This window comes from Parafrankia irregularis, assembly GCF_001536285.1.
In the GTDB taxonomy this organism is placed as follows: Bacteria; Actinomycetota; Actinomycetes; order Frankiales; family Frankiaceae; genus Parafrankia; species Parafrankia irregularis.
In genome coordinates, this window is the sequence record NZ_FAOZ01000009.1 from 1 (window position 1) to 115,343 (window position 115,343).

Here is a 115,343-nt window from a genome sequence, read left to right on the forward strand (position 1 = left end):
AGGCCTTCGACCTGGGCGATGGTGGCTTTGGGGTAGCCGAGGAGTTCGTGGTAGAAGGCGAAGGTGCGGCGGTCGACGGCGAGGCGGCGGCGTTGGCTGGGTCGGCGTCGCCGGGTGGTTTTTCCGTTGCCGGTGGTGCTGCCGTCTCCGTTGCTGTGGGGGGTCTGGTCGGTACCTTCGCCGTACCAGCCGTAGGCGTTGCGCATGTCGGCGCCGGAGGAGAAGTAGCCGCCGGTGCCGCGCAGGAGGACGACCTTGGTGTCGTCGTCGTCTGCCAGTTCGTCGAGGTAGGCGGCGAGCTGGTCGCGCATCGGCGGGTCGTAGGAGTTGCGCCGCTGCGCATTGTTGATCGTGATGCGGGCGATGCCGGACTCCGGCTCCCGCTCCATCAACACACGTCCGTCAGTCAACGACTCGTCCCTCTTCCCGCTACTCCCAGGTCGAGACCATCGTAATGTAAATCTATATATATTTCCAGTGAAGCCCTCGGGTGGCCCTGGGCGGAGGCGGGAGGGAGGCGTCGAGTCGCCCGATCTCCGGTCGGCCGCCGGCGCCACGGTCCTGGCCGGTCGAGATCCGCTGCGGCTGGGGCGATGGCCCGCTGGAAGGCGCTTGTATGCAGGCTGCCGACATCGGCGTGGTCCCAGGTGGTCCGCGGCGGCGCACTGTCGGATGGCACCTGACCTGCTCGACAGCACCCAAAAGTATAGATAGATTCGGTTCCTTCGGGCGAGTTGCTGCTGGCGGAGGGGTCGGGGCCTGACAAATGACGACCACGGCGAGCGCGTCGAACGGGCCTAACCTCGGCATACCAGCAGCGGCCGCGTTCTGGTCCCTGGTCGAACGGGCCGAGGGCCGTTCGCCCGACGCGGTGATCCTCGCGGACGACCATGGTCGGGCACTGACGTCCGCCGGGCTGCGCGAGGAGGCCGAGCGGGTGGCGGCCGGTCTGTACGCGCTCGGGCTGCGGCCGGGTGACGTCGTCTCGTGGCAGCTGCCGACCACCCTCGAGGCAGCGGTGCTGATGGTGGCGTGTGCCCGGCTCGGTCTGGTGCAGAATCCGATCATCCCGGTGTTCCGGCATCGGGAGGTCGGGTACATCACGCGGCAGGTCGGTGCCCGCCTGCTCGTCGTGCCGGAGCGGTGGCGCGGTTTCGGCCACGGGGAGATGGCTCGTTCCCTCGGTGTCGAGGTGGTCTCGCTCGATCTTGAGAGTCCGCCGCGCAGTGGTCTGCGGCTCCCCGCCGCCGACCCCGGCACGCTGCCGGAGCTACCCGGGCTGTCCGGGCTGTCCGTGCTGTCGACCTCTGCCGGGAATTCGGCGCCTCCGGTCGGTGTCGGGGAGTGCAGGTGGATCTACTACTCGTCGGGGACGGTGGCCGATCCCAAGGGTGTGCGGCACACCGACGCCTCGGTGATCGCGTCGTCCAACGGTGTGGTGGACGGGCTGGGTTTCGGCGCCGGTGACGTGTATCCGATCGCCTGGCCGCTGGCCCATATCGGGGGTGTGGCGATGCTGGCGGCGGCGCTGCGCACCGGGGGCCGGCTGGTGTTGTTCGACGTGTTCGACCCGGCGACGACCCCCGGGCGGATGGCCACCCACCGGCCGACCTTCCTCGGCTCCGCCACACCGTTCTTCCTGGCGTACGTGGCGGCCCAGCGCCGGCACGGCGACACGCCGTTGTTCCCCGCGGTGCGGGTCTGCGTCGGTGGTGGGGCGCCGACCCCGGAGACCGTGAGCCGGGAGGTCGCCGAGGTGTTCGGTGTTGCGGGAGTGGTGAACTCCTGGGGGCTGACCGAGCTCCCGGTGGCGACCAGCGAGACACCGTCGGACGCCGGAGCCGGGTCGACCGTGGGCCGGCCGATGACCGGCGTGCGGGTCCGCGTCGTCGACGGTGAGCTGCGGCTGAAGGGGCCGCAGTGCTTCCTCGGCTACGTCGACGCCACGCTGGACGCCGACGCCTTCGACGACGAGGGGTGGCTGCGCACCGGTGATCTCGGCTCGGTCGACGGCGAGGGCCGGGTCCGCGTCGAGGGCCGGCTCAAGGACGTCATCATCCGCAACGCGGAGAACATCTCGGCCTCCGAGATCGAGGAGGTGCTGCTGCGTCACCCGGCGGTCGCGGACGCCGCCGTCGTCGGCGTGCCGGACGAACGTACCGGGGAGCTGGTCTGCGCCGTGGTGGTCGTGCGTCCCGGTACCACGGTCACCCTCGCCGACCTCGGGATCCACTGCCAGGTCGAAGGCCTTGCGCGGTACAAGTGCCCCGAGCGCCTGGAGCTCGTCGACGAGCTGCCGCGTAACCCGATGGGCAAGGTCCTCAAGCGCCAGCTTCGTTTCTGATCGGCCTTCAGCGCTGATCCGTCCTGCGCTGTGATGCGCGTTCAGGCCGTCGGGGCTCGCAGCAGGGCGAGCGTCTGGTCCAGCTCGGCCTGCAGGATCTCGCTGGCACGCTCACCGTCGCCAGTGGCCACGGCCTCGACGAGGGCGGCGTGCGCGGCGTCACCGTGGTTGTGGTCGGTGGCGCGCAGGCCGAGCAGGTCGACCAGATCGATGAGCCCCCGGCGCAGCACCGGCAGGAACTCGGTGAACAGCCCGTCGAGCACCGGATTGTGCGCGGCCGCTACAACGGCGGCGTGCAGGGCGATGTCCGCGTCGACGAACGTCTCGTCGTCACCGCCGGCCGCGGCCCGTCGCCGATCGAGAGCGTCGCGCATGGCGGTGATCTCCACCTCGGTGCGCCGCTGCGCGGCCAGCCGCACGGCCTGCACCTCCAGGAACATCCGGACCTCGTAGACGTCGCCCACCGCGGCGCGGCGCAGCGCGTCCCTCCAGTCCTGCGCCGGTTCGGTGGCGATGACGTACACGCCGGATCCCTGCCGGGCCTGCAGCAGCCCCGCTCCGGCCAGCGCGCGCAGCGCCTCGCGCACGGTGGAGCGACCCACACCCAGCGTCGCCGCGAGCGCGTTCTCCCCGGGCAGGCGGGTTCCCACCGGCCACTCGCCGCTGGTGATCTGGTCACGCAGAAGCTGCGTCGCCTGGTCGACCAGCGACGTCGATCGCAACGCGCCGAGCGCCATGTAAACCTCTCAGGTTGTCTGAGGAGCTGAGATGTGGAGTATGGTACCCCCCCGTGACGCTGGGCGTGTGGCTGCTTCTTACCCGCCGCGGCGGGGCCTGAGGCGACCGGCACCCCGCCGCGGGGCCGCTGTGCCGCCGGTCGACCACGCGCGACCGAGACCCGAAGGGCCGATCACCTCCTATGCCCGATCATTCGAGTAGTCCATCTGTCGCGGCGGCGCCGGCCGCCGTCTCCTCGACACCCACCGCACCCACCGCACCCACCGCACCCTCCACATCCGCCGCCTTCCCTGCCGCCGCTGCCTTTGCCGACGCGGTCAGCTTCCCCACCGTCGTCCGTCCGCGGGGCGCGCTGCCGGCAGGTGCCGCGGCGTGGAACGCGCAACGCCCCAGCTCGATGCCGCACCAGCGGTACCTGCCCATCCACGAGCGGGTCGAGCTGCCGGCAGTCGACCCATCCAGCAGGATCTGGCCGACACGCCGCGTGGACACCGCGCCGCTGTGGGTGTCGGTGGACCTGCGGGACGGGAACCAGGCCCTGCGCGAGCCGATGGACACACCGCGCAAGCGGATGATGTTCGATCTGCTCGTCGCCATGGGTTTCAAGGAGATCGAGGTCGGCTACCCCTCCGCCAGCCAGACGGATTTCGACTTCGTCCGGCACCTGGTCGAGGACGATGCCGTCCCGCCGGATGTGACAACGGTGGTGTTCACCCCGGCACGGCGAGATCTCATCGAGCGGACCTTCGAGGCGATCGCCGGGATGCCGGCGGCCGGTGGCATGCCTCGCGTCGTCGTTCACCTCTATGTCGCCACGGCACCGGTCTGGCGGCAGGTCGTCCTGGGCCACGACCGTGCGGACCTGCTGGCGCTGGCACGCGACGCCGCGGAGCACATGGCGCGACTCGCCGAGTCCCCGCGCTCTCCCGACGTCCGCTTCCAGTTCTCTCCCGAGGTCTTCAACGCGACCGAACCCGACTTCGCGCTGGAGATCTGCAACAGCCTCAGCGAGCTGTGGGACGCCTGCCCGCAGCGACCGGTCATCCACAACCTGCCTGCGACGGTCGAGATCTCCACTCCGAACGTCTACGCCGATCAGATCGAGTACATGGACCGTCACCTGGCGCGGCGGGAGTCGGTGATCCTGTCCGTCCACCCGCACAACGACCGCGGCACCGGGGTCGCGTGTGCGGAGCTGGCGCTGCTCGCCGGCGCGCAGCGGGTCGAGGGCTGCCTGTTCGGCAACGGCGAACGCACCGGCAACGTCGATCTGGTCACCCTCGCGCTCAACCTCTACTCCCAGGGCGTCAACCCGATGATCGACTTCTCGGACATCGACGTCGTTCGGGAGACCGTCGAGCACTGCAACCGGGTGCCGGTCCATCCCCGGCACCCCTACGGGGGCGAGCTGGCCTACACCGCCTTCTCCGGCACCCACCAGGACGCGATCAGCAAGGGGCTGGCACATCACGCCGCCCTCGCCGCCGCGCAGTCAGTGCCCGAGGGCCGAGCCCCGTGGGCCGTTCCGTACCTGCCGATAGACCCGGCGGACGTCGGGCGCAGCTACGAGGCGCTGATCCGGGTGAACAGCCAGTCCGGCAAGGGCGGGATCGCGCATCTGCTGAACCTTCACTACGGCCTGGAGCTCCCCAGGGGCCTGCGGGCCGACTTCTCCCGGGTCGCGCAGGAAGCCGCTGACCGCGACGGCCGCGAGCTCGTGGCCAAGGAGCTCTGGGAGATGTTCCAGGCCCGCTATCTGGCACCGGTGCACCGCGGGCCGATCCTGCTGTCCAGTTGGCGGACCGCCGAGGCCGCACCGGGTGAGCACGAGTTCGTCGCCGAGCTGGCGACGTCCGGGGGCGAGGTGCGGACGCCTCGCCGGGGGATCGGGAACGGACCGTTGGCGGCGCTGACAGCGCTGCTCGCCGGGATCGGCGTCGAGGCGGAGATCGTCGCCTTCAGCGAGCACGCCATGGACCGTGGCGGCACCAGCCTCGCGACGGCCTACATCGAGATCGGCCTCAACGGTACGGAACGCTGGGGGGTCGGCCAGGACACCTCCGCGCTCACCGCATCGGTCAACGCCGTCATCGCCGCGGTCAACGGCCGGCTGGCCGGCTGAACGCCGGCCTGCGGGTCTGATTCGTCCGCGTCGCCCAGCCGGCGGCCGACCGGTGTTAGAACGATGAGATGCGGCCGGATAAGACGAACACCGGTGAACTGCCGACCGAACCGGATGACGGCGTTCCCGCTCCAGACCTGGTCGCGGCGTGGCTGGTACTGGGAATGCTTCCGACGGAGCAGGTTCCAGGCTGGGCGGCGCACTGGATCGCGCGTGGTTATGACGGTGCGGCGCTGGTCGAGCTCGCCGGCCTCGATGGCAGGGATCCGGCCGCGGTCCGTGATCTGATCGAGGCGGCTCTGCGGGAATGCGGCCCGCTGGAGGTTGACGTCGCGGCGGTGGAACGAGACCACCTGCGGGCAGCTGCGCTGATGGCTTTCACCAATGTGGCTGAACTGCTCTTTGCGGGGCGCGCGACCGAGCGATGGGTCGTCGACAGGGTTCATGAGACAGCCGGTGACCACTACTTCGACGAATCAGTGATGAATCTTCCGCTCGGTTCGTTGTTTCACCTTGCGGATGAATGGGATGCTGGCTGGGGGCGGCCGGTGCAGGAGCTTCGGAGCATTGTTCGGCAGGCTTGTCACCGGCAGCTGGAGGTGGCTTCGGTTCCCGGTCGTTCCTGATCCGTGTGGGCTTCGCGGGCTCGGTCCGGCTGGTGGTGCTGTCGGCGTCCATGGCGTCCATGGCGTCCCGGCCGGACGTTCCGGCCGGTGCGATGTCCGGTCATCCCACGAGATCCCGCGTCGAGGGGAGGCGGCGGATTCGCCGTACACCGGCTACTGCAGATGCGGTAGCCGGTGGCACTTTCGGGTTTCTGCGCGGTGGATATCGGCGTTGGCTATGTACGGTGATGCCGTGTCCGGATGGCTGGCGGGGTTCCGAAATGTCGGTCGGGAGGAGTCGCGGCGTCGGACGTATCTAGCCGATATCGCCGTCGCGTGCGTTGCCTTTGGGCTGGGTGTGGTGATCGCCACGCAGGCCCCGGTGGATAGTTCCGGACTGAGTGCGACTTTCCTTGTTACAAGTGCGATTAGTTGTGCAGTTCTGGTGCTGCGCCGGCGCTGGCCGCCGCTGGTTCTCGGATTCGTCGCCGGGTGGTCCTGCCTCGTGAATCTCCTGGCCGGGCCACCGGGCGACGGGCCGTCGTTGCTGGCGGCCTGGGTGGCGTTCTACAGCGCCGGGGCCTACCGGCCGGCGAAGGTCGCGTGGACCGCTGCCGCCGGCGCCGTCATCCTGATCCTGCCGGCGGCGCTGGCCCGGCCGGACGCTGTGGTGCAGTCCGTCGCCGGGGTGCTCCTGTGGAGTGTCGGATCGACCTTCCTGGGGTGCCGGCTGCGGCGTGGGCGAGCGTATGTGGCGAAACTGGAGCAGCGGGCGCTGCGAGCCGAGCGAAACCATGACGAGCGAAACCATGAACAACAGGCCCGGCGCGGGCGTGCGCGACACGACTCCGTGGCTGCCGGCGTGGACACGCGGTGGCCCGCCCCCCGGTGGGCGAGCGACGAGAACACCGTGCCGCTGGGCGTCCAGTGGCGTCGCAGCCAGGGCTCGGCTGTCCCGCAGATGATCCCCGTGGCCAGCGCCTCGGTCGGTGGCAGGCCGACCGCGTCCGGCTGGCGGCACGCTGCCACCTCCGGTCACGGCACCGCGTCGCGCTCGGCCACCGCTGTCACCTCCGGCAACGGCACCGTGTCGCTCTCCGCCACCGCTGCCACCGCCGTGGCCCCGTTCCCCGCCGCCACCGGTGCCGCCACCATCCCGGCCGGCGCCCACCACCGGCTGCACACGTTGCGTCCGGGGCGGCTGCATCTGGGCCGCTCCAGCGACAACGACATCACCGTCGGGGACCTGCTCGCCTCGCGCTACCACGCGGCGCTGGAGGTGCGGGCCGACGGCGTGCGGATCGTCGATCTCGGCTCGGCGAACGGGACCTTCGTCAACGGCCGGAGGGTGACGGCGGCCCCGGTCGGCGAGCGTGACGTGATCGCCATCGGCCACCACCTCTACCAGCTCAAGGGCGACTGCCTCGTCGAGTACATCGACTCCGGCGACGTCGCCTTCGAGGCGCGGGCGCTGTCGGTGCACGCCGGCGCCAAGCAGCTGATGCACAACGTGACCTTCCGGCTGCCGGCCCGGTCGCTGCTCGCCGTGGTCGGGCCCAGCGGCGCGGGCAAGTCGACGCTGCTCAACGCGCTGGCCGGGTTCCGGCCCGCGGACGCCGGCACCGTCCGGTACGCGGGCCGGGACCTTTACGCGGACTACGAGGAGCTACGCCGACGGATCGGGTACGTGCCGCAGGCCGACCCGCTGCACGGCCAGCTCACCGTCCGGCAGGCCCTCGAGTACGGGGCCGAGCTGCGCTTTCCCGCGGACACCACCGCGCACGAGCGGCGCACCCGGGTGGAGGAGGTTCTCGACGAGCTCGGGCTGACCGCGCACGCCGACACCGCGGTGCACCGGCTCTCCGGTGGCCAGCGTAAGCGCACCTCGGTGGCGCTGGAACTGCTCACCTGCCCGTCGCTGCTGTTCCTGGACGAACCGACCTCCGGCCTCGACCCGGCCAACGACCAGTCCGTGATGCAGACACTGCGCGGCCTGGCCAAGGGGGCGGGGGCGAGTACGGACCGGGGCGCGGGCACGGGCCCGTCGGACGAGAACGGCCGCACCGTCATCGTCGTCACCCACAGCGTGCTTTTCCTGGATCTCTGTGACTACGTTCTCGTCCTGGCACCGGGTGGGCACGTGGCCTATTTCGGCCCGGTCGACGGGGCGCTGCACTTCTTCGGCAAGAACGACTTCCGCGAGTTCGCGTCGGTGTTCCGCACGCTGGAGCACACCTCCGGGGCGGGGGCCGCCGCCCGGTTCCGGGCGTCGGAGTACTTCGTGCCGTCGGCCGTGGTCGCTCCGATGGCCCGCAGGCCGCCGGCGGATCTGCCCAGGGTGCGAAAACGGCCGGTCGTCGCCCAGCTTTCCACTCTCACCCGCCGCTACCTGCGGGTGATACGGGCCGACCATTCCTACCTGCGCCTGATCATCGTGTTCCCGTTCCTGCTCGGTTTCATTCCCAGAATGATTCCCGCGCCGGACGGGCTGGGCGCACTTCCGGACGCACCGAACCCCAACGCGCCGAAGGTGTTCGTCGTGCTGATCCTGTGCGGCTGTTTCATGGGTATGGCGAACTCCGTCCGGGAGATCGTCAAGGAACGTGACATCTACCGGCGGGAACGGACCATCGGGCTTTCCCGCGCAGCCTATCTCGGTTCGAAGACGGTGGTGCTGACCGGGATCACCACCGTGCAGTGCGTGGTCTGCACCTTCATCGGCCTGGTGGGCCGGGCACCGGCGGACGCCGTCGCGCTGGGCTCCCCGCTGGCCGAGATCCTCATCGCGATGATCGTCACCGCGAACGCGTCGATGGTGATCGGTCTGCTGGTGTCGACGATCGTCGACACGGCGGACAAGACGATGCCCGTCCTGGTGCTGGTGACGATGGCCCAGCTCATGCTCTCCGGTGGTCTGGTGTCGCTGTCCGGCCGGACCTGGGTGGCGCAGATCTCCTGGATCGCGCCGGCGCGGTGGGGCTATGCGGCGCTTGCGTCCACCGCGGACATCAACGAGGTCTCGAAGCTGGGCTACGAGGGGCTGCGCACCGACCCGGCGGACCCGTTGTGGGAGCACAACCAGCACATCTGGACCTTCGACATCGGCTTCGGCGTCATCCTGGCCTGCGCCACCCTCGCCCTGACCGCGGCCATGCTGCGCCGCGTCGATCCCAGGCTGACCCGCCCGACGCGCAGCGGCCCCGGCGTGGCGACGTCCGCCACCCGCTGACGGCCGAGGGCCGTACCGGGGATGCCGGCGGAGGTCAGCCCCGATCTCCGGCGGTGCCGGTCCGGGCGCCGGTTGTCAGCCGCCATCCGCGGGCACGTTCGCGTTCGCGCCAGAAGGCGGCGTACCGGCCATCCTGTGCGACGAGCTCCGGGTGCGTCCCGCACTCGACGATCCGGCCGCCGTCCAGGACGGCGATCTGGTCGGCACGGATGATCGTGTCGAGCCGGTGCGCGATGACCAGGACGGTGCGGTCGGTGGCGAGCTCGGCGATGGCGTCGTGGACGGCCGCCTCGTTCTCCGTGTCGAGGGATGCCGTGGCCTCGTCGAGCAGGACGATGGGCGCGTCCTTGCACAGGGCGCGGGCGATGGCCACGCGCTGGCGCTCGCCGCCCGACAGCAGCCTCCCGCCCTCACCGACATGGCTGGCCCAGCCGTTCGGGAGCCGGGCGACGATCGAGTCGACCTGGGCGCGTCGCGCCGCGTCGCGGACCTGTTCCTCGGTCGCACCGGGGTTGCCGAACCGGATGTTCTCCTCGATGGTGGTGTCGAGCAGGTAGACGTCCTGGAACACCAGCGCGATGTGCCCGAACAGCTCACGGCCGGTGACGTCGCGGACGTCCACGCCGCCCACGCGCACCGACCCGGAGCCGACGTCGTGGAAACGGGCGATCAGCTTCGTGACCGTCGTCTTCCCGCCGCCGGAGGCGCCGACGAGCGCGGTGGTCCGCCCGGCCGGGACGGTGAGGTTCAGCCCGGTCAGGACCTCGGGCCCGTCGGGATAGGAGAAGTGGACGTCGGTCAGCTCGATCCCGGCGTGGCCGATCTGCTTGCCGTCCGCGGGCTCGGGGAGCGGTTCGACCGCCAGGAGCTCGGCGATCCGCCGGGCGGAGGCAGCGCAGCTCTGCAGGATGCCGCCGAGGCCGACCAGCGCGTCGAGTGGGCGCAGCAGACTGATGCCGAGCACGACCAGGGCGATCATCCGGCCCGGTTCGAGGCCGTCCTGCGTGGTGAGCGCGAGCCCGACGAGGAACAGGGCGGTGAGTGCCAGCTGGAGGCCGATCTCCCCGATGTACTCGCCGGGCAGCGAGCGGACGATCTTGCGCCGGGAGGCGCGGTGCTGGTCGGCCAGGGCGTCGTCCAGCGCGGCGCGACCGGCGGCGGTCTGGCCGGTGGCCCGCAGCGTCGGCTGGGCCCCCGCGAACTCGACGAGCCGGCTGCCGGCCTCGGTGGTGGCGGCGTTCTCGGCCGCTTCGGAGCGTTCGGTGAGCCGGCGGCTGACCGAGAGCGCGACCAGCACGAGCGGGACGGCGATCAGCGCGGCGAGTCCGATCCGCCAGTCGAAGCCGAGCAGGAACACGGCGATCGTCGTGGGGGTCGCGACCACACTGATCAGGGCCTGCGCGAGGAACACGGTGGAGGAGACCCTGGCCACGTCACCGATGACCAGCTGCGGGACCTCGCCCCCCCGAGTCCCGTCGAACCAGCCCAGCGGCAGCGTCACCAGCTTGCCGCCGAGCCGGTTGTAGAGGTCTCGGCGCCAGACCGAGGACAGCCGCAGCGCCCGCGATCCCAGGTAGTAGTGCGCGAACCACCCGGCGACCGCCGCGGCGGTGAGGGGGAGCAGCCACCATGCCGCCGTGGTGGTGTCGCCGTCGAACAGGGCGGTCAGCAGTGGGAACAGCACGCCGAAGGCCACTCCCTCGCTGACGGCATAGCCGGCCACCGACGCGAGGTACCACCCCAGCGGCCGGTGCTGGCCGGCTGGGACGAGGCCGCGCAGGCTGCCCGCGACGCTGGCCGTACCCGCTGGACCCGCCGTGTTCGTCGAGGATGTCAAGCTCGTCCTTCCCGATCGCTCTGCTGCGCCCGCCAGAGCTGGGCGTAGCGCCCACCCGCGGCGAGCAGGTCGTCGTGCCGGCCGCGCTCGACGATCCGTCCGTCGTCGAGGACGAGGATCTGGTCGGCCGCGGTGACCGTGTACAGGCGGTGCGCGATCACGAGCAGCGTCCGGCCCGCGGCCAGCTCGGCCAGCGCGTCCTGGATGGCGGCCTCGGAGTCGGGGTCGGCGAACGCGGTGGCCTCGTCGAGGAGCACGATCGGCGTGCCGGCCAGCAGCGTGCGGGCGATCGCGATCCGCTGTGCCTCACCGCCGGACAGGTGCGCGTCCTCGCCGACGACCGAGTCGTAGCCCCGCGGCAGGGCGAGGACGCGGTCGTCGACGGCGGCCGCGCGGGCGGCGGCGCGGACCGCCTCGTCGGACGCGTCCGGGACCGCGAGGGCGATGTTGTCCCGGATCGTCCGGCGCAGCAGCACGACGTCCTGCAGCAGGAATCCGATGTGGCGGTAGAGCTCGTCGCGGTCGATGTCGCGCAGGTCGGCGCCACCGAGGCGGATCGTGCCGGCGGTGACGTCGGCGAACCGGGCCATCAGCATCGCCAGCGTCGACTTGCCCGCCCCGGAGGAGCCGACCAGCGCGGTCACGGTGCCTGGCCGCAGCGTCGCGCTCACCCCGTGCAGGACCTCGCGACCGTCCGGGTAGGCGAAGTGGACGTCGTCGAGCTCGACGGTCGGCGGGATGCCCACGGTGCGGGCCCGGATGGGGTCGACCTCCGGCTGCCGGGGCTCGCGCAGCAGGCCACTGATCCGCCCGGCCGCGTCCTGAGCGCGTTCCCGCAGGTCCTGGGCCAGGTAGATCGGGGTGATCTGCTCGAACAGGCCGACGCCGAGGAGGATGAAGGCCACCAGATCCACCGGGTCGGTCCAGCCGGCGGCGACCAGGCCGGTCCCGACGGCCGTGACCACGAACACCACCGTCGCCGGTGCCACCGTGGCCCGCGCGACGCCGCGCGGGCGCAGGAAGATGCGCTGGGCCTGCTCGTCGGCGTCGGCGTGCTCGGCCGCGGCCGCCGTGAACCGGCGGGAGCTCTGGTCGGCGGCGAAGGCCTTGACGACGCTGATGCCGCGCACCGTCTCCAGAACGGCCGCGGTCAGCTCGCTGTTGGCTGCCGCGATGCGGTTCACCTGGTCGGTCGCGCGCACCGCGAGCCGTGAGCGGATGGTCTGGGCCACCGCGATGAGCGCAACCGTGACCAGCGCGAGCGTCCAGTCGACCCAGAGCAGGTAGATGATCACGACGGTCGGGCCGGCCACCGCCGAGGCCAGGTCGGCGCGGGCGTGGGCGACAGCGTGGTGCAACGAGCCCACGTCGTCCTGCACCGTCGAGCGCACCCGAGCCGACACCCCGCCCGCGAACCAGCTCAGCGGCAGGGCGCTGACGTGCTCGGTCATCCGGCGGCGCAGCAGGTACGCGAGGTCGGCGTCGGCGAGATGGCTGAGCAGGCTCGCCGACGCGTACAGCACGAACCGGGCGAGGAGCAGGCCGGCCGCGAGCCAGGCGAGCGACCACACCGACCGGCCCTCGTCGTTCAGCAGCCGCCGCGCGATCTCCACCAGCACGACCGCCGGGGCGATCGACAGCACCGCGGCCAGTGCCTGCAGCACGGCCGCGACGCCGATCCGGCCGCGGACCGCACGACGCAGCTCAGCCAGCTCGGCCGCTGTCTGGTCGGCCGCGGTCCGGTCGGCGGCGGCGTCGTCGGTGTCGGCGTCGGCCGTGTCCGCGTCCGCGTCGTGAGGCGGTGCCGTGACTTTCACCACGCCCGAATCCTCCGGTTCCCCGTGTGCCGTGCCTTTCCCGACGGCAGAGAGGCAGAGGACGGCATATGTTCCGATGGTCTGGTAAAGGAAGGCTTACCTATTTTTCGGATGGAGTTCCGGGGTGTCAAGTGTGCGGCTGTCGGCTCGACTGGTCGCGGTGGGTGGCCGGGCTCTGAGATCCTGTGTCACGGTCCCCAGGTCGGGTGTCGCCCGGTGCCGGCCAGCCGTGCGGGTTGACCATCGTCCTTAGGTTAGCTATACCTAACAGGCGAGAAATCCACTGTCCCGCGATCTCCGATCACGCGGGGGCCGCGAGTACTCACGGCCGCCCGGACGAACGGCTTCGGTTCCGGCGGAGCGCCCGAAGCGCGGGAACGGAAGCGGTCGGACGGCGTGGGCACATCCGATCAGGGCGGTGCTGGGTTGGGCGCTGGGCTGCACGGCTCGACAGGACTGCTCCGTGGGCAGCTCCTGGCCCGGCGGCGTGATCTCGCCCTCGGGGGTCTGGCGACCGTCGCCCAGCAGGCCGCCATGCTGGCGCTTCCCTGGTGTATCCAACGCGCGCTCGACCGAGGCGTCACCGCGCACTCGGTGCAGGGCACGGCCACCTGGGCGATTCCGACGGCGCTGTTCGCCGTCGTCTTCATGATCGGTGGGGCCGGAGGGCTGTGGTGGTCGGGCCGGGCCGCGAACGGCGTCGCCCACGCGCTGCGCGCCGCGCTGGTCGAGCGGGTGGCCGCCTTCGACCGCCCCGCCCTCGCCCGCTTCGGGCACGGCGACCTGGCGACCAGAGTCACCCGGGATGTCGATCTCGTCCGGCAGTGGGTGCAGAGCCTCACGATCTGGGTCCGGATCGTGGTGACCATCGTGGTGGTGCTGCCCGCCTTCGCCCTGCTCGACTGGCGGCTGCTGGTGGTGGGAGTCGCCACGATCCCGCTGGTCGTGCTCGTCAACGGCTACTTCCCCGGCCGGTTCGGCGCGGCGAACGAGAGCCTGTCGGCGGCCTTCGCCGCCCGCGCCGACGCGGTGGACGATCTGCTGTCGGCCAGTGCCGCGGTCCGCGGCCTCGGCGGTGAGACGGCACTCGTCCGCCGTCACGACGACCGCAGCGCGGTCCTCACCGACCGGACGATGACCGCCGCGCGGATCTCGGCGTCCTGGGCCGCCGTCCCACCGGCCGTGCCCAGGCTGGCGATCGCGGCCGGGCTGGCCATCGGCGGTACGGCCGCCCTGCGCGGCGACCTCACCATCGGTGGCCTGGTCGCCTTCACCTCCTGGATGACGACGCTGGCGCTGGCGGTCACGGTCGCGGTCGAGCTGCTCGCCGCTCGCGGCCAGGCCCGCGTCGCCGCGGGGCGCATCGCCGGGGTTCTCGCCACCCCGGTGACCGACGACGACTCGGCCGATGCGGAGGTTCCACCACCGGGCGCCGCGCTGCGCGCCACCGCCCTCACCGCCCGGCGCGCTGGAAGGCAGGTGCTCGGCCCGGTCGACCTGGCCGTCGGCCCGGGCGAGCTCGTCGTGGTGACCGGCCCGACCGGCAGCGGCAAGACGACGCTCGCCCGCCTGCTGTGCCGGGTGGAGGACCCGGCGTGCGGCTCGGTCAGCCTGGGTGGCGTCGACCTGCGGCGGGTGTCCCGCCTCGAGCTCGCCCACCGGATCGGCCTGGTGCCCCAACGGCCCCTGATTCTGGCGGGCACGGTCGCGGACAACATCCGGGTCGGCCGCGAGGTCGATCTCGACGAGTTGCGCGCGGCCTGCGTGGTGGCCGCGATCGACGACTTCGTGATGAGCCTGCCCGACGGCTACGACACCGAGCTGGGGGAGCGCGGGGCGACCGTCTCCGGCGGGCAGGGGCAGCGGCTCGCGTTGGCGCGTGGGCTGGTCGGACGTCCGGACGTGCTCGTGCTCGACGATGCCACCGCGGCGGTCGACGCCGCGACCGAGGCCACGATTCTGCGCCGGCTGCGCGAGTGGTCGCCGCGGACCGCGCTCGTCGTGATCTCCCATCGCCCGGCTGTCCTGGCCGCCGCCGACCGGGTCGTCCGGCTGGCCCCTGCCCCTGCGCCGGCGCCGGCACGGTCCGTGCCGGCCGCCGAGCACGTGCCCGCCGGCTCGCGTGGCGGTGCGGGCACCGTCGGTGTGCGGGGCGGCGATGGCTGAGGTCCGGGTACTGGCCGACGACCCGCCCCTCGCAGGCACCTTCCGGCGCTTCTGGCCGTACCTGCGCCCGCACCGGGCGATCCTGGCCGCCGCGCTGCTGGCGAGTGTGGCCAGCACGGCGGCGGTGGTGGGCATCGCGCCCGCCATCGGGTGGGGAGTCGACGCCGTGTCCGCGGGCGACCGGGGCCGGCTGTGGCAGGCGGTCGTCCTGATGGTCGGGCTCGCCCTGGCCAGGATGCTCCTGCTGCGCTGGTCGGAGCTGCTGCTGTCCGCGGCCGGGGAGCGGACCATCCGCGGCCTGCGGGATCTCGTCGTGGCACGCCTCGCCCGGGCACCTCTGCGCTTCATCGAGGCCCACCGGACCGGTGACCTGCTGCGCCGGTCGACCGGCGAGATCGCCGACCTCACGCTCTTCCTGCGCGACCAGCTGCCCAACCTGCTCGGCGTCAGCCTCACGATCGCTTTGACCACGGTGTTGCTGCTGGTCTACTCATGGCTGCTCACGTTGCTGCTCGTCGTGCTGTTCCTGCCCCTGGCGATCGCGATCGTGGCCTGGTTCAACCGGGGCGCGTCGCAGGCGTACGGCCGCCAGGCCGCGGCCGACGCGGCGATGACGGCGGCCTTCACCGAGACGCTCAGCGCGCATGAGGCCCTGGTCGCCCCCGGACGACCCCAGGAGTGGATTCGCCGGTTCCGGGAGGACAACGACAGGCTCCAGCAGGTGGCGGACCGCACGCTCGTCGTGCAGAACCGGCTGGAGCTGTTCGGCATGATCGAGGGGCTGGCCACCGCCGCGCTGCTGCTGCTCAGCGTCTGGCTGGTGCGCGCGGGGCATCTCGGCGTCGGCACGGTCGTCGTCTTCGTGGTCGCGACCCGCAACCTGTTCGAAGGCGTGCTGACGTTGTCGGGACTGGCCGGCCAGGCCCAGCTGGCCCGGGTGGGCCTGGCTCGCCTGACGGACCTGCTCGACGCACTGCCGCCGGTGCCGGGCTCGGCGCCGGTCCCGGGGACAGGCCTGGCGGCCGTGCCGAGCGCCCGCGGGGGCGGCGGGGGCGGCGGCCTGCCGGCGCATGGCGACCTGGTCGCCGACGACCTCGGCTTCGGCTACGTCGACGGCGCGGAGGTGCTGCGCGACGTCTCGGTCACCTTCCCGACCGGCGACCGGGCCGGCCTCGTCGGCGTCACCGGGTCCGGGAAGACGACCCTGGCGAAGCTGCTCGCCGGGCTCTACGAGCCGGACGTCGGGGCGGTGCGCTACGGGGGCGTCGATCTGCGGGCCGTCCCGGCGCGGGAGGTTCGGGCCCGCATCGTCCTCGTTCCGCAGCAGGTGCACATCATCACCGGCACGCTGGCGGAGAACCTGGCGCTGGTGCCGGGCGCGCCGGGCCGGCCGGCGATGGAGCGGGCCGTCGACATCCTCGGCCTCGGCGACTGGGCGGCGCGGCTGGGTGGTCTCGACGCCGATCTCGGCACCCGGGGCGAACGGCTCTCCGCCGGCGAGCGCCAGATCGTCGGGTTGTTGCGGGCGGCGCTCATCGATCCACCGGTACTGCTGCTCGACGAGGCGACGGCCGACCTCGACCCGGATGCCGCGCTCCAACTGGAAACGGCGGTCGAGCGGCTGCGACCCGGCCGGACGCTGGTCGTCATCGCGCATCGGCCGAGCACCATCGAACGCCTGCCGCGAATCGTCCGACTTGATGCCGGACGCCTGGTCTGAGCGCACCGCAGGGCCCGACCAGCTGGGCCGATCCGAACTGGTGGTTGCATTTCCGATCTCGCCTATATTAGGTTAACTTCACCTAATCTGTGCGAGGATAGTGCGCCTGCCTGCCAGTCAGCGGTCGTTGCCCCAGGCGGCGGCCGTCGCCTCTGTCGGTCACCGGCCGCTCACCGGCCCCTGAAGCGGTAACCCATCGGTTGCCAGTCGATGCCCCTCGTCCCGACCCCCATCACCGGAAGGACGTCCACTGTGGCGAGTCCCGACTCCGCGCAGCGCAGGCGCGACCTGCTTCGCCGTCAGCTGGCGGCCGAGCGGCTGACGCGCGACCCGGTGGGTGGCGTCGGCGATCGGTCTCGCCGGAGCGCCGGCCAGGGGCATCCGGTCAGCCCGGCGCAGCGCCGCATGTGGTTCCTGTCACGGCTTGACCCCACCAGCGCCGCCTACACGATCTCGGCCGCGTTCGAGCTGACCGGCCCGCTTGACCCGGAAGCCCTGCACCGCGCGCTGATCGCCGTCGCCGGTCGGCACGAGATCCTCCGCACGACCTACCGGGCCACCTCGGACGGGCAGCTGCAGCAGGTGGTCCGGGACGACATCCTGCCGGCGTGGCACAGCGTGGATCTCTCGGCCGAGCCGGCCGAGCCGGCCGAGCTGGCCGAACCGGCCGCGGAAGCCGACGAGCGTGCGCGCGCGATCGCGCTGGCAGCGGCGCGGCGCCCGTTCGACCTGACCACCGAGTCCCCGCTGCGGGTCACCCTGCTGCGGCACGGCCCGCAGCTGCACACCCTGGCGCTCGCCGCCCATCACATCGCCTGGGACGACGCGTCCTGGGACGTCTTCTTCGGCGACCTGCAGGCCGCCTACGCCGGGAAGGACGGCGCGGGCGCCGGTGCCGCCGTCCAGTTCCTCGACGCCGCGGCCCCGGTCGCGGACCAGCCCGTCCCGGCGGAGGGCCTCACCTACTGGCGCGACAGGCTGTTGCCGCTGGCCGAACCCGTGCGGCTGCCGGGGCCGGACGCCGACGACCGCGGCCCCGACGACCTGCCGGTCGCCGCGGCCCCGCACCGACGTGACACCGGCCGGCAGGTCGTCCACCTCGCGGCAGGGGAGCTCGCCGGGCAGGTGCGCGAACTGGCGACCGCCCACGGCGCGACACCGTTCATGGTGCTGCTGGCCGCCTACACGGCGCTGATCCACCGGGTGACCGGGGCCACCGACGTCACCGTCGGCTCCCCGGTCGTGAACCGGGAGGGTGCCGCGACCGAGGGCGTCATCGGCTACTTCGGCAACACGATCTGCCTGCGTCTGCCGGTGGGGCCGCTGGACAGCTTCACCGACCTGCTGCGACGGACCCGTGACGTCTGCCGGGGCGCGTTCGCGCACGCTGACGTCGACCTCGCGGACGTCGTGCGTGAGCTCAACCCCGACCGGTCGGACGGCGTGTCCAGCCTGTTCACCACGATGTTCGCCGTCCGCACGCAGGCCGCCGCCGCGCTGCGCGGCGGCGGCCTGGGTGACGGTGACGGCCTGCGTGGTGAGCGCCGTCCCCTGCACAACGGCACGGCGCAGTTCCCGCTGATGGTCGTGGCCGAGATCGGTACCGGGCCGGACGGGGCCGACTCGCTCGAACTGGAGACGACCTTCCAGCCGGGCTCGGTGTCCGGGGTGTTCGCGCGCTCCCTCGGAGCACGGCTGGAGCGGCTGCTCACCGCGGCGCTCGCCGACCCGGCCGCGGGGATCGGCTTCATCGACCTGCTCACGCCGGCCGAGCACGCCCGCCTCGCGGGGGCCTGGGCCGACCCCACGGCGGACGCTGACACCACGGCGGACACTGACACCACGGCGGGCTCTGACATCACGGCGGGCTCTGCGCCCGGCGAGCCGTGGGTGGTGCCCTTCATGTCGTGGGCCGAGGCCGACCCGGACCGGACGGCCCTGGTCACCGCCGAGCGTTCGGTCTCCTACGGGGAGCTGGCCACCGAGGCTGACGCGCTCGGGCGCCGGCTGGCCGACCACGGCGCCCGGCCGGGCACCATCGTCGGGATCGCCCTGCCCCGATCGATCGAGCTGGTGGTCGCGCTTGCGGCCACCGGCCGCGCCGGCGCCGCCTACCTTCCGCTCGACGTCGACTACCCACCCGACCGCCTCGCCCTGATGGTCGAGGACGCGGCGCCGGCGGTGCTGGTCACGACGCGCGAGCTGGCTCCCGGGATCCCGCTCGCGCCGGGGACCCGCCTCGTTCTCGTCGACGAGCCGGCACCGGTGCCCGAGGTGGCGCCGGAGCCCGCGTCCGCGTCCGCGCCGTGGCCGCCTGCCATCGCACCGGACAGCCCGGTGTACGTCATCTACACGTCGGGTTCGACCGGCCGGCCTAAGGGCGTCCTGGTCGGCCATCGATCGCTGGCCGGTTTCCTGGCGGAGTTCAGCGAGACCGTGGGAATCGGGCCGGCCGACCGCGTGCTGGCCGCGACCACACCGGCGTTCGACCCGAGCACGGTCGAGCTGCTGGCGCCGCTGACCGTCGGCGCCTCGGTCCGTCTCGTCGCCAGTGAGGCGGCTCGGGACCCCTCGGAGCTCGCCCGGCTCCTGAGCGCCGGCGCGGTCACGCTGGCCCAGGCGACACCGTCGCGCTGGCGTTCCATCCTCGCCGCCGACCCCGCCCCCTACCCCGGCGTACGGGTCCTGTGCGGTGCCGAGCCGCTGACCCTCGACCTCGCGCGGGAACTGCGCTCCCGCGCGGCGAGCCTGACCAACGTGTACGGCCCCACCGAGACGACGGTCTGGGCGACGACCGGTGAGGTGCGCGGGTCGACGGGCGAGAGCGAGCGGATCACGGTCGGCACGCCGCTGCGCAACACCCGGGCCTACGTGCTGGACGGCGCGCTGATGCCGGTGCCGCCTGGCGTCATCGGCGAGCTCTACCTCACCGGTTCCGGCGTGGCCCATGGCTACCTGGCCCGCCCGGCGCTCACCTCCAACCGTTACGTGGCGAACCCGTTCGGCTTCGGCGAGCGGATGTACCGCACCGGTGACCTCGCCCGCTGGACCGCGGACGGTGAGCTGCTCCTCGCCGGCCGTTCGGACGACCAGGTCAAGATCCGTGGTTTCCGGATCGAGCCGGGCGAGATCGAGACGGTGCTGGCGCGCCACCCGGCGGTCGCGCGCTGCGCCGTCATCGCGCGGGAGGACGGGCCGGCGGGACGCGCGCTCGTCGCCTACGTCGTCCCGGCGGCCACCCCGGCCGGAACCGGGGCGCTCACCGACCAGCTGCGTGCGCACGCCGCGTCGTTCCTGCCCGGCTACATGGTGCCGGCGGCCTTCGTGGTCCTGCCCGTCCTGCCCATCACCCCGAGCGGGAAGCTCGACCGGCGCGCCCTGCCCGCGCCCGACTTCGGTGCGGCGGCCCAGCCCGGGAGGGCACCTGCCACCCGGACCGAGGAGATCCTGCGCGACGTCTTCGCGGCCGTGCTGAGCCAGCCCGACATCGGCGTCGACCAGGACTTCTTCCACCGTGGCGGCGACAGCATCCTGGCCTTCTCCGTGGTCACCCGCGCGGCGGCCGCCGGGGTGACGGTGGCACTCGCGGACGTCTTCGCCACGCCCACCGTGGCCGGCCTGGCCACGGCGGCGGACGCCGCGGCAGCCGCCGCCACGGATCACCTGGGCGCCGCGGGCACGGCGGCGGTCGGTTCGACGTCCGCGCTCGCGGAGCTGCCCCCGGTCGATCCGGACGACGTCGAGCGCTGGCGGGCCCGGCTGCCCGGCCTGACCGACGTGTGGCCGCTGTCGCCGTCGCAGGCGGGCATGCTGTTCCAGCGCCTCGTCGACGGGGAGGACACGCCCGACGTCTACGTCGTCCAGTTCGTCCTCGACCTGCGGGGGGATCCCGATCCCGGTCGCCTGCGGGCCGCTTCCCGGGTCCTGCTCGACCGGCACCCCCTGCTGCGCGCCGCGGTCCTGTCCGACGGCCGTGCGCCGGCCCAGGTCATCGTCGCCGAGGCGGAACCGGAGTGGACGGTCGTCGACCTCTCCGCCTGGCCGGCCGCCGAGCGGGCGGCCGAGACGGAGCGGCTCGTCTCGGCTGACCGGACGGCCCGGTTCGACCTGGCGCAGCCCCCGCTCCTGCGTTTCCTGTGGATCCGCACCGGGCCGGACAGCGCGCGGCTGGCTGTCTGCGCCCACCACCTCATCGTCGACGGCTGGTCGCTGCCGTTGCTGCTGCGCGAGCTGTTCACCCTGGCCGTGGACCCGGCCGGCCCGGCTGCTGTCGCCGCACAGCTGCCGTCGCCACGCCCGTACGCGGACTATCTGCGCTGGCTGCGGGTTCAGGACTCCGACGCCGCCCACGAGGCCTGGCGCGACGAGCTGGCCGATCTCGAAGAACCGACCCTGCTGGGCGGCCTTGCCGCCGCCGGCGGGCCGCGGGCCGGCGGGCCGGCGGCCGCCCTCGAGCGGGAGGTCGGCCCCGAGCTGACCGCCCGGCTGGGTTCGCTCGCCCGCGAGCGAGGCGTCACGCTGAGCACCATCCTGCGGGCGGCGTACGGCGTCGCGCTCGCCCGCGCGGTCGGGCGTGACGATGTCGTCTTCGGCGCGGCGACCGCGGGCCGGCCACCGGAGCTGCCCGGGGTCGAGTCCATGATCGGGCTGTTCGTCACCACCGTCCCGGTCCGGGTCACCGTGAGCGCGCGGATGACGTTCGCCGCGTTGCTGGCGGATCCGCGGGTCACCCAGGCCCGGATGTTCGCCCACCAGCATGTCGGCCTGGCCGACATCCAGACGTCGATCGGGCGAGGTGAGCTGTTCGACAGCCTGCTCGTCCTGGAGTCCTTCCCGTTCGACGCGGCGACGCTGATCCCACCGGGCGGCCCGCGGCTCGAAGCCGTCGACGGCCACGACGGAACCCACTACGCGCTGACCATCCGGGTGATTCCCGGGGACCGGCTGCGCGTGACCTTCAGCTACTCCGACGGTGTCCTCGACGACGCCACCGTCGCCGGGCTGGCCGACCGCCTGCTCCTCCTGCTGGCGGAGATCGCGGCCGACCCGGACCGCCCGATCGGAGCCGTGACGGCCGTTCCCTCCGCCGAGCGCGGTCTCGCCGCCCTCGCTCCGGCACCCGCGGCGGTCGCGCTGACCGGCGTCCTGCCAGCTGGCGACACGACGGCCGCCACCCTGCCCGACCTCTTCGAGGCCCAGGCCCGCCGGACCCCGGACGCGGTCGCGCTGCGCTGGCGCGAGACGGAGCTGACCTACGCCGAGCTCGACGAGCGGGCGGACCGGCTGGCCCGGCTGCTGCGCCAGCGCGGTGTCGGGCCGGAGTCGATCGTGGCCGTGGCGCTGCCCCGGTCACTCGACCTGGTCGTGAGCCTGCTCGCCGTGCTCAAGGCCGGTGGTGCCTACCTGCCGGTCGACCCGGCCTACCCCGCGGACCGGATCACGTTCATGCTGCGTGACGCGGCACCGGTGTGCGCGGTGACGACGGCGGCCACCCGTACGGCGCTCCCGGCCCGCCTCGGGGTGCCGATGGTCGTGCTGGACGATCCGCTGGTCGACGCGGCCCTGAACGAGCAGCAGCAGCAGTCCGAGCAGCAGCAGCAGTCCGGGCAGCAGCAGCAGTCCGGGCAGCAGCAGCCCGGCCCGCTCGACCCGGCCGGCCGGGCCCGGCCCGACAACCTCGCCTACGTGATCTACACCTCCGGGTCGACCGGCCGGCCGAAGGGCGCGCAGATCCCGCACCGCAACGTGGTGCGGCTGTTCGCCGACAGCCAGCGGCACTTCCACTTCGGCTCCTCCGACGTCTGGACGCTCTTCCACTCGGTCTCGTTCGACTTCTCCGTGTGGGAGCTGTGGGGCCCGCTGCTGTACGGCGGCCGGCTCGTGGTGGTCGACCACGAGGTCTCCCGCTCACCGGGGCAGTTCCTCGGCCTGTTGCGGCGGGAGTCCGTCACCGTCCTCAACCAGACCCCTTCGGCCTTCGCCACGCTGATGGACGCCGATCGCGACGATCCGGGCGCCGGCGGGCAGCACGAGCTGAGCCTGCGGCTGGTGATCTTCGGCGGTGAGGCGCTGGACACCAGCCGGCTGGCACCGTGGTACGAGCGGCATCCCGACGACGCGCCGACCCTGGTCAACATGTACGGGATCACCGAGACCACGGTGCACGTCACGTACCTGCCGCTGGACCGGGACAGCGCCGCCGGCGCCGCCGCCCGGCGCGGCCTGATCGGCGAGCCGCTGCCGGGCCTGCGGGCTCGGATCCTCGACCGCCACCTCACCCCGGTCCCGCCGGGCGTGCCGGGGGAGGTCTATGTCAGTGGTGGCCAGCTCGCGCGCGGGTACCTGGGCCGGTTCGGCCTCACCGCCACCCGGTTCGTGGCCGATCCCTACGGCAACCCCGGCGAGCGGATGTACCGCACCGGCGACCTGGCCCGGCTTGGTCCGGACGGCGCGCTGGAATACCTCGGCCGCGCCGACGACCAGGTCAAGATCCGCGGTTTCCGCATCGAGCCGGGTGAGATCGAGGCGGTCCTGGCCGCCGATCCGTCGGTGGAACGGGTGGTCGTCATCGCGCGTGCGGACGACGCCGGCCGGCACCGGCTGGTCGCGTACGCCGTGCCGCGGGCGGGCCACCAGGTCGACGGCCCGGCACTGCGGGCGCGGGCCGCGGCGGCGCTGCCGGACTTCATGGTCCCGTCGGCGGTCGTCGTCCTCGACGCGCTGCCGCTGACCAGCAACGGGAAGCTCGACCGGGCCGCACTGCCGGCTCCGGACCCGACCGCGGCCACCTCGGCCCGGTCGGGCGCCACCGATCTGGAACGCACCCTGTGCGCGGTGTTCGCCGACGTGCTGGGACTGGACCGGGTCGGCGCCGACGACGAGTTCGTGGCGCTCGGTGGTGACAGCATCATCGCGATCCAGCTGGTCAACCGGGCGCGGCGCGACGGCGTGGCACTCACCCCGCGCGAGGTCTTCGTCCAGCGGACCCCGGCCGCGCTCGCGTCGCTCGTGGCCGGACGCACCCCGGCGGCACCGGCGGGGACGTCCACCGCGGCCGAGGCAGCCGTGGCAGGCGCGCCGTCCGAGACTGCCACGCCACCCGAGACAGCCCCGGTCCCGGGACTCCCGGGGACGGGCACATCGACCGGCGTGCTGACCCCACCGCCGATCGTGGCCCAGCTCGCCGACTGGGGCGGCGAGATCCAGCGCTACAACCAGGCATTTCTCATCCGGACGCCGGCCGGTGCCGACGAGGCGTCGCTGCGCGCCGCGCTCGGCGCGATCCTCGCGCACCACGACGCCCTGCGGACCCGGCTGCTGCGGCCCGCGCCGGGCATCTGGCTGTTCCAGATCGATCCGCCCGCCACGGGCACCGGCGCACCGGGCAGCACGGCCGACGCCGATCTGCTGACCCGCGTCGACGTCGCCGGCCTCCTGCCGGACGGGCTGCGCGCGGCCATCGCGGCCGCCTCGGAATCGGCCGTCGGTGGCCTGGACCCGGACGCCGGCGTGATGGTCCGCGCGGTCTGGCTCGACGCCGGCCCGGCCGAGCCCGGCCGGCTGGTGATCGTCGCCCACCACCTCGTCGTGGACGGGGTGTCGTGGCGGATCCTGCTCGCCGACCTCGAGGCCGCGTACGCGGCGGCCAGCGCCGGCCGGCCGGCGCGGCTCGGCGGGGTCGGCACGTCGCTGAAGGCCTTCAGCGAGGTGATCGCCGGGTACGCGACCGCACCGGACCGGCTCGCCGAGCTGACCCACTGGCTGGAGACGCTCGCGCCGGGCGGGCGCCCGTTCGGGCAGCCCGCGCCCGCGCTCACCGCCGCGGGCACCTCGGCGGCGGCCGCGCTGGGGCCCGCCGCGGTCGGGACGGCCGCCGACACCGAACGCCTCGTCGTCGAGCTGCCCACGCAGGCCACCTCGGCCCTGCTCACCGGTGTTCCCGCGGCGACCGGCACCGAGATCACCGCTGTGCTGCTCGCCGGCCTGCGGCTGGCGGTCCCGGTCCCCCCGGCCGACGACGATCCGGCCGCTGCCCGGGATGACGCCGGCGGCGACCTTCTCGTCGATCTCGAACGGCACGGGCGCGAGGAGATCGTCCCCGGCCTGGACCTGTCCCGCACGGTCGGCTGGTTCACCAGCATCGCGCCGGTCCGGCTGGGACCGGTGCGCCAGGACGCGCGCACGACGCTCGCCGAGGTGGCGGCGAGCCTGCGGGCGACCCCGGACAGCGGTGCTGGTTTCGGCCCGCTCCGCTACGCCAACCCGCTGGCCGGGCCGGTCCTCGCCCGCGCCGGCCGGCCCCAGATCCTGTTCAACTACCTGGGCCGCTTCGGCGCCGACCAGCGCGCCGACTGGGGGCCCGCGCAGGAGTTCGACGCGCTCGCCGCCACGCCCGACCCCGGCCTGGGCGTCGGCTACCCGCTGACCGTCGACGTGGTCGGTGTGGAGACGGCCGACGGCCCGGTGCTTCGGGCGACCTTCACCTACCTGACGACCGTGCTGTCGCAGCCGCAGACAGCACGCCTCGCCACCGGTTTCCGGGACGCCCTGCTGGAGCTTGCCACGCTCGCGCCCCCGCGGCCCGAATCCGCGTCCGAGCGGCTCCCGGACCCGCCGCCCGAGACGTCCGCCGCGCTCGTCGCGCTCGTCGCGCTCTCGGACGAGGAGCGGGAACGGATCTCCCGCGACTTCCCGGCGGCGGTCGAGGACGTCTGGCCGCTCTCGCCGTTGCAGGAGGGCCTGTACTTCCAGTGGTCCCTGGACCAGACGAGTGATGCGTACACCGCCCAGTTCTCGCTCGACTTCGACCACCGCCTCGACGCCGAGCGGATGCGCCGGGCCTGCGCGGTTCTCATGGCCCGGACCCCGACGCTGCGCGCGGGTTTCCTCAGCGACGGCCTGCCCCAGCCGGTGCAGGTCATCGCGGCTGAGCTGCCCGTCCCGGTCACCGAGGTCGACCTGTCCGGGCTGGCCGAGCCCGAACGGTCGGCCGAGGCCGAACGGATCGCCGCGGCCGACCGGTCCCGCCCCTTCGACGTCGCCCGGCCGCCGCTGTTCCGGCTGACCGTCATCCACCTGGGGGAGCGGCACGACCGGCTGGTCGTGAACCGCCAGGTGCTGCTGTGGGACGGCTGGTCGGGCGCCCTCGTCGTCGAGGGCCTGCTCGGGCTGTACGCCGCCGAGGGCGGCGCGGCGGCGCCCCCCGCGCCGCGGGGTTCCTTCCGGGACTATCTGGCCTGGCTGCGGGAGCGGGACACCGAGGCCACCGGGCGTGCCTGGCGGTCGGCGCTCGCCGATCTGGAGGAGCCGACGCTGGTGGTGCCGGCCGCGCGTGGCCTGCCACCGGTCGCCCCGGGCCGGATCACCGCCGAGCTGCCGGAGGCGACCGCGACCGCGGCGCGGGCAGCCGCCCGTGCCCAGGGCGTCACCCTGAACACGCTCTTCAACGCCGCGCTCGCGCTGGTACTGGCGTCGGCGACCGGGTCGGACGACATCGTGTTCGGCACGACCGTCGCCGGCCGGCCGACCGAGGTCGAGGGCATCGACGAGGTCGTCGGGCTGTTCCTGAACACGGTGCCGGTCCGGGTCCGGCTCGATCCGCGCGAGACGGTCGGCGACCTGCTGCGCCGCATCACCGGGCAGCGGCTGGACCTGCTCGACCACGAGTACCTCGGGCTCGGGGAGATCCAGCAGGCCAGTGGTCATCCGGTGCTGTTCGACACGCTGTACGTCCTGCAGAACTTCATCGACGAGGTGGCGAACGACGAGACCAGCGCCCGGCACGGGATCACCGGCGGGACCAGCCTCGACCACACCCACTACCCGCTGACCTTCGTGCTGTTCCCGGGCGCGCGCATCACCGCGCGGCTGGAGTACCGCTCGGACGTGCTCACGCGGGAGACCGCCCAGGGCCTGTTCGACCGCCTTCTGACACTGGTCGGCGCGCTGTCCGAACACTCCGACGCCCTGGTCGGCACGCTGGACGCCCTGCTCCCCGCGGAACGGTCCCGGCTGGAGGAGGCCCTGGCGGTGCCGCCGCGGCCGACGGGCACCGAGACCATCGCCGACCTGCTCGCCGTTTCGGCCGAGCGCCTCGACGGGCAGGTGGCACTGGTCCTGGGTGAGCAGCGGCTGACCTACCGGGAGCTCGACGACCGGGTCAACCAGCTGGCGAGGCTGCTGATCTCGCGGGGCGCCGGGCCGGAGACGGTGGTGGCGCTCGGGCTTGGCCGGACGGTCGACATGGTTGTCGCGTTGTTCGCCGTGCTGCGCACCGGCGCCGCCTATCTGCCGCTCGAGCTGGACCATCCGCCGGCACGCCTGCTGGAGATGGTGGGCGACGCGGGGGCGGCGATCCTCGTCACCACCAGGGCGACCGCCCGCTACCTGGCGGGTGTGCCAGCCGACGCGGCTGCGTCAGCCGGCGCGGACGTGCCGGCCACCTCGGACGCACCAGGCTCGGAAAGTGTCACCTGGCTGGTCCTCGACCAGGACGCGGTGGCCGCCGAGCTGGCCGCGGCCGGGTCAGGCGCGCTGTCGGACGCCGAGCTCGGCGCCTTCGCCCGTGACCGGGCGGACCGGCTCGAGCACCCGGCGTACGTGATCTACACGTCGGGATCGACCGGCCGGCCCAAGGGTGTCGTGACGCCGTACCGGGGCCTGACCAACATGTGGCTCAACCACCAGGAGGAGATCTTCACCCCGACGGTGGCGGCGGCCGGCGGGCGCCGGCTGCGGATCGCGCACACCGTGTCGTTCGCCTTCGACATGTCCTGGGAGGAGCTGCTCTGGCTCGTCGAGGGCCACGAGGTGCACATCTGCGACGAGAACCTGCGCCGGGACGCGGAAGGCCTCGTCGCCTACTGCGACCGGCACCGGATCGACGTCGTCAACGTGACGCCGACCTACGCGGCCCATCTGTTCGAGTCCGGCCTGCTCGACCGCGACGAGGATCCCGCCGCTCCCGAACCGGCCGGCGCCGAACCGCGTGCCGCCGGAGCGGCCCTCACCGGAGCGGCCGGGGGGCGCCATCGGCCGCCCCTGGTCATGCTGGGCGGCGAGGCCGTCCCGGACTCGGTCTGGAACCGGCTGCGCGACACGGACGGCACGACCGGTTACAACCTGTACGGGCCGACCGAGTACACGATCAACACGCTCGGTGCCGCGACGGCGGACAGCCCGACGCCGACGGTCGGCCGGCCGATCCGCAACACCAGCATCTACGTGCTCGACCGGTGGCTGCGCCCGGTGCCCGACGGCGCCCCCGGCGAGCTGTACATCGCCGGCGACGGCCTGGCCCGTGGTTACCTCGACCGCTTCGGCCTGACCGCCACCCGGTTCGTCGCCGACCCGTTCCGGGCCGGCGACCGGATGTACCGCACCGGTGACCTGGTCATCCGCCGCCTCGACGGCAACATCGACTTCCTCGGGCGGACCGACGACCAGGTGAAGATCCGCGGCCATCGGATCGAGCTCGGAGAGGTGACGTCCGCCCTCGACAGCCACCCGGCGGTCAGCCAGTCGGCGGTGATCGCCACGGACGACCCGGCCCTGCCGGGCTCCAAGCGGCTCGTCGCCTACGTCGTGCCGGCGGAGCGGTCCGCCGCCGAGACGGCCGCGAGCGAGGACGACCAGGTCGGCGAGTGGCGCCAGATCTACAGCGACGAGTACGAGCGAATCCCGACCGCCGCGCTCACCGAGGACTTCGCCGGCTGGGACTCCAGCTACGACGGTCAACCCATCCCGTTCGAGCACATGCGGGAATGGCGGGCGGCCACCCTCGACCGGATCCGGGCGCTGGAACCCCGGCGCGTCCTGGAGATCGGCGTCGGCACCGGCCTCCTGCTCGGCGGGCTCGCACCCGAGGTCGAGACCTACTGGGGCACCGACCTGGCCGCGCCGGTCATCGCGAAACTGCGTGCCGAGCTGGCCACCGACCCGGATCGATTCGGCCGGGTGGAGCTGCGCAACCAGCCGGCGCATGTCACCGACGGGCTGCCCGCGGGCTACTTCGACACGATCATCATCAACTCGGTGATCCAGTACTTCCCGAGCGCCGGCTACCTGGCCTCGGTGCTGCGCTCCGCGCTCGGCCTGCTGGCCCCGGGCGGTTCGCTGTTCGTCGGCGACGTCCGCGACCTGGGTCGGCTGCGGATCTTCCACACCGCGATCGAGCTCGCCCGCTCCGGTGGCAGGCCCGCCGCCTCGACCCGGCTCACCGCCGCGGTGGACCGGCGCATGCTGCTGGAGAAGGAGCTGGTGGTGGCACCGGCGTTCTTCCTCGGGATCGCCGCCGAGGAGGGCCTGGAGGCGTCGGTGCGCGTCCGGCGGGGGCGCTTCGGCAACGAGCTGACCAGGCACCGGTACGACGTGGTGCTGCGGTCCGGTGTGGCCGCCGGTGACGCGGGGATCGCGTCGGGCGATGCCGGAACCGACGCCGGAACCGTGTCGTCCGAGCCGCTCTCGCTGGCCTGGGGCGTCGACACCGGTGACCTTGCGGGCTTCGGCGCGCTGCTGGGCGCCGACGCGCCGGCGCGGGTGCGGGTCACCGGGATCCCCGACGCCCGGATCGCGGCCGAGGTCGCCGCCGCTGAGGTCGCCGCCGAGGTCCTCGCGGCGGAAGCCCCGACGACGTCCGCGGTCGCCACGGTCGAGCCCCAGGACCTGTACGAGCTGGCCGACAGCCTCGGCTACGAGGCCGCTCTCACCCCGTGCCCGGACGATCCGGGGCGGCTCGACGGCCTGTTCGTGCGAGGCTCCGGCCCGGGGGCGCTGCCGGTGGTCCGACCGGCCGCCGACCCCGCCGACCGGCCCGCTCCGGGCGTGGTGGTGACGAACGACCCGACGGCGGCCCGCGCCGCCGCCGCGATCGTCGGTCGTCTGCGTACCGACCTCGCCGCCGTGCTGCCCGACTACCTCGTCCCGTCGGCGTTCGTGCCGCTGCCGGCGATTCCCCGCAACGCCAACGGCAAGCTCGACGTGGCGGCGCTGCCGCCGGCCGAACCGGTGGCGACAAGCTCCGGGAGGGCACCGGCCACCGAGCTGGAGCAGGCTCTGGCCGATCTGTTCGCCGACGTCCTCGGTCTGCCCGAGGTCGGGGCCGACGACAACTTCTTCGCCCTGGGCGGCCACTCGCTGCTCGCGACCCGGGTGGTCAGCCGGGCCCGGGCCACCCTCGAGATCGACCTGGCCATCCGCGACCTGTTCGACGCCCCCACGGTCGAGACCCTGGCGGCGAAGGTGGCCGGCCAGGCGCCGGCGACCACCCGCCCGCCGCTGGTCGCCGGCGAGCGCCCCGACCGGATCCCGCTGTCCGCGGCGCAGCGCCGGCTGTGGCTGGTCGACCAGCTGGCCTCCTCGGCCGGCGACGGTTCGACCGCCTACAACTACCCGATCGCCTTCCAGATCACCGGGCGGGTCGACGTCGAGGCGCTGCGCGCGGCCGTCGGTGACCTGCTGGAGCGGCACGAGGCCCTACGCACCGTCGTCGACGTCGTCGACGGCGAGCCCTACCAGCGGATCCTCGACCCGGGCGCCACCCGGCCCCGTCTCACCGTCGAGGACTGCGCGTGGGACGAGGTGACCGCCCGCATCTCCCAGGCGGCGGCGGAGCCGTTCGACCTGACCGCGGAAATCCCGCTGCGGCTGATGGTGCTGCGCGGCGACGCCGAGGACGCCGACGACACACTGGTCGTGATCCTGCACCACATCGCGACCGACGAATGGTCGGACCGGCCGTTCCTGCTGGATCTGGACGCCGCCTACTCCGCGCGGCGGGACGGTGCGGCGCCGGACTGGGCTCCGCTGCCCGTCCAGTACGCCGACTACACCCTCTGGCAGACCGCTCTGCTCGGCGATCCGGATGCCGAGGACAGCCTGGCCACCCGGCAGCGCGCGTTCTGGCTGGAGGCCCTGCGCGGCCTGCCCGAGGAGATCGGGCTGCCGCTGGACCGGCCAAGGCCAGCGGTGCGCGACGGGGCGTCCGGACGGGCGGTCCGCGTCCTGCCGGGCGCGGTCGCGACCGGCCTGCGCGAGCTGTGCTCCCGGACCGGGACGAGCATGTCGATGCTCACCCATGCGGCCATCGCCGTCCTGCTGCACCGGCTCGGGTCGGGTGACGACATCCCGATCGGCGTTCCCATCGCCGGGCGGACCGACACGGCGCTCGAACGGCTCGTCGGCTTCTTCGTCAACACCCTGGTGATCAGGTCCGACCTGGGCGGCGACCCGACCTTCCGGGAACTGCTGGCGCGGACCCGCAGCACCGACCTGGCCGCCTTCGACCACCAGGACCTCCCCTTCGAGGACGTGGTCGCCGCGGTCAACCCGCGCCGCGTGCCCGGGGTGAACCCGCTGTTCCAGGTGATGGCGGGCTACCACCACCTCGCCGAGGACGACCGGGACCTGCTCGGCGGGCCGGTCACCTGGATCAACCCGGAGGCCGGGACAGCCAAGTTCGACCTGGACGTCACCTTCGTCGACCGGGCGGCGCGCAACGAGATCACGATTCTGGTCGAGTTCGCCACCGACGTGATCGAACCGGCCGGTGGCGCCCGGCTGGCCGACCGGCTGACCCGCCTGCTGGCCGGGCTCGTCGCCGAGCCGGACCGGCCGGTCAGCCAGCTGGAGATCGTGGACGACCGCGAGCGCGCGGCGGCGCTGCGCGCGGCGGCCGGCCCCCGGCGCGAACTGCCCGCGGGCGGTGACACGGTGGTGGACCTGCTCGAACGGGCCGTGGCCGCGTTCGGGCACCGGGTCGCGCTGGTCACCGACACGGGCCAGGCCACGTTCACCGACCTCGCGGCGCAGGTCGACCGGATCGCCGGGCTCGTGCGCGGGATCGGCGGCGGCCCGGAGGCGGTGGTCGCCCTCGCGCTGCCACGCGCGCTGATGGTCCCGGCGATCTTCGGCGTGCTGGCGGCGGGCGCGAGCTACCTGCCGCTGGACGTCGAGCATCCGCCCGAACGGCTCTCGTTCGTGCTGGCCGACGCGGCCCCCGTGGCTGTGCTCACCACGGCGGCGCTGGCCGACCGGCTCCCGCCCGCCGCCACCGAGGTCATGCTGCTGCCTGACGGCACAGCCGTGGACGACGAGGGCTCCGGCCGGGCGTTCGCCGGGAACACCCGGCCCCTGCCGGACAGCGCCGCCAGCGTCATCTACACCTCCGGCTCGACCGGGCGTCCCAAGGCGGTCGTCGGCACCCACCGTGGCCTGGCCAACCTCTTCGCGTCCCACGCCGTCGACCTCATGGCGCCGGCCGAGGCGGCGGCCGGACCGGACCGCGGCGCCCAGCGTGTCCTGCACGCGGCCTCGTTCAGCTTCGACGGCTCCTGGGAGCCTCTGCTGTGGCTGCTGGCCGGACATGAGGTCCACGTGGTCGGCGAAGCGACCGCGCGGGACGCGGCAGCGCTCGTCGACCACATCGAGCGGGCGCGGATCGATGTGCTCGACCTGACGCCGACCTACCTCCAGGAGCTGCTGGACCACGGGTTCCTGCGCGCCGAGGGCCACCGGCCGGGCGTGCTGATGGTCGGCGGCGAGGCCACCGCGCCGGCGCTGTGGGAGCGGCTGCGGTCGACGCCGGGAATGGTGAGCCACGACCTGTACGGGCCGACCGAGTACTCGGTCGACGCCTACGGCTGGCACAGCGCCGGCACCGACCCGCGGCCCGAGCCGGCCGGCGTTCCGGAACACCCAGACCAGGACGCACCCGACCAGGACGCACCGGGCCAGGGTCAGGGCCGGGATGTGCCCGGTTGGGCGGGGCCGATCGCGAACACGTATGCCTACCTTCTCGACGCGGCGCTGTCGCCGGTCCCGGACGGGGTGGCGGGCGAGCTGTACCTGGCCGGTCCCGGGCTGGCCCGGGGTTACCTGGGCCGCCCCGACCTGACCGCGGGCCGCTTCGTCGCCGACCCGTTCGGCCCGGCGGGCCAGCGGATGTACCGCACCGGTGACCGGGCCCGGCGGCGGCCCGACGGCGCACTCGCCTTCCTCGGGCGTACCGACGACCAGATCAAGCTGCGGGGCTTCCGGATCGAGCTCGGGGAGATCGAGCGTGCCGTGGAGACGGTCGCCGGTGTCAGCGCGGCCGCGGTCGTCTTCCGCCCGGACGCACCGCCCGCCCTCCAGCTCGTGGCCTACCTGGTGGCCGAATCGGCCGTGCCGGCGGAGCGGGAACCGGGAGCGGGCGATCGGGCCGAGCAGGAGCTGGCAGCGCACGAGCCGGCAGAGCGCGAGCTGACCGAGAACGCTCGTGCCCACCTGGCCCGGGTGCTGCCGGTGCACATGGTTCCGCAGGCGTTCGTCGTGCTGGGGCGGCTGCCCCGCACGGTCAACGGCAAGCTCGACCGGGCGGCGCTGCCCGAGCCGGCCGCGCCGGCCCTGGCCGGTGGCCGGCGGCCCCGGGACGCCCGCGAGGAACTGCTCGCGGAGCGGTTCGCCGCGGTGCTCGGCGTCGAGCAGGTGGGCCGGGACGACGACTTCTTCGCCCTCGGTGGCCATTCGCTGCTCGTCATGCGGCTGTGCGCGGCGATCCGCTCGACCTTCGGAGTGGAGATCACACCCCGTACGGTCTTCGAGGAGCCGACCGTGGCCGGGCTCGCGCGGCGGATGGAGGCGGCGGGCACCGCCCGCCAGCCGGTCGGCCGCCAGCAGCGGCCGGAACACCCACCGCTGTCGGCCGCGCAGCGACGCCTGTGGGTCCTGGCGCAGCTGGAGGGCCCCAGCCCGACCTACAACATCCCGATCACCTGGCGGCTGACCGGCCCGCTGGACGTGGCCGCCCTGCGCGCCGCGGTGGACGACGTGGTGGCCCGGCACGAGTCGCTGCGCACCGTCTTCCCGAGCGCCGACGGCGAGCCGTTCCAGCGCGTCCTCGATCCCGCCCAGGCACGGATCCCGTTCGACGTGGTCGACTGGATCCCGCCGACGGGCGCGGACCACGCCGAATCAGAGCTGGAGCCGGAGCCGGGTGAGGCGGGTCTGGCGGAGATCCTCGCCAGGGCGGCGGCGTATCCCTTCGATCTCGAGCACGAGCCGCCGATGCGGGTGACCGTCGTCCGCTGCTCGTCCCGGCTGCACATCGCACAGTTCCTCGTCCATCACATCGCGGCGGACGAGGGTTCGGACCGTCCGCTGGCCCGTGACCTGTCGGTGGCCTACCGGGCGCGAGCGGCGGGTGCCGCACCGGTTTGGGCGCCGCTGCCCGTCCAGTACGTCGACTACACGCTGTGGCAGCAGCGGATGCTCGGCGACGAGTCCGATGTCACCAGCCCCGCCGCGCGCTCGCGGGAGTTCTGGCGCGGCGCGCTGGCCGGCCTGCCTGACGAGGTGGCCTTGCCCACCGACCGGCCGCGGCCGGCGGAGCCGAGCCACACCGGCGGAATCGTCGAGATCTCCCTGGACGACGACGTCGTCGGCGCACTGCGGTCGGTCGGTCGGGCCCACAACGCGAGCATGTTCATGGTGCTGCGGGCAGCGGTCGCGACGCTGCTGCACCGGCTGGGGGCGGGGGAGGACATCCCCATCGGCAGCCCGGTCGCCGGCCGGACCGACGACACGCTCGACGACCTCGTCGGTTTTTTCCTCAACACCGTGGTCCTGCGCACCGACCTGGCGGGCGACCCGTCGTTCGGCGAGCTGCTCGGACGGGTCCGCGCGGGTGACCTCGCCGCGCTCGACCACCAGGAGCTGCCGTTCGACCGGGTGGTGGAGGCGGTGAACCCACCGCGCCAGCTCGCCCGCCATCCACTGTTCCAGGTCATGATCGTGTATCTCGCGGCGTCCGACGTCGTCGACGAGCTGGCGTTCGACGGCATCAGCGCACGTCCCGAACCGGTGCTGCGGGCGGACGCCAAGTTCGACATGTCCTTCGACTTCATCGAACGGGGCGGGGCCGAGGGCGGTATGACCATCGGCGTCGCCTACAGCGACGACCTGTTCGACCGCGCCAGCGTGGACCGGATCGCCGAGCGCCTGCGGGACGTCCTCGCCGCGGTGGCCGCGGATCCGTCCGTACCGGTCAGCGCACTGCGGCTGAGCTGGACGGCGATCCCCGCGGCAACCGCGCCTCGTGCCGCCCTCGTGGCCGCCGGCAGCTCCGGCAGCTCCGGCAGCTCCGGTGGCTCCGGTGGCGACGATCGCGGTGACGGGAGTGCCGCGACGGCCACCGCCGGCCGCGCGCCCGCGAACGACATCGAGGAGATCCTGGTCAACACCTTCCTGCAGGTGCTGGGGGTCGACCAGGTCGGCGTCGACGACGACTTCTTCGCGCTCGGCGGCGACAGCATCGTCGCGATGCGGCTGGTGAACCGGATCCGCGCAGCCGGTCTCGTGGTGACCCCGAAGCTGCTGTTCGGCCATCGCACACCTGGTGCGCTCGCGACGGTCGTGCGGCGCCGCGCGCCGCGCCCGCAGGCCCCGCAGGCCCCGCAGCCCGGCCAGGCCGCGGCGGCGCTGGTCGTCCCACCGACCCCGGCGCTGCAGTCGGCACGCGGGCGCGGGCGCACGAGCGACGGCACGGACGCGTTCACGTCCTTCTCCTCGCCGGTGCTGCTGCGCACGCCTTCCGGGCTGGACCAGCCGACGCTGACCAAGGTGCTCGCAGCCGTCGTCGACCAGCACGACGTCCTGCGGGCCAGGCTTGTCCGCTCGGATCTGCCCGGCGGGCCGGCGCTTCCGCCGGGCGCGGCGACGGTCGGTGCGGACGGCGGTCCGGCCTGGTCGCTGGTGATCGCGCCGCCTGGCGGCGTCGACGTCGGCGGCTGGATCCGGCGGGTCGACGCCACGGACCTCGCCTCGGGCGACGGTTTCGACAGCGAGGCCGGCCGGTCGCTGATCGCGGAGCTGGCGGTGGCGACCAACCGCGAGCTCGATCCGGACGCCGGGCAGGCCATCCGGGCCGTCTGGCTGGACGCGGGCGGCGCGCTTCCGGGCCGGCTGCTGTTGATCATCCATCACGCCCTGATCGACGGGGTCTCCTGGTCGATCGTGCTGGAGGATCTCGCGGCCGCGTGGCAGGCGCTGGCGGCGGGCGAAAGGCCCCGGCTCGCGCCGGTTCCCGTCTCGTACGCCGACTGGGCACGCCGCCTGGACGACCGTGCGCGGGCCCCGGAGACGGCGTCACGGCTGCCGTTCTGGTCGGACCTGCTGGGCCGGGCCACGCCCGTGGATTGGGTCGCCCGGCCGGTGGAACCGGCGGAGGCCGGCGGGCAGACTGAATCCGCCGGGCAGACCGGCTCGGCGGTCGGGCAGGTGAGCGCGGCCGGGCTGGCGGATGCGGCCGCGGCCGCGGCTCAGGCGGTGACGGTGAGTGTGCCTGCGGAACGGGCGGCGCCGCTGCTGTCGACGGTGCCCGCCGGTTTCGGTATCGGTGTGGACGAGCTGCTGCTCACCGCGCTGTCCCTGGCCGTCGCCGACCGGACCCGCCCAGGCGAGAACGGGTCATCGGGGATGATCGTCGCCGTTCAGGCGCATGGCCGGCAGGAGCAGATTGTGGGGGATGTGGACCTGTCCCGCACGGTCGGCTGGATGGCGGAGATCTTCCCGTTCCTCCTCGAACGGGACGCCACCGACGGCGCCGTCTTCGGCGATCGTTCCGTGGACGCCGCGGCGGCCCGGGTGCACGCGCTCATGGCGTCCGTTCTGGACGGCGGAACCGACTACAGCATGTTGCGGTTCCTCAACCCGCGGACCGCGCCCGAGCTCTCGGCCGCACCGCTGCCCACGGTCTACCTGAACTACGTCGGCCGGTTGACACGGGGCGAGACGGCCGACTGGGCGGTCGCCGCGGAGGACGAGGAGCTCTTCGCGGACTGGAACGCCGAGCAGCCTGATCCCTTCCCGGTGAGCCTGATCGTGCGGGTTCTCGACGGTCCGGGCGGTCCAGAGCTCACGGCGCGATGGTCCCGCGGACCGGACGGCCCCGCCATGGAGGTCGTCAGCGACCTCGCGACGTCGTGGGTCCGGGCGCTGGACGCCCTCGCCGTCCTGGCATCGGGGCGCGGAACAGACGAATCCAGCTGACGGCGCGCCACGGCCGCGGGATCCACCGCGGCCGTGGCCATCTTCTCGAAGAGCTTTCGGGCCCGCCGGCGCCGCGATTCTCGGATTCCGACGGCAGTTGTTCCGGCAAAGGCTTCGAGCTATGCCGGGAGGGCTCCTGCCGGCTGCCGGTGAATCGCCGGATGTGATGATCGCAGGGCATCGGATTGCTACCGGGTTATTTCCGTCTCACAGCTCACTGACAGGAATGTCGTGAGTCCGGGTCGGCGGTGGAAAATGCTCAACTGGCTGAGTCGTGTGGGTGTGAATGTCCTTGAATAGAATAGATCCACTTGCTAAGGTTTCTGTTGTTCGCTTCCCGGTCGGCTGTGTCGTCCGGCTCCCCGGTAACGCCTGGGCGTCCCGGTGGTCCGGCTAGGTGCGGGCAGCGATGGGTTCCGTTTCGCCATCGACAGATGGGGCATGATTGTGAGTGCGCTTTTCAGGGGTGGCGTGTCGCCGGTGCCGGCGGCGGACGGGGCTGTCGCTCTCGAATGCTGTAACGACACCAGCGCGCCCGCGGTCGTGACGACCGTGGTCGATCTTTTCGTCGCCCAGGTGCGGAGAACGCCGGATGCGCCGGCTGTCGTGGCGCCGGAAGGGCGGTTCACCTATCGGGAGCTCGGAGACCGGGTGTTCCAGCTCGCCCGGGCCCTGCGCCGCCACGGCCTCGAGCCGGAGGGTGTTGTGGGTGTCCGGCTGGGGCGATCCGCGGAGATGATCGTCGCGGTCCTCGCGGCCATGGTCGCCGGTGGCGCCTTCGTCCCGGTCGAGCCGTCCTGGCCTGACCAGCGGCGTCGGCGGGTACTGACGGACGCGGGCGCGCAGTTGATCGTGACGGGTCCGGAGACGTCCGAGGGGTCGGGGGATCCGGATGGGCCCGGCGGGCTGGTCGACGGGGTGCGAGCCGTGCCGGTCGATCTGCACGCGTGGGCCTGGGGTCACGAGTCGCCGGAACCGCTGGATCTTTCGATCCCCTTGACCGGTCTGGCCTATGTGATGTTCACGTCCGGCTCGACCGGCACCCCGAAAGGGGCGATGATCCGCCATGAGGCGATCGCCGAGCGACTACGGTGGCAGGTGACGGACCTGTTCACCTTCGGTGCGGGTGACGCTTCGCTGTTCAAGGCTCCGCTGTCGTTCGACATCTCTGTCAACGAGATCCTGCTGCCACTCGTCTGCGGGGGCCGGGTGGTCGTGGCGGAGCCGGACGGTGAGCTCGACCCGGGATATCTGGTCGACCTGATCGAGGCCGAGCGGGTCACTTTCGTCTATCTGGTGTCGTCAATGCTGGACGTCGTGCTGGAAGCGGCGGAAGGCACGCCCGCGTTGGCCTCCCTGCGGCATGTCTGGTGCGGAGGCGAGGTACTCACACCGGCCCTCTTCGCACGCTTCCGAGCTCAGGTCGACACCGATCTTTATCATGGTTATGGCCCGGCCGAGACGACGATCGGCGTTTCTCATGTGATCTACCGGGACAGTGCTGAGCGTCTCGCCACCTCCATTGGCCGGCCCAATCCGCATACCCAGATTCACCTCCTTGACGACCGGCTGGAGCCGGTGCCGGACGGCGTGATCGGCGAGCTGTATGTCGCCGGGTTCCTGCTCGGCCGCGGCTATGTGAACAGCGGGGCGCTGACCGCGTCGCGTTTTGTCGCCAACCCGTTCTCCGGCGATGGGGCCCGAATGTACCGGACCGGGGACCTCGCGCGATGGGACAGTGCCGGCTGGCTGGAGTTCGTCGGCCGGGCTGACAACCAGGTGAAGATCCGGGGAATGCGGCTCGAGCTGGAGGAGGTGGAAGCCGCCATGTCCACCCACCCCCGGGTGCGGCGGGCGGCGGTCGTGGTGTCCCGGGACACCGCGGCGCCCCGGCTGCTCGCCTTCGTCGTTCCTGATGCCGATCGTGGCGCCGATCAGGTCGACGGCGGCTCGGCGCTTTCGGGACCGGCCGCGGACGGCGCATTCGCGGACGAGGTGCTCACCTGGTGCGCGGACCTTCTTCCTCACTACATGGTGCCGAGCGCCGTGACGGTGCTGGGCACGCTTCCCGTCACAGCTGGCGGAAAGATCGACCGACGTGCCCTGACCGCAGCTCACCCGCCACGGGAACAGCTCGTGGGAGGGGCGTGACACACACCGCGGGCCGCGCGCGGATATGTCGCCAGGCCGGGGTGGAGGTACCGCGTCGTCACCTCGACGGAGATGTCGATTTTCGATTGGTTCTTTTCCTTCCCACGCTTTTCGGGTGACGTGGCCACCGGCCGGAGCCGACGACGGAAAGGCCCGTTTCTCACCCGGTGCGCCGGCTTCCTGTATCGCCGGGCCGCGGATGGTGCGATGTCTGTGGACTGTTCGCTGGCCCGGAACTCCCACTCGTGATCTCGACCGAATTCTGAAGGAAATCGCATGCAGCGCACTCTGCTCGGCGGGAAGATTCATCGGGCCACCGTGACCCAGGCGGATCTGCATTATGTCGGATCGATCACGATTGATCGGACGCTCATGGATGCCGCCGACATCGTCGAGGGTGAGCAGGTTCAGGTGGTGGATATCACCAACGGTGCTCGGCTGGTCACCTATGCGATCGAGGGGCCCCGGGACTCCGGGATCATCGGCATCAACGGTGCCGCCGCCCGCCTGGTTCACCCTGGCGACCTGATCATCATCATGTCGTTCCGGCAGATGGACGAAAGCGAGGTCGGCACGTATGTCCCACGAGTCGTTCACATCGACGAACTGAATCGGATCGTCACGTTGGGCGACGATCTGTCCGCGCCGGTTCCCGGGGCGGTCAACCAGATTCCCGGAAACGGGACCGCGATCCGGTCCGGGGGCCAGGTGACCGAGAGCGAGGCGCGCAGAGGCGCTGACCTTCAGGGCGCGCTCGGCCCGTCCTAGGTCCGTCGCACAGGTCCTTCCCCGGCGGCACGGAGGGTGCGGAGCCGTACATCGGTCGCGTCCGCACCCCGACCCGCGCGGTGATACGAGCGGCCCGTGCCGTGCCGTGCCGTGCCGTGCCGTGCCGTGCCGTGCCGTGCCGTGGGCTGTGCCGTGCCGGGGCTGGGAGCTGGGCCCGAGGGTCCGATCCGGGTGGGTTCAGCGCCGAGCCCCGCCCGAGGCGCCGTAGCCGCGGAAGTCCCCTGGCTGCGCTCTCAGTCGCCGGTGCCGCCTGGCACCGCTGTCGACCACGGCCACGCGCTGATCGCGATCAGCGCGGTGGACTCCAGCTCTCGGCGTGTCGTACCGTCGCGTGCCTGTTGGGCCATCCCCTGCAGGACCACGCCTGTGAACACGGCCAGTGACCGCGCGTCGGTGCCTACCGGTAGCTCACCCGCGCGGATGGCGGCATCGATTCTGTGCTCGAGCGCCTCGACCCCGCTGTTGCGCAGTGCCCGCAGCGACTGCTCGACCTCGGGCGAGCCGCAGTTGACCGCGGTGCCGCCCGAGCCACGCTGACCGCGATCACCGCGGCCGGCGGCCGGGCGTTCACGCTGCGGACGGAGCTCGGGCGGGCCGGGGACGCACACGCGCTGTGGTCGGCCTTCGACGAGGGCGTCCGTGAGTTCACCGACTCGCCGCAGGTGGATGTGATCGTCAACAATGCCGGGATCGCGCTCTACGCCTCGATGAGCGACGTCGCGGACGCCAGCTTCGACGAGGTCTTCGCGGTGAATGCCAAGGCGCCGTTCTTCATTCTCCAGCACGGCCTCGACCGGCTCCGTGACGGCGGCCGGGTCATCAACATCTCGTCGGGAGCCGCCCGGCTGGCGACACCGATGCTCGTCGCCTACGCGATGATCAAGGGTGCGCTCAACGCGCTGACGCGCACTCTCGCACTGGAGCTCGGGCCGCGCGACATCACCGTCAACTCCGTCGAGCCGGGCATCGTCGAGACCGACATCGCGTTCTTCCTTTCCGATCCCCGGATGAGTGAGCTGGCGGCGTCGTGGTCGGCGTTCAACCGGATCGGGCAGCCGGCCGACATCGCCGATGTCGTGGCCTTCCTCGCCTCGCCTGAATCACGGTGGATCACCGGGCAGACCATCGACGCGACCGGCGGCTTCCTGCTCGGTCCGGCGTTCTGAAACCCGGAACCCGGGGCGGCCGAACGGTGGCCACGGTCGCTCAGGCCCGTGACACGGTCGCTCAGGCCCGTGAAACGACGCTGGGCGGGCGAGCGGACGCGATGGCAGACGGGGAGGCGCGTGGTCAGGATCCGCGCATCGCGGGCAGAACCATGTCGACCAGTGCGGCGACGTCGGTGTCGGCCATCGGCTCGCCGGTCATGCCCATCCGGTGCAGCAGGGTTCCGACCACGACGTCGATGAGGAACAGGACCCGGTTCTCCGGTTCGTCGAGCGCTGCCTGGAGTGCGAGTCGATACGGGTCCTGCAGCCGCGCCGACAGGATCTCGCGCAGAGACGGGTCGCTGACGGCGTCGCTGAACACGCCGGCGAAAGCGTCACCCACCCCGGGCTCGCCGATCTTCGCCGCGATCCAGTGGATGGCCGAGGACATGATCTCGGCTCGGCTGGCCCCCTCCAGCGGCACCGGGCCGAACGCGTCCAGCAGGCAGTCCACGATCAGCTCACCCTTGGACGGCCAGCGCCGATAGATCGTCGTCTTGGCGATGCCGGCCGCCGCGGCGATGCGCTCGACGGTCGCGCGTGCGTAGCCGAGCTCGTGGACGGTGCTCAGCGTGGCGGTGAACACCGTGGCGTGGACGCCGGCGCGCGGGCGGCCGGGTGGTCTGGCGGATCCGGCCGATGCCATGGCCACACGATACCTTTTTCGCTACCGTAGGTTTCGATACCTTGGGTCGCGAAATTCGGTTGACGAGGAGAAGGTATGAGTGAGGTTGTGGCTACGGAACGTCCGCCGGAGCCGGACTGGTTGGCGATGACGGCCGAGGAACTGCTCGCCTACCGCGACGCGGAGAACCGCTTTCGGGCGTCCAGCGCGATACGGCCGGTCACGGGGGATCCGGACCCCGGCGCTGTGATCGACTGGCAGGAGGTGGCGCTGCCCGGCCGCGGACTCCCGGTCCGCGTCCACCGGCCGGCGGCGCACTCCGGCGAAGGAGCCGAGCTGCCGTTCGTGCTCCACGTGCACGGCGGTGGGTTCGTGGGCACCGCCGTGCAGAGCGACTGGGTCAACAGCCACCTCGCCGCCCAGCTGCCCGCGGTCGTGGTCTCCGTCGAGCACCGCCTCCTCGACCATCGAACTCCGCTGTCGGCGGCCGTCGCGGACGGCTGGGACGTGCTCCGGCAGGTGGTGCGCGACGCCGGGTCGTGGGGCATCGTCCCGGCGCGAACGGCTGTGTTCGGCGAGAGCTGCGGCGCGCTGATCAGTGCGCTGGCCGCGATCCGGGCCCGCGAGTCCGGCCTGCGGCTCACGGCACAGGTGCTGGTCAACCCCGCTGTCGACGTGACCGGGACGATGCTCGACCACGCCTCGGTCACCGAGCACGCCGACACCCCGACCCTCGCCGTGCCGGTGCTGCGGCTGTTCCAGCGGCTCGCCGTTCCACCGGGAACCGACCCTCGCGGGCTTTCGCCGCTGCACGCCGACAGTCTGAGCGGGCTGGCCCCGGCGCTCGTGGTGGTGCCGACCCACGACCCGTTGGCCGACCACGGCCGCCGCTACGCCGAACGGCTGCAGGCGGCCGGGACGCCGACACGGCTGGCCGAGTACGCCGGAGCGGGGCACGCGTTCCTCAGCATCCCGGGTCTGGCGCCGCAGGCCGAGGCGGCGCGGGCAGAAATCCTCGAGTTCCTCCGTGCCTCGTTCGCCGGCCCGCCGCGAGCCGCCGATGCTTCGGCGCCTGATCACGGAACGCGCTGAGCACGCCATGACGACCGAAGAAAAGATCGACGGTGCGGCCCTGGACGGAGTCGCTGCCACCTGCCTGTGGACGCTGCGCAACCGCGCCGAGGAGTCGATCCACCCGGGCTCGTCGTTCGACGACCCGCTGGCGGAGCGTCTCTACCGCAGGATCGACTACGACTTCGAACGCTTCGGCAGGCCCAGCCAGAGCCATCCACTGCGCGCCCTCGCCCTGGACCTCGCCATCCGCGCGTACCTGGACCGGCATCCCGAGGCGACTGTGGTCGCCCTCGGCGAGGGCCTGCAGACCACCTACTGGCGCCTGGGGCGGCCCGGCGTCGACTGGCTGACCGTGGACCTGCCACCGGTGATCGACCTGCGCCGGCGCCTGCTGCCGCCGGAGCCACGCATGACCGCGATCCCGGTCTCGGCGCTGGACCACAGCTGGATGGACGTCCCCGATCCGGCGCGTGGGGTGTTCATCTCCGCCGAGGGCCTGTTCATGTACCTGGAACGAGACCAGGTGATGTCCCTGATCACCGAGTGTGCCGCGCGGTTCCCCGCCGGGCAGCTGTTCTTCGACTCGATACCCCCCGCGTTCAGCAGGCGGACGATGAAGGGCTACCGCATGTCGGACCGCTACATCGCGCCGCCCATGCCCTTCGGCCTCACGGTCTCCGCGGCCGCTCGCCTGCCCGCGCGGATCCCCGGCGTGGCCACCGCCGAGGACCTGCAGCCGCCGCCCGGCCGCAGGGCATGGCGGTCGAGAACGCTCCGGAGGATCGCGGCCCTGCCCGGCCCGCGTGATCTGCGCCCGTCAGTCACCCTGCTGACCTTCGCACCCTGTTGACCTACGCCGGGTGACCGCGGGCAGCTGGGCGGCGAGCCGGGTGGCGCCGGCGGGGCGGCCTGACCCGGTACAGGCACTTCGGGTCGTGGCGCTCGCCGTCTGTCCGCCGCCCAGAGCCGTGAAACGATGCTGGGCGGGCGAGTGGACGCGCTGACAGACGGGGAGGCATGGCTGTGGCGACGATGGACGACCTGGCGGAGCTGGGCCGGGAGGAGAGTGGGCTTGCGGTCGTCTCGACGTCGCGGGCCGACCAGAGCATTCAGTCGTCCGTGGTCAATGTCGGCGTCCTGCGGCATCCGCTGAGCACGACTCCGGTCGTCGGTTTCGTCACCTATGGCCGGATCAAGCTCGCGAACCTGCGTGCCAGGCCCGCGCTGACCGTCACGGTCAGGTCGGGCTGGCGATGGGTGTCCGCTGAGGGCGAGGCGCAGCTCATCGGCCCGGACGACCCGCATCCCGACATCGACGCCGAGCGGCTCCGGCTGCTGCTGCGGGAGGTCTTCGTCGCCGCGGGCGGCACGCACGACGACTGGGCCACGTATGACCGGGTGATGGCCGAGCAACGGCGAACCGCCGTTTTCCTGGCGCCCCGGCGGGTCTACAGCAACTAGCAACCTCCGCGGCGGGCGGTCTGGGAATGTGGGCGCGGTGTCCAGGCCGCCGGTCGGCCGCGCTCACGCCTGCCGTGGGACAACGCCTGCCGTGGGACAACGCCCACGCACTAACGTCGAGGGCGTGCAGAACGAGCAGATGCGGCTGACCTGGCGCGACAACGCCTCCGGCTGGGTCGCGAACGAGGCGCTCTTCGACGCCCTGTTCGCGCCGGTGACCGCGGCGATCAGCCGTGCGGCGACCATCCGGCCCGGGCAGCGGCTGCTGGACGTCGGCTGCGGCTCCGGCACGTTGCTCGCGGCGGGGGCCGGCGCGGGCGCGAGCGTGGTCGGTGTCGACATCTCGCCGGTCATGGTCGAGGCGGCCCGGCGCAGGGTTCCGGGCGCCACCGTCATCGTGGGGGACGCGCAGGTTCTCGACCTGGGCGGGGAGGCACCCGGCCCCCCGTTCGACCTGGTCGTCTCCCGCTTCGGTGTGATGTTCTTCGAGGATCCGACGGCGGCGTTCGCGAACATCCGCCGGGTTGTGGCGCCGGAGGGCCGGCTGGTCTTCGCCTGCTGGCGTGGCCGGGAGGAGAACACGATGTTCTCGCTCGGCTCCAGCGTGCTCGCCGGGCGGCTGGTCCCGCCGCCGGCGGATCCGGCGCCCGGCGAGCCCGGCCCGACCGCGTTCGCCGACGCCGACCGGCTGGCGGGCGTCCTGGGCGCGGCGGGCTGGTCCGACATCGCGATCAACGCGCTCGACTTCGAATGCGACTACGGGGCCGATGGCACCGACGGGGTCGAGGAACGGCTCGCGACCATCCTGAGCACCTCCACCGGCCGGTCGGCCAGGCAGCAGCTGCAGCCGGCCCTGGGCCCGCAGGGCTGGGCGGCGCTGCTCGACGAGGTGCGGGCGGAGCTGCGTCGGCATCTCGTGCGGGGAGCGGTCCGTTTCCCCGCCGCGACCTGGCTGGTCACCGCGACGAACCCGGCTGGCTGACAACGCCGGTCGGGTGACCGGCGCCGGCTCGTTCCGGGTGGCCGCGACGCGAAGGTGGGTCGGGTGAAGGCCGCGGACTCGAAGCGCTTGTGTTACGGACAGTAACTGACGGTGTTTGTGTCGGGTTGACTCAGGGGACTATTGCCCTGTGTGCCCGGACGAATTCTCCGGGTTGGGCGCTGGGGCGGGGTGGGCATGGGGCGCAGGGTGCTGCGCTTTCCGCGGCAGTCGTCCGGTGAAACACCTTCCGGAAGGAGCACCTGATACTCATGAAGATCGACCGTCGCGAGCAGAACGGTGTCACCATCCTCGACCTGGGCGGGAAGATCGTCCTAGGTATGGGAGCGGAGCAGCTCCGCTGGGCCGTCCGTGAGGAGATGGAGAACGGCACCCGCAATCTGCTGCTGAACTGCGCCAGCGTCACCACCATCGACAGCAGCGGCATCGGGGAGCTCGTCAGCTCCTACACGGCCACGCAGCATCGCGGCGGCCACCTCAAGCTGCTGAAGCCGACACCGAAGATTCAGGACCTGCTCCACATCACCCAGCTGATCACCATCTTCGAGATCTACGACGATGAGAAGGAGGCCGTCGGCAGCTTCTGAGCCCGGCCCGGGCGGCGGGAGACGTCGGTCGCCGGAGCGGGTGTTGACGCTCGATCCGGGACGGACCTACGGTGGGGCCTCGTGACGGCGTAAGGAAGCCGGTGGAAGTCCGGCACGGTCGCGCCACTGTGAGCCCGCGAAAGACCGCGGGTGAGTCAGATACTTCGCCGTCATGACGCCCATCCGTTCGCGGGGACGCACAATCCCCGAAGGAGGCTCCGGTGACCACCGTTCCGCTGCTTTCCTGAGCTCGCCGTGACATCTGTCTGGCCGGCCGTGGCACGGCCTTCCACGCCGTTCTAGGGAGCGACGCGATCACCGTTCATTTCATCGGCGCCGGCCCCGGTGCCGCGGACCTGCTCACCCTGCGCGGCCGGGACCTGATCGCGGCCTCCCCGGTCTGCCTCTACGCGGGCAGCCTGGTCGACCCGGCCGTGCTGGCGCACTGCCCGCCGGGTGCCCGGCTCGTCGACACCGCTCCACTGACCCTCGACGAGATCGTCGGCCACCTCGTCGAGGCCGACACCGCCGGCCAGGACGTCGCCCGGCTCTGCAGCGGTGACCCGTCGCTGTTCAGCGCGGTCGCCGAGCAGATGCGCCGACTGGAGGCAGCGGGCGTCCGCTACGACGTGTGCCCCGGGGTGCCCGCGTATGCGGCGGCGGCAGCGGAGCTGGGCCGGGAGCTGACCGTGCCGGGCGTGGCGCAGAGCGTCGTCCTGACCCGGACCAGCGAGAACGCCTCCGCGATGCCGGCTGCCGAGACGTTGGCGGCCCTGGGCGCCGCCCGGGCGACGATGGTCATCCACCTGTCCGTCCAGCGGATCGAGGCGGTCGTCGAGGAACTGCTGCCGGTCTACGGCGCCGCCACCCCGGTGGCGGTGGTGGCCTGGGCCTCACGCCCCGACCAGGTCGTCCTGCGCGGCCGGCTCGACACGATCGCCGCCGCCGTGCGCGCCGCCGGGATCGGCCGGGCGGCGGTCATCGTCGTCGGCGACGCGCTCGCCGCGGCGGGCTTCCGTGACAGCCACCTGTACTCGGCGGAACGGGACCGTGCGTGCGTGTCCTGATCCTCGGTGGCACCCGGGAGGCACGTGACCTCGCCGCCGCGCTCGTCGCCGAGCAGGGCATGGACGTCGTCTCGTCGCTCGCGGGCCGGGTACGCGATCCGGCGCTGCCCGCCGGCGAGACCGTGATCGGCGGTTTCGGCGGAGTCAGCGGCCTGCGTGCCTTCCTGCGGGACCGGGCGATCGACGTCGTCGTCGACGCCACGCATCCGTTCGCGGCGAGGATGTCCGCGCACGCCGTCGCCGCCTGCGCGGCCCCTTCGCCCGCGTTGGACGACGCGGGCAGCGCGCATTCAGGCAGCACGCACTCGGGCGGCACGCACTCGGGCGGCGTTTGGGCGGGCGGCGTGTGGGCGGGCGGCGCCGGTTCCGCGGTGCCGCTGCTCCGGCTGGCACGGCCCGGCTGGCAGGCCAGGCCCGGTGACGACTGGTATCGCGTCGGCGACCTGGCGGCGGCCGCCGACCGGGCCCGGGAGCTCTGCCCGCCGGGCGGCGCCGTGTTCGTCACCACCGGTCGCCGCGAGCTCGCGCCGTTCGCCGCGGACCCGGACCGCCACTATCTGATCAGGGCCGTGGACCCGCCGACGGACACGTTGCCATCGCGGCACACCGTGCTGCTCGACCGCGGTCCCTACACCGTCGAAGGGGAGACCCGGCTGCTACGAGAGCACGGCATCCGGGTGCTGGTCACGAAGGACAGCGGCGGCACGCTGACCGTCGCCAAGCTGGACGCGGCCCGGACGCTCGGCGTTCCGGTCGTCATGGTCGACCGCCCGGCGGGCGCCGGCCAGGTCCCGCCGACCTGGCCGGGCGTCGCCGGCATCCTGATCGCTCTGCGGGAGTTGGCCGCTGGCCCTACTGCCGAGTCGCCGCCAAGCAGCGCAAGTATTCGTCGTCAATAGGCACAAATGGGACGCAAGGCCATCTGGCAATACGCAAGAAGTGCGGATATCGGTCGTTTCAGCAACCGAAATCCTCACTTCTTGCGAGGGATCAGTGGCCATCAGTGGAAGCCCGAAGCTCGGGGTTCCGCGAGGGGTCTGGCGTGCCAGTGATCATCTGGAACCGCTTGGGGCGGTGTGGATCCACTGGGTGACCGGGAGGGCGGCGCGGAAGGCGGTGAACGAGCCGACCGGCTCGGCGTGGGAGATCGCGATCCGGCGCAGCCGGCCGCCGGCCCGCCGATGCCAGTCGACGAGAACGGCCTCCGTCTCGATCGTGACCGCGTTGACGACGAGGCGCCCGCCCGGAGGTAACGCCGCCAGGCAGGCGTCGATGACTCCGGGGATGCTCGCGCCGCCGCCGACGAACACGGCGTCCGGCGTCGGCAGACCGGCGAGCACGTCCGGTGCGCGGCCCGCGACGAGACGTAGCCGTCCGGCCCCGGCCCCGGTCCCGGCTCCAGCCCCGGCTCCAGCCCCGGCTCCAGCCCCGGCTCCAGCCCCGGTCCCGGTCCCGGCTCCAGCCCCGGCCGCGGGGTCGGCAGCGCCGGCGGGCGATGCGACGACGCCGGCGAGGCGTTCGGCGTTCGCCCGGACGTGGGCGGCGCGATCCGCCCGCGGCTCGATGGCGACGACCCGGCAGCGGCGGTCGGCACGCAGCCATTCGGTGGTGATGCCGCCGCTGCCGGCGCCGACGTCCCAGAGCAGCTCACCGGGCGCCGGGGCGAGCGCGGCCAGCGTGATCGCCCGTACCTCCTGCTTGGTGAGCACGCCGTCGGTGGCGAACGTCTCGTCGGGCAGGCCCGGCACCTGGCTGGCGCCGGCCCGACGCTCGCCGGGCGCGCAGCGGATCGCGACGATGGCGAGCCGGTCATGCCGTGGCAGGGCGGCCGGCCCGGCCTGGTGGACATGGACGCGTTCGTGCGGACCGCCGAGGCGTTCCAACACGGTGAGCTCGGCCGCGAGGTCACGTTCGGTGACCAGTCGGCGCACCCGGTCGGCTCCGTCCTCGTCGCCGGTGAGGACCAGCACCCGGGCGTCGGCCCGCAGCTCGGGGCCGATCGCGGCGTAGGGCCGGCCGAGGGTGCTGACGACGGTGACCCCCTCGACCGGCCAACCGAGCCGGGCGCAGGCCAGGGAGATCGACGACGGCGCGGGCAGCACCCTCACCCGGCTCGGGCCGAGCGCCCGGGTGAGGGTGCCGCCGACGCCGTAGTGCATCGGGTCGCCGCTGGCGAGCACGACGAGGCGGCGCCCGGCATGGGTGTCGGGCAGCGCCGCGGCCGCGGCGGCGAGGTCGCGGGGCCAGGCCTCGGTCGTGCGCACCCGGCCGGCGACGAGGGCGAGCTGGCGGGCACCGCCGAGAACGACATCCGCTCCGGCCAGGGCTTCGCGAGCCGCGTCGGCGAGGCCGTCCCAGCCGTCCTCGCCGATTCCGACGACGGTCACACCGAAGGCGCCGGCCCGGGCGGTCGTGTGTTCCGCTGCGGGCGGTTCGGGCGATGAGGGGCTGCCTGGCACGGGGTGATTGTGCCGGCGCCGGGGCCGGGGCGTCACCTGGATGGCGGCGGCCGGATCGCGGGTGTTGTTAGTCACTGTTCGCGGGGCGCCCTCCCATGGCACGATTCCTGCCAGGCGAAACGAGGGGAACTCCGGTGCGGCGCGCGGCGCCAAGGCCGGGGCGGTCCCGCCACTGTGAGCCGCGACCAGCTGGCGCGGTGAGCCAGAACACCTCGGCCGCCCGCCCGTGAACAGCAGTTCCTGGGCCCGTGCTAGCGGCAGGCGTGGATATCTGCCGGTGCGAGGTGGTGGCCCGTGCCCCCTTTTCCCTTCACCGCGATCGTCGGCGTGGACGATCTGCGCCTCGCGCTGATCCTCAACGCGGTCTCGCCCGAGGTGGGTGGCGTGCTCGTCCGTGGGGGGAAGGGCACGGCCAAGTCGACGGCGGTGCGTGCGCTCGCCGCGGTGCTCCCGCCGGTGGACGTGGTGGCCGACTGCCGGTTCTCCTGCGATCCGGGCAGTCCGGCCGAGGACTGCCCCGACGGCCCGCATCCCGCGAGCCCGGGGCAGCGGGTCCCTCCGGCGCGACGCCGGGCGACCCGGCTGTGTGAGCTTCCCGTCGGGGCGACCGAGGACCGCCTGGTCGGCTCGCTCGACCTCGGGCGGGCGCTGACCGCGGGTGTCGTCGCGTTCGAACCGGGGCTGCTCGCCGCCGCGCACCGCGGCGTGCTCTACGTCGACGAGGTCAACCTGCTGCACGACCATCTCGTCGACCTGCTGCTCGACGCGGCGGCGCTCGGTGTCGCCCATGTCGAGCGGGACGCGGTGTCGGTCCGGCACGCGGCCCGGTTCCTCCTGGTCGGGACGATGAACCCGGAGGAGGGCGAGCTGCGCCCGCAGCTGCTCGACCGGTTCGGCCTGACCGTGCAGGTCGCGGCCCCACGGGAGGCCGTGGCGCGGGCGGAGGTGGTCCGCCGCCGGCTGGCCTTCGACGCCGCCCCGGACGCGTTCGCGGCCGGCTACGCCGAGGCACAGCGGGCGCTGTCGGCGCGGATCGCCGCTGCCCGGGCGGCGTTGCCCGCCGTGCGGCTGCCCGATCGGGAACTGGTCCGGATCGCCGCCGTCTGCGCGGCGTTCGAGGTGGACGGGCTGCGCGCCGACCTGGTGACCGCCCGGGCCGCCGTGGCGCATGCGGCCTGGGAGGGACGCGCCGAGGTCACCGAGGCGGACGTCCGGATCGCGGCGGCGCTCGCGCTGCCGCACCGCCGCCGCCGCAACCCGTTCGACGAGCCCGGTCTCGACCCCGACCAGCTCGACGCCGCGCTGGACGCCGCCCGGGAGCAGACCGCCGAGGAGCCGGGCGGCGAGCACCGCGCCGACGACCCGGCCCATGACGCGAATCCGGATGCCGCCGGCGGCCCGTCCGGCCCTGCCCGCGAGCGGGATGAGTCGCCCCCCGGGCCGGACGGGTCTGACGGGTCTGATGGGCCGGATGGGCCGGACGGACCGGGTGGCGGTGCTTCCGCCGACGCGGCGGAGCACGACACACCAGTCGGCGACGACGCGTCCGACCGGCCAACCCACGACGCCCCGCCGGCCACCGCCGCGCCCGCCCCCGCGGGCGCGAGCAGGGGCGCGGCACCCTCCCGGGTGGTCGCCCCGGCGGAGACGTTCCGTGCCCGGCGGCTCGAGGTGCCCGGCGTCGGCCGGGGCGTCCCCGGCCGGCGGTCCCGCGCGGTCACCGGCACGGGCGCGGTCGTCGGCGCCGACGTGCCCGCCGGCCGGCCGCGGGACCTGCACGTCGTCGCGACGATGCTGGCCGCGGCGCCGCATCAGGCGGCCCGGGGGCGAGGCGGCCCCGGGCTGGTGCTGCGGGCGGCCGACCTGAGGCAGGCGCGCCGCGAGGGCCGGGAGGGAAACCTCGTCCTGTTCGTCGTCGACGCCTCCGGTTCGATGGCGGCACGGGCGCGGATGGGTGCGGTCAAGGCGGCGGTGCTCTCACTGCTCCTCGACGCCTACCAGCGCCGCGACAAGATCGGGTTGGTCACCTTCCGTGGGGAGGCCGCCGAGCTGGCGCTGCCACCCACGTCGTCGGTCGACGTCGCGGCGGCGCGGCTCGCGGACCTGCCGGCGGGTGGGCGCACCCCGCTCGCCGACGGCCTGCTGCTCGCGCACCGCACCCTCGCCCGAGAGCGCCTGCGCGACCCGAGCCGCCGGCCGCTGCTCGTCGTGCTGACCGACGGCCGGCACACCGCCGGGCCCGCGCCGGGTCCGGCGGCCGAACTGCTCGCCCGCGGCGGGGTCGCGGCGGTGGTCGTCGACTGTGAGACGGGCCGGGTCCGGCTCGGACTCGCGGGCACTCTCGCCGGCATGCTGGGCGCCCCGCTGCTCGGCCTCGCCGAGCTGGCTGCCCCCGGCTCCGCACCGGGCCTCGCTCCCGGGGGGGCGCCGGGGGCCACAACCCGGGCCACAGCCGGCTCCCGGGCTGCGAGAGCCGACGGGCGACGAGGCCACGGGGCCAGTCCAGGCCTGGACAGCGCCGCGGTCGGAGCCGGGCTCGCGGCCACCGTCCGTGCGCTGAGGGACGTCGCCTGATGGCGCCGCAGGGGCAGGTGACGAGCGTCCCCGACGACGGTCTGACGACGCGGCAGCGGCGCAACCGGCCGCTGGTGATCGTCCACACGGGTGAGATGAAGGGGAAGTCGACGGCCGCCTTCGGTCTGGCGCTGCGCGGCTGGAACCAGGGCTGGCCGATCGGCGTGTTCCAGTTCGTCAAGAGCGCCCGGTGGAAGGTGGGGGAGGAGAACGCGCTGCGGGCGCTCGGCGAGGTCCACGAGCGGACCGGTCAGGGCGCGCCGGTCGACTGGTTCAAGATGGGCTCCGGCTGGTCGTGGACCCAGCGCGGGCCGCTCGACGACCACGCGGCGGCCGCCGCCGAGGGCTGGGAGCGGATCAAGGCCGATCTGGCCGCGCAGACCTACGGGCTGCTGGTGCTCGACGAGTTCACCTACGTGATCGAGTGGGGCTGGGTCGACGTCGAGGACGTCGTGGCGACCCTCGCCGCGCGCCCCGGGTTCCAGCACGTCGTCATCACCGGCCGCCGCGCGCACCCGCGGCTGGTGGCCGCCGCGGACCTGGTCGTCGAGATGACCAAGGTGAAGCATCCGATGGACGCCGGGCAGAAGGGCCAGCGGGGGATCGAATGGTGAGCGGGCCATGAGAGTTCCGCGGATCGTGCTGGCCGCGCCAGCCAGTGGCGCCGGCAAGACGTCGATCGTCACCGGCCTGCTCGCCGCGCTGCGGGCGCGCGGGCTCGCCGTCTCGCCGCACAAGGTCGGCCCCGACTACATCGATCCGGGCTACCACGCGCTGGCCGCCGGCCGGCCGGGGCGCAACCTGGACCCCTGGCTCGTCGGCGAGGAACGGATCGGGCCGCTGTTCCTGCACGGCGCGCTCACCCCGCGACGAGCCGACATCGCCGTCATCGAGGGCGTCATGGGCCTGTTCGACGGGCACGCGACCCGTCCCGGGTTCGGTTCGACGGCGCACGTCGCCACGCTGCTCGCGGCGCCCGTCGTGCTGGTCGTCGACGCGCGGGCGGCCGGCCGGTCCGTCGCCGCGACCGTGCACGGGTTCCGCGCCTTCGACCCCCGGGTACGGATCGGCGGCGTCGTGCTCAACCAGGTCGGCTCCGCACGGCACGCCGAGATCCTGCGCGCGGCGATGGCCGAGATCGCCATGCCGGTGCTCGGCGTGGTCCGCCGGCGGGCGAGCCTGGCGACCCCGTCGCGTCATCTGGGCCTCGTACCGGCCGCCGAGCGAGCCGGGGCGGCCCGGGACGTCGTGACCGAGCTCGGTGCGGTCGCCGCCGCGGACCTCGACCTCGACGCGCTCCTCGCGCTCGCGGCGACGGCGCCCGACCTCCCCGCCGAGCCCTGGGATCCGCGGGCCGCCGTCGCCGGAGCTGGCGACAGCACTGGGGTTGGAGGCGCCGGCGCTGGCGCGATCGTCGGCGCTGCCGCGACCGCCGCCGGTCCGCGTCCGGTGGTCGCGGTCGCTGGTGGTCCGGCCTTCACGTTCGGCTACACCGAACTACCCGAGCTGCTGATTGCCGCCGGCGCCGATGTCGCCCCCTTCGATCCCACCGTGGACGAGGCGCTGCCGGGCGGGACGTCGGCGCTGGTCATCGGCGGCGGGTTCCCGCAGGTCCACGCCGGTGCGCTCACCGCGAACGCCGCCCTGCGAACCGCGGTGCGGGCGTTCGCGGCGACCGGCGCGCCGGTCGCCGCCGAGTGCGCCGGGCTCCTCTATCTCAGCAGTGCCCTCGACGGGGCGCCGATGTGCGGGGTGCTCGGCGAGGTGGCGGCGGCGATGACCCCCCGGCTCACCCTGGGCTACCGGGAGGCGGCCGCGGCCACCGACTCGGTGCTCGCCCCGCGGGGCACGGTCGTGCGCGGGCACGAGTTCCACCGCACGGCCACCATCCCACCGGCCGGTGGCGGCGCGGTACGGGACTCGGCCCCGGCCTGGCGCTGGCGCGACGCGGCGGGCGCCGAGATCGCGGAGGGCTTCGTCCGCGGCGGCGTCCACGCCTCCTACCTGCACACCCACTGGGCTGGGATGCCCGGCGCCGCGAGCCGGTTCGTCGCCGCCGCCCGCCAGGCGCGGGCGGTCGCGGCATGACCGGCGGCGCGGGGCAGGCGGGCAGGACGGGCGACGCGCTGCTGGTCGCCGGGACCACCTCGGACGCCGGCAAGTCGGTGCTGACCGCCGGCATCTGCCGGTTCCTCGCCCGCCAGGGCGTGCGGGTGGCGCCGTTCAAGGCCCAGAACATGTCGCTGAACTCGTGGGTGACCGCCGACGGCGCGGAGATCGGCCGCGCGCAGGTCATGCAGGCCGCCGCCGCCGGCATCGAACCGGAGGCGGCGATGAACCCGGTGCTGCTCAAGCCGGGCGCCGGGCACCGCAGCCAGGTCGTGCTACGCGGCCGGCCGGTAGCCGAGACCGGCGCGCTCGGCTACCGGGAGCTCAAGGGCCGGCTGCTTACCGAGGTGCTCGCCAGCCTGGCCGACCTGCGGTCCCGTTTTGACGTGGTGGTGTGCGAGGGCGCCGGCAGCCCGGCGGAGATCAACCTGCGGGCGAACGACATCGCGAACATGGGCCTGGCCCGGGCCGCCGGCCTGCCGACGATCATCGTCGGCGACATCGACCGCGGCGGAGTGTTCGCCGCGATGTACGGCACCCTCGCCCTGCTGGAGCCCGCGGACCAGGCGCTGGTCGCCGGGTTCGTCGTGAACAAGTTCCGCGGCGAGCGGGCGCTGCTCGAACCGGGGCTGGACATGCTGCGGGGGCTCACCGGCCGGCCCGTGCTCGGCGTGCTGCCCTGGCAGGACGGGCTCGACCTGGACGTGGAGGACTCGCTCGGCCTGCCCGCGCCCGGCGAGACCAGGGGAGACCCGGCCGGGCCGCTGCGGGTGGCGGCGGTGCGGCTGCCGTACCTGAGCAACTTCACCGATCTGGACGCACTCGCCGCCGAGCCCGGTGTCGCGGTGCGCTACGCCGACCGGCCCGAGGACCTCGACGCCGCCGACCTCGTGGTGCTGCCCGGGACCCGGTCGACGGTGGCCGACCTGGGCTGGCTGCGCCGGCGCGGGCTGCACGACGCGCTGGCCCGCCGGGCGGCGTCCGGGCGTCCGGTGCTCGGCGTCTGCGGTGGCTACCAGATGCTCGCCGAGACGATCGTCGACGAGGTGGAAAGCGGCGCGGGGGCGGTCGACGGCCTCGGGCTGCTGCCGGTCACGGTCCGGTTCGCCGCGGACAAGACCCTCGGCCGGCCCGTCGGCGTGGCCTACGGCCAGCCCGTGCGCGGCTACGAGATCCACCACGGGGTGGCGACGGTGCACGGCGGCGAGCCGTTCCTCGACGGGTGCCGGGCCGGCGCGGTCTGGGGCACCACCTGGCACGGCGCGTTCGAGAACGACGGCTTCCGCCGGGCGTTCCTCACCGACGTCGCCGCCCGGACCGGCTCGCCATGGCAGCCCCGCGGCGAGATCTCGTTCGCCGCTGTCCGGGAACGCCGCCTGGACGCCCTCGGCGATCTCGTCGCCGACCATCTCGACACCGGCGCGCTGCGGGCACTGCTCGCCGACGGTCCGCCGGCGGGCCTTCCGTTCGTCCCGCCCGGTGCGCCGCAGGCCGCCGGCTCCGCCGAACATCTGTCGTCGTCCCGGCCAACCCTGGGGAGCCGTCCGTGATCCTGTTGCTGTCGACGTCCGACACGGACCTGTCGTGCGCGCGTGCCAGCGGGGAGGACTACCGGCTGGCGAACCCGACCCGCCTCGACGACTCCGAGCTGCCGGCGCTGCTCGACGGCGCCGACCTGGTGGTGCTGCGCCTGCTCGGCGGCCGTCGGGCCTGGCCCGAGGGGCTCGACGCCGTCCTCGCCAGTGGCCTGCCGGTCGTGGTCCTCAGCGGCGAGCAGGTACCCGACGCGGAGCTGATGGAGCTGTCATCGGTGCCCGCGGGGGCCGCGGCGCAGGCACACGCCTACCTCGCCCATGGCGGCCAGCACAACCTGCGCCAGCTCGCCCGCTTCCTCTCCGACACGGTCCTGCTGACCGGCCACGGGTTCGACCCGCCGCTGCCGACCCCGCCGTGGGGCGTGCGGCCGCGGCCCGGTGATGCCGCCGAGCCCACCGCCGCCGAGCCCACCGCCGCCGAGCCGGCCGCCGAAGCCAGCACCGGGCGGCCGACCGTGGCGATCCTCTACTACCGGGCGCACGAGCTGGCCGGGAACACCGCCTTCGTGGACGCGCTCGCCGACGCCGTCGAGGCCGCGGGCGGGCGGGCGGTGCCGGTGTTCTGCGCCTCCCTGCGCGCCGCCGACCCGGGGCTGCTGGACGTGCTCGGCCAGGCGGACGTGCTGGTGACGACCGTGCTGGCGGCCGGCGGGGCGGCGTCCGGCGCGAACCCGGCCGAGGTCGGCGCGGGCGGGCGCGACGAGGACTGGGACATCGGGGCGCTGGCCGCGCTCGACGTGCCGATCCTGCAGGCGCTGGCCGTCACGTCGCCGCGGGCCCAGTGGGAGGGCAGCGACGACGGCCTGTCGCCGCTGGACACGGCGACCCAGGTGGCGATCCCCGAGTTCGACGGCCGGATCATCACGGTCCCGTTCTCCTTCAAGGAGATCGACGCCGACGGCCTGACCCACTACGTCCCGGACGCGGAGCGGGCGGCGCGGGTCGCCGGGCTCGCGGTGCGCCACGCGCGGCTGCGCCACATCCGGAACGCGCAGAAGCGGATCGCGCTGGTGCTGTCGGCCTACCCGACGAAACACGCCCGGATCGGCAACGCCGTCGGCCTGGACACCCCGGCCAGCGTGCTCGCGCTGCTGGGCGCGCTGCGCGACGCCGGCTACGACGTCGGCCCGGCCGACGGGCCCGGCGCGCTGCCCGGCCTCGCCGCCGGGGACGGGGACGCCCTCATCCACGGGCTGATCGCCGCCGGCGGGCAGGACGAGGACTGGCTGACCGCGGAGCAGCTCGCCGGCAACCCGGTCCGCGTGTCCGCCGCGACCTACCGGGCCTGGTTCGCCACGCTGCCCGCCGGCCTGCGCGCCGAGGTCGAGGAGAACTGGGGCCCGGCGCCCGGTGACCTGTTCGTCGACCGCTCGGCCGACCCGGACGGCGAGATCGTCCTCGCCACCCTGACCGCCGGCAACATCGTCATCCTCATCCAGCCACCGCGCGGGTTCGGCCAGAACCCCATCGCGATCTACCACGACCCGGGCCTGCCGCCGAGCCACCACTACCTGGCGGCCTACCACTGGCTGCGCAGCGGCCCCGGTGGCTCCGGTGACACCGCCGGGTCGGGTGGCGCCGCCGGCGCCGGGTTCGGCGCGCACGCCGTGGTCCACGTCGGCAAGCACGGCAACCTCGAGTGGCTGCCGGGCAAGGCCGCCGCGCTGTCCGCCGGCTGTGCGCCGGACGCAGCCCTCGGCGACCTGCCGCTGGTCTACCCGTTCCTCGTCAACGACCCCGGCGAGGGCACCCAGGCCAAGCGGCGGGCCCACGCGACGATCATCGACCATCTCGTCCCCCCGATGGCCCGCGCCGACAGCTACGGCGACATCGCCCGCCTCGAACGGCTGCTCGACGAGCACGCGCAGATCGCCGCGATGGACCCGGCGAAGCTCCCCGCGATCCGTGCCCAGATCTGGACGCTGATCGAGGCGGCGAAGCTCGACCACGACCTGGGCCTGGCCGACCGGCCGCACGACGCCGAGTTCGACGAGTTCCTCCTGCACGTCGACGGCTGGCTCTGCGAGATCAAGGACGCGCAGATCCGCGACGGCCTGCACGTCCTCGGCGCGGCGCCGACCGGCGAGGCCAGGGTCAACCTGGTGCTCTCGATGCTGCGCGCCCGCCAGCTGTGGGGCGGCGCCGCCGCCCTCCCCGGGCTGCGCCAGGCCCTCGGCCTTGGCACCGACGACGGGACGGCCCGGACCGACGCGGTGGAGGCGGTCGCCCGAGCGCTGGTCAGCGCCCTGGAAGAGCGTGCCTGGGACCCGGCGGCCGTGACCGAGGTCGTCGGCACGGTGCTCGACGCACCGGCCGAGTCGGCCCTGCTCGACGCACCGGCCGAGTCGGTCGCGCTGGCCGCGCTCGACGCGCCGGCGGCGGCCGGGGACGTCGACCGTGCCGCGGTGGTCGACGTGCTGACGTTCGCCGCCACCGAAATCGTGCCCAGGCTCGCCCGGACGACCGACGAGCTCGACCGGACGCTGCACGCGCTCGCCGGCGGCTACATCCCCGCCGGCCCGAGTGGCTCGCCGCTGCGTGGCCTGGTCAACGTCCTGCCGACCGGGCGCAACTTCTACGCCGTCGACCCGCGGGCCGTGCCCAGCCCGCTGGCCTGGGAGACCGGGCGGGCGATGGCCGACTCGCTGCTCGAACGCCACCTGGCCGACACCGGCGAGTATCCCCGCTCGGTCGGCCTGTCGGCCTGGGGGACCTCGGCGATGCGAACGTCCGGCGACGACATCGCCGAGATCCTCGCCCTGCTCGGCGTCGCCCCGCTGTGGGACGAGGCCTCGCGGCGGGTGCGCGGCCTGGAACCGATTCCGCTCGCCGAGCTCGGCCGCCCCCGCATCGACGTCACCGTGCGGATCTCCGGGTTCTTCCGCGACGCGTTCCCGCACGTCGTCGACCTGCTCGACGACGCCGTCCGGCTGGTGGCCGACCTGGACGAGGACCCGGAGCACAACTACGTGCGGGCCCACACCGACGCCGACCTGGCCGCCCACGGCGACCGGCGCCGGGCCACCACCAGGGTCTTCGGCTCGAAGCCGGGCGCCTACGGGGCCGGGCTGCTGCCGCTCGTCGACGCCGGCACCTGGCACGACGACGCCGACCTCGCCGAGGTCTACGCCGCCTGGGGCGGCTACGCCTACGGCCGCGGCCTCGACGGCCGCCCGGCCCGCGACGACCTGGAGGCGGCGTACCGGCGGATCAGCGTCGCGGTCAAGAACACCGACAGCCTCGAACACGACATCGCCGACTCCGACGACTACTTCCAGTACCACGGCGGGATGATCGCGGCGGTCCGGGCGCTGACCGGCCGCAGCCCGCGCGCCTACATCGGGGACTCCACCAGGCCCGACGACGTGCGCACCCGCACCCTCGGCGAGGAGATGGCCCGGGTCGTCCGCGCCCGGGTCGTCAACCCGCGCTGGATCGCCGCGATGCGCCGCCACGGCTACAAGGGCGCCTTCGAGCTCGCCGCCACGGTCGACTACCTGTTCGGCTACGACGCGACGGCCGGTGTGGTGGCCGACTGGATGTACGAGGCCGTGACCGCGGCCTACGTCCTGGACGACGAGAACCAGAAGTTCCTCGCCGACGCCAATCCCTGGGCGCTGCACGGCATCGCCGAACGGCTCCTGGAGGCCGTCGACCGCGGGCTGTGGTCCGAGCCGCAGCCGGCGACCCTGGACGCGCTGCGCGAGATCTACCTGCGCGCCGAGGGCGACCTCGAAGGACGGGCGTAGATGCCTGCGACGCGATCGGCGCCACCGGGCAGGGCCGACCGCTGCCCGGGCGCACTGGTTCTGCACGAGGCCGCGGACGGCGGCCTCGCCCGGATCCGCCTGCCCGGCGGCTTCGTCGACGGCGAGGTGCTGTTCGCGCTCACCGTGCTCGCCGGGTCGTTCGGCGAGCACGGCGCCGTCGAGCTGACCTCACGGGGCAACGTCCAACTGCGCGGCGTTCCCGCCGGCCGCCGGGCCGAGCTCGCGGAGCGGGTCGCCGAGCTGGGGCTGCTGCCCTCGGCCACCCACGAGCGGGTCCGCAACATCGTCGCCGCGCCCTTCGCCGGCCTGACCGGCCAGGACCCGGGCCTCGAGGAGCCGAGGCCCGAGGACCCGAGGCCCGAGGACCCGAGGCTCCAGGAGCTCGTGCGCGCGCTCGACCAGGCACTGTGCGCGGACCCGGAGCTCGCCGGCCTGTCTGGCCGGTTCCTGTTCGGCCTGGACGACGCGACCGGTGACATCGCGGCCCTCGCTCCGGACGCGTGGGCGGCCCCCACCGCCCGCGGACGCTGGTGGATCGGCCCGGCCGGGGTGGAGGTCGAGCGCGCCGCCGTGGTCCCGGAGCTGCTCGGGGCCGCGCGGGCGTTCCTGCGCACCGCCGCGGACGTCGTCGGCGCCGGCCATCCGGTCTGGCGGGTCCGGGACCTGCCCGACGGCGGCCGGGAGCTCGCCGCCGCGCTGCGGGCCGGCCGCCCGCAGGCCCCCCGGCCGACTCCTGGCCCCGCCCCTGCCCGGACAGTTCGACCCGGCGGAACCTCGCCCGGTGGCGCCTGGCCCGTCGGCGCCAGGCCCGCCGATGCCTGGCCTGGTGGGGCCTGGCACGGCGGTGTCTGGCAGCGCCCGGACGGCTTTCACGCCGCCGCGGTCCACGTGCCGCTCGGCCAGCTGACCCGTCCGCGGGCCGACGTCCTCGCGGCCGAGGCCGCGGCGACCGGTGAGGCGCTGCGTGTCACGCCGTGGCGGTCGGTCGTCCTGCCCCGCCTCAGCGGCGCCGGCCCGGACCGCTTCACCGTCGCCGCGGGGCGCGTCGGCCTCGTCACCGACCCCGGCTCGCCGTGGACGCGGGTCACCACCTGCGCCGGCCGCCCCGGCTGCGCGAGCGCGCTCGCGGACGTACGCTCCGACGCCGCCCGGGCGGTCGACGCGGGCCGACTCATCCCCCTCGGCGCCGCGGCGCCGCCCGGGCCGCCCACAGCTGCTGGACCGCGGGCGCACTGGAGTGGCTGCGCGCGTCGCTGTGGCCAGCCCGCCTCCCGGCACCTGGCCGTCGTCGCCGGCCCCGCCGGCTACCTCGTCCACGACACCGGCACCGAACCGAAGGAATGCCCGTGATGCCGACCGGCACTGATTCCCGGTACCACTACGAGCGCGACGGGGCGACCATCTACCGGCAGTCGTTCGCCACCATCCGCGCCGAGGCCGACCTCGCACACCTGGCGGCCGACCTGGAGCACGTCGTCGTCCGCATGATCCACGCCTGTGGCATGGTCGACCTGCCCGCCGACGTCGAGGCCAGCCCGGATGTCGTCGGTGCGGCCCGGGCGGCACTGCGCGCCGGCGCGCCGGTGCTGTGCGACGCGCAGATGGTCGCCAGCGGCATCACCCGCCGGCGGCTTCCCGCCGGCAACGAGATCGTCTGCGCGCTCGGTGACGAACGGGTCCCGGACCTGGCCGCCCGGCTCGGGACCACCCGTTCCGCCGCCGCGCTCGAGCTGTGGCGCGACCGGCTCGCCGGCGCCGTCGTCGCCGTGGGGAACGCCCCGACCGCGCTGTTCCACCTGCTCGAGATGATCGGCGCCGGCGCGCCCCGGCCGGCGGCCGTCCTGGGCCTGCCGGTCGGTTTCGTCGGCGCCGCCGAGTCCAAGCAGGCGCTCGCGGACAACCCGTTCGGCCTCGCCTACCTCGTCGTCCACGGTCGCCGCGGCGGCAGCGCGATGACGGTGGCCGCCGTCAACGCGATCGCCTCGGAGGAACTGTGAATCCCGCACCCGGCGACTCCGCGACCACCGGCCCCGCGACGGCCAGCCCCGCGACGGCCAGCCCCGCCGTGCCCGCCGGCACCCTCTACGGTGTCGGCGTGGGCCCGGGAGACCCGGAGCTTGTCACGGTCAAAGCCGCCCGCCTGATCGGCCAGGCGCAGGTCGTGGCGTATCACGCGGCCCGGCCCGGCCGGTCGCTGGCCCGCGCGAGCGCGGCCCCCTACCTGCCGGCCGACGTCGTCGAGGAGGAGCTCGTCTACCCGGTCACCCGCGGGGGCACCGTCCATCCCGGTGGCTACCAGGGCGCGATCGACGAGTTCTACGAGCAGTCCGCCGCCCGGCTCGCCCGGCACCTGGCCGCGGGCCGGGACGTCGTGCTGCTCGCCGAGGGCGACCCGACGCTCTACAGCTCCTTCACCCACATGCAGCGCCGGCTCACCCCGCGGTTCGGGTGCGTGGTCGTCCCCGGGGTGACGTCCGTGTCCGCCACCGCCGCCGCCGCGGGCGTCGCGCTCGCCACCGGCGACGAGACCCTCACCGTCGTGCCCGCGACGATGCCCGCCGACCGGCTGCGTGACCTGGCCGCCGCCGGGGACGGCCTCGCCCTGATGAAGGTCCGAGCCGACCTCGACGGCGTGCGCCGGAGCCTCACCGAGGCCGGTCGGCTCGACGGCGCGCTGCTCGTCAGCCGCGCCAGCCGGGACGGCGAGCGCGTCATGGCGCTGCGTGACCTGGCGGCAGTCGAGGACGTCCCGTACATGTCGATGGTTCTCGTACCGGCGAACCGGGCCGACCAGCCGTGCCGCAGTGCCGAGGCCGCGCAGGCCAGGCCGAGCGCTGCCGGCAACGAGCAGAGCGCCACCTGCGCCGTGGCGAGCGCTGCCGGTGCCGGTGCCGGTGCCGAGCCGACACTCGTCACGGTCGCCGCGCCCGGCGGTGTCACTGTGGCCGAGCCCGGTGGTGTCACCGTCGCCGAGCCCGGCGGTGTCACCGTTGTCGGGCTCGGCCCCGCCGGCGCGGACTGGCTCACCCCCGAGACGGCCCGTGCCCTGGCGGAGGCCGACGACCTCGTCGGCTACCAGACCTACCTGCGGCGCGTCGCCGTCCGGCCGGGCCAGCGCCGCCACCCTAGCGACAACCGGGTCGAGGCGGAACGCGCGGTCTTCGCCCTCGACCTCGCGCGGCGCGGGGCGCGCGTCGTGGTCGTCTCCTCCGGCGACCCGGGGGTGTTCGCCATGGCGTCGGCCGTTCTGGAGGCCCGGGCCGACGGCTACCGGGACGTTCCCGTCCGCGTGCTGCCCGGCGTGACGGCGGCGAACGCCGTCGCCGCCCGGGCCGGCGCGCCGCTCGGCCACGACTACTGCGTGCTGTCCCTGTCCGACCAGCTCAAGCCCTGGCCGCTGGTGCTGCGCCGGCTGCGTGCCGCCGCCACGGCCGACCTGGTGCTCGCGCTCTACAATCCCGGGTCGCAGACCCGCCGGGCGCACATCGACGAGGTCCGCGCCACCCTGGCGCAGTGCCGGGACGCCGATACTCCCGTCGTCGTCGGCCGAGCGGTCGGGGACGCCGGCGAGAGCGTCGAGGTGATCCGGCTCGCGGATCTGAGCGCCGACCACGTCGACATGCGCACCCTGCTCATCATCGGCTCGTCGCGGACCCGCCGGGACGCCGACACCGGCCTGGTCTTCACCCCACGCCACCACGACGGCCACCTGCCGGCACCCGCTCCAGCCCCGGCTCCAGCCCCGGAGCCCGCTCCAGCGGCAGCTACGGCAACTGTCGCAGAGCCCGCTTCGGCGGCAGAGCCCGCTCCGGCCGCAGCCCCGGGGCCGGCCCCGGTCAAGGCCGTCGTCGGAGCAGATAGACGTCCATGATCCAGCCCTTGCGGGCCCGCGCGGCCTGCTTCACCGCCACGATCTCCTCGCCGACCTCGGCGAGCGGGCCGGCGATCGCGATCTCGTCGGGCCCACCCAGGTAGGCACCCCAGTAGATGTCCCACCGGTCGGCGTCGGGGATGTCCCGCCAGGCCGCCGCGCCGTCGAGCAGCACGACGATCGAGTCCTGGCCCGCCACCTCGGCGGTGAGCCGCCGGCCGGTGGTGAGGTGGACCGCCCCGCCGATGCTGTTCAGCGCGATCCGGTGCCGGGCGGCCAGCGCCTGCACACTGGAGATGCCGGGGATCACCGTCACGTCGACGTCCACCAGCCCTCGCGAGCGGACGTCGTCGAGGATCCGCAGCGAGCTATCGTAGAGCGCCGGGTCGCCCCACACCAGGAACGCGCCCCGGTCGCCGTCGGCGAGCTCCGCCAGCAGCGCCCGCGCCCACACGTCGGCGCGGGCGGCATGCCAGCGGCGCACCTCCGCCGCGTAGTCGGCGGGCGCCCGGTCGCGTTCCGGCTCGACCAGCTCGACGAGACGCAGGCCGGGCCGGGCGTACCGGGCGCAGATCTCGCCCCGCAGCGCGTTGAGGTCGGCCTTCGTGGCACCCTTGTCGACCGTGAACAGGACGTCCGCACCGGCCAGCGCTCGACCGGCCTCGTAGGTGAGTGACTCCGGGTCGCCGACGCCCATCCCGATCAGCAGCACCGACCGCCGGGGCACCGCGGCCGGGACATCGGGAGCGCGCCCACCTGGGCCAGAACCAATCGACACCCGGCGACGATAGCGCCGTGGCCGCACCCGGCGGTAGCAGCCGTAGCCGCACCCGCGGCGGCTCGAAGAGTGAAGGATTCTGGTCGTCCCGACGACCAGAATCCTTCACTCCTGCGGATGGTCAGGTGACGCTGTGGCGGCTCGGGCGGCTGGTTCGCGGTTTCGCCGGACGTCCCGCCACCGCCTGGCTGAAGATACCGGCGACGGGTAGGCGCGACCATGCGGGAAGACCGACCATGTGGGAAGACAGGGAGAACACGTGATCAAACGGATCCTGTTGGTCACCCGGGCGTGCGCTCCGGAGCGGTTCGCCGCCGCCTGGCGCGCGGCGGTCGGCGCCGCGGCGACAGCCCCGCCGCCCGCACGGCCGCTGCGCCTGGCCGCAGGCACCGTGCTGGCCGAGGTCAGCCCCGAGGCACCGCATGACGGAATCGGGCTGCAGTGGTTCACCGACGAGGAGCACCTTAGGCGGTTCGAGGCCTGGTCGTCCTCGCCCGAGGGCACGGCCGCGCACGATCTGTTGGGCGAGGCGGTGGAGCTGGAGTCCGCCGGCGTCGTGGTGGCACACGAGCATGTGATGCGCGGCGACGAATGGCTCCGGCACCAGCTCCGCGACGGTGCCACGGGTCTCAAGCAGATGGCGCTCGCCCGCCGCGCCGCGGACCTGACCCTGGCGCAGTTCTTCGACCGGTGGCGCAGCCGTGCCGGCAGTGTCGGCACGGTGCCGATTCCGGCCGAGGTCCGCGGGCTCGCCTACATCCAGAACCATCCCCTGCTGCCCGCGGCAGCCGGCACCGGCGCCGGCGCCGAGGCCGAGGCGGACTGGGCCTACGACGCTGTGAACGAGGTCTACTTCGACGACCTCGACGGCATCCGCCGGCGGATGGCCTGGTTCGCCGAGAACCTCGACCGCAACGAGGACGACCTCGTCCGGGAATCGTGCTTCGTCGCGGTGCGCGAGGAGATTCTCTGACGGCATCTGCGGCGGGCGTGGCACCTGGCGGCCCACGGTGGGCGCGGCTTCCCGCGGCTTCTGCGGCCACCGTGGGCACGCTCAGCGCGTCGCCTCGTCCCACCGCGCCGCGTCGCCGTGGAGCTCGAAGGTCCGGGTGGTGGGGTCGAAACGCAGGTCGTCGCCGTCGAAGGTGGTGTTGACCGCGCCGGAGCCGATGACCTCCTGTGGGCTGCCGGTGTGCAGGTTTCCCGCCCGGTCGAGGAGCCAGACCTGGTCGGCGACCCGCAGCGACAGTTCCAGGTCGTGGGTGGAGACGACGACGGCGAGGTCGCGTTCGCGGGCGAGGCGGCGCATCAGCGCGGTGACGGTGACCCGGCTCGGCGCGTCGAGGAACGCCGTCGGCTCGTCGAGCAGGATCAGTGACGGTTCCTGCGCGAGTGCGCGGGCGATCATCACCCGTTGGCGTTCGCCGTCGGAGAGCTCGTCGGCGTCGCGGGTGGCGAGCTGGGACGCGCCGACGGCGGCCAGGGCCCAGTCGACGACGGCCCGGTCGGTGTCGTCGAGCCGGCCGGTGGGGCCGGTGTGTGGGTGGCGGCCGAGACCGACCAGGTCGGCAGCGGTGAGCAGGCCGACCTGGACGCGGTCGGTGAGCACGGTGCTGACCTTCCGGGCCCGTTCGGCTCCGCTGAGCCGGTTGAGGTCCGATCCGTCCAGCAGGGCCCGCCCGGCCAGTGCCGGCTGCAGGCCGGCGAGGGTGCGCAGCAGGGTGGACTTGCCGATGCCGTTCGGGCCGAGCAGCACGGTGAGCTGCCCGCGGGGGGCGGTGGCGGTCAGGCCGTCGAGGACCCGGTGGCGCGCCCGGCGGCGGCGGTAGCCGACCGCGAGCCCGTCCAGGCACAGCCCGGGCGTTCCTGCCCCCGGCGTCCCGGGTGTCTCGGATGGGCTGGGCGGCCCGGGTGGCACCGGAGCGGTGGCGGGCATCAGGCGGCCCCGGCCGCGGCGGCGCGGGCCCGCAGCAGAACCGCGATCACGATCGGAGCACCGAGCAGCGAGGTGACGACGTTGATCGGTAGCACCTGGTCGGTACCGGGCAGCTGCGCGGCGATCGAGCAGGCCAACGCGACCAGCGCGCCGGTCAGCAGCGTTCCCGGGACGAGCAGCCGGTGGTCGGCGCTGCCGAGCAGGCGGCGGGCGATGTGCGGCACGGCGATGCCGAGGAAGGCGACCGGCCCGCAGAACGCGGTCACCGATCCGGCGAGCACCGACGCGCCGACGAGGGTGACCACGCGGACCCGGCGCAGCCGCAGGCCGAGGGTGCGGGCGTAGTTCTCGCCGAGCAGCAGCGCGTTGAGCGGTTTGACGGTCAGCAGTGCGACGCCGAGCCCGACACCCACGATGGGCGTGAAGACGGCGAGGTCGCTGTTGGACGTCCCGGAGAAGCTGCCCAGCGACCAGATCCAGTACTGGACGGCCCGCTCCGGCGCCGTCCAGGTGAGCAGCAGGCTGACCAGTGAGCTGACGGCGCTGTTCAGGATGACGCCGATGACGAGCAGGGTGACGACGGAGCGCACCCACTGGGCGAGCACGAGCACGGCACCGAGGACGGCGGCGGCACCGACCGCCGCGGCGACGACCACCCCGAACCGGCCGCTGCCGGCGACACCGGCGGTGAACACTCCGGCGGAGCCGCCGACCCCGGCGACGACGGCGGCGACCCCGAAGCTGGCCCCGGAGCTGACGCCGAGGGAGTACGGGTCGGCGAGGGGGTTGCGGAACAGGGTCTGCATCTGCAGTCCGGCCACGCCGAGTGCTGCCCCGGCGAGTGCGGCGGTGAGCGCGCGCGGCAGGCGGATCTCGCGGATGACGACTGTCCACCGGGGGTCGTGCGGTTCGTTCCCGACGAGGACCCGCAGGGTTTCGTCGAGCGGGATGGAGACCGAGCCGACCGCCAGGGCGAGCAGGAACATCGCGACCAGACCGGCGACGAGCCCGCCGAGAACGACCGCGGCGCGGGCCCGACGCCGGCCCGCGACGCTCTGGCTACCAGCGGTGGCCCTGCTTGTGGATGTCACCGAGGTCGCTGGTGGTGTGGTGGCCGCGCCGGGAGACGCCACCGGGTTGCTGGACGCCTCCGCGGCCGATCTGAACAGCGCCGTCACTACTTGAGCTGCTGGTAGAAGGCGAACGTGTGGTTCGGGAAGGCGTCCGGGTGCAGGATGGCGGCGAGGTCACCGAGGACGAGGTCGGGCCGGGCCACGCCGCGTTCCCGGTAGTCGTTGCCGCCGTCGGCGTTGGTGACGAGGTTGTTGTCCCACACCTGGCCGTCGCGGACGGCCGTGAGCTGGCCGTAGCGGGCGTCCTCGCCGGTGATGTCGCCGAGGGACTTCCACTCGCCGTCGGCGAGCCAGATCTTCGCACTGCCGGCCTTGGTGAAAACGGTCTCGAAGTCGAGCTCGAGGCTGCCGGCGTCCGTCGAGTCGGCCCAGGGGTAGCTGGCGCCGGCGTCGGCGAGCAGCTTGGCGACGTAGCTGCCGCCGGAGGGCATGTACCAGGTGCCCTGGTACATGCTGCCGACCAGCACCGGCACCGCCTTCTCGTCAGGGACCTTGGCGGCGATCGCGTCGTAGTCGGCCTCGATCTTGTCGAAGGCCTTCGTGGCCTTGTCCTCGTCGCCGGTGAACGCCGCCATGAACTTCACCCATTCGGCGCGCCCCAGCGGGTCGCCCTCGAGCCATTCGGCGTTGGCGACGACGGGAACGCCGGCGTCGCGCAGCTTCTGGAACTCGGGGACGTCGTACCCGTCGGTCATCAGCACGTCCGGCGCCCCGGTGACGACCCGCTCGGTGTCGATCTGGCCGTTGGTGGCGTACTCGACGACCTTGCCCGCGTCGACGAGGCCGCGCACCTCCTTGTTGATCACGTAGGTGCCGGTCGCCACCCCGGTGAGGACGTCGAGGCGGCCCAGGTCGGCCAGCAGCGGCAGGTGGGTCGTCGAGCCGGAGTAGAGGCTGGTGATCGGCGTCTCGACGCGCGGTGCGTCGGCGAGGTCACCGGTGAGCTCCGGTTTCGGGGTGCCGCAGCGGTACAGGACGTACGACTCGGGCTTGCCGTCCGGGTACGGCTCCTTCACCGTGACGACCTGGTAGGCCTTCTCGTAGGTGATGGTGAAGTTCTTCGCGTACTCCAGCGTCGAATGCACCGGGAAGTAGTCGGTGTTCTCGTCGAACGAGCTGACGCAGCCGCGGGTGTCCGTGCCCGCGCCGGCGGCGGCCGGCGACGGATCGTCGCCGCCGCAGCCCGCCAGCAGCGCGGGGATGAGAAGGAGGGTGGCGCTCAGGGCCACCAGACGTGCGCGCATGCGGAGTTTCAGCCGCCTTCCAGCACCTCGTGGACGGATTCGCGGGGGCGCCGTGGCCGGTCTCCTGGCTGACGGGTGGTGCGTCACCGGCCGCCTTCCCAGGCGACGATTCCGATGCTCAGTGACTCCCCGACGGGCGGGGACTGGCCGGTGACATCCCGATGACAGTGGCGAGGGCCGCGCCGGTTCCACACCGGCTTCCCGAGCACCACGGCGGGACGAACTGTACGAGAACGCCTGCATCATCTGCAAGGCGATGCAGACGATCTCCTGGGTGTACTCGACGCCCCCGGAACGAGTGAACCGTTCCGGAGGTCCGGATCAGCCGTGGCGGAAACCGGTGCCGGACCGGTCGTGCGGATCAGGGTCGAGCCCGAGGTAGCGCCGGCGGAGATGGTCCCAGGCCGCGAGACGGGAGAAGTCCGGTGCGGCGCGCAGTTCCTGGGTGTCGGTGAGGAACGGGTTGGGGAGCAGGACGGTCATCATCTGCTCGCCGATGGCGTTGAACAGGCGAAGCCCCCAGGAGACGGGCGCTCCGTCCGGGCCGACGCGGCGGTAGAGCTCGGCGCGGGCGCAGCGGCGGATGCGGCCGAGCTCGGGGCCGCTGGCGGTGTGCTCACCGATGCAGAGGTGGAAGTGCCAGGCACCGAAGTCGACCGTGACGTATCCGTCATACATCGCGATCTTCCGGGGTGCGTTCGGTGCGGCGACCTCCCAGGCGGCGCCCTGCACGATCACACCGAAGCCGATCTGGCGCCAGTGGTCGGTGAAGACGTCCTTGATGATCGACAGCAGGGTGTCGGTGTCGGTGGGTAGATCCCAGACCTGCAGGGTGCCGTTGCCCAGTTCGTCGACGGTGCGGTACTCGGTGTCGGTTGTCATCTCCGGCTCCTTGGCGAGGTGTCCCACGCAGTTCGATGGTGCGGGTGGTGGGGTCAGAACGCAGGTCGTCGCCGTCGGGGTGCATCAGGCGACCCCGGCGACGGCGGCGCGGGCCCGCAGCAGCACGGCGATGACGATGGGCGCGCCGACCAGGGAGGTGATGACGTTGATCGGCAGCACCATGTCGGTGCCGGGCAGCTGGGAGCCGATCGAGCAGGCGAGCGCGAGCGCCGCTCCGGTGAGCATGGTGGCGGGGACGAGGATGCGGTGGTCGGCGCTGCCGAGCGCCCGGCGGGCGATGTGCGGTACGGCGATGCCGAGGAAGGCGACGGGCCCGCAGAACGCGGTCACCGCTCCGGCGAGCAGCGACGACCCGAGCAGCGTGGCCGCGCGGACGCGGCGCAGCCGCACGCCGAGGGTGTGGGCGTAGTTCTCGCCGAGCAGCAGCGCGTTGAGCGGTTTGACCGTCAGCAGCGCCACCAGCAGGCCTGCGCCGACGACGGGTGCGAAGAGGGCCAGGTGGCCGTTGGAGGTGCCGGCGAAGCTTCCCAGCGACCACATCCAGTTCTGGATTGCCCGCTGTGGCGCCGTCCAGGTCAGCAGGAGGCTGACCAGGGATCCGACGGCGCTGTTCAGGATGACGCCGATGACGAGCAGGGTGACGACAGAGCGCACCCACTGGGCGAGGACGCCCGGCCGGTGGAGCGGGTGCGACAATCGGCCCATGCACCGGTTGGGCGACTTGGCCGAGCACCGGATCATCGACGGTGACCGCGCGTGCGACGCGGTGGCCGCGATCGGGGACCGGGCCGACGTCTCCCGCTGGGCCGGTGTCTTCGCGATGCTCGGCGAGCCGGGCCGGCTGGCGATCCTGCTCGCGGTCCACCATGCCGGGCCGATCTCCGTCTCGGATCTCGCCGTCGCGGTCGGGATGAACGACGCGGCGGTCTCGCAGGCACTGCGACTGCTGCGCCATCAGCAGGCCGTCGTCTCCGAGCGTGATGGCCGGGTGATCCGCTACCGGCTCACGGACCCCGTCGTCGGTGAGCTGCTCACCCGGGTCCGTCCCGCACCCCAGCTCCATCACGGCTCCGCCGTAACCCACTGACCTTCCTCGCGCTCCGTGGGCGCGGTCGTCGGCACATCGTGAACGTCACGTCGGTCCCGTCATCTGCGTATCCGCATTGACGTGCAGGTGGGACGCCCGTACGCTTGCGGAGCTCCAGGACAATGATCGGAAGCCGGTGCGAATCCGGCGCGGTCGCGCCACTGTGAACGGTGACCTTCTCATCGGACGGTCGCCGTGAGTCAGGCCTGATGTTGTCCTGTCACCGACTCGGGACGCGCAATCCAGGGAGGTCGAGAAATGGCTGCACGCCTGATCATCTGATCGAACGCCGCTCTCCCGTGCGGCTCTCCGGAACGTGCCGCGCCAGGCCCCATGCGGGCCGCCGCAGTCTGCCGGTCTCCGGCCCGATGCCGTTGTTCACCAGCTGTCTGCCGTGCCGACGGATGGCCGGTTGTCGATTTCTGTTCCAGTCCTTTCTCTCCGGCGACCGCCGAATGAGGACGTGGCGAAAAACTCCCAGGCCGGTGGCCCGCGCGAAAATCCGACATTCTTCGTGTCTGGTCACCGAGTTTCCTGCGATTTCCCCTGCTCTGGATCACTGCTGCCACGCGCTCTCGGCGCCCTGACACCCGAGGAACCAATGACCACGCCGCCATTCCTGACCCGGACCTGCGATCCGCGCCGCCCGGACGGCTCCGGGGAATCCACGAACCACCGGCGAGGCGCGCCGCGTCGCGTCGCCCTGGCCGCGGTGACGGCACTGTCGCTGCTCTGCGCGGCACTGGTGGGTTGCAGCCCAAGCCCGACAACCGGTGAGCCGGCCGCGGCGAGTGGCACCCAGGCCGCCCGGCATGAGATCACAGTGGTCGACGACGCCGGCCGCGAGGTCGAGATCACCGTTCCGGTGCGCCGGGTCGTCGCGTTCAACACCTTCAACGTGGAGTTCATTCGCGCCGTCGGGGCCTTCGACGCGGTGGTCGGGCTGGACGAGGGCTCGGCGGGGAAGAACTACACCGGCTACTGGGGCGACTTCGACATCACGAAGACCGCGGGCAAAGGTCAGGCCGAACCCAACTACGAGCAGCTCGCGGCACTGAAGCCCGAAGTCGTCATCTTCCCCCGTAACGGAGCCTGGAAGGAAGCGGAAGGAAAGCTCGCGGCCTTCGGCGTCAAGACGTTGGTCATCACCGGCTGGGACCAGAACGACCACATCTTCAACGTCGACCTGATCGGGAAGATCTTCGACCGGCAGGAGCAGGCGGCGAAGCTCAACGCCTTCTACACGAAATACCGCGACCTGCTGACCGAGCGCCTCGCCGGTGTCACTCCCAGACGCGTCTACCTGGAGAACGACAAGGACTTCGCGTCGCCCGTTCCCGGTTCGGGCTGGCATGACATGGTGACGCTGGCCGGCGGCACGAACATCTTCGGCGACATCCGTTTCACCGACGCGGATTCGGCCCGGGGGTCGGTCCACCAGCTCGACATCGACCCCGAGGCCGTTCTCGACCGTGACCCGGAGCTGATCGTCCGCAACACCGGCCGCGGGTACGCCCTGGAGTCGGCGGGGGACCTGGCGGCGGAGCGCGCGAACCTGCTGGGCCGGGCCGGCTGGGACGGGATCACCGCCGTGCGCGACGGGCAGGTGTACGTCACCAGTTCCTTCCCGATGAACGCCTGCTCGAAGATCATCGGCTCGCTCTACCTCGCGAGCTGGCTGCACCCGGACAAGATGGCCGGCGTCGACCCCGACGCCGTGATGAAGGAGTGGATCGAGACCTACCAGGGCGTCCCGCTGCCCGACCCGGCCGCCTACCGCCTGCATGCCAGCGCCTGACCACGGCCCTGCGATGACCAGTGAAGCACTCACGGCCGGTTCCACCGAATCGGTGGAACCGGCCGGGCCGCCGGGAGAAGACCCCTTCCGCCTCGCCGGTCGCCGAGCCCGCCGCAAGATCCTCATTCTGGCCGCGGGGGCAGTGCTGCTGGCGGTGACCAGCGTCGCGGCGGTCTCGGTCGGCGCCAGCGGGGTATCGCTGCGCGACGTCGGCTGGGCGTTGTGGACGCGAACCTTCGGGATCACCATCGCGGCCGACGACCTCGCCACCCAGACCGTGGTGTGGGAGCTGCGCCTGCCGCGCATCGGGTTGGCCGTGGTCGCGGGGGCGGGCCTGGCCATCGCCGGAGTGGTGCTGCAGGGCCTGCTGCGCAACCCGATGGTCAGCCCGTTCACCCTGGGCATCTCCTCGGCCGCGGCGTTCGGCGCGTCCGTGACGATCCTGTTCGGCGACTCGACCGGGCGCGGTGACGTCACGATGGTGGCCGCCGCCCTCGCGGTGGCGCTGCTCTGCGCGGGCCTGCTGCTCGGCCTGTCCTGGCTGCGCGGCGCCTCGCCGGTCACCCTGATCCTGGTCGGGACGGCGCTGACCTACCTGTTCCAGGCACTCACCTCGACGATGCAGTACATCGCCAGCGAGAACCAACTGGCCGAGATCGTCCGGTGGAGCTTCGGCAGCGTCAACGCGGCGACCTGGGGCCAGGTCGCCGCGGTCGGGGTGCCGGTCGCTGTCGCGCTGGTGCTGCTCACAGGGCAGGCCGCCAACCTCAACGCGATCGCGTTCGCCGGCGACGACGCCGCGCGCAGCCTGGGCGTGGACGTCACCCGCACCCGACTGGTGTGCAGCCTGCTGGCGGTGATGCTGGCCGCGGTCATTGTCAGCTTCACCGGCGTGATCGGGTTCGTGGGGCTGGTCGCCCCGCACATCGCCCGGCTGATTGTCGGGGCCGATCATCGCTTCCTGCTGCCATTCGCCGCGATCGCCGGCGCCCTGCTGGTACTGGCCGCCGACACCGCCGGACGCACCCTGTTCGCCCCGGCCGTCATCCCGGTGGGGATCGTCGTCGCCTTCCTCGGAGCGCCGCTGTTCATCAACCTCGTCCTGACCCGCCGCAGGCAGTTCCTGTGAGCGCGCCGCCGGCTGAGAGCGCGAGGCCCGCGACCGCACCGTCGCCCACACTCGACATCCGCGGCGCGTGTTTCGCCTACGGGCGGCGGACGGTGCTCACCGACCTGGACCTCACCGTGGCCAGGGGAACCGTCGTCGGCCTGCTCGGCCCGAACGGCAGCGGGAAGTCCACCCTCATCCGGGGCGTCTGCCGCGTCCACCGCCCGAAGGCGGGAACGTTCCGGCTCGGCGGAACCGACCTGCACCGGCTGGCGCCGCGGGAGCTCGCCCGGATCGCCGCGTACGTCCCGCAGGGCTCGCCCGGCCCGTTCGCCCTGACGGTCACCGAGGCCGTCATGCTGGGCCGCACCCCGCACACCCGGCTGCGGCCGTCGCGCGAGGACATCCGCAACGTTCGCGAGGCGATGGAACTGCTGGACCTCACCGCCCTCGCGGACCGGCATGTCGACGAGCTCTCCGGCGGCCAGGCGCAGCGGGTCGTCATCGCCCGCGCCCTCGCCCAGCAGCCGCGGGTGCTGCTGCTGGACGAGCCGACCAGCGCCCTCGACCTGCGCCACCAGGTGGAGACCCTGCACCTCGTGCACACCCTGGCCACCGAGCGGGCCCTCCATGTGCTGATGGCCATTCACGACCTGAACCTCGCGGCCCGTTTCTGCCACCAGGTCGCCCTGCTGCACAGCGGCCGCGTCCTGACCACCGGCGCACCGGCCGACGTCTACCGCGCCGATCTGCTGGAACGGGTCTACGGCCTGCCGGTGGAGGTCAGCCGCCACGACGGTGTGCCCGAGGTCCGGCCCCGTCTGCCCGAGACACGGCGGGCGGGGTCGTAGCGGGTGACGCCCGGGGCGTGGTGAGGATCCGGTAGGCCGGGCGCAGCACCTCGCGCAGATCGCCGAACGGTTCCACGACCAGCGGCCCGCACAGGTCCAGCAGGATGTCGGGACGTCCCGCGGGCCCGCTCCGGTCAGCCGTGCCGTCGCGGCGGCCTACGGGGCCCGGCGATGTCCAGCTGGCCGGGTCCGGAGCCGTCCGGTGAGGATCCGGCGACGTCCAGAACCTGGCCGGGTCGGTCGGCGGCGCCGTGGCTGGCTGGACGTCGCCGGTCGCGGGGGCGGGGGAGCGTGGGCGAAGGTGCCGGATCTCGGCGAGCAGCGCGTCGCGTTCCCGGCCGCGCAGGGCGAGCAGCGTGAACGGGTCGGTGTTGATCGTTTCGGCGAGCTGGTGGCAGGCCGCGACGAGGTGGGCACACGGCCGCTGCCAGTCGGTGCAGGTGCAGTCCATCGCCAGGTCGTCGGCGCGCCGCGGGAACAGGGTGAGCCCGCGGGCGGCGAACATGTCCTCGATGTCCGCGGGCAGGGAGCCGGCCAGCAGTGCGGCGGCGTGCCGGGCCTGGGCGGCCAGAGCGCCCGCGGCTTGGCTCCAGGCGTCGTCGCCGAAGGTCCGGACGGCAAGCCGGGGCTTGTGCAGGTTCTCGCCGCGGTCGCGGACCATGGCGACGACGAGGTTGCCGGTGCGCCGCACGTTCAGGACCGCCTCGGTGCGGGCCAGGGCACGGCCGGCGCGCAGCGGCTCGGGCAGGGTCATGCCCTCGATCAGCTCGAGGAACTGTGCGGACCACCAGGCCCGGTGGCTCCGCTCCCGGTCCCGGCTCCGGTCCCGCTGGCCGCGGGTGGGCGGCTCAGCCATCGACGGCGTCGGGGGCGAGGGTGACGAGGTCCCGCAGCTCGTCGGTGGAGAGCGTGGCCAGCCAGCTCTCCCCACCGCCGACGACGGTGCGGGCCAGCGCGGCCTTGTCAGTGAGGATGCGGTCGATCCTCTCCTCCAGGGTGCCCATGCACAGCAGGGTGCGGACCCACACGTCGCGACGCTGCCCGATGCGATGGGCGCGGTCGGTGGCCTGCGCCTCGGCCGCCGGGTTCCACCACCGGTCGATGTGGATGACGTGGTTCGCCGCGGTCAGGTTGATGCCGTTGCCGCCGGCTTTCAGGGAGAGGAGGAAGACCCCGGGCCCGGAGCTGGTCTGGAAGCGTTCGACCAGGGCGTCGCGCTCGGCGGCGCGCAGACCGCCGTGCAGGAAGGACACCTCCACCCCGAGCCGGGCGGACAGGTGCGGTGCGAGCATCGCCCCGAACCGGGCGAACTGGGTGAAGCACAGCGCGCGCTCGCCGTCCGCGACGATGCCGGTGAGCAGATCCTCCAGCCGGGCGAGCTTTCCGGAGCGGCCGGGCAGCGCCGAGGAGTCGCCGAGCAGGTGGGCCGGGTGGTTGCAGACCTGCTTGAGCCGGGTCATCGCGGCCAGCACCACGCCGTTGCGCCGCATGGTGGCGGACGGGTCCCGCAGCCGCTCCATCATGTCGTCGACGACCGCCCGGTACAGCGAGGCCTGCTCCGGGGTCAGGGTACACAGCTGGCGCAGTTCCACCTTGGACGGCAGGTCGCGCAGCACCGCCGGGTCGGTCTTCACCCGGCGCAGCACGACCGGGTGGATCCGTCGGCGCAGCCGGGCGGTCGCCTCCGGGTCGGCGTACCGCTCGATCGGCACCGCGTAGCGGGCGCGGAACGCGGCGGCCGAGCCGAGCAGACCCGGGTTCACCGCGTGCATGATCGACCACAGGTCGCCGAGGCGGTTCTCGACCGGCGTCCCGGTCAGCGCGACCCGGTGCCGGGCGGTCAGCTGGCGGACGGCGCGGGCCTGCGCGGTCGCCGCGTTCTTGATCTGCTGCGCCTCGTCGAGGACGAGCCGCTCCCAGCCGACCGCGCGGAACGCCTCGATGTCGCAGACGAGCCGTGGATAGGTGGTGAGGACGAGGTCATGCCCGGACGCGGCCTCGGCGACACCCGGGCCGTCCGGCGGGACGGCCGCGTGGTGGGCGTGAACGGTCAGACCGGGGGCGACCCGCGCCGTCTCACGCCGCCAGTTCCCCAGCACCGAGGTCGGGCAGACGACGAGGGTCGCCCCGCGGCGGGCGGCGGCCCGGGTTCGCAGCTCCAGGGCGAGCACCTGGATGGTCTTGCCCAGGCCCATGTCGTCGGCGAGGACCGCGCCGAGGCCGAGCCGGTCCAGCAGCGCGAGCCAGGTCAGTCCCTGCACCTGGTAGGGACGCAGCCGCACTCCCAGCCCAGCCGGCGGTTCGACGGGTTCCATCCGCGACACTGCCCCGGACCCCTCACCCGGCCGAGGTTCGCCCGGCGGGCCGTCCGGGCCGGCGAGCAGCGCGCCGAGCCAGCCGTCCGCCACCACCTCGACGTCCGCGCCGGCCTGGTCCGCGCCGGTCTGGTCGGGGCCGAGACCCGCGGGGCCGAGTCCCGCGTGGGCGAGAACCTCGCCGACGGTCATCCGGCCGCCGCCCGTCTGGCGGGCCAGGTCCAGGTCGGCGAGCTGGCCGGGGTCCACCCGGGTCCATCTGCCGCGCAGCCGCACGAGGCCGGCCCTGGCCTTCGCGAGACGTTCGAGCTCGACGCGGCTCAGCTCGACACCGCCGAGGCTGACGGCCCAGCGGTAGTCGACGATCCGCGCGAGATCCGTCGTGACGTCCCGCAGGATCGGCGTCACCGGGTCCACCGCGCGGACGGTGAGGCGGGCCGTCGGCCGGGCCGGGCGCACCCACCAGGACGGCACCAGCACCCCGAAGCCCTCCTGCTCCAGGGCACCGGCGAGCTCCAGGAACCGCTGCGCCCGCGCCAGGTCGAGATCGAGGCTCGCCGGCCGGGCCTCCCGCAGAGCCCGGTCGAGGTCCGGCCAGACCGCGACGGCCCGGCCGAGCCCGGCGAGCAGCGCCTCCTCGGCATCGGTGGTCCACCCGGCGGGGCCGGCGGGCCCCGTGGGCCGGCGCCGCCAGATCTGGCCCGCAGGTATCTGAACGCCGGGGTCGTCGACCGCCTGCAGCAGGAAGTCGACCCGCCAGGCGTCGTCGTCGCCCGGGGATCCCCGCGACAGCGCTCCCGGCTCGGTCAGCCGGAAGCACACCCGCAGCGCGGACGTCCACCCGCCGTCCGCCCGCCACGTCTCGACCTTCGCGGCGAGCTCGCGGGCCGCAGTGCCGGTGGCGGTGAAACGGGGAGCGCCGTGGGTCCCATCCGTCCCACCCGAGCCGTCGGAGTCATCCGTCCCACCCGAGCCGTCGGAGTCATCCGTCCTGTCGGCGCCGTCGAGCGCGGCCAGCCAGCCGGCCGCCGCCCGCGCCGCCGCCGTCCGGCGCGGCCCCGGGACCCCGAGGCGGCGGCCGGATTCCCGCAGCCGCCGGCGGACATGCGTCTCCACCCGGTGATCAAGCGCGGCACCCAGCGTCGTGACCGCGTCGTTCCAGGACTCCCCCCCGCCGCGGTCGGGGCGGCGGCCCGGAACGCGGGTGGCATGGCCGCGACCAGCTCGTCAAACCGTGCGGCGTCCGGCCCGGTCAGGACGGGCGACCAGCGGGCCAGGGGCCGCGCGCCGTCCCACCCGACCGCGGGAAGCACCCGGCCGCGGTCGACCAGCTCCGCCCCGAAGGCGTCGACGGCCAGCAGGAACCCCGCGGACGCCCCGAGCCGGACCCCCTCCCCGGGCTCCCACCATGGGCCGCAGGCGGGCGAGAGGCCCAGACAGATCGTGTCGACCTGCCACGTCCGCAGAGCCGGGCCTTGGGCCTGCGCGTCGTGTTCCGTCCCGGCGGTGCTCCGCGCTCGTGGACCGGCCGAGCCGGCGATCGCGGTGGTGAGGGTGGCCGCCAGTTCCGGTGACGCCAGCGGTGCGCCACTGGTCAGGCTCGGCAGGAGCACGGCGAGGCGCCCGGACGCGGTGGGCCGGGCCGCCGCGAGCGGCGCCAGGTCCGAGGCCATCGCGGCGAAGGGGTGCGCAGACGGGTCCGCGGCGGTCTCCTGCGGGGGCCGTCCAAACCGGCGCGTGTCCTCCGCCCACAGCACCGGCAGGCCCGAAGGCGTGCAGACGCCGTGCACGACCAGCATCACCACTCCCCAGGGGCCACCACCCGGATTCGGGTGTCTCCACACCGGCTCGCCCCGGAGCCTACGCGGGAACACGCAGGCTCCGGGGCGAGGGAGGGCCTGCGGGGCGGCCAGCGCGGGCCGCCCCGCGGGCGTCCGAAGCGGAAGATCCCGTGGGCGTCAGCCGAGCGTGGTCGGGGAGTTTGTAGAGCCGGGCGCGGGTCTGCATCCGGTCGACCACACCGGCCTGGGTGCCGTCGGCGAGGATGGTCCGCAGGCCGTCCTCCACCGCGCCCATGGCGAGGCGCAGCAGGGTCACCGGGTAGATGACCATGTTCACGCCGGCCGGCCGGAGCGCCTCGAGTGCGTGTCGGACTGAGCACGATCTGACTATGATTCCGGAACTGTGATCTGGGCCGCGACGCCGGTCGGGCGGGGCGCGCGTGCCTCGGCTGTTTCCGTGCTGGCCGTCGTGCTGGCGGTCGTCGCCCATGTGGCGGCCTGCGACCGGCTGCCGAGCCTGCCGGTCACCGCCTGCGGGAGCCTGCTGGCGCTGCGGGTTTGCTGGGGCAACACCGGGCGCCGGATGGCGCCGCCGCGCCTCGGCGGCCTGGTGCTGGGCGTCCAGGCAGGTCTGCACCTCGGCTTCGCCATGACGGAGCCGGCGCACGGCACCCATCGCGGCCTGCCCGCTCACGGTTCCATGACGATGCCGACGGGCGCCCTGGACTCGGCCGGCATCGACCTGCTGCCCGGTGGGGCGCGGATGGCTCTCCTGCATCTGGCGGCGGCGCTCGTCCTGGCCTGGTGGCTCTCCGTGGGAGAGCGGCTGCTGTGGCGGGCCGCGCGCGGGGCGGCGGCCGTGGCCCGCCGGGCGGCGGGCCGCCTGCGTCGTCGTCGCACTCACGGGCTCTGCCCACTGCCGGTCCTGGCCGTCGCGCGGCAGCGCCGGCCGGCGGCGGACCGGGCGCCGCACCTCGTTCAGCTGGTTCATCTCGTCGTCCGCAGGGGACCTCCGGACCCCCGTCCGGCCTGAGCCGCACCCGGCGCCGTCCCGTCGATCACTGGTGGGACGGCTGATCCGTCGTGCCGCGATCCGGCCCGGCATCGCCGTTCCGCCTTCGACGCGGGACGGATCCGACCACCACCGCCACCGCTGCGGACGCACGCGCCGACGCCGACGCGCTCACAGTCGCGGACGCGTGCGCGCGCCGATCGCGACGCGGTGCGGCTACCTCATGCCTCGACACGCATGTTCGGAGAGCCCTGTGACCACGCTCGACAAGTCGGGGTCATCCCCCGATGACGCGGCAACCGACACCGCGCACATGAAAGATCTCCCTGAGTCCCACACCGCTGACACCCACACCCTCGACGTCCCCGAGCCTCGCCGGCCGGAATCGGAGGGCGTCTCCCCGCCGGTCGGACGGACCATCGGCGGATGGCGGCCACTGCTGCTGCGGCTGCACTTCTACGCCGGGGTGCTGGTGGCGCCGTTCCTGGCGATCGCCGCGCTGACCGGCCTCGCGTACACGCTCACCCCGCAGCTCGACCGGCTGGTTTACGCCGACGAGCTCTACGTCGAGGAGGTCGGCACCACGCCGCGGCCCCTCGCCGAACAGATCAGCGCGGCCCTCGCCGCGCATCCCGAGGGCACCTTCGGCTCGGTACTCACCGGCGACGCACCGGACAGGACCACCCGGGTGGTCCTGTCCGTCCCCGGGCTGGGGGACCGGCAGCGCACCGTCTACGTCGATCCCTACACCGGCCGGGTGCAGGGCGCCCTGACCACCTGGTGGGGCAGCACTCCACTGACCACCTGGCTGGACGACCTGCACCGCAACCTGCATCTCGGTGCGTTCGGCCGGCACTACTCAGAGACCGCCGCGAGCTGGCTGTGGATCGTCGCGCTCGGTGGCCTCGTGCTCTGGCTGGCCCGCCGCCGCCAGGCCCTCGGGGCCAGCCAGGCCAGCCAGGCCAGCGAGACCAGCCAGGCCCGGCGGGCCCGGCGGATGCGCGCGGTTCTGCTGCCCGACCTGACCGCCCGTGGCCGGCGGCGCACCCTGGGCTGGCACGGCAGCCTCGGGGTGTGGCTGCTCGTGGGGCTGCTCTTCCTCTCCGCGACCGGGCTGACCTGGTCCCGCTACGCCGGCGAGCACTTCTCCCGGGTGCTGGACGCGGCAGACAGTCACATGCCCAGCCTCGACACCACCCTGCCCCAGGCGGCCTCCACCACCACCACCGGCGGCGGGGGCGGGGCGCATCAGGGGCACGCGGTGGACGGTCCCGGCACGACCGATGCCGGCACGACCGATGCCGGCACGACCGATGCCGGCACGACCGATGCCGGCACGACCGATGCCGGCGCGACTGATGCCGGTGCCGTGGCGTCCTCGGTGGCGGAACCGGTCGACCGGGTCGTCTCGGCGGCCCGCGCGGCGGGCCTGGACGGGCCCATCGAGGTCACCCCGGCTACCGACACCGCGACCGCATGGTCGGCGGCACAGACCGACGGCCGCTGGCCGGTGCGCTTCGACCAGGTCGCGGTCAACCCGGTGGACGGCCGCGTCGTCAACGAGGTGCGCTGGGAGGACTGGCCGCTGCTCGCACAGCTGACCAAGCTGGGCGTCAGGGCGCACATGGGCGAGCTGTTCGGCGTCGCGAACCAGATCCTGCTGGCAGGTCTCGCGCTCGGACTGCTCTGCATGATCGTCTGGGGCTACCGGATGTGGTGGCAGCGCCGCCCCTCCCGCGGCGATCGGGCGGGCATCGTCGGCCCGCCGCCCGCCCGTGGCGCCTGGCGGCGGCTGCCGAAACCGGCGCTGGCCGCACTGATCCTGATCACGGCGGCCGTCGGGTGGGCGCCTGTGCTCGGGGTGACGCTGCTCGTCTTCCTGCTGCTCGACCTCACCGCCGGGCTGCTGGCGAGGCGACGGAGGAAACCCGCACGCGGCGCCTCCGCCTGACGGACATCACAGGAGGAGCGGGGAGGGGCCCGCACCCGTCGCGATTCGGGTGTCGGGCCTCAGCCGTCTCCGGAGCGGCGGCGGAAGATCGAGGGAACGGGGCGTGATGCCCGCACACCGCCGCTGAGCGCCTTCTGCGCCGCCTGACGATGCTCGTCCGTCAGTCGATCGAGGTAGAGCGTTCCGTTCAGGTGGTCGGTCTCGTGCTGAAGGCAGCGGGCCAGCAGGCCGCTTCCGGTGTAGGAGACGGCCGCGCCGGTGGCGTCGAACCCGCGGACGGTGGCCGTCGCCGACCGGGGGGTCGGATACGCGAGGCCGGGGACCGACAGACAGCCCTCCGAACCGTCCTGCCCGACGGCGCCGGTCTCCAGCTCCGGGTTCACGACGACCAGGGGCTCCCGGCTGGAACGCGGGTCGTCGCTGTCGTACTCGGTGTCGAAGACGAAGACCCGCAGGCCGACGCCGATCTGCGGGGCGGCCAGCCCGACTCCGGGGGCGTCGTACATCGTCTCGATCATGTTGTCGACCAGGCGGCGCAGGGCGTCGTCGAAGACGGTGACGGGCTCGGCCGGGGTGCGCAGGACCGGGTCGCCGAGGGTGCGGATGGGCAACAACGTCATGCGACAATGTTGCATGTGAAGGCGGCTGGGGGAGCGATGGGGGCACGGTGGGTGGCATGTCACCCGTCACCGGGGTGTCGGTGTGGCCGTCGGCAGCACGGTTGCGTGCGGGGCGGTTCCCGGTGACAGGCGGCGGTGTCGTCCCCGGTGGCGGTGTCCGTGGTGCGGGCGTGCCCGGCTCCGCGGCGGTGGATGCCGACGGCGGCCCGATCGACGCGGGTATCGCGGTGCTGCGGCGGCGCGGGGAGCGGGTGACCTCCGCCCGTCGGGCGGTCCTCGAGATCCTGAGCGCGGCCTCGGAGCATCTGTCCGCCGAGGAGGTGTTCGGCCGGGCCCTGGCGGTCTCGCCGGGCCTGCACCGCACCACCGTGTACCGGGCCCTGGAACGGCTCGGTGAGCTGGGTCTGGTCACTCATGTGCACACCGACCACGGCCCGGCCTTCTACCACCTGTCCGCTCCGCTGACCGGCGCCCCGCACCTGCACGTCCGCTGCCGGGCCTGCGAGCGGATCGTGGACGTCCCGGCCGACGTGCTCGATGACGCCGCGCGCCGGCTGCGTGACGGCGCGGGCTTCCTCCTGCTGGCCGACCACACGGCGCTGGCCGGGCTGTGCTCCGACTGCCTGGACCGCAACGCCGACGCCGACGTCGACCGGGACGTCGACGCGGGTAGCCCGGCTGGGTGACGCGGCCAGACCGGGTGACGCGGCCGGTCGACGTCGGTCAGACCGAGGACGCGGCGGTGGCTACGGCGAGGTAGCGGTCGGCGAGGTCGTGGATCTGTTCCACCTGCCAGCCGCCGGCGGCGAGCAGGGCGGCGAGCCGGCCCGGGGCCAGGAGATGGTCACGCGCGTCGAGTCCGTCATGTACCCGGACGAGCTGGCGCCGAGACAGCGGGTGGAAGACCGCCAGCCTCGCCTTCGGTCGGCAGACCCTACGGAACTCGGTCACGGCCAGCGCTGGATCCCGCAGATGTGGCAGCAGGCCGCCGGCGAACACGACGTCCGTGCATCTGTCGGCGACCGGCAGGGCGCAGGCGTCGGCGAGGAGCAGATGCGCCAGCCGGTCGCGGCCAAGCCGGGCGGCGGTGCGCAGCATCGGCTCGGTGACGTCCACCCCCACCAGCCGGCCGCCGGGTCCGGTGGCCGCGCGCAGGGCGGGCTGGGCCCGGCCGGTGCCGCAGCCGACGTCGAGCACGACGTCGCCGGGCCGGACGCCGATGAGTGGCACGGCCCAGGCGATCAGTGCTTCGTCGGGCTGGCCCTCCTGCTCCCAGGTCTCGGCGAGCGGGCCGAAGAAGCGTCGGGTGGCGGCGATGTCATCGGTGATCGACATGGGATGGGGGCTCCGGTGCGCTGATGGTCATCAGTGCGAGCGTAGCCTCAGATGCAACAAGGTTGCAGGAGAAAAGGGGCACCGCCGGGCGGGGACCGAAGGCCCGCGGCGCGAACCCGGAGGGAAGGGGAATCGATGGCGGTGGTGCTCGGCATCGAGACGTCCTGCGACGAGACCGGAGCCGCACTGGTGCGCGACGGAGTCCTGCTCGGTGAGGCGCTGTCGTCGAGCATGGACCGGCACGCACGGTACGGCGGCGTCGTGCCGGAGATCGCCGCGCGGGCGCATGTGGAGTTCCTCGTGCCGTGCGTCGACCGCGCGCTCGCGGCCGCCGGGCTGGGCAGCTCGGCGGTGGACGCGGTCGCGGTCACCGCCGGTCCCGGTCTCGCGACCGCCCTGCACACCGGCGTCGCCGCGGCGAAGGCGTACGCACTCGCGCTGGATGTCCCGCTCTACGGCGTCCACCACCTCGCCGGGCACATCGCGGCGGACGTCGTCGACGCCGGTCCACTGCCGAACCCGCTGGTCGCGCTGATCGTCTCCGGCGGTCACACGTCGCTGCTGCTGGTGAGAGACCTCGCCCGCGACCCGATCATCCATCTCGGCGACACGCTCGACGACGCCGCCGGCGAATGCTTCGACAAGGTCGCCCGTGCCCTGGGCCTGCCCTATCCGGGTGGGCCGGCGCTCGACCGCGCCGCCCACGGCGGTGACGCCGGTGCGGTGGCCTTCCCGCGTCCCCTGACCGGTCGTGCGGACGCGCCCTACACCTTCTCCTTCTCCGGGCTGAAGACGGCGGTGGCCCGGTGGTCCGAGCGCCAGGCGTCGGCCGCAGGTGTGGCGGCGGTGCCGTTGCGCGACGTCGCGGCGTCCTTCCAGGAGGCGGTCGCGGACGTTCTCACCGCCAAGGCACTGCGGGCCTGCGCCGAGCATGGCGTGGGTGACCTGCTGGTGGTCGGCGGGGTGGCCGCGAACAGCCGGCTGCGTGCGCTGGCCGCGCAGCGGTGCGCGGCAGCGGGGGTGCGACTGCGGGTGCCCGCACTCCGCCGCTGCACCGACAACGGGGTCATGATCGCCGCCCTGGGGGACCTGCTCGTCCGGGCCGGCGTCCCGTCGTCGCCGATGGATCTGTCCGCGTGCCCCGAGGTGTTCCTGACCGGCGCCATGATTGAGCCGGTGCCGCTACCGGTGCTCGCCGGGGGTTGAGACCACGCCCGCCGGGCACCACGCCCGCCGGTGAGACGACGCCCACCTGGTGGAACCGGGCTCGTTGGTACGCGGGGGCGGCAGGCTCAGACGGAGCCGGCCCGGCCGACGCTCTGCGGCCGCCGTTGGATGGCACGGTCATCGGCCCGGGTCGGCTGACGCAGGCTGTCCAGATCAGCCAGGTCGACCGCCGGGGTGGCGGCGACACGGCACACGACCGCGCGCAGCAGGTTCGGGTGGCCGGGATGGTCCGCGGTGCCGGCGCCGTATCCGATCGCCTCCACGGTCATCCGCGGTGGGAACACCCGCGCGGCTGCTGCGGCGGTGTCGGCCTGGCAGGTCGCCGCGATGATCGCCATTCCGGTTGGCGTGAGGCGCTCGGCGGCGATCTCTCCCGGCGAGGCCGGGATGCCGGTCCGGCGCAGCAGCTCGGTCACGGCCGGGGCGGGCACCGGCAGCACACCGTGGGCAGTGGACACCGTCCCGAAACCGGTGACGACACCCGAGCAGTAGCCGCGCGTCACCCCCAGCGCGTCCAGCGCCGCCGCGGTGCCCACCACGTCGACGATCGCGTCGAGCGCGCCGACCTCGTGGAAGTGCACCCGTTCGACGTCGATCCGGTGGACGTGCGCCTCAGCCTCGGCGAGCACGGCGAAGATCCGCAGTGCCCAGGCCCGGACGCCCGGGGCGAGCGGCGCGGTGGCCAGATGCTCGCGGATCCACCCGTAGTGGCGGTGCGCCGGGCCCGGCTGCACCCGCACCCTGGCGAAGGTGCCCGCGAGGCCCGCGCGCTTCGCCGGCTCCACGCTCAGCGACCATCCATCCAGCCCGAGCGCGTCGAGCTGCCCGCGCACGAACTCCAGCGGCGCGCCGGCGTCGAGGAGCGCGCCGAGGGCCATGTCACCAGCGGCTCCCGCGGCGGCGTCCCACCGGACAGCCAGCCCCGTGTCCTGCTTCATGGTCGTCACAGATGCGATTCTGTCGCATCTGGATCGGCGCCTGTTGTCCGACCCGTCGGCGGCGTCGTCCACGTCCCGTCGTTCCAGGCGAAAAGTCCGGACCGGTCAGATCCGGAAGTTGAAGATGTTGGTGTCGAAGCTGTTGTAGGCGGGGTAGTCCAGCAGTTCGTAGAGCCGGGCACGGGTCTGCATGCGGTCGACGAGGCCGGCCTGGGTGCCGTCGGCGAGCAGCCGGCGCAGGCCGTCCTCGACGGCGCCCATGGCGAGGCGCAGCAGGGTGACGGGGTAGATGACCAGGTTCACGCCGGCCGAGTGCAGGGTGTCGGCGGTGAGCAGCTCGCTTTTGCCGAACTCGGTCATGTTGGCGAGGATCGGCACGTCGACAGCCCGCCGGACGGCTTCGAACTCGGCCGCGTCGGCCATCGCCTCGGGGAAGATCATGTCGGCCCCGGCGTCGACGTAGGCGCGGGCCCGTTCGATGGCGCCGTCGAGGCCCTCGAGCGCGCGGGCGTCGGTGCGGGCGCAGAGGACGAAGTTCTCGTCGCGGCGGGCGGCGACGGCCGCTCCGATGCGCCGGACCATCTCGGCGATGGGCACGACCGCCTTGCCGTCGAGGTGCCCGCATCGTTTCGGGTTGACCTGGTCTTCCAGGTGGCAGCCGGCGAGACCGGCGTCCTCCAGGGTCTGGACGGTGCGGGCGACGCTCATCGGCTCGCCGAAGCCAGTGTCGGCGTCGACGAGGGTGGGCAGGTCGGTGACCCGGGCGATCTGCCCGGCCCGGCTGGCGACCTCGGTGAGGGTGGTCAGGCCGATGTCGGGCAGCGCGAGATCGGCGGAGAGCACCGCGCCGGAGACGTAGACGCCGTCGAAGCCGAGCTCGGTGATGAGCACCGCGCTCAGTGGGTTGAACGCGCCGGGGAACCGCAGCAGCTCACCGGAGTGCAGCGCCTCGCGTAGCGCGGCCCGGCGGGCATGGGCGGGCGTTCTCGCGTGCAGCATCGGTCGGAGATCTCCCTTGCCTGGTGGAACCGTGGCTGGCCGCTGGAACTGCCGCTAGAAGATTCCCTCGGTGCCACTCGCGGTCAGCGGCGGCTGCGGGGTGATGGTGAGCCCGGCGAGCTCGTCGGGCCGTAGTTCGGGCAGCCGGACGGCGGTGTCGAGGAACCGGTCCTGCTCCGCGGCCGGGAGGACCCCCTCGGCGAGGCGGCGGAACTTGCCGATGTAGGAGTCCCGGCCGAACGGGCGGGCGCCGAGCGGGTGCGCGTCGGCGACGGCGATCTCGTCGGTGATCGTCGTCCCGTCGACCAGCTCGACGACGACCCGGGCGCCGAACGCCTTCTCGGCCGGGTCAGGGGAGTGGTAGCGCCGGGTCCACTCCTCGTCCTCCACGGTGGTGATCTTCCGCCACAGCTCGACGGTGTCGGGCCGGGTGGCCCGGTCGGGGGAGTAGGAGCGTTCGTGGTGCCAGTCGCCGTCCTGCAGGGCGACGGCGAAGATGTAGGGGATCGAGTGGTCGAGGGTCTCCCGGGTGGCCGTCGGGTCGTACTTCTGCGGGTCGTTCGCGCCCGAGCCGATCACGTTGTGCGTGTGGTGGCTGGTGTGCAGCACGATCGCGCTGACCCGGGAGAAGTCGCCGATGGCCGGGCCGAGGCGGCGGGCGAGGTCGATGAGCGCCTGGCTCTGGTACTCGGCCGAGTGCTCCTTGGTGTACGTCTCCAGGATGGCGCGCCTGGCCTCGCCCGGTGCGGGCAGTGAGACGGTGTAGTCGGCCCCGGGCCCGCCCAGCAGCCAGGCGATGAAACCGTCCTCGCCCTCGTAGGCCGGAGCGGGCGCCCCCTCGCCGCGCATCGCCCTGTCGACGGCCTCCACCGCCAGCTTGCCGGCGAACGCGGGGGCGTACGCCTTCCACGACGAGATCGTGCCCTTGCGGGACTGCCGCGTCGTCGTCGTGGTGTGCAGCGCCTGCCCGACTGCCTGACAGATCGTCTCCGCCGGCAGGCCGAGCAGGGCGCCGATTCCGGCCGCGGCGGACGGGCCCAGATGGGCGATGTGGTCGATCCGGTGCTCGTGCAGACAGATCCCCCGGACGAGCGCGACCTGGATCTCGTAGCCCGCGGCGATCCCGCGCACGAGCGCCCGGCCGTCGAGGCCGAGATGCTGGGCGACCGCAAGGACGGGCGGGATGTTGTCGCCGGGGTGGGAGTAGTCCGCGGCAAGGTAGGTGTCGTGGAAGTCCAGCTCGCGCACCGCGACACCGTTCGCCCACGCCGCCCACTCGGGGGAGACCCGGTCCCGCGCAGGCAGGCCGAAGACAGTGGCTCCATCCCGACCGGGAGCGGGGGCGTGGCGCAGTGCCTGGTCCCGGGCGGCGACCACCGGCCTGCGGGCCAGCGAGGCGGCGGCGACCCCCGCGTTGTCGATGACCCGGTTGATCACCATCTCGGCGACGTCGCCGTCCACCGCCACCGGGTCGGCGGCGACCGCCGCGATCTTCCACGCGAGCTGCTCCTGCGACGCGAGCCGCTCCGCGCTGCGATACACCCGGACCTGGTGGTCGATCATGCGCCGCTGCCTTCTTCCGGGTCGTCGAGCCCCCAGCCTGTGATCGACACTGAGGGTGTGGTCCAGACGAGGATCGCAGCCGAACCGGTCAGGGCCTCGTCCAGCGTCGCGGACGTCTCCCTCTTCATCAGCTCGTGGAGCCCGCGCGGAAGCCGCGGATCGGCGGGCCGAGTGTGCTCGGCGCGGAGCGGAGCTGCGCCCGTAGTACCGCATCTGGTCGGGAGCGACGGTAAAGTTGATCTCCTGCCAGGAATCGTTAGGGAGCCACCTCTTGTCCGAACGGACTATTGCCCGCTCCGCTTCCGACAGGTCACGAGGCTTTCCAGCTCGCCGTCTGGTCATCGGCGTACTTTCGGCGCTCCTGGCGGTGTTTCTCGTCGGCGCCGCCATCTTCGCTGTCTGGTGTCGCGCGAGCTTCCATGTCTGGCCGTGGTCGTCGAGCCTGCCGGACCGGGTGACCTACTGCGGCCGCACCTACCTCGGCCCGGGTGATCCGGTCACCTGGACCGAGGCGGAAGCGTTCGAGAACGGGGCCATCCGGAAGGTCGGCCACTACGGGTTCGGCGCTCTCGGCTGGTCCATCTACGCGAACCCCCTGTCAGAACAGGCCCGGACGAGGGGAAACTCGCCACTTCCCTGCGCGATGGGGGTTTATCTGCGGACTGACGACGACCGGGTCGTGGCCTACACTCTCAGCGGCGGGCCGTGAGCCGGCGCCCGTAACGCCCTCCACCCGGCCCGTAGCCGGAGCGCGAGGAGCTGAGGATTCTGGTCGCGCCAGAGCCCGTCGAAAAGTCCGAGCCCGGACTGCCGTGCTGCTGGGCACGGATTGAGGAACGCCGTCGTCGGAACGACCAAAATCCCATGATCTTCGAGCGGTGACCTCGGGTAACCGTTGCGGCTAGACAAGACATGAGGATCCGGGTCGTCATTACGACGAAAATCCCATGATCTTCGAGTGGTGCCCCGTGGTGGGTGCGCTCTCGGCATCATGTCTGGTCGAGGCATCGTCGGCTACCCGGCCTTGTGGGCCCGCAGGTAATCGGCTAAAGTCGCTCCCGGTGTGCCGGGAAGTCTGGTCGGCGAAGCGTTCTGTGTTGTCCGCTGCCGTGTTGTGCCGACTTCCCCGGGGGCATATGGAATTCTTCGACGTCGCGCCCGTCTCCCATCGGAGTTCCGGGCCTTCCCACCTCTCGTGCCGGCGGTGACTCAACCGTCGTGCCGGCGCGTTCGATCTGAACTTTCCGAAAGAGGATTCCATGCCCCGCCCGGTTCTCTCATGAGCGCAGTTCCGCGGCCGGTAACCCACGCCCGAGCCGATGGCGACGCGTCTCTGGCCATGTTTGGCTGGGCAGCCATCCTGTGGCTGTTCTCCGCGATCGCCCAGGTGCTGCTGGACCTGCTCTTCATCGTTCTGACACTCATGATCCGTGACGTGTTCCTCGGTATCGCGGTGGCCGCCAGCGTGCTGATCGCAGTACTGGTACCGGTTGTCGGGTTCCTGCGGCCGCCAGGCCGGGCGGTGAGCACCGAGGACGAGCCCGAGCTCACCGCCCTGGTGCGCCGGGCCGCCGGCCAGATGGGCTTCGAGGCCCCGCTCGCGATCCGGCTCACGCCGATCCCCGTGGTGTGGGTTCGCCGTGGCCTCGGTGGGTGGTCGCCGACGCTGTTCGTGGGCTGGCCGCTGGTGCGCGGCCTGACCGAGCCCCAGCTGACAGCGGTGGTCGCCCGGGAGATCGCCCGGCACCAGGTGACCGGTCGGCGCCACGACCTGCTGGACGCCTCGCGTCACCGGGCCGCGCGCGCTCTCACCAGCCGGATCCCACCGCGCAGGGCGGCGGCCGCCGCCCTGCTGCGCGCGAGCTCGGAGTACCGCTGGCCGGTGGAGGCGGCGGCTGACGCTCGGGCGGCCGAGGCCCTGGGTGTCGCCGCGCTCGGTGCGGCCCTGACCAGAGCGACGCTGGTGGCGGGGGCTTTCGACCACCTCGGCGGGCGCTGGGTGGCGGTTCTCGCCCCGCGGTCGCGGTTCCCGGGGGATCTCTTCGAGGCGCTCGAGGAGGCCCTGGACGATCCGCATGTTGTTCGCCAGCTCTGGGCGGCGATCGCGACGGACGGCGCTGCGGATCCGTGGCTTACGAGCCCGTGGCCTCCCCTGCCGCCGCGGCTGGCGGCGCTCGGGGAAGCCGCCGGGCTGTCGGGCGGAGATGTCGCCCCCGCGCTCGGGGCCTCCGGAGGCGATCCGGTACACGTCCACCAGGCCGGAGAGCTTGACCGGTGGGCGCCCCGGGAGCTGTTCACCCGCTCCATGAACGATGTGCCTCGTCCCCTCCGCGTGCTGGACGACCCCGCCGAGGTGCTCATGCCGATCGACGAGGCGCGCACGACCCTGCGCAGGGCGACGCGCCGCGACACCGTGCCGGAGGCTGTGGCCGCCGCGGTCGACGCCCTGGAACCCGCGTCCATGCAGCGGCGAACCGGGGCCGCGGGAGCGGGCACGGATGAGGGCACGGACTGGCGCGACCTCGCCCGTCGCATCGACTCGTCGGTCAGCACCATTACGTGGCCAGGTCGGGACGCGGTGGCTCGGGCGGTCCTCGCCGGCTGTCTCGGCCAGGTGATCAGCGCGGACCTGCTCGATGCCGGCTGGACGTCGGCGAGCAGGTGGACGACAGCTGTGCTTGTCGCACCCGACGGCCGGACCGTCGATCTGCGCGAGCTGATCGACCAGGCCATGGAGACCGGCGACGCGACACCGATCCGGACCTTGGTCGCCGCGGGCGTCTCCGCCGCATCGCCCGGTGTGAAGGCGACACCGGGTGCGGAGGTGTGAACCGGCGCCGGCAGCGGAGAACGGCCAGAATGACTGTTCACGTGTGATCCGTGTCCGTGGCCGTGCACGCAGGAGGCGCTCGTGAGCTTCGAGCCTGACGTCATCGTGGTCGGCGCCGGCCTGGCGGGTCTGGTCGCCGCCTACGAGCTGACGAGCGCCGGCAGACGGGTGCTGGTGGTCGAGCAGGAGAACCGTAACAATCTGGGCGGGCAGGCGTTCTGGTCTCTCGGTGGGCTCTTCTTCGTGAACAGCCCCGAGCAGCGGCGCATCGGCATCCGCGACAGCCGCGAGCTCGCCTGGCAGGACTGGCTCGGTTCCGCCGCCTTCGATCGCCCCGCCGACGAGGACGCGTGGGGTCTGCGCTGGGCGCAGGCCTACGTCGACTGGGCAGCCACCGGAAAACGGCAGTACCTGCATGACCTGGGCCTGCGCACGCTGCCGATGGTGGGCTGGGCGGAGCGCGGCGACGGCTCGGCGACCGGGCACGGCAACTCCGTCCCGCGGTTTCACATCACCTGGGGCACCGGGCCGGGGGTCGTGGAGGTCTTCGCCAACCCGGTTCTGGCGGCGGAGAAGAAGGGGCTGGTCCGGTTCGCCTTCCGTCACCAGGTCGACGGGCTGCTCCTCGACGGCCCCGCTGTGGTCGGCGTCCGTGGCAGCGTGCTGGCGCCCGACGACGCCGCCCGTGGGGTCGCGTCGTCCCGGGCCGCGGTCGGGGAGTTCGAGCACCGGGCGTCGGCGGTGGTGGTGACGTCCGGCGGGATCGGGCACAACCATGAGCTCATGCGCCGCTACTGGCCGACCGAGCGGGTCGGCGCGGCTCCCGCGCACATGATCGCCGGTGTCCCCGCCCACGTCGACGGCCGCATGCTCGCCATCGCCGAGAGCGCCGGCGGGCGGGTCGTCAACCGGGACCGGATGTGGGCCTACACCGAGGGCATCCACAACTGGGATCCCATCTGGGCGGATCACGCCATCCGCATCCTGCCCGGGCCCTCGTCGGTGTGGTTCGACGCGGCCGGCCGGCGGCTGACCGGGATGTCCGGCGTGCCGGGAGCGGACTCGATCGGGGCGATGCGGCAGATCCTCGCCACCGGCCACGACTACTCCTGGTTCATCCTGACGCAGTCCATCATCGAGAAGGAGTTCGCGCTGTCGGGCTCCGAGCAGAACCCCGACATCACCGGCCGCGACATCGGGTTCCTGCTCCGCTCGCGCCTCGCGAAGGGCGCGCCCGGGCCGGTCGAGGCGTTCAAGCGGCACGGGGAGGACTTCGTCGTCGCCGACAGCCTGACGGAGCTGGTGGCCGCCATGAACCGGCTCGCCCGCGGGCCGCGGCTGGACCTGGCCGAGATCGAGCGGCAGATCGTCGCCCGCGACCGGGAGGTCGACAACCCGTTCAGCAAGGACGTCCAGATCATGGCGATCCACAACGGGCGCCGCCCCCGGCTCGACCGGTTCCTCCGGGTCGCGAAACCCCACCGGATCCTCGACCCCGCGCACGGCCCGCTGATCGGCGTCCGGCTGAACATCCTGTCCCGCAAGACACTCGGCGGCCTCCAGACCAACCTGGACTCCCAGGTCCTCGCCGCCGACGGCACCCCCGTACCCGGCCTGTACGCCGCTGGTGAGGTCGCCGGCTTCGGTGGTGGGGGCGTGCACGGCTACAACGCGCTGGAAGGCACGTTCCTCGGCGGCTGCATCTTCTCCGGGCGCGCCGCCGGCCGAGCCCTCAGCCGCGGCGAAGCCGGCCGGTCCCACCGAGATCGAAACGGAAAGTCCGCGACGTCGTGACCGCCGGGCGTCGAGGACGGACCCCTGGGTCACCCCGACGGCCCCGGTCTGGTCGCGGCCGACCCGCCACACCTGATATGGATATTTGATGCGAAACGTCGCTGTCGAGCCGTTCACGATCGAGGTGCCACAGCACGAACTGGACGAGCTGCGGCGGCGGGTTCTCGCGACTCGTTGGCCGGAGGAGATCCCCGGGTCCGGTTCGACGTACGGCGCGAACCTGGACGCGGTGCGCGGGCTCGCCCACTACTGGGCGGCCGGATACGACTGGCGCCGCCACGAGCGGGAGCTCAACGGCTTCCCCCAGTTCACCACGGTGATCGACGGCCAGAAGCTGCACTTCCTGCACGTCCGCTCACCGCACGCCGAGGCCCTGCCGCTGGTGCTCACGCACGGCTGGCCCGGTTCGGTCAGCGAGTTCGTGAAGGTCATCGAGCCGTTGGTGGACCCGGTGGGCACCGGCGGCGACCCGGCTGACGCGTTCCACGTCGTGGTTCCGTCCCTGCCGGGGTACGGGTTCTCGGGGCCGACGACGGAGGCCGGCTGGGATGTCCGCCGGACCGCGCAGGCCTTCGACGAGCTCATGGCCCGGCTCGGCTACGACCGCTACGGCGCGCAGGGCGGGGACTGGGGGTCCATGGTGACCCGGCATCTCGGTGCCCTCGCCCCGAAACGCGTCGTCGGCATGCACGTCAACATGCTGCCGGCGTTCCCGTCGGGCGCGCCCGACGACCTGGCCGATCTGACGCCGAACGAGGCCCGGCAGCGGGCCCGCGGCGAGGAGTACATGGCCGCCGGCCAGGGCTATCTGGCCATCCAGTCGAGCCGGCCGCAGACCCTGGCCTACGCCCTGCTGGACTCGCCGGTCGGGCTGCTGGCCTGGATCGCCGAGAAGTTCTGGGCCTGGACCGACCACGACGGTCGCTGGCAGGACGCGATCACTCCGGACGAGCTCCTCACCGACGTCAGCATCTACTGGTTTACCGGCACCGCCGGCAGCGCCGCCCGGATGTACTACGAGTCGATGTCGTCGCTGGCCGTACTCCCCCCGGCGACCCGGGAGGTGCCGCTGGGAGTCGCCAGCTTCCCGGCCGAGATCCTGCTGGGCAGGCGTCGATGGGTCGAGACGGACCACGACCTGCGGCAGTGGAGCGAGTTCGACCGCGGCGGGCATTTCGCCGCGCTGGAACAGCCCGATCTTCTGGTCTCCGACGTCCGGAAGTTCTTCCGGACGCTCAGATAGCAGGTCGGAGCACGAGAACACCGAGAACGCCAGGAACGTCAGGAACACCGAGAACACCGAGAACACCGAGAACGCGGAAGGCGCTGCGGGCGCTATTGCCGGCAGCCGCCGGTGGCGGTGTCGAGCAGGGCGAGGTTCACGGCGTTCGCCATGGCCCGGTAACCCTGCAGGTTGGGGTGGAGGTTGTCGACGGAGGCGTAGTCCGCGCGCAGGACCGCGGGATTCGCGGGATCACGCAGTGCCGCGTCGAAGTCGACCACACCGTCGGCTCGGGTCTGGCCACGGATCCAGGAGTTGACCCGCTGGCGGTGGTCCTCGCTGTTCGGCGCGAGGACGGTGCCGTCGACGAGCGCGTCGGAGGCCGGAAGCAGGGTGCCGAGCCAGATCTTCGCACCGGCCGCGTGGGTCCGCTCGATCAGCTGGAGGTAACCGGCGATGATCTGCTCAGGAGTTGAGCTCGACTGTCCCAGATCGTTGGTGCCCTCCAACACCAGGACGCCGCCGACGCCGGCCTGCGCCAGGGCGTCGATGTCGAAACGGGACAGACCGCTGGGCCCGGCGTGGAACGGCCGCCCGTCGGTGAGCAACTGGTTCCCGCTGATACCGGCGTTGACGACCGAGAGCCCGATCCCGGCGTCGTCCAGACGACGCTGAAGAACATCCGGGTACCGCCCGTTCGCGTCGGCCACGGACGCATCCGCGGGAGCGGTGAGTGCGGTCGCCCCGACGAAACCATCGGTGATCGAGTCACCGAACGCGACGACGGAACGGATGCCGGCGGGTGCCATGACGTCGACCCCGTCGACGAACAGCCAGGCACCGGTGGTCGCGGTGAAACCGGCGCCGCCGGGCTGTGTGCTGAGATCACCGCTGCGTGCCGCCGAATAGTAGGACGTCGCATTGGCGTTCCAGTGCTTCGTGGGACCGTTCACCACGCCAGGGACAAAGATGCTCACCGCGAGCGGCGTGAACGCGGAGAAGGTGAGCGTGACCGGGTCGCTTGTCACGTCCTGGCCGGAGGGAACCGTCACGGACGGCGCGGTCCCGAACGTCACCGGCACGACGCCGGCCACCGCCGCGCCGTTCGTCCGCACCCCGACCGTGACCCGGCCGAACGTCACCGCTGACGAGCCGAAACGGTTCGACAGATGGATCCGAAGGCTGGACCCGCCCAGGTGGGGAGTCACCACCATGCGTGCTGTCTGATCCGTGAGCGCCGAGGGTGAACGCCCCCCGGTGGCATCCACCGCAACGAGCGAGTCGGTGGGGCTTGCGGCCCAGCTGGCCACCCAGTGGGATCCCGGGCAGTCCGTGTTCACGGTGGCCACTGCGGCCGTCTCGGGACCGGTGAGAACGGCGGCCGCGAGCGTGGCGAGCGCGACGAGCGCCGAGACCGCCGCGGAAGTCGGCCGGCGTCTCCCCATGAACCGCACGCCCTCCCTGTCTCCCGCGTGAAGGTTTCACGCCGGCCACACCTTTTTCAGGCTGAAAACCCCGGCAGCCCTGGATGGTGCGTGGCATTCGGATCGTAGGATGCTCGATTGAGAACGGAAAGAGACCTTGGGTCTCACCGCGAGTACCATGCCGTCATGTCGCAGCGAGGCCACCGCCCCTTATCCGCGCCGCGGCGAACGGATGCCCGGCGGAACCGAACGGCCATCCTTCGGGCCGCGGACGAGGCATTCACCGACAACTCGCCGCGGCTGGTGCCACTCCACGAGATCGCGCAGCGGGCGGGCCTCGGCCGGGCGACTGTCTACCGCTACTTCCCGGACCGGCGGGCGATGGCGGTGGCGGTGGCGGAGGAGTATTTCGAGGCGTTGCGCCACGCTGTCGAAGCGGCGGAGGAGGAAGGCCGTTCGTTCCGGGACCTGCTGCACTGGGCGGCGACCACGATGACGTCCATGCGTCCGCTGGTCGCGCTCATGCGTGAGCTCCCGGAGCACGACCAGCAACGGTATTTCGAGCGATGGATCGGCATCCTCACCCCGGCCCTGCACCGGGCGCAGCGTGACGGAGATGTCCGTCCGGATGTCACCGCAGCCGACCTCGCGCTCATTCTCATCTCGCTCGACCTCGCGGCCACCGCCAGTGCGCAGGCCCCCCACATCACTGCCATCACCGGCGGGGCAGCCGACACGACCAGCGCGTCCCGCGACGACGGGCAGCGCGACGACGAGCAGCGCGACGACGAGCAGCATGCCGCCGCCATGCGGAAGCTGGTCACGGTCATGCTTGACGGATTGTTCACACAGCCGAACACGGAACCGAATGGATAGTCAGCGGATTCTCCGGTACGCCGATGACGTGCTCGGCGGCCCGGACGAGGCCGAACGCAGCCGGCTCGCGGCCATGGCGGAGGTCTGCGACCCGACGACGACGCGCATTCTCGACGAGCTCGGCGTCGCCGCCGGCTGGCGATGCCTGGAGGTGGGTGCCGGCGGTGGCTCGATCGCCGCGTGGCTCGCCGACCGCGTCGCCGGCCTGTCCGCCGCGGGCAAGACCGTCGGAGGTGGGCCCGTCGCGGGTGAGGTCATCGCGGGTGAGGTCATCGCGACCGACGTCGACACCCGTCATCTGACGGAGCTGGTCGCACCGCGGCTGACCGTCCTTCGGCACGACATCACCCGGGATCCGTTGCCGGGCGGCCGGCCGTTCGATCTCGTCCACGCCAGGTTCGTGCTGGAGCATCTGCGCGAACGGGAGGCGGTTCTCGACCGCCTTCGCACCTGGCTGAAGCCCGGCGGGGTCCTCGTGCTGGAATCACTCGCCGGGTTTCCCGTCGATTCGTCACCACACCCGGCGTTCCGCGAGGCCATGCTCGGCATCGAGCAGGTGCTCGCGAAGACCATCGGCACCGATTCCACCTGGGCGCGTCGGTTCCCGGAGCCGCTGCGCAGCCGGGGCCTCGTCGAGGTCGGAATGACCGTCCATCTGCCGACGACCGGCGGTGGGAACGCCTCGGCGCGCTGCTGGACCCTGACACTGAACCGACTGCGTCCCCGCATCCGTGATCTTCGGCTTGCCTCCGACGCGGCGCTGGACGAGGCGCTCGACCGGCTCGCCGACCCGTCCTTCTTCGACGTCGGTTTCGCCACGGCCATCGCCTGGGGCCGGGCCCCCGGGTAACCACGCCGACCGAAGAACTCCGGGTCCGGCAATGTCATGAATCCGGTTTGCTCGCACCTCTATGGTGTGAGATCGGGGGCGGGCCGGGCGCCCGAGGTCGAGGGGGATCAGGCATGTTTGGATTCGAGTTTCAGACCGCGAACGCGTTCGAGGCGATTCCCACAGGCTTTCCGATTCCCGCGGGGCCCGGTATAAGGGAGCGGGAGACGGCCTGGCGGCATGATGCCACCGGGACCACGCTGGAGGGTGACGAGTCCCGTCGCCCGAAGGCCAGCGCCGATCTGGAGTTCGTCACCCCGGCGCGGGCCACCGTCAGGGAGGCGGTCACGGCGGCCCAGGCCGCCGTTGATCTCGCCAGGGCGCTGCAGGAGGAATCCCGGCGCGGGTCAGGCGCTGTGCTCTACAGACGGGGCGACGTCACGGCGGGCGGCGTGTGGCTGAAGGACTGCGCGATCAGGTTCTACGACGACGGCTTCCACGCGCAGGCGCAGGGGACGGTGGGCGTGCCGCTCGCCGGGTTCGAGGCCCTGCTGTCCAAGGTCTGGGAGCGGAGCAAACGGCGCGACCAGGTGAAGCGGGAAGTCGACAGGATGGCGCCGTTCGCTGAGCTGCCCGGCTATCAGGCCGCGAAGGCGTTCCCGAGCCTGCGCGGTTTCCTGACCGCCTGCCATCTCTTCCTGCTTCGGGCGACCGACGCGGAGCCGGGTTGTTTCGATGATCCGTACGGGGTGAACGCGGACCTCACCGACAGCACGGCGTATTTCGACTTCAGTGGCAACGCGTCCGTCCGAGCTGTCAACCAGCGGGTTCGCAAGCTGCCGGCACCGCCGGCGACCTGCCGCGTCCTGGTCAACTCGGACTCCCCGAAAAGCATGTTCGCGGTGTTGCACCGCACCGACTTCCACTCGATGTTCCGGTCCCTGTCGGAGCCCGAGCGCGAGATCCTGGCCCGGCCCGCGACCGAGGTGCTCTGGCCCGCGAACCAGGGTGACATCAACCAGGTTCGGCTGTTCCCGTTGCCCTACCGCATCGATCCCGCCGCGGCCGACGTCCGGGCCCGGCTGGACATCGACGGGGTGGAACTGGACGAGTGGAAGCCGGCGAAGAAACCGGAGAAGGACCTTGTCCGCGGCCCGGTCACCTGGACGCTCCTGGAGCACGGTCCGACGGTCGCGCAGTGGTGGGAGTCGGTGAGGTTCGGTGACACCCGCCGCGACGGGCTCCGCAAGGACGTCGCCTCCCCACCACCCGGCTTCCGCGGCCGGGACCGGCAGTATCTCGATCGGTTCCCGCAGTCGCAGGAGGACAAGACGGCCTACTACGGCATGGGCGCGTTCCCGATGGATCACGACGAGGCGACGGGTGCGGGACTCGCGGTCTTCGAGTACCGGGACCTCATGGCCGACATCGACGTCCCGGTATGGGACGACCTGAGCTTCGACAGGTGGGTCGGCGTCGTCGAGGTGTTCGCGAAGCACTACCTGCCGAAGCTGGGCTGAATCCGGCGGGGCCCCGGCCCCGGCGACCCGGGCACCTGGGCTCGCTGATGGTCTTCTCACTACCGTGGAGCACCAGCGGGCCCAGGTCCACCGGTCGGGCCGGCCAGCCCGACCGGTGGACCTGGATCAGTGGGCCGCGGCCGTCGCCTTCTCCGCGCCGGCACCGGTCAGCGACCGGACCTCCATCTCGGCGAACTTCTCCGCGTTGAGCGGTTCGCGGGAGGTCACCGAGCCGAGCCAGCCGAGCAGGAACGCCAGCGGGATCGACACCAGGCCCGGGTTCTCCAGCGGGAACCAGGAGAAGTCGACCGAGGTGTCCTTGATCATGGATGCGCTGGCGCCGGTCGCGTCCACCTTGCCGGAGACGACCGGGGAGAACGCGATCAGCACGATCGCCGAGGTCAGGCCGCCGTAGATGCTCCACAGCGCCCCGCGGGTGGTGAAGCCCTTCCAGAACAGCGAGTACAGGATCGTCGGCAGGTTCGCCGACGCGGCGACCGCGAAGGCCAGCGCCACCAGGAAGGCGATGTTCTGGTCCTTGGCGAAGATGCCGCCGACGATCGCGACGACGCCGATGACGACGGCGGTGATCCGGGCGACCTTCACCTCCGACTCCGGGTCGGCGGCACCCTTCTTGATGACGTTGTTGTAGACGTCGTGTGCGAACGACGCGCTCGCGGTGATCGTCAGGCCGGCGACGACCGCGAGGATCGTCGCGAATGCCACCGCCGCGATGATGCCGAGCAGGAACGTCCCGCCCAGTTCGAAGGCGAGCAGCGGCGCCGCCGAGTTCGCCTTGCCCGGGGCCGCGTTGATCTTGTCCGCCCCGACCAGGTACATCGCGCCGTAGCCGAGCACCAGGGTGAACAGGTAGAAGCAGCCAATGATCCAGATCGCCCAGACGACGCTGCGCCGGGCCTCCAGGGACGACGGCACGGTGTAGAAGCGCATCAGCACGTGCGGCAGGCCCGCGGTGCCGAGCACCAGCGCCAGCGAGAGCGACACAAAGTCGATCTTGGTGAGGTTCGAGATGCCGTACTTGACTCCCGGGTCGAGCACCGCCTCGCCCTTGGGGCTGGCCGCCACCGCGTCGCCGAGCAGCGACGACAGGTCGAACCCGGCCTTGCCGAGCACCCAGAAGGTCATCACCGCGGCACCGACGACCAGCAGCACCGCCTTGATGATCTGGACGTAGGTCGTCCCCTTCATCCCGCCGACGAGGACGTACACGATCATCAGGACGCCGACGACGGCGATCGTCACGTTCTGTCCGGTCTCACCCGAGACGCCGAGCAGCAGGTTGACCAGGCCGCCGGCACCGGGCATCTGCGCGAGCAGGTAGAAGAAGCTCACCGCCAGGGTGGAGGCCGCCGCCGCCGTCCGGATCGGTCCCTGCCGCAGCCGGAAGCTCAGGACGTCCGCCATCGTGTAACGGCCGGTGTTGCGCAGCAGCTCCGCGACCAGCAGCAGCGCCACCAGCCAGGCGACGAGGAAGCCGATCGAGTAGAGGAAGCCGTCGTAGCCCTGCAGCGCGATGGCCCCGGCGATACCGAGGAACGACGCCGCCGAGAGGTAGTCCCCGGAGATGGCGATGCCGTTCTGCCGCCCGGAGAAGGCCCGACCGCCGGCGTAGAAGTCGGCGGCGGTCCGGTTGCCGCGCGACACCCTGATGACGATCACCAGTGTGATCACGACGAACAGGGCGAAGATCGTGATGTTGACCGCCGGCTTGCCGACGGTGTCGGCGGCGAGCAGCGCCGACCCCGGCGAGACGGTGGTGCCGGCGGCGGCCGCACCGAGCGCGCTCATGCCGGCTGCCCCGTCTCGGCGAGCCGCCCGGTCTCCGCCGGCCGGCCGGCCTCGAAGCGGGCACGCAGCGCCTCGGCGGCGGGGTCGAACGTCCGCCCCGCCCAGCGGGCGTAGATCATCGTGATCGCGAACGTCGAGACGAACTGGCCGAGCCCGAACAGCAGCCCGACGTTGATGTTCCCGAACAGCTCGTGACCCATGAACCCGGGCGCGAACGCGGCAAGCAGAACGTAAAGGAAGTACCACACCAGGAACAGCGCGGTCAGCGGGAAGACGAACCGGCGGAACCGACGCCGAAGGTCGGCGAACTCGGCGCTGCGCTGGATCTCCGCGTAGGTGGGTGCGGATGCCGGCCCGGTCCCAGCTCCTAACGCCCCACTGGTCGTCGCGCCGTCATCGCCCGGCGCGAGCTGCGTCGTACTCACGGTCTCCCCTCTCGGTGCGGTCCGTCCCCCGGTTGACGACAGGTGATCTCCCTGTCGCCTCCGGACGACTGTCACGGCCGCGCACCTGCCCGTGAAGGCACCACGCCGGGCGCTGCGACCGGCGGCACCCGTGGGGCGTTCGACGGTCCGCGGACCGTCGACGAACGGTCCCTTTCCCGCGACGAACGGCGCCGCGACGTTCCGATCGATCACCTGGCGGGAGAGCTGATCGTTTAATATGCGACGGGTGTCGGCTACGTCGCACCTGGCTTGTTGTCCCTCACCCGGCGGAGCCTGCCGGCGGACGGTGCCCGGGGGCGGCGCCCGTTTCCGGAGGCCTGAGGCGTGATCGACGTGGTGGTCAGCGCGGTTCTCGGCGCTGTGGTCGGGTCGGGCCTCACCATCTTCGGCTCGTATGTGCAGCTACGGATGAATCGCGCGGAAGAGCGACACAGCGTGGCCCGAGAGGTCGTCAAGGGCCTCTGGCTGGAACTTCACGAGCGTCAGCAGAGCATCCACGGGCGGCAGCTCGGCAGCCCCGGGTGGCGACGGGCCTTCGACGCCGACGTCACCGAGCTCGCGGCCCGCATCGCGCAGCTCGCGATGATCACCCGGCCGCAGGACCAGTACGGCCCGCGGCTCCTGATGCTGTCCGACATCCTGCGCGGCGTCGCGGGGAGTCGGGGCAACGAGGATCGCGACCTCTGTCATGCCGCGATCGACGTCATCGTCTACGCGCAGTGGATCTGCGCCGCCACACTGACGGGAGATCCGCAGCCTGCGGAACCCGCACGTCTGCCCGAATACCGCGAGCAGTTCGTCAGAGGCTAGTGGCCGTCCGCCTGTTCATCGGTTGGGTCGCGAGCGCCAGCCGCTCGGGGGCGTGCAGGCGCACCAGTACCCGCGCCGCGTCGGCCGGGGCCGATCCCGGGGTGAGCAGCGAGACGGCGATCGTGACCACGAAGGCCAGCGGTACCGTCCACGCCGCCGGCTGGGCCAACAGCACGCCCGCGACCCCGGGGACGTCCATGCCCGTCATCGTCACGATCACCGCCGTGCCGGCCAGCAGGCCGCCGGTGGCCAGGCCCGCCAGCGCACCCGCCGCGGTCAGCCGCCGCCACCAGATGCCGAGGACCAGCAGCGGGCAGAACGTCGACGCCGCCATCGCGAACGCGAGGCCGACCGTGTCGGCGAGGCCCACCCGCACCGTCAGCAGGGACAGCGCGGCCGGCACCACGACAGCGATCAGCGAGCCGGCCCGGAAGCCGGCGACACTCGCGCGGGCCCGCCCGCGTAGCAGGTCCTGGCTGAGGACACCGGCGACGGAGACTGTCAGCCCGCTCGCCGTCGACAGGAAGGCGGCGAACGCGCCGGCCGTCACCAGCGCCGACATCGCCTCGCCCCATGGGGCCGGCAGCATCCGCTCCGGCAGCAGCAGGACGACCGCGTCGGTGCGTCCGGTGAGCAGCAGGTCGGGGGCGTAGATCCGGCCGAGGGCGGCGTAGACCGGTGGGAACAGGTAGAACACCCCGAGCAGCCCGACGACGACCGCGGCGGTCCGCCGGGCCGCCCGGCCGTCGGGATTGGTGTAGAAGCGGACGATCACATGCGGGAGCCCCATCGTCCCCAGCAGCAGGGCGAGCAGCAGTGAGTACGTCCGGTACACCGGGTGGTCGTCGGCGCCGTCGGCCGCGACGGGTGCCACCCAGCTCGCACCGTCGCCGGCCGGGACGTCCTCGGCACGCGGCACCACGGCACCGGCCGGGATGACGATGGTCGTCCCGGCGCCGAACGTCAGCTGGCCCGGCGCCGGCAACGGCAGCGCGCCCCGGGCCGGCGCCCCGTCGACCGTCCCGTCGACGGTGAGGGTGACCGGGACGTCCACCTGCACCCGGACGGGGTCGGCCAGCGTGACCGTGATCGTGTCGGCGGCGACCGGCGGCCGGTCGGCCACCGGGTCGGGAGCGCCGTCGGCGCCCCACGCGACGATCAGGAGCAGCGCGGGGAAGGCGATCGCGGTCAGCTTCAGCCAGTACTGGAACGCCTGCACCAGGGTGATGGAGCGCATCCCGCCGGCGGCCACGCTCGCCACGACGACGACGGCCACGACCGTGGAGCCCACCCAGCTCGGGGCGCCGGAGACGGTGCGCAGCGTCAGCCCCGCGCCGCGGAACTGGGGCAGCAGGTACAGCCAGCCGATGCCGACGACCAGCAGCGACGCGGCCCGGCGCACGGCCGGCGACGACGTCCGGATCTCGGCGAAGTCGGGCAGCGTGTAGGCGCCGGAGCGGCGCAGCGGAGCCGCCACGAGCACCAGCAGCACCAGATACCCGGCGGTGTAGCCGACGGGGTACCAGAGCATGTCGGTGCCGGCGGCGAGCACCAGGCCGGCGACCCCGAGAAAGCTGGCCGCGGACAGGTACTCGCCGCCGATCGCCGAGGCGTTCCAGCGCGGGCTGACCATGCGGCTCGCGACATAGAAGTCGCTGGTGGTGCGGGACAGCCGCAGCCCCAGCGCACCGACGGCGACGGTCGCCGCGCAGACGAGGACGACCGCGATCGCCTGGGTCACCGGATCAGTCCGGCGGTGGCCGGCATCAACGGTCGCTGTCGCGGTCGCTGCTGCAGGGATAGCCGTCGCCGTCGCCGGACAGCAGGTCCGTGAAGTCCGCCTCCATCCGCTCCACCCGCCGGACGTACCAGGCGGCCGCCGCGAGCAGCAGCGGATGCACCGCCACACCGAGCAGCAGCCAGGGCAGCGGCAGCCCGGCGACCCGGGCCGACGACAGCGCGGGCACCAGCGTGAAGACCACCGGCACCGCCGCCAGCGGCAGGGCCACCACGCCGAGCACACCGAGCGCGAGTCGGCGCTGTACCCGCAGCAACGAACGCAGGTAGACCTCGCGCACCCCGGTCGACTCGTCGACGTCCCGGGCGGCGTGCGGCCGCGGGGCCGGCCTGGCGACGGCCGCCGACATCCGTGGGGAGGTGACCCGCACCCGCGGTGAGTGTCCGCCTCGGCCCGGCGGCCCGCACAGCCCCGGCGCCCCCGGCGGCCCAGAGGTCCCGCGCGGCCCGGGCTCCACCAGAGCCGACGGGCCGAGTGGGTCTGGTGACCCGGCCGCGGTCAGGTGGCACGCTCCCGGCCTCGGCTCTGCTCCCGGCTGCTCTGTTCCCGGCCGGGGTCTCGGCTCGGGTCTCGGCCGGGGCTCGCGGCCCGGACCAGCCGGTCCCGCAGCTCCCGGGTGTGGCGGCGGCTGACCGCGAGCACCCGCTCACCGATCCGCACCGAGCAGCGGCCCTCGTCGCTGTGCAACTCGTCGACCGCGCCGAGGGCGACCAGCGCGCTGCGGTGGATCCGGACGAAGCCCGCCGCCGCCCACCGCTGTTCCAGCGTGGTCAGCGGAACCCGCAGCAGGTGGGATTCGGCCGAGGTGTACAGCCGGACGTAGTCACCGTGGGCGATCACATAGGTGACCTCGGAGCGGTGGACGAACCTGGTCACCCCGCCGAGCTCGACGGCGATCGTCTCGTCGTCGTCGGCCGGGGTGGCGTCGCGGCTGCCGGCGGCGTCCAGCACCCGGCGGACGGCCTCGCCCAGCCGTTCCGGCCGCACCGGCTTGAGCAGGTAGTCGGTGGCCCGCACCTCGAAGGCGTCGATGGCGTGCCGGTCGTAGGCGGTGACGAACACGACCTGCGGGCGCTCGGAGAACCGGGCCAGCACCCGGGCGAGGCCGAGCCCGTCCAGGCCCGGCATCCGGATGTCGCAGAAGACCACGTCGAAGGGCACGGTGTCGAGCAGGCGCAGGGCCTGCTCCGAGCTGCCCGCCGCGCAGACCTGGCCGACCCTGGCGTCCTGTTCGAGTAGCCAGCGCAGTTCGGCGAGCGCGGGCGCCTCGTCGTCGACCACCAGGGCACGTAACCTAGCGCCGGCGTCCCGGGCCCGCTGCCGTGCCACGACCATGATCCGTACCTTACGACGAGGTGCGCGTCACACGCGAGAGCCGCGGGTCATCTCCTGTCGCAGGTCAGCAGGTCGGCCTGCCAACAGGTCGGCCGGGCGATCCCGGGTGGGCCGTGGCCGGAGTTCCCTCCGCCCGGAGCTGCCGGAGTAACCAGCTTCTCGGGGGTCAGTCGGTCATCGGCAATCTACAATAAGTCGATCGAGAATATGATTTTACTGTTGGTCGCCCGCTCCACACCACTGACGACTCCTGTGAGGTCCGCGCCCGATGCCTGCCGCCGCCCGCTACGGCGATCCCGCCGCGAAGCTCGACGCGATCAACGACGTGCTCAGGGTGCAGCTCGCGCATCGCTCGGTCCGCAGGTTCGGGCCACGCGACGTCAGTGACGATGAGCTGGCCGCCATCGTGACCGCGGCACAGTCCGCGTCGACGTCGTCCAACCTGCAGGTGTGGAGCGTCGTCGCGGTGCGCGACCCGCAGCGCCGGGCCCGGCTGGCCGCGCTCGCCGGGAACCAGGCGTTCATCGCGCAGGCCCCGCTGTTCCTGGTCTGGATCGCCGACCTCAGCCGGGTGCACCGGCTGGCCGAGCGGGCCGGGACGCAGGTCGGCGCCGTGGACTACCTGGAGACCACGATCGTCGGCTTCGTCGACACGGCGCTGGCCGCCCAGAACGCCGCGGTCGCCGCCGAGTCGTTCGGCCTGGGCACCGTGTTCGTCGGCGCCGTCCGCAACCAGCCCGAGGAGATCGCGGCCGAGCTGGGCCTTCCGCCACACGCGGTCGCCGCCTTCGGGCTGGCCGTCGGCACACCCGACCCCACCGAGGCGGCGGACGTCAAGCCGCGGCTGCCGCGGGAGGCGGTCCTGCACCGGGAGCGCTACGACGTCGCCGCGGACGCGCACATCCAGGCCTACGACGAGCGGCTGTCCGCCTACAACGCCCGGTTCGGCCTCGACGGCAACTGGAGTGACCGGGCACTGTCCCGCCTCGCCGGCCCGGACTCGATGGCGGGCCGCCACCGGCTGCGCGAGATCCTCGAACGCCTCGGCCTGCCCTCGCGCTGACGACCCCGACCAGAGCCTGAGACGAGCCGCAACCGGGGGCGCCGGAGCCGGACACGTGCCGCGGCCGGCGCTCCCGTCCGTCGCGGCACCGAACGAGTTTGACAGGGTAGGTACATGGATCTCCGAGTGTTCATCGAGCCTCAGCAGGGCGCTTCCTACGCGCAGCAGCTCGCCGTGGCCCGGGCGGCGGAGGAGGGAGGGTTCGACGCCTTCTTCCGCTCCGACCACTATCTGCGGATGGGCCCGGGCAGCCCGCTGCCGGGGCCGACCGATTCCTGGATCACCCTGGCAGGCATCGCCCGGGAGACCAGCCGCATCCGGCTGGGCACCCTGGTGACGTCCGCGACCTTCCGGCTGCCGGGTGTGCTGGCCATCTCGGTCGCCCAGGTCGACGAGATGAGCGGCGGACGGGTCGAGCTGGGCCTTGGCGCCGGGTGGTTCACCGAGGAGCACGCGGGCTACGGCATCCCGTTCCCCGCCACGACCGAGCGGTTCGACCGGCTGACCGAGCAGCTCGCGATCATCACCGGGCTGTGGGGGACACCCGTCGGTGAGTCGTTCTCCCACCAGGGCGAGCACTACACGCTGACCGACAGCCCGGCGCTGCCCAAGCCCGTCCAGCGGCCCCACCCGCCGATCATCATCGGTGGCCACGGTGCGACCCGGACACCGGCGCTCGCGGCCCGGTACGCGTCCGAGTTCAACGTGCCGTTCGCCTCGGCGGACCGGACCGCGGCCCAGTTCGCCCGGGTCCGCCAGGCCGCCGAGACCGCCGGCCGGAACCCGGACGAGCTGGTCTACTCGGCCGCCCTGGTGCTGTGCTGCGGCCGGGACGAGGCGGAGCTGAAGCTCCGTGCCGAGCGGATCGGCCGGGACCTGGGCGAGCTGCGGGAGAACGGCCTGGCCGGCACCCCGGCCGAAGTGGTCGAGAAGCTCACCGCCTACGGCCCGGGCGGCGCCGGCGCCAGCCGGATCTACCTGCAGCTGCTCGACCTGACCGACCTCGACCACCTGGCGCTGGTCGCCGCCGAGGTCGCGCCGCACCTCTGACCGGGACCAGCCTCGATCTGGTCCTCGCTGGTCACCGGCCCGATCACCGCCGCGGGCGGCGGGCTGGCCGAGTCGTCGCGAGCGATCTCTGCCAGCCCGCGTCCCAGCGGCCGTGATCTCGTGATGCCAGGCGATGGCGCAAGGACCACCTGGGAACACGCAGAAATGTCGGATCCGCGAGTTACCGTCCTCTGGAACCACTCCGAGGGGGGATCGTGGAGGAGAACGGGGGCAGCGCAGCAGAGGGCGAATCCGCTGTGCAGGACACGGCGGCCAGGCGTGCGCTGTTCAGCTACCTCACCGCCGAGGCCGCCGATGACTACATGGCGGTGATGCGGCTCTTCAGCGAGACGCTGCTGGCGGACCTGTCCGCGGCCGAGGTCGCCATGCAGCTGGTCGAACGCGGCCGTGAGCTCGACGCGGACACCGTCGAGACCCGGTGCCGGCAGTTGGTCATCTGGGGCAACCTTGTGCCGTCTGTACGTGAGACACGCGTGCGCACAGTCGCCGCGTACCACCGTTCCCGATCCCGATACCAGGTCTCGAAGCTGGGCGGCCGGCTCCACCGCGAGGCCGAGGAGATCATGCGGGCCACGGAGGGTGCTCGGGAGGTCGCGCGCGAACTGCTCGCGCGTGTCGCGGAAACCCTGCGGCTGATTCTTCTGCAGGTCTCCTACCGCGAACGCCCGATCGATTCCGAGCTGCTTGCCGGCCAGGTCACCGGTGTGTTCAACGATCACCGCCTGTTTCACGAGTCCGTCACGGACTTCTACGCCTACCTGTCCGGCGTCCTGACCCGTTATGACCTCGCCGGTGAGGAATACGCCCAGTTCAAGAACCTCCTGCTCGACTACGTTGACCTGATCGGTGCCGACGTCTCACGGAACGCGCCGGAGATCCTCGGCCAGCTGAAGACGCTGCTTGCCCCGTCCCTCATCGACACCCTGCTCGAGAATCTGCCCGAGCCACCGGCGACGGGCGATGCTCTGATCGTCGTTGAACGTCTGCCAGGGCGTACCCGTGAGGAATGGGAGCAACTCGCCGCGTGGTACGGGGCGTCGAGCGTCCGTTCCGGCCCGGAACAGCTGCGCGTCGCGGCTCGCCAGGCGCTCGGCCAGCTGATCGCGAACGCGAAGCGGATGCTCGCCGCATCCGGGACCGGAGTTTCGCGTCGTGCCGACCTGCTCAAACTCGCCGGCTGGTTCCACGGCGCGGACAGCGAGACCGCACACCTCCTTTTCGACGCGGCTTTCGGTGCGTATCCGGCGCGCCACCTGCTGCTCGGGCCCGAGGAACAGGACCTGCGGGCTGGGCCGAGCACGTCGTGGTGGGTAGCCGCGCCCGTTGACGTCCCGGTGTCGCTGCGGGAGCGCGGTGATCGCACCGTGCGGGGCCGGGCGTCCCGGGTACCCGACACGAAGGAGCAGACCGATCTGCTGATGAACGCGGCGCGGGAACGTGCGCAGGCCCGGGAGGCAGCGGCCGCGGAGCTGCTCGCGGCCGGCTCGTTGCATCGCAGCCGGCTCAGCCGAGCCGCCCGTGACCTGCTGCTCGAGCTGCTACCCCCGGTACTCAGCGCCACGGCCGGCGGTGAGGCGGAGGCCGACCACCACGCCTCGGATCTGAGGCTTGCGTTGCGCGGTGTTCCGGCACGCGGCCAGCTGACGGTGATCAACGGTGACGACGGAACACTGACGGTTGACGGCCTTCTGCTGTCGGTCGTCCCGCTCGCCGGCCCCGGCCGGGCGCGTACGGCGGCGAGCGCATGAGGCCCACACCCGAGACGGGCACCGCGGCCAGCTCGGCGCGGGAACGAGTCGAGGCGGCCCGCGCGCTGCTGGCACACCCGGTGCTGACCGCCGCGTCGCATCCCGACGAGCTGTCGTTCGTCCGCCTGCACGCCCCCGCGCTGCGCGGCATGTTCAAGGCGCAGCTGGGCTATGTGCTCGTCGTCGAGGCGTCGTTCGCCCGCCTGTTCAAGGCGCCGCTGGCACCCGGCGCACCCTCCCGGCCCGCGCGGCGCCGCGACAACAGTCCGTTCGCTCCGGTCACCTACACCCATCTGGCTCTGCTCTGCGCCGCGCTGCTCGCTCCCGGAACCGGCGAGATGATCCTCATCTCCGCGCTGATCGAGCAGGTGCGTGCGGACGCGGCGACCATCGGCGTGCCCATCGGCGACACGCTGCCGGAGCGCCGTGCCCTGGTCACCGCCGTCGAGCTGCTGGTCCGCTGGGGAGTGCTGATCGAAGCCGATGGCACGGCCATGGCCTGGGGCGAACGGCAGATCGAGGAGGCTCTGCTCCATGTCGCCCGTAACCAGCTGCCGCATCTGCTCGCCCGCTCGCTGACGGGTGTTGCCACCCCGGACGAGCTGCTCGCACCCGACCCACAGGCGGCTGAGCAACCGCGGCGCTCGCTGCGCCGTCGGCTGGTGGAAAGCCCGCTCGTCCGTCGCGAGGATCTCACCGATGCCGAGCGCGACGTGCTCTCCCGCGAACGCTCCGAACTGACCCGGGCGCTGGCCGAGAACTTCGGCCTCACCCTGGAGGTACGCGCGGAGGGCGCGCTCGCCTACGACGCCACCGGCTCGCTGACGGACGAGCCCTTTCCCGGCACGGGCACGATCAGGCAGGCGGCGCTGCTCCTGGTCGGCGCGCTGCTCGCGGAGCTGGAGCCGCGGCCCGGTGACACCGCCGTACTGCGCGATGGGCGCGCGGTCGCCGGTCTGGTGGTCGGCTGGCCCGACGTGGAGGCCACGCTGGCCCGGTTGTCGTCCCAGTACGGCAAGGCATGGAGCTCGGATGCGCTCGACGACCCCCGGCTGCTGCGGGACTCGGTCGCGGCGACGCTCGCGGAGGTCGGCCTGGCGTCGATCCTGCCCGGCGGGTTGGTGATCCATGCGGCAGCTGCCCGCTACCGCCCCCAGCCGATCATCGCCCCGCCGACCCGCGCGGCCCGCCGCCTGGACAAGGGGCGGGCGGCCTACCACCCGGAGCTGGAGCTGTGATGCAGCAGACTCTCGCCCTCACCGAGGGCACCGAGGACAGGTTCGGCCCGACACCGATCAGACGTCATCCCTATCGCTGGCGGCTGTCCCGCGCCGGTTTCGTGAACGTGTGGCACTACTACGACAACACCTTCGACCTCTCCGGCGGCCGGCTGATCCTCCGCGGCACGAACGGTTCGGGCAAGTCCCGGGCGCTCGAGATGCTGCTGCCGTTCCTCCTCGACGCGGACCGGCGCAACATGGGCACCGGGACGGCGGTCCGCATGGAGGACCTGATGACCGCCGGTGCCGGGGAGCAGACGAACCGCCTCGGCTACATGTGGCTCGAACTGCGTCGGGACGTCGAGGCCGACGAGGACCCGGCCAGCGGATACCTGACCCTGGGAGCCCTTGTCCGGTTCTCGGCGAGCACGAAGGAAGCCAAGGTCTGGTACTTCACGACGGCACTGCGAGTGGGGCACGAGCTGTCGCTGCTCACCGCCGACCGCAAGCCGCTCGGCCGCAAAGAACTGGGCCAGGCCGTCGGCGAGGACCGGATCAGCGACGGACCCGAGCCGCACCGCGAACGGGTACGCGCCGAGGTCTTCGGCCTGACGGGCGGCGATGCCAGCAAGGAACGCTTCAACGGGCTGATGAAACTCCTGCACACCCTGCGTTCCCCGGACGTCGGCAACCGGATCGAGGAAGGCAGACTCCCGCAGATCGTCTCCGACGCCCTGCCGCCGCTGTCCGAGGAGGCACTGACGGACGCCGGTCAGCAGCTCGACGGCCTGACCAGCACCCGTGACGAGCAGCAACGGCTCGAAGCCGCGCACGGGCAGGTCGTGGCGTTCCTCGACAGCTACCGCAGGTACGTGGCCGGGGTGCTGACCCGGTCGCTGACCGGAACCAGGCAGCGTGCGGCGAGCTGCCTCGAGACCGAGGCCGAGGCGGTGCGCAGGCGCGCGATCGCCACCGGCCTCGAGTCCGAGCTCCTCGAGACGCTGGAACGGCGTCAGTTTTTGGCCGACCAGGTCTCCGAACTCGCGGCGGCACTGGAGGCGCTCAAGGAGTCGGACTGTTATCGCGGTGCGAAGGAGCTCACCGAGCTGAGCGCGACGGTCAGTTCGCTCGCCGAGACCGCCCGGGCCAAGCTGGAGTTGGCCCAGCTGCGTCGAGAGGGCGAGGTGGAGCTGGTCGGCGCGGCGAACGCCCTGCTCACCGACATGTCGACCGCGGTCGACGAGCTTTCCGAGCGGATCGACCAGGCCCGCGACCAGCTGACCAGGGTGCGGCTCACCGCCCATGAGCTGCCCGCGTCGGTCGGTCTGGTCCGGACGCCCCCGGAGCGACGGAGCGAACTTGTTCGCGTCTATCGGGACGCACCGCCCGTCCCGACGCTCCGGCCGGCGGCGGACGTGCCGCGCCTGGTCCCGGCGGATCTGATCGGCCTGCGGGCCGCGGCGGGCAGCTTGCGGGAGGCCGCGGACCTGCGGGCCGCGCGTGCCACCAGCCGCGTCGCGGACGCCCGGCAGCTGTCCGACGACCGGGCCGGCGTTCAACGGGCCGTGGAGACCGCGGACGACGCGGCCGTCGAGGCGGAGACCGCGGCGAGCCGCGCCGAGCAGCAGGCCGACGAGCGCGACCGAGAGGCTGTCGGCCTGGTCGAGAGCTGGCGGGCCTGGCTGGGGAACCCCGGAACGGGAGATCTCCTGGGCGACGTGGACTGGTCCGCCCAGCCGAGCCTCGGCCCGTTGCTGCTGGATCGGCTGGTGCTGTGCGGCACCGAGGCGGACGGCCCGGTCGACCTCTCCGAGCTCGACCGGGCCGCGGACGACGCCGCCGCCGGTGCCCGGGACCGACTGGCGGGCGAACTGCATCGGCTCGACGCCGACGACACGGCGGACCGGCGTGTGGTCGAGCTGCTCGTCACCGAGCGGCGGCAGCTTGAGGCGTCCCGCGACGACCCGCCGCTCGAGCCGTTCTGGGTCACCGCCGTTCGAGGCGCCGCCCTGTGGCAGTGCGTTGACTTCGCACCCGGCCAGTCCGCAGACGAGCAGGCCGGGATCGAGGCGGCGCTGCTCGCCTCGGGCCTGCTGACCGCCACCATCGACGCCCGCGGCCAGCTGACCGCCGCCAGCGGCCAGCTGCTCGTCTCGCCGATCGGCCCCCGGGCCGCCGTCTCCGTGGCCGCAAAGCTGGTGCCCGACCCGGCTGGACCGATCGAACCCGGGGTGATCAGCGCGCTGCTGGGACGGATCGGTCTGGCCGACCCGTCCGCCGCCATGTGGGTCGCGCCCGACGGCAGCTGGGCGAACGGCCCGCTGCGAGGCCGCCACACGGTTCCGGCCCCACGGCACATCGGCGCCGCCGCCCGGGAGGCCCACCGGGTCCAGCGCCTGCGTGAGATCGGCGCGGAGCTCGAGGAGCTGGCCGCGGCGGCGCGGGCGCGGGTGGAACGGTGCGCCCGCGTCGAGGAGCGCAAGAAGGCGATCCGGGGCCACCTGCGGTCGGCACCGCGGTCGAAGCCGCTCAGCGACGCCCGGGTCCGGGCGGCCTCCGAGGAGCGGCAGGCGACCCAGGCCGCGACGAAGGCCGCCAGACTCCGGGCGAAGGCCGACCGGCTGGCCATCGCGCTGGCCGAGAGTGAGAAGGCGCATCGCGCCGCCTGCGCCGAGTTCGGCCTGCCTGTTGACGCCGACTCACTGGTCGACCTGGCGCGTGCCGCGACCGTTGCGGCCGGCACCTGCGGGGCGGTGATCGGCCAGGTCGACGTCCTCACCGGCCTGGCGGAGCGACACCAGCGGGCGGTGGGCGCCCTGGCGGCCGCGGCCGAGCCGCGGGGGCGGGCCGAGGGCGACGCGGAGCTCGCCTGGAACGAGTGGCACACCGGCGACACCCGGATCCAGGCGCTGCGTAGGGCGCTGGGGGCCGACCCCGCACGGGTCCTCGAGGAGCTCAAGGCCATCGAGGCTAGCCAGGTCGCGGCGAAGCGGAAACTCGGCGCCGCGGAGACGGCCGTCGGCGAGCTGCGGACCACCGCCGCGACCGCGGCCGCGCAAGCCGACAACGCCGATCAGAAGGTCCGCGACGAGCAGGCCGCCCTCGCCGAGCAGGTGGACGCCGTGCGGGCGCAGCTCGGGCAACCCGGTGTCGTCGCCTCCGCGTTCACGGCGAAGCCCGCCGAACCGTTCGCCGACCACACCGCCCGGGCCGTCGCCGCGGACGCCGCCGAGCTGCTGGCCGGCCTGCGCAGGTCGCGGATCGAGGAGAACGCGCTGATCCGCGCCCAACAGGTGTTCGACCGGGAGATCGCAGCCAGCTACGAGGTGATCGTCACCAGGCACAGCGAGGTCCTGCTCTACGAACTGGCCGACGCGGACGGCCGCCGGCCGCTCGTCGAGGCCGCCGCCGACCTGGCGCGGAAGTGCGACCAGGGCCGGGAGGCACTGACCGAACGCGAACAGCGGGTGTTCACCGAGTTCATCCTCGGTGAGGTCGGGGAGGAGCTCCGCGGCCGGCTGTACCAGGCGGAGGATCTCATCACCGCGATGAACCGCAGCCTGCGGTCCATCCAGACCAGCCACGGCATCGGCGTCCGGCTCACCTGGAAGCTCGCCGCGGACAACGACGCCGCTGTCAGCCGGATCAGGCAGCTCGTCATGACCGCTGCGTCGGTTCGCAGCCAGGCTCAGGACGCCGAGCTGCTCGAGCTGCTGCGCGAGAGGGTCGCCGCGGAGGCGCTCGCCGAACCGAACGCCGGATACGCCCTGTTCCTACGGAAGGCGCTGGACTACCGCACCTGGCACACCGTGGAGGTCATCATCACCGGGCCGGAGCCGGGCCAGGAACGCCGGATCAGCCGGCGTGCGAAGCTCTCCCAGGGCGAGACCCGGTTCGTCTCCTACGTGACACTGTTCGCCGCGGTCGACGCGTACCTGTCGGGCCTCGACGACACCGCCACCGCACTGCGGCTCATCCTGCTCGACGACGCCTTCGCCAAGGTCGACGATCCGACGATCGCCGAGCTGCTCGGTCTCCTGGTCCGCCTCGACGTCGACTTCGCGATGACCGGCCATGCGCTGTGGGGATGCGTGCCGCAGGTGCCTGCCCTGGACATCTACGAGATCTGCCGCCAGGACGGCGGCGGCCCGGCCGCGACGGTGCACGTGCGCTGGGACGGGCGTAACCGCCACTTCCTCCACTCCGCATGACGTCCCCGCCCACGGGCGCGCTGCCCGCGCAGGTACAGGCCTATCTCGAAGCGCCCGTGCTGCGGCCCCTGTGGGTCGCGGCACGGTTCCGACTGGAACGCAATGGTCTGCAGGCGACCGGAACCCTCAAAGTGGACCTGGACGAGACCGCCGCCGCGCAGCTGTCCGGGCTGCTGGGCGTCCGGGTCACGGCCGGGACGAAGCGTCCCGTCGGACTCGCCGAACTCGACGCCGCACTGCGGTGTTCGAAGGCGGGCCGGGGCCTGGTGTCGGTTCTGGAGCACCTCGACGGCCGCCCCCTGCACGACCGGACCGCCGCGCGCCGCGCCACCGACGAGCAGTGGGCACAGGCCTGGCGGGGGCTCGACGAGGCGCTGGCCATCGCGGGCCTCGCCGGGGTCCCCTGGGTCTCGGGCTGGATCGCGGATCTGAGGCGCACCGGCATTCTGACGCGCGCCGGAGCAGACACCGCGGGCCGCGCCCTGGCCTGCGCCGCCAGCACCCTCGGACTGTTGGCCCGCACGTCGGCGACGGGCCTCAGGACAGGCTTCAGGACGGGCCTGGAGACGGGCCCCGAGACGATGTCGGCCGGACCGTTCGGCGGCGACGACCCCGTGGGCTGGGAGATCGCCTCCCTCGCGACCGCGACGACGGGTGACGCTCATGGCCTGGACGACTCGCGGCTGACGGCGGCGGCCGTTCTTCGGGCCGCGGCGATCGCCTCAGGCCGCCCGGCGCCGTTGACCTCTGCACAACGGCGCGAACTGTGGCACGCCCTCGGCGTCGCCACCGACGGCGTGTCCGGCACGGTCCTGGTCTGGTCGCTTCGGCCACCTGGCGACGACGCCTGGTCGGCGATGATGCGCCAGCGCCGGGACCTCGGCCTCGTCACCCACCTCACGCTGCATGAACTCGGGCGCGCCGGTGAGGTCGCCCTGGGCTCACCGGACCAGACGGTGTCGATCTGCGAGAACCCGCAGGTTCTGCAGGCCGCTGCCCGGGCCGGGGCGCCAGCTCCGCTGATCTGCCTCTCCGGCAGTCCAGCGGAGGTCGGGACACAGCTGGTACAGGCCCTCGTCCGTGGCGGTGTCCCGGTGCGCTACCACGGGGACTTCGACTGGCCAGGGATCGCCATCGCGGGGCGCGTCCTCGCGCTGGGAGCGGTTCCGTGGAGGCTGTCCGCGAGCGACTACCTGGGGGCGGTGGCAGGCGTCGAAGCCTCCGGGGGCGTCCCGCTCGCGGGCAGCCCGGCCGCGACTCCGTGGGATCCCGACCTGGCTACGGCGATGGGCCGCACGGGGGTCGCTGTCCACGAGGAGTACCTGCTCGACATCCTCATCGCCGACCTCATGCACGACACGGACGCCAGAGCGGCGGAGTGTGACGTCCATCCTGCCGCCGCGCCGGCTGCCCTTCCTCGAACAGGGTGAGCGTCAGTCGGGGCGGACGCCAGGCGCGTACTTCGGGACACGGAAGCTGACCTTGGTCCCGGCGCCGGGGGCCGTCTCGACGACCAGCCCGCAGTCGTCGCCGAAGACCTGGCGCAGCCGGGCGTCCACGTTGCCGAGGCCGATCGAGTCGCCGGCCGGGTCGCCGGCCAGGGCGCGGCGGATCACCTCGGGATCACAGCCTGCGCCGTCGTCCTCGACCCAGATGTGGGCCCGGGCACCGTCGTCCATCGCGCCGAGGGAGACCTTCCCGACGCCGGACCGGCCTTCCAGCCCGTGCCGGACGGCGTTCTCCACCAGCGGCTGCACGCACAGGAACGGGACCACCACCGGCAGCACCTCCGGTGCGACAAGCACCTGCACCCGC

Annotated in this window: 75 protein-coding genes, 1 pseudogene and 3 riboswitches (1 of these 79 running past the window's edge); of the genes and pseudogenes, 48 read left to right on the plus strand and 28 right to left on the minus strand. The window is 73.0% G+C overall.

The features are described from left to right. Window positions 1-410 (minus strand): enoyl-CoA hydratase/isomerase family protein (locus AWX74_RS16425; protein WP_242666265.1); only part of this gene is annotated, 410 nt, incomplete at its 3' end. A gap of 356 nt (window positions 411-766) precedes the next feature. Between AWX74_RS16425 and AWX74_RS16430 the strand changes: the two genes are divergently transcribed. Next, window positions 767-2,344 (plus strand): class I adenylate-forming enzyme family protein, encoded by a 1,578-nt coding sequence (locus AWX74_RS16430; protein ID WP_091277564.1) that lies wholly within the window; start codon window positions 767-769, stop codon window positions 2,342-2,344. Window positions 2,345-2,385: 41 nt separating this feature from the next. Here AWX74_RS16430 and AWX74_RS16435 read toward each other — a convergent pair whose 3' ends face one another. Further along, window positions 2,386-3,081, minus strand: coding sequence for a FadR/GntR family transcriptional regulator (locus tag AWX74_RS16435; protein WP_091277566.1), 696 nt, complete (start codon window positions 3,079-3,081; stop codon window positions 2,386-2,388). Between the two features lie 398 nt (window positions 3,082-3,479). Between AWX74_RS16435 and AWX74_RS16440 the strand changes: the two genes are divergently transcribed. The 3 genes from AWX74_RS16440 to AWX74_RS16450 all read left to right on the plus strand — a co-directional run bounded on the left by AWX74_RS16440 (window position 3,480) and on the right by AWX74_RS16450 (window position 9,038). Beyond that, a complete protein-coding gene (locus AWX74_RS16440) occupies window positions 3,480-5,204 on the plus strand; it encodes a 2-isopropylmalate synthase (RefSeq protein WP_193209898.1) in 1,725 nt (574 codons plus the stop codon). A 68-nt stretch (window positions 5,205-5,272) separates the two neighbouring features. After that, a complete protein-coding gene (locus AWX74_RS16445) occupies window positions 5,273-5,830 on the plus strand; it encodes a hypothetical protein (protein ID WP_226930814.1) in 558 nt (185 codons plus the stop codon). 217 nt (window positions 5,831-6,047) lie between these two features. Continuing rightward, window positions 6,048-9,038, plus strand: a complete 2,991-nt coding sequence (locus AWX74_RS16450) for an ATP-binding cassette domain-containing protein (RefSeq protein ID WP_423212970.1) — start codon at window positions 6,048-6,050, stop codon at window positions 9,036-9,038. A 34-nt stretch (window positions 9,039-9,072) separates the two neighbouring features. On the opposite strand, the gene AWX74_RS16455 is transcribed toward AWX74_RS16450, so the two are convergent. Then, window positions 9,073-10,875 carry an ABC transporter ATP-binding protein gene (locus AWX74_RS16455; RefSeq protein ID WP_091277570.1) on the minus strand — a complete coding sequence of 601 codons (1,803 nt, stop codon included), beginning with the start codon at window positions 10,873-10,875 and terminating at the stop codon, window positions 9,073-9,075. Next, a complete protein-coding gene (locus tag AWX74_RS16460) occupies window positions 10,872-12,695 on the minus strand; it encodes an ABC transporter ATP-binding protein (RefSeq protein WP_091277572.1) in 1,824 nt (607 codons plus the stop codon). Before AWX74_RS16460 ends, AWX74_RS16455 begins: the two co-directional genes overlap by 4 nt. 423 nt (window positions 12,696-13,118) lie before the next feature. Here AWX74_RS16460 and AWX74_RS16465 point away from each other — a divergent pair, with 423 nt between their 5' ends. The 6 genes from AWX74_RS16465 (at window position 13,119) to AWX74_RS16490 (ending at window position 40,709) form a co-directional block, all read left to right on the plus strand. Continuing rightward, window positions 13,119-14,858, plus strand: coding sequence for an ABC transporter ATP-binding protein (locus AWX74_RS16465; protein WP_226930815.1), 1,740 nt, complete (start codon window positions 13,119-13,121; stop codon window positions 14,856-14,858). Beyond that, on the plus strand, window positions 14,851-16,578 hold the full coding sequence (locus tag AWX74_RS16470; protein WP_091277897.1) for an ABC transporter ATP-binding protein: 1,728 nt from the start codon (window positions 14,851-14,853) through the stop codon (window positions 16,576-16,578). Before AWX74_RS16465 ends, AWX74_RS16470 begins: the two co-directional genes overlap by 8 nt. A 252-nt stretch (window positions 16,579-16,830) precedes the next feature. After that, window positions 16,831-36,603 carry a non-ribosomal peptide synthetase gene (locus tag AWX74_RS16475; protein WP_091277575.1) on the plus strand — a complete coding sequence of 6,591 codons (19,773 nt, stop codon included), beginning with the start codon at window positions 16,831-16,833 and terminating at the stop codon, window positions 36,601-36,603. A 441-nt stretch (window positions 36,604-37,044) separates the two neighbouring features. Then, window positions 37,045-38,754, plus strand: a complete 1,710-nt coding sequence (locus AWX74_RS16480; RefSeq protein WP_226930817.1) for an amino acid adenylation domain-containing protein — start codon at window positions 37,045-37,047, stop codon at window positions 38,752-38,754. A 276-nt stretch (window positions 38,755-39,030) separates the two neighbouring features. Continuing rightward, complete coding sequence (gene panD / locus AWX74_RS16485) at window positions 39,031-39,522, plus strand: aspartate 1-decarboxylase (RefSeq protein ID WP_091277579.1); 492 nt, start codon at window positions 39,031-39,033, stop codon at window positions 39,520-39,522. A 458-nt stretch (window positions 39,523-39,980) separates the two neighbouring features. Continuing rightward, the gene (locus tag AWX74_RS16490) at window positions 39,981-40,709 is read left to right on the plus strand and encodes an SDR family oxidoreductase (RefSeq protein ID WP_242666267.1); all 729 of its coding nucleotides are present in this window, start codon (window positions 39,981-39,983) and stop codon (window positions 40,707-40,709) included. A 124-nt stretch (window positions 40,710-40,833) separates the two neighbouring features. Here AWX74_RS16490 and AWX74_RS16495 read toward each other — a convergent pair whose 3' ends face one another. Next, window positions 40,834-41,397 (minus strand): TetR/AcrR family transcriptional regulator, encoded by a 564-nt coding sequence (locus tag AWX74_RS16495; RefSeq protein ID WP_091277583.1) that lies wholly within the window; start codon window positions 41,395-41,397, stop codon window positions 40,834-40,836. A gap of 75 nt (window positions 41,398-41,472) precedes the next feature. Here AWX74_RS16495 and AWX74_RS16500 point away from each other — a divergent pair, with 75 nt between their 5' ends. The 7 genes from AWX74_RS16500 to AWX74_RS16530 all read left to right on the plus strand — a co-directional run bounded on the left by AWX74_RS16500 (window position 41,473) and on the right by AWX74_RS16530 (window position 47,464). Beyond that, entirely contained in the window at window positions 41,473-42,468 is a 996-nt protein-coding gene (locus AWX74_RS16500; protein WP_091277585.1) for an alpha/beta hydrolase, read from the plus strand. A gap of 7 nt (window positions 42,469-42,475) precedes the next feature. Continuing rightward, complete coding sequence (locus AWX74_RS16505; RefSeq protein ID WP_091277588.1) at window positions 42,476-43,300, plus strand: class I SAM-dependent methyltransferase; 825 nt, start codon at window positions 42,476-42,478, stop codon at window positions 43,298-43,300. A 173-nt stretch (window positions 43,301-43,473) separates the two neighbouring features. Further along, complete coding sequence (locus AWX74_RS16510) at window positions 43,474-43,911, plus strand: TIGR03618 family F420-dependent PPOX class oxidoreductase (RefSeq protein ID WP_207550353.1); 438 nt, start codon at window positions 43,474-43,476, stop codon at window positions 43,909-43,911. A 124-nt stretch (window positions 43,912-44,035) separates the two neighbouring features. Next, window positions 44,036-44,893, plus strand: a complete 858-nt coding sequence (locus tag AWX74_RS16515; RefSeq protein ID WP_242666268.1) for a class I SAM-dependent methyltransferase — start codon at window positions 44,036-44,038, stop codon at window positions 44,891-44,893. Between the two features lie 269 nt (window positions 44,894-45,162). Next, a complete protein-coding gene (locus AWX74_RS16520; RefSeq protein ID WP_091277590.1) occupies window positions 45,163-45,498 on the plus strand; it encodes an STAS domain-containing protein in 336 nt (111 codons plus the stop codon). Window positions 45,499-45,566: 68 nt separating this feature from the next. Continuing rightward, a riboswitch (cobalamin riboswitch) is annotated at window positions 45,567-45,684 on the plus strand. Between the two features lie 143 nt (window positions 45,685-45,827). Further along, on the plus strand, window positions 45,828-46,565 hold the full coding sequence (cobM, locus tag AWX74_RS16525; RefSeq protein WP_278184634.1) for a precorrin-4 C(11)-methyltransferase: 738 nt from the start codon (window positions 45,828-45,830) through the stop codon (window positions 46,563-46,565). Then, window positions 46,553-47,464: a precorrin-6A/cobalt-precorrin-6A reductase gene (locus AWX74_RS16530; RefSeq protein ID WP_091277594.1), complete on the plus strand. Its 912-nt coding sequence runs from the start codon at window positions 46,553-46,555 to the stop codon at window positions 47,462-47,464. The genes cobM and AWX74_RS16530 overlap by 13 nt, the downstream gene beginning before the upstream one ends. 153 nt (window positions 47,465-47,617) lie before the next feature. Here the strand turns inward: AWX74_RS16530 and cbiE are convergent, their stop codons facing one another. Next, window positions 47,618-48,952: a precorrin-6y C5,15-methyltransferase (decarboxylating) subunit CbiE gene (cbiE, locus tag AWX74_RS16535; protein ID WP_242666269.1), complete on the minus strand. Its 1,335-nt coding sequence runs from the start codon at window positions 48,950-48,952 to the stop codon at window positions 47,618-47,620. Window positions 48,953-49,318: 366 nt separating this feature from the next. Here cbiE and AWX74_RS16540 point away from each other — a divergent pair, with 366 nt between their 5' ends. The 8 genes from AWX74_RS16540 to cobJ are packed head-to-tail and all read left to right on the plus strand — an operon-like array spanning window position 49,319 to window position 62,943. Continuing rightward, entirely contained in the window at window positions 49,319-51,598 is a 2,280-nt protein-coding gene (locus AWX74_RS16540; protein ID WP_091277599.1) for a VWA domain-containing protein, read from the plus strand. Further along, window positions 51,598-52,212, plus strand: coding sequence for a cob(I)yrinic acid a,c-diamide adenosyltransferase (cobO, locus tag AWX74_RS16545; RefSeq protein WP_091277600.1), 615 nt, complete (start codon window positions 51,598-51,600; stop codon window positions 52,210-52,212). Before AWX74_RS16540 ends, cobO begins: the two co-directional genes overlap by 1 nt. A gap of 7 nt (window positions 52,213-52,219) precedes the next feature. Then, on the plus strand, window positions 52,220-53,686 hold the full coding sequence (locus tag AWX74_RS16550) for a cobyrinic acid a,c-diamide synthase CobB (protein WP_091277602.1): 1,467 nt from the start codon (window positions 52,220-52,222) through the stop codon (window positions 53,684-53,686). Continuing rightward, complete coding sequence (locus tag AWX74_RS16555) at window positions 53,683-55,257, plus strand: cobyric acid synthase (RefSeq protein WP_091277604.1); 1,575 nt, start codon at window positions 53,683-53,685, stop codon at window positions 55,255-55,257. The genes AWX74_RS16550 and AWX74_RS16555 overlap by 4 nt, the downstream gene beginning before the upstream one ends. Continuing rightward, window positions 55,254-59,051: a cobaltochelatase subunit CobN gene (gene cobN, locus AWX74_RS16560; protein ID WP_091277606.1), complete on the plus strand. Its 3,798-nt coding sequence runs from the start codon at window positions 55,254-55,256 to the stop codon at window positions 59,049-59,051. The genes AWX74_RS16555 and cobN overlap by 4 nt, the downstream gene beginning before the upstream one ends. Continuing rightward, on the plus strand, window positions 59,052-60,422 hold the full coding sequence (locus tag AWX74_RS16565; RefSeq protein WP_091277608.1) for a nitrite reductase: 1,371 nt from the start codon (window positions 59,052-59,054) through the stop codon (window positions 60,420-60,422). Beyond that, complete coding sequence (locus AWX74_RS16570; RefSeq protein WP_165615661.1) at window positions 60,422-61,069, plus strand: precorrin-8X methylmutase; 648 nt, start codon at window positions 60,422-60,424, stop codon at window positions 61,067-61,069. Before AWX74_RS16565 ends, AWX74_RS16570 begins: the two co-directional genes overlap by 1 nt. Further along, on the plus strand, window positions 61,066-62,943 hold the full coding sequence (gene cobJ / locus AWX74_RS16575; RefSeq protein ID WP_278184632.1) for a precorrin-3B C(17)-methyltransferase: 1,878 nt from the start codon (window positions 61,066-61,068) through the stop codon (window positions 62,941-62,943). The genes AWX74_RS16570 and cobJ overlap by 4 nt, the downstream gene beginning before the upstream one ends. On the opposite strand, the gene cobF is transcribed toward cobJ, so the two are convergent. Next, window positions 62,909-63,670, minus strand: coding sequence for a precorrin-6A synthase (deacetylating) (gene cobF, locus AWX74_RS16580; protein WP_091277612.1), 762 nt, complete (start codon window positions 63,668-63,670; stop codon window positions 62,909-62,911). The genes cobJ and cobF overlap by 35 nt on opposite strands. Before the next feature lie 310 nt (window positions 63,671-63,980). Here cobF and AWX74_RS16585 point away from each other — a divergent pair, with 310 nt between their 5' ends. Further along, window positions 63,981-64,694, plus strand: coding sequence for an EthD domain-containing protein (locus AWX74_RS16585; protein WP_091277614.1), 714 nt, complete (start codon window positions 63,981-63,983; stop codon window positions 64,692-64,694). Between the two features lie 81 nt (window positions 64,695-64,775). On the opposite strand, the gene AWX74_RS16590 is transcribed toward AWX74_RS16585, so the two are convergent. The 5 genes from AWX74_RS16590 to AWX74_RS16610 form a co-directional block, all read right to left on the minus strand. After that, complete coding sequence (locus AWX74_RS16590; protein WP_091277616.1) at window positions 64,776-65,657, minus strand: ABC transporter ATP-binding protein; 882 nt, start codon at window positions 65,655-65,657, stop codon at window positions 64,776-64,778. After that, window positions 65,657-66,835 (minus strand): FecCD family ABC transporter permease, encoded by a 1,179-nt coding sequence (locus tag AWX74_RS16595; protein ID WP_242666270.1) that lies wholly within the window; start codon window positions 66,833-66,835, stop codon window positions 65,657-65,659. Before AWX74_RS16595 ends, AWX74_RS16590 begins: the two co-directional genes overlap by 1 nt. Continuing rightward, complete coding sequence (locus tag AWX74_RS16600; RefSeq protein WP_091277618.1) at window positions 66,835-68,034, minus strand: ABC transporter substrate-binding protein; 1,200 nt, start codon at window positions 68,032-68,034, stop codon at window positions 66,835-66,837. The genes AWX74_RS16595 and AWX74_RS16600 overlap by 1 nt, the downstream gene beginning before the upstream one ends. 37 nt (window positions 68,035-68,071) lie before the next feature. After that, a riboswitch (cobalamin riboswitch) is annotated at window positions 68,072-68,262 on the minus strand. A gap of 93 nt (window positions 68,263-68,355) precedes the next feature. Continuing rightward, window positions 68,356-68,916, minus strand: coding sequence for a DUF7676 family protein (locus AWX74_RS16605; protein ID WP_091277620.1), 561 nt, complete (start codon window positions 68,914-68,916; stop codon window positions 68,356-68,358). Window positions 68,917-69,000: 84 nt separating this feature from the next. After that, entirely contained in the window at window positions 69,001-69,633 is a 633-nt protein-coding gene (locus tag AWX74_RS16610; RefSeq protein WP_226930819.1) for a FecCD family ABC transporter permease, read from the minus strand. A gap of 25 nt (window positions 69,634-69,658) precedes the next feature. Between AWX74_RS16610 and AWX74_RS16615 the strand changes: the two genes are divergently transcribed. The 4 genes from AWX74_RS16615 (at window position 69,659) to AWX74_RS16630 (ending at window position 73,781) form a co-directional block, all read left to right on the plus strand. Then, the gene (locus AWX74_RS16615; RefSeq protein WP_242666271.1) at window positions 69,659-70,024 is read left to right on the plus strand and encodes an ArsR/SmtB family transcription factor; all 366 of its coding nucleotides are present in this window, start codon (window positions 69,659-69,661) and stop codon (window positions 70,022-70,024) included. A 128-nt stretch (window positions 70,025-70,152) separates the two neighbouring features. Further along, window positions 70,153-70,230: riboswitch (cobalamin riboswitch) on the plus strand. A gap of 395 nt (window positions 70,231-70,625) precedes the next feature. Then, entirely contained in the window at window positions 70,626-71,822 is a 1,197-nt protein-coding gene (locus AWX74_RS16620; protein ID WP_091277625.1) for an ABC transporter substrate-binding protein, read from the plus strand. Between the two features lie 13 nt (window positions 71,823-71,835). Then, window positions 71,836-72,951, plus strand: coding sequence for a FecCD family ABC transporter permease (locus AWX74_RS16625; protein ID WP_091277627.1), 1,116 nt, complete (start codon window positions 71,836-71,838; stop codon window positions 72,949-72,951). Continuing rightward, window positions 72,948-73,781 (plus strand): ABC transporter ATP-binding protein, encoded by an 834-nt coding sequence (locus AWX74_RS16630; RefSeq protein WP_091277629.1) that lies wholly within the window; start codon window positions 72,948-72,950, stop codon window positions 73,779-73,781. Before AWX74_RS16625 ends, AWX74_RS16630 begins: the two co-directional genes overlap by 4 nt. On the opposite strand, the gene AWX74_RS16635 is transcribed toward AWX74_RS16630, so the two are convergent. The 3 genes and pseudogenes from AWX74_RS16635 to AWX74_RS41320 form a co-directional block, all read right to left on the minus strand. Continuing rightward, on the minus strand, window positions 73,714-74,637 hold the full coding sequence (locus AWX74_RS16635) for an SWIM zinc finger family protein (protein ID WP_193209650.1): 924 nt from the start codon (window positions 74,635-74,637) through the stop codon (window positions 73,714-73,716). The two genes, AWX74_RS16630 and AWX74_RS16635, sit on opposite strands and share 68 nt — an antisense overlap. After that, a complete protein-coding gene (locus AWX74_RS16640; protein WP_242666272.1) occupies window positions 74,630-77,212 on the minus strand; it encodes a DEAD/DEAH box helicase in 2,583 nt (860 codons plus the stop codon). The genes AWX74_RS16635 and AWX74_RS16640 overlap by 8 nt, the downstream gene beginning before the upstream one ends. 744 nt (window positions 77,213-77,956) lie before the next feature. Continuing rightward, window positions 77,957-78,235, minus strand: a pseudogene (locus AWX74_RS41320) (hypothetical protein); the annotation flags it as partial. Window positions 78,236-78,280: 45 nt separating this feature from the next. Between AWX74_RS41320 and AWX74_RS16650 the strand changes: the two are divergent. Further along, the gene (locus AWX74_RS16650) at window positions 78,281-78,910 is read left to right on the plus strand and encodes a hypothetical protein (protein WP_242666273.1); all 630 of its coding nucleotides are present in this window, start codon (window positions 78,281-78,283) and stop codon (window positions 78,908-78,910) included. Between the two features lie 232 nt (window positions 78,911-79,142). Next, on the plus strand, window positions 79,143-80,840 hold the full coding sequence (locus tag AWX74_RS16655) for a PepSY-associated TM helix domain-containing protein (protein WP_207550343.1): 1,698 nt from the start codon (window positions 79,143-79,145) through the stop codon (window positions 80,838-80,840). A 59-nt stretch (window positions 80,841-80,899) separates the two neighbouring features. Here AWX74_RS16655 and def read toward each other — a convergent pair whose 3' ends face one another. Next, window positions 80,900-81,460 (minus strand): peptide deformylase, encoded by a 561-nt coding sequence (gene def, locus AWX74_RS16660; protein ID WP_091277633.1) that lies wholly within the window; start codon window positions 81,458-81,460, stop codon window positions 80,900-80,902. A gap of 56 nt (window positions 81,461-81,516) precedes the next feature. Between def and AWX74_RS16665 the strand changes: the two genes are divergently transcribed. Beyond that, window positions 81,517-82,146 carry a Fur family transcriptional regulator gene (locus AWX74_RS16665; protein ID WP_091277635.1) on the plus strand — a complete coding sequence of 210 codons (630 nt, stop codon included), beginning with the start codon at window positions 81,517-81,519 and terminating at the stop codon, window positions 82,144-82,146. Between the two features lie 37 nt (window positions 82,147-82,183). Here AWX74_RS16665 and AWX74_RS16670 read toward each other — a convergent pair whose 3' ends face one another. Then, the gene (locus AWX74_RS16670; protein WP_091277637.1) at window positions 82,184-82,795 is read right to left on the minus strand and encodes a class I SAM-dependent methyltransferase; all 612 of its coding nucleotides are present in this window, start codon (window positions 82,793-82,795) and stop codon (window positions 82,184-82,186) included. 135 nt (window positions 82,796-82,930) lie between these two features. Here AWX74_RS16670 and tsaD point away from each other — a divergent pair, with 135 nt between their 5' ends. Further along, window positions 82,931-84,001: a tRNA (adenosine(37)-N6)-threonylcarbamoyltransferase complex transferase subunit TsaD gene (gene tsaD / locus AWX74_RS16675; RefSeq protein ID WP_091277639.1), complete on the plus strand. Its 1,071-nt coding sequence runs from the start codon at window positions 82,931-82,933 to the stop codon at window positions 83,999-84,001. Window positions 84,002-84,087: 86 nt separating this feature from the next. Here tsaD and larC read toward each other — a convergent pair whose 3' ends face one another. The 4 genes from larC to AWX74_RS42055 all read right to left on the minus strand — a co-directional run bounded on the left by larC (window position 84,088) and on the right by AWX74_RS42055 (window position 87,650). Continuing rightward, a complete protein-coding gene (gene larC, locus AWX74_RS16680; RefSeq protein ID WP_226931641.1) occupies window positions 84,088-84,960 on the minus strand; it encodes a nickel pincer cofactor biosynthesis protein LarC in 873 nt (290 codons plus the stop codon). Between the two features lie 105 nt (window positions 84,961-85,065). Continuing rightward, window positions 85,066-85,959, minus strand: a complete 894-nt coding sequence (prpB, locus tag AWX74_RS16685) for a methylisocitrate lyase (protein WP_091277644.1) — start codon at window positions 85,957-85,959, stop codon at window positions 85,066-85,068. Between the two features lie 54 nt (window positions 85,960-86,013). Next, window positions 86,014-87,522: an MmgE/PrpD family protein gene (locus AWX74_RS16690; protein ID WP_091277645.1), complete on the minus strand. Its 1,509-nt coding sequence runs from the start codon at window positions 87,520-87,522 to the stop codon at window positions 86,014-86,016. Next, the gene (locus AWX74_RS42055; protein WP_278184633.1) at window positions 87,519-87,650 is read right to left on the minus strand and encodes a hypothetical protein; all 132 of its coding nucleotides are present in this window, start codon (window positions 87,648-87,650) and stop codon (window positions 87,519-87,521) included. The genes AWX74_RS16690 and AWX74_RS42055 overlap by 4 nt, the downstream gene beginning before the upstream one ends. A 143-nt stretch (window positions 87,651-87,793) precedes the next feature. Between AWX74_RS42055 and AWX74_RS16695 the strand changes: the two genes are divergently transcribed. The 4 genes from AWX74_RS16695 (at window position 87,794) to AWX74_RS16710 (ending at window position 93,389) form a co-directional block, all read left to right on the plus strand. After that, window positions 87,794-88,231 (plus strand): hypothetical protein, encoded by a 438-nt coding sequence (locus tag AWX74_RS16695; RefSeq protein ID WP_131799483.1) that lies wholly within the window; start codon window positions 87,794-87,796, stop codon window positions 88,229-88,231. A gap of 570 nt (window positions 88,232-88,801) precedes the next feature. After that, a complete protein-coding gene (locus AWX74_RS16700) occupies window positions 88,802-90,352 on the plus strand; it encodes a hypothetical protein (protein ID WP_193209651.1) in 1,551 nt (516 codons plus the stop codon). An 81-nt stretch (window positions 90,353-90,433) separates the two neighbouring features. Further along, window positions 90,434-92,146, plus strand: coding sequence for an FAD-binding dehydrogenase (locus tag AWX74_RS16705; protein WP_091277649.1), 1,713 nt, complete (start codon window positions 90,434-90,436; stop codon window positions 92,144-92,146). An 88-nt stretch (window positions 92,147-92,234) separates the two neighbouring features. Beyond that, a complete protein-coding gene (locus AWX74_RS16710) occupies window positions 92,235-93,389 on the plus strand; it encodes an epoxide hydrolase family protein (RefSeq protein WP_091277651.1) in 1,155 nt (384 codons plus the stop codon). Between the two features lie 92 nt (window positions 93,390-93,481). Here the strand turns inward: AWX74_RS16710 and AWX74_RS16715 are convergent, their stop codons facing one another. Next, a complete protein-coding gene (locus AWX74_RS16715) occupies window positions 93,482-94,813 on the minus strand; it encodes a GDSL-type esterase/lipase family protein (protein WP_091277654.1) in 1,332 nt (443 codons plus the stop codon). A 165-nt stretch (window positions 94,814-94,978) separates the two neighbouring features. On the opposite strand from AWX74_RS16715, the gene AWX74_RS16720 reads away from it, so the two are divergent. The 3 genes from AWX74_RS16720 (at window position 94,979) to AWX74_RS16730 (ending at window position 98,017) form a co-directional block, all read left to right on the plus strand. Then, entirely contained in the window at window positions 94,979-95,668 is a 690-nt protein-coding gene (locus tag AWX74_RS16720; RefSeq protein ID WP_091277656.1) for a TetR/AcrR family transcriptional regulator, read from the plus strand. Beyond that, window positions 95,661-96,518: a class I SAM-dependent methyltransferase gene (locus tag AWX74_RS16725; RefSeq protein WP_091277658.1), complete on the plus strand. Its 858-nt coding sequence runs from the start codon at window positions 95,661-95,663 to the stop codon at window positions 96,516-96,518. Before AWX74_RS16720 ends, AWX74_RS16725 begins: the two co-directional genes overlap by 8 nt. 113 nt (window positions 96,519-96,631) lie before the next feature. After that, on the plus strand, window positions 96,632-98,017 hold the full coding sequence (locus tag AWX74_RS16730) for a hypothetical protein (protein WP_091277660.1): 1,386 nt from the start codon (window positions 96,632-96,634) through the stop codon (window positions 98,015-98,017). Between the two features lie 126 nt (window positions 98,018-98,143). Here AWX74_RS16730 and AWX74_RS16735 read toward each other — a convergent pair whose 3' ends face one another. Both AWX74_RS16735 and AWX74_RS16740 read right to left on the minus strand, forming a co-directional pair. Continuing rightward, window positions 98,144-99,826, minus strand: a complete 1,683-nt coding sequence (locus AWX74_RS16735; protein ID WP_091277662.1) for a solute symporter family protein — start codon at window positions 99,824-99,826, stop codon at window positions 98,144-98,146. Continuing rightward, window positions 99,823-100,251 (minus strand): DUF485 domain-containing protein, encoded by a 429-nt coding sequence (locus AWX74_RS16740; RefSeq protein ID WP_091277664.1) that lies wholly within the window; start codon window positions 100,249-100,251, stop codon window positions 99,823-99,825. The genes AWX74_RS16735 and AWX74_RS16740 overlap by 4 nt, the downstream gene beginning before the upstream one ends. A 345-nt stretch (window positions 100,252-100,596) precedes the next feature. On the opposite strand from AWX74_RS16740, the gene AWX74_RS16750 reads away from it, so the two are divergent. Continuing rightward, complete coding sequence (locus AWX74_RS16750; RefSeq protein WP_091277668.1) at window positions 100,597-101,082, plus strand: hypothetical protein; 486 nt, start codon at window positions 100,597-100,599, stop codon at window positions 101,080-101,082. Here AWX74_RS16750 and AWX74_RS16755 read toward each other — a convergent pair. The 3 genes from AWX74_RS16755 to AWX74_RS16765 all read right to left on the minus strand — a co-directional run bounded on the left by AWX74_RS16755 (window position 101,072) and on the right by AWX74_RS16765 (window position 104,215). Then, entirely contained in the window at window positions 101,072-102,823 is a 1,752-nt protein-coding gene (locus AWX74_RS16755; RefSeq protein WP_091277669.1) for a sodium/solute symporter, read from the minus strand. The two genes, AWX74_RS16750 and AWX74_RS16755, sit on opposite strands and share 11 nt — an antisense overlap. A gap of 25 nt (window positions 102,824-102,848) precedes the next feature. Beyond that, a complete protein-coding gene (locus tag AWX74_RS16760) occupies window positions 102,849-103,250 on the minus strand; it encodes a hypothetical protein (protein ID WP_091277671.1) in 402 nt (133 codons plus the stop codon). 128 nt (window positions 103,251-103,378) lie between these two features. Continuing rightward, window positions 103,379-104,215, minus strand: coding sequence for a LytR/AlgR family response regulator transcription factor (locus AWX74_RS16765; RefSeq protein ID WP_226930822.1), 837 nt, complete (start codon window positions 104,213-104,215; stop codon window positions 103,379-103,381). Between the two features lie 268 nt (window positions 104,216-104,483). Here AWX74_RS16765 and AWX74_RS16770 point away from each other — a divergent pair, with 268 nt between their 5' ends. The 6 genes from AWX74_RS16770 (at window position 104,484) to AWX74_RS16795 (ending at window position 114,958) form a co-directional block, all read left to right on the plus strand. Beyond that, complete coding sequence (locus AWX74_RS16770; protein WP_091277673.1) at window positions 104,484-105,278, plus strand: NADPH-dependent oxidoreductase; 795 nt, start codon at window positions 104,484-104,486, stop codon at window positions 105,276-105,278. A gap of 114 nt (window positions 105,279-105,392) precedes the next feature. Beyond that, complete coding sequence (locus AWX74_RS16775) at window positions 105,393-106,328, plus strand: LLM class F420-dependent oxidoreductase (RefSeq protein WP_091277675.1); 936 nt, start codon at window positions 105,393-105,395, stop codon at window positions 106,326-106,328. Window positions 106,329-106,543: 215 nt separating this feature from the next. Next, window positions 106,544-108,097 (plus strand): DUF2397 domain-containing protein, encoded by a 1,554-nt coding sequence (locus tag AWX74_RS16780; protein WP_091277677.1) that lies wholly within the window; start codon window positions 106,544-106,546, stop codon window positions 108,095-108,097. After that, window positions 108,094-109,335 (plus strand): TIGR02678 family protein, encoded by a 1,242-nt coding sequence (locus tag AWX74_RS16785; RefSeq protein ID WP_091277680.1) that lies wholly within the window; start codon window positions 108,094-108,096, stop codon window positions 109,333-109,335. The genes AWX74_RS16780 and AWX74_RS16785 overlap by 4 nt, the downstream gene beginning before the upstream one ends. Next, entirely contained in the window at window positions 109,335-113,528 is a 4,194-nt protein-coding gene (locus AWX74_RS16790; protein WP_091277682.1) for a TIGR02680 family protein, read from the plus strand. Before AWX74_RS16785 ends, AWX74_RS16790 begins: the two co-directional genes overlap by 1 nt. Then, window positions 113,525-114,958 carry a TIGR02679 domain-containing protein gene (locus AWX74_RS16795; RefSeq protein ID WP_091277684.1) on the plus strand — a complete coding sequence of 478 codons (1,434 nt, stop codon included), beginning with the start codon at window positions 113,525-113,527 and terminating at the stop codon, window positions 114,956-114,958. The genes AWX74_RS16790 and AWX74_RS16795 overlap by 4 nt, the downstream gene beginning before the upstream one ends. 3 nt (window positions 114,959-114,961) lie before the next feature. On the opposite strand, the gene AWX74_RS16800 is transcribed toward AWX74_RS16795, so the two are convergent. Continuing rightward, window positions 114,962-115,343, minus strand: partial view of a histidine kinase gene (locus tag AWX74_RS16800; protein ID WP_242666274.1) — the end only. 752 nt of this gene lie beyond the right edge of the window; 382 of the gene's 1,134 nt are visible here — the last part of the coding sequence; its start codon lies beyond the right edge, outside the window — the gene reads right to left on this strand; its stop codon occupies window positions 114,962-114,964.

What these genes read in the sequence shown, in the direction of transcription:
- AWX74_RS16470 (WP_091277897.1), top strand. Translation starts at nt 14,851, where the DNA reads ATGGCTGAGGTCCGGGTACTGGCCGACGACCCGCCCCTCGCAGGCACC.
- AWX74_RS16710 (WP_091277651.1), top strand. Translation starts at nt 92,235, where the DNA reads ATGCGAAACGTCGCTGTCGAGCCGTTCACGATCGAGGTGCCACAGCAC.
- AWX74_RS16520 (WP_091277590.1), top strand. Translation starts at nt 45,163, where the DNA reads ATGAAGATCGACCGTCGCGAGCAGAACGGTGTCACCATCCTCGACCTG.
- AWX74_RS16445 (WP_226930814.1), top strand. Translation starts at nt 5,273, where the DNA reads ATGCGGCCGGATAAGACGAACACCGGTGAACTGCCGACCGAACCGGAT.
- AWX74_RS16730 (WP_091277660.1), top strand. Translation starts at nt 96,632, where the DNA reads ATGTTTGGATTCGAGTTTCAGACCGCGAACGCGTTCGAGGCGATTCCC.
- AWX74_RS42055 (WP_278184633.1), bottom strand. Translation starts at nt 87,650, where the DNA reads ATGAAGAGGGAGACGTCCGCGACGCTGGACGAGGCCCTGACCGGTTCG.
- AWX74_RS16785 (WP_091277680.1), top strand. Translation starts at nt 108,094, where the DNA reads ATGAGGCCCACACCCGAGACGGGCACCGCGGCCAGCTCGGCGCGGGAA.
- AWX74_RS16670 (WP_091277637.1), bottom strand. Translation starts at nt 82,795, where the DNA reads ATGTCGATCACCGATGACATCGCCGCCACCCGACGCTTCTTCGGCCCG.
- AWX74_RS16725 (WP_091277658.1), top strand. Translation starts at nt 95,661, where the DNA reads ATGGATAGTCAGCGGATTCTCCGGTACGCCGATGACGTGCTCGGCGGC.
- AWX74_RS16450 (WP_423212970.1), top strand. Translation starts at nt 6,048, where the DNA reads ATGTACGGTGATGCCGTGTCCGGATGGCTGGCGGGGTTCCGAAATGTC.
- AWX74_RS16790 (WP_091277682.1), top strand. Translation starts at nt 109,335, where the DNA reads ATGCAGCAGACTCTCGCCCTCACCGAGGGCACCGAGGACAGGTTCGGC.
- AWX74_RS16600 (WP_091277618.1), bottom strand. Translation starts at nt 68,034, where the DNA reads ATGCGCGCACGTCTGGTGGCCCTGAGCGCCACCCTCCTTCTCATCCCC.
- AWX74_RS16565 (WP_091277608.1), top strand. Translation starts at nt 59,052, where the DNA reads ATGCCTGCGACGCGATCGGCGCCACCGGGCAGGGCCGACCGCTGCCCG.
- AWX74_RS16440 (WP_193209898.1), top strand. Translation starts at nt 3,480, where the DNA reads ATGCCGCACCAGCGGTACCTGCCCATCCACGAGCGGGTCGAGCTGCCG.
- AWX74_RS16550 (WP_091277602.1), top strand. Translation starts at nt 52,220, where the DNA reads ATGAGAGTTCCGCGGATCGTGCTGGCCGCGCCAGCCAGTGGCGCCGGC.
- AWX74_RS16770 (WP_091277673.1), top strand. Translation starts at nt 104,484, where the DNA reads ATGCCTGCCGCCGCCCGCTACGGCGATCCCGCCGCGAAGCTCGACGCG.
- cobO (WP_091277600.1), top strand. Translation starts at nt 51,598, where the DNA reads ATGGCGCCGCAGGGGCAGGTGACGAGCGTCCCCGACGACGGTCTGACG.
- AWX74_RS16505 (WP_091277588.1), top strand. Translation starts at nt 42,476, where the DNA reads ATGACGACCGAAGAAAAGATCGACGGTGCGGCCCTGGACGGAGTCGCT.
- AWX74_RS16795 (WP_091277684.1), top strand. Translation starts at nt 113,525, where the DNA reads ATGACGTCCCCGCCCACGGGCGCGCTGCCCGCGCAGGTACAGGCCTAT.
- AWX74_RS16495 (WP_091277583.1), bottom strand. Translation starts at nt 41,397, where the DNA reads ATGGCATCGGCCGGATCCGCCAGACCACCCGGCCGCCCGCGCGCCGGC.
- AWX74_RS16605 (WP_091277620.1), bottom strand. Translation starts at nt 68,916, where the DNA reads ATGACAACCGACACCGAGTACCGCACCGTCGACGAACTGGGCAACGGC.
- AWX74_RS16620 (WP_091277625.1), top strand. Translation starts at nt 70,626, where the DNA reads ATGACCACGCCGCCATTCCTGACCCGGACCTGCGATCCGCGCCGCCCG.
- prpB (WP_091277644.1), bottom strand. Translation starts at nt 85,959, where the DNA reads ATGCTGCACGCGAGAACGCCCGCCCATGCCCGCCGGGCCGCGCTACGC.
- AWX74_RS16435 (WP_091277566.1), bottom strand. Translation starts at nt 3,081, where the DNA reads ATGGCGCTCGGCGCGTTGCGATCGACGTCGCTGGTCGACCAGGCGACG.
- AWX74_RS16635 (WP_193209650.1), bottom strand. Translation starts at nt 74,637, where the DNA reads ATGGCTGAGCCGCCCACCCGCGGCCAGCGGGACCGGAGCCGGGACCGG.
- AWX74_RS16765 (WP_226930822.1), bottom strand. Translation starts at nt 104,215, where the DNA reads ATGGTCGTGGCACGGCAGCGGGCCCGGGACGCCGGCGCTAGGTTACGT.
- def (WP_091277633.1), bottom strand. Translation starts at nt 81,460, where the DNA reads ATGACGTTGTTGCCCATCCGCACCCTCGGCGACCCGGTCCTGCGCACC.
- AWX74_RS16735 (WP_091277662.1), bottom strand. Translation starts at nt 99,826, where the DNA reads ATGAGCGCGCTCGGTGCGGCCGCCGCCGGCACCACCGTCTCGCCGGGG.
- AWX74_RS16775 (WP_091277675.1), top strand. Translation starts at nt 105,393, where the DNA reads ATGGATCTCCGAGTGTTCATCGAGCCTCAGCAGGGCGCTTCCTACGCG.
- panD (WP_091277579.1), top strand. Translation starts at nt 39,031, where the DNA reads ATGCAGCGCACTCTGCTCGGCGGGAAGATTCATCGGGCCACCGTGACC.
- tsaD (WP_091277639.1), top strand. Translation starts at nt 82,931, where the DNA reads ATGGCGGTGGTGCTCGGCATCGAGACGTCCTGCGACGAGACCGGAGCC.
- AWX74_RS16700 (WP_193209651.1), top strand. Translation starts at nt 88,802, where the DNA reads ATGAGCGCAGTTCCGCGGCCGGTAACCCACGCCCGAGCCGATGGCGAC.
- AWX74_RS16555 (WP_091277604.1), top strand. Translation starts at nt 53,683, where the DNA reads ATGACCGGCGGCGCGGGGCAGGCGGGCAGGACGGGCGACGCGCTGCTG.
- AWX74_RS16480 (WP_226930817.1), top strand. Translation starts at nt 37,045, where the DNA reads ATGATTGTGAGTGCGCTTTTCAGGGGTGGCGTGTCGCCGGTGCCGGCG.
- AWX74_RS16590 (WP_091277616.1), bottom strand. Translation starts at nt 65,657, where the DNA reads ATGCCCGCCACCGCTCCGGTGCCACCCGGGCCGCCCAGCCCATCCGAG.
- AWX74_RS16500 (WP_091277585.1), top strand. Translation starts at nt 41,473, where the DNA reads ATGAGTGAGGTTGTGGCTACGGAACGTCCGCCGGAGCCGGACTGGTTG.
- AWX74_RS16625 (WP_091277627.1), top strand. Translation starts at nt 71,836, where the DNA reads ATGACCAGTGAAGCACTCACGGCCGGTTCCACCGAATCGGTGGAACCG.
- AWX74_RS16665 (WP_091277635.1), top strand. Translation starts at nt 81,517, where the DNA reads ATGTCACCCGTCACCGGGGTGTCGGTGTGGCCGTCGGCAGCACGGTTG.
- AWX74_RS16715 (WP_091277654.1), bottom strand. Translation starts at nt 94,813, where the DNA reads ATGGGGAGACGCCGGCCGACTTCCGCGGCGGTCTCGGCGCTCGTCGCG.
- larC (WP_226931641.1), bottom strand. Translation starts at nt 84,960, where the DNA reads ATGAAGCAGGACACGGGGCTGGCTGTCCGGTGGGACGCCGCCGCGGGA.
- AWX74_RS16570 (WP_165615661.1), top strand. Translation starts at nt 60,422, where the DNA reads ATGCCGACCGGCACTGATTCCCGGTACCACTACGAGCGCGACGGGGCG.
- AWX74_RS16690 (WP_091277645.1), bottom strand. Translation starts at nt 87,522, where the DNA reads ATGATCGACCACCAGGTCCGGGTGTATCGCAGCGCGGAGCGGCTCGCG.
- AWX74_RS16430 (WP_091277564.1), top strand. Translation starts at nt 767, where the DNA reads ATGACGACCACGGCGAGCGCGTCGAACGGGCCTAACCTCGGCATACCA.
- AWX74_RS16720 (WP_091277656.1), top strand. Translation starts at nt 94,979, where the DNA reads ATGTCGCAGCGAGGCCACCGCCCCTTATCCGCGCCGCGGCGAACGGAT.